The 112,740-nt window shown below is 71.3% G+C and carries 109 protein-coding genes and 4 tRNA genes (1 of these 113 only partly in view); 62 read left to right on the top strand and 51 right to left on the bottom strand.

All coding sequences use genetic code 11. The annotated features are described in order from the left end of the window. Positions 1-90: the final stretch of a cyclic nucleotide-binding domain-containing protein gene (locus AC1DWJ_RS04020; RefSeq protein WP_457254387.1), read on the top strand. Its footprint begins 303 nt before the window's first position; only the last 90 of its 393 coding nucleotides appear in the window; its start codon lies off the left edge, out of view; it ends in the stop codon at positions 88-90. A gap of 6 nt (positions 91-96) precedes the next feature. On the opposite strand, the gene AC1DWJ_RS04015 is transcribed toward AC1DWJ_RS04020, so the two are convergent. The 4 genes from AC1DWJ_RS04015 to AC1DWJ_RS04000 all read right to left on the bottom strand — a co-directional run bounded on the left by AC1DWJ_RS04015 (position 97) and on the right by AC1DWJ_RS04000 (position 3,522). Then, positions 97-1,257 carry an RNA polymerase sigma factor gene (locus AC1DWJ_RS04015; RefSeq protein WP_477620030.1) on the bottom strand — a complete coding sequence of 387 codons (1,161 nt, stop codon included), beginning with the start codon at positions 1,255-1,257 and terminating at the stop codon, positions 97-99. Between the two features lie 10 nt (positions 1,258-1,267). Next, on the bottom strand, positions 1,268-1,681 hold the full coding sequence (locus tag AC1DWJ_RS04010; RefSeq protein ID WP_457254391.1) for a YciI family protein: 414 nt from the start codon (positions 1,679-1,681) through the stop codon (positions 1,268-1,270). Positions 1,682-1,791: 110 nt separating this feature from the next. After that, positions 1,792-2,727, bottom strand: a complete 936-nt coding sequence (locus AC1DWJ_RS04005; protein WP_457254392.1) for an alpha/beta hydrolase — start codon at positions 2,725-2,727, stop codon at positions 1,792-1,794. A 9-nt stretch (positions 2,728-2,736) separates the two neighbouring features. Then, complete coding sequence (locus AC1DWJ_RS04000; protein WP_477620029.1) at positions 2,737-3,522, bottom strand: MOSC domain-containing protein; 786 nt, start codon at positions 3,520-3,522, stop codon at positions 2,737-2,739. Between the two features lie 113 nt (positions 3,523-3,635). On the opposite strand from AC1DWJ_RS04000, the gene AC1DWJ_RS03995 reads away from it, so the two are divergent. Next, positions 3,636-4,187, top strand: a complete 552-nt coding sequence (locus tag AC1DWJ_RS03995) for a dihydrofolate reductase family protein (protein WP_457254394.1) — start codon at positions 3,636-3,638, stop codon at positions 4,185-4,187. A gap of 98 nt (positions 4,188-4,285) precedes the next feature. Here the strand turns inward: AC1DWJ_RS03995 and AC1DWJ_RS03990 are convergent, their stop codons facing one another. Both AC1DWJ_RS03990 and AC1DWJ_RS03985 read right to left on the bottom strand, forming a co-directional pair. Beyond that, positions 4,286-5,023: a sunset domain-containing protein gene (locus AC1DWJ_RS03990; protein ID WP_477620028.1), complete on the bottom strand. Its 738-nt coding sequence runs from the start codon at positions 5,021-5,023 to the stop codon at positions 4,286-4,288. A 234-nt stretch (positions 5,024-5,257) separates the two neighbouring features. Continuing rightward, positions 5,258-5,340, bottom strand: a tRNA-Leu gene (locus AC1DWJ_RS03985). A gap of 209 nt (positions 5,341-5,549) precedes the next feature. Here AC1DWJ_RS03985 and AC1DWJ_RS03980 point away from each other — a divergent pair. From AC1DWJ_RS03980 to pknB, 7 genes are read left to right on the top strand one after another with little or no spacing between them, the layout of a single operon-like run. Further along, positions 5,550-6,395 (top strand): FhaA domain-containing protein, encoded by an 846-nt coding sequence (locus AC1DWJ_RS03980; protein WP_457254396.1) that lies wholly within the window; start codon positions 5,550-5,552, stop codon positions 6,393-6,395. Positions 6,396-6,404: 9 nt separating this feature from the next. Further along, positions 6,405-6,914 carry an FHA domain-containing protein FhaB/FipA gene (locus tag AC1DWJ_RS03975; protein ID WP_457254397.1) on the top strand — a complete coding sequence of 170 codons (510 nt, stop codon included), beginning with the start codon at positions 6,405-6,407 and terminating at the stop codon, positions 6,912-6,914. Between the two features lie 12 nt (positions 6,915-6,926). Then, positions 6,927-8,261, top strand: a complete 1,335-nt coding sequence (locus AC1DWJ_RS03970; RefSeq protein WP_457254398.1) for a PP2C family protein-serine/threonine phosphatase — start codon at positions 6,927-6,929, stop codon at positions 8,259-8,261. Next, complete coding sequence (locus tag AC1DWJ_RS03965) at positions 8,258-9,634, top strand: FtsW/RodA/SpoVE family cell cycle protein (RefSeq protein ID WP_457254399.1); 1,377 nt, start codon at positions 8,258-8,260, stop codon at positions 9,632-9,634. Before AC1DWJ_RS03970 ends, AC1DWJ_RS03965 begins: the two co-directional genes overlap by 4 nt. Beyond that, entirely contained in the window at positions 9,631-11,088 is a 1,458-nt protein-coding gene (locus tag AC1DWJ_RS03960) for a peptidoglycan D,D-transpeptidase FtsI family protein (RefSeq protein ID WP_477620027.1), read from the top strand. The genes AC1DWJ_RS03965 and AC1DWJ_RS03960 overlap by 4 nt, the downstream gene beginning before the upstream one ends. Continuing rightward, a complete protein-coding gene (locus AC1DWJ_RS03955; RefSeq protein ID WP_457254401.1) occupies positions 11,085-12,362 on the top strand; it encodes a serine/threonine-protein kinase in 1,278 nt (425 codons plus the stop codon). The genes AC1DWJ_RS03960 and AC1DWJ_RS03955 overlap by 4 nt, the downstream gene beginning before the upstream one ends. Then, a complete protein-coding gene (gene pknB, locus AC1DWJ_RS03950) occupies positions 12,359-14,206 on the top strand; it encodes a Stk1 family PASTA domain-containing Ser/Thr kinase (RefSeq protein WP_457254402.1) in 1,848 nt (615 codons plus the stop codon). Before AC1DWJ_RS03955 ends, pknB begins: the two co-directional genes overlap by 4 nt. Before the next feature lie 4 nt (positions 14,207-14,210). Here the strand turns inward: pknB and AC1DWJ_RS03945 are convergent, their stop codons facing one another. Genes AC1DWJ_RS03945 through AC1DWJ_RS03930 form a run of 4 tightly spaced genes read right to left on the bottom strand, consistent with a single transcriptional unit; the run spans position 14,211 to position 16,515 of the window. Next, on the bottom strand, positions 14,211-14,867 hold the full coding sequence (locus AC1DWJ_RS03945; RefSeq protein WP_457254403.1) for an aminodeoxychorismate/anthranilate synthase component II: 657 nt from the start codon (positions 14,865-14,867) through the stop codon (positions 14,211-14,213). After that, complete coding sequence (locus tag AC1DWJ_RS03940; protein ID WP_457254404.1) at positions 14,867-15,061, bottom strand: hypothetical protein; 195 nt, start codon at positions 15,059-15,061, stop codon at positions 14,867-14,869. The genes AC1DWJ_RS03945 and AC1DWJ_RS03940 overlap by 1 nt, the downstream gene beginning before the upstream one ends. Positions 15,062-15,064: 3 nt before the next feature. Further along, complete coding sequence (locus AC1DWJ_RS03935) at positions 15,065-15,766, bottom strand: class E sortase (RefSeq protein WP_477620026.1); 702 nt, start codon at positions 15,764-15,766, stop codon at positions 15,065-15,067. After that, complete coding sequence (locus tag AC1DWJ_RS03930) at positions 15,763-16,515, bottom strand: DUF881 domain-containing protein (protein WP_457254406.1); 753 nt, start codon at positions 16,513-16,515, stop codon at positions 15,763-15,765. The genes AC1DWJ_RS03935 and AC1DWJ_RS03930 overlap by 4 nt, the downstream gene beginning before the upstream one ends. 64 nt (positions 16,516-16,579) lie before the next feature. Here AC1DWJ_RS03930 and AC1DWJ_RS03925 point away from each other — a divergent pair, with 64 nt between their 5' ends. Further along, positions 16,580-16,828, top strand: a complete 249-nt coding sequence (locus AC1DWJ_RS03925; RefSeq protein ID WP_344136728.1) for a cell division protein CrgA — start codon at positions 16,580-16,582, stop codon at positions 16,826-16,828. Positions 16,829-16,986: 158 nt separating this feature from the next. Here the strand turns inward: AC1DWJ_RS03925 and AC1DWJ_RS03920 are convergent, their stop codons facing one another. After that, positions 16,987-17,868: a rhomboid family intramembrane serine protease gene (locus tag AC1DWJ_RS03920; RefSeq protein ID WP_477620025.1), complete on the bottom strand. Its 882-nt coding sequence runs from the start codon at positions 17,866-17,868 to the stop codon at positions 16,987-16,989. Positions 17,869-17,965: 97 nt separating this feature from the next. Next, positions 17,966-18,484 carry a peptidylprolyl isomerase gene (locus AC1DWJ_RS03915; protein ID WP_457254409.1) on the bottom strand — a complete coding sequence of 173 codons (519 nt, stop codon included), beginning with the start codon at positions 18,482-18,484 and terminating at the stop codon, positions 17,966-17,968. A gap of 184 nt (positions 18,485-18,668) precedes the next feature. Here AC1DWJ_RS03915 and AC1DWJ_RS03910 point away from each other — a divergent pair, with 184 nt between their 5' ends. From AC1DWJ_RS03910 to AC1DWJ_RS03885, 6 genes are all read left to right on the top strand, one after another. Next, the gene (locus tag AC1DWJ_RS03910; RefSeq protein WP_457254410.1) at positions 18,669-19,469 is read left to right on the top strand and encodes a hypothetical protein; all 801 of its coding nucleotides are present in this window, start codon (positions 18,669-18,671) and stop codon (positions 19,467-19,469) included. 39 nt (positions 19,470-19,508) lie between these two features. Next, positions 19,509-20,048, top strand: coding sequence for a MauE/DoxX family redox-associated membrane protein (locus AC1DWJ_RS03905; RefSeq protein WP_477620024.1), 540 nt, complete (start codon positions 19,509-19,511; stop codon positions 20,046-20,048). A gap of 19 nt (positions 20,049-20,067) precedes the next feature. Then, positions 20,068-20,913 carry a hypothetical protein gene (locus AC1DWJ_RS03900; protein WP_477620023.1) on the top strand — a complete coding sequence of 282 codons (846 nt, stop codon included), beginning with the start codon at positions 20,068-20,070 and terminating at the stop codon, positions 20,911-20,913. Positions 20,914-21,004: 91 nt separating this feature from the next. Then, positions 21,005-21,604 carry an urease accessory protein UreH domain-containing protein gene (locus AC1DWJ_RS03895; protein ID WP_477620022.1) on the top strand — a complete coding sequence of 200 codons (600 nt, stop codon included), beginning with the start codon at positions 21,005-21,007 and terminating at the stop codon, positions 21,602-21,604. Between the two features lie 74 nt (positions 21,605-21,678). Further along, positions 21,679-22,161 carry a hypothetical protein gene (locus AC1DWJ_RS03890; protein WP_477620021.1) on the top strand — a complete coding sequence of 161 codons (483 nt, stop codon included), beginning with the start codon at positions 21,679-21,681 and terminating at the stop codon, positions 22,159-22,161. Beyond that, positions 22,158-23,711: a hypothetical protein gene (locus AC1DWJ_RS03885; RefSeq protein WP_477620020.1), complete on the top strand. Its 1,554-nt coding sequence runs from the start codon at positions 22,158-22,160 to the stop codon at positions 23,709-23,711. The genes AC1DWJ_RS03890 and AC1DWJ_RS03885 overlap by 4 nt, the downstream gene beginning before the upstream one ends. Here AC1DWJ_RS03885 and AC1DWJ_RS03880 read toward each other — a convergent pair. The 3 genes from AC1DWJ_RS03880 to AC1DWJ_RS03870 all read right to left on the bottom strand — a co-directional run bounded on the left by AC1DWJ_RS03880 (position 23,701) and on the right by AC1DWJ_RS03870 (position 26,604). Then, positions 23,701-25,176 carry a selenocysteine-specific translation elongation factor gene (locus AC1DWJ_RS03880; RefSeq protein WP_477620019.1) on the bottom strand — a complete coding sequence of 492 codons (1,476 nt, stop codon included), beginning with the start codon at positions 25,174-25,176 and terminating at the stop codon, positions 23,701-23,703. The genes AC1DWJ_RS03885 and AC1DWJ_RS03880 overlap by 11 nt on opposite strands. 6 nt (positions 25,177-25,182) lie before the next feature. Beyond that, positions 25,183-26,493: an L-seryl-tRNA(Sec) selenium transferase gene (gene selA / locus AC1DWJ_RS03875; protein ID WP_477620018.1), complete on the bottom strand. Its 1,311-nt coding sequence runs from the start codon at positions 26,491-26,493 to the stop codon at positions 25,183-25,185. Between the two features lie 15 nt (positions 26,494-26,508). Further along, positions 26,509-26,604: transfer RNA gene (locus tag AC1DWJ_RS03870), tRNA-Sec, on the bottom strand. A 24-nt stretch (positions 26,605-26,628) separates the two neighbouring features. Between AC1DWJ_RS03870 and selD the strand changes: the two genes are divergently transcribed. The 5 genes from selD (at position 26,629) to AC1DWJ_RS03845 (ending at position 29,439) form a co-directional block, all read left to right on the top strand. Next, the gene (gene selD / locus AC1DWJ_RS03865) at positions 26,629-27,627 is read left to right on the top strand and encodes a selenide, water dikinase SelD (protein ID WP_477620017.1); all 999 of its coding nucleotides are present in this window, start codon (positions 26,629-26,631) and stop codon (positions 27,625-27,627) included. Positions 27,628-27,667: 40 nt separating this feature from the next. Further along, positions 27,668-27,988, top strand: a complete 321-nt coding sequence (locus tag AC1DWJ_RS03860) for a hypothetical protein (RefSeq protein WP_477620016.1) — start codon at positions 27,668-27,670, stop codon at positions 27,986-27,988. A gap of 66 nt (positions 27,989-28,054) precedes the next feature. Next, positions 28,055-28,489 (top strand): SRPBCC family protein, encoded by a 435-nt coding sequence (locus AC1DWJ_RS03855; protein ID WP_477620015.1) that lies wholly within the window; start codon positions 28,055-28,057, stop codon positions 28,487-28,489. 99 nt (positions 28,490-28,588) lie between these two features. Beyond that, positions 28,589-28,771 carry a YegP family protein gene (locus tag AC1DWJ_RS03850; RefSeq protein ID WP_344136771.1) on the top strand — a complete coding sequence of 61 codons (183 nt, stop codon included), beginning with the start codon at positions 28,589-28,591 and terminating at the stop codon, positions 28,769-28,771. 167 nt (positions 28,772-28,938) lie between these two features. Continuing rightward, complete coding sequence (locus AC1DWJ_RS03845; protein WP_477620014.1) at positions 28,939-29,439, top strand: hypothetical protein; 501 nt, start codon at positions 28,939-28,941, stop codon at positions 29,437-29,439. Positions 29,440-29,514: 75 nt separating this feature from the next. Here AC1DWJ_RS03845 and AC1DWJ_RS03840 read toward each other — a convergent pair whose 3' ends face one another. Continuing rightward, positions 29,515-29,946, bottom strand: coding sequence for a hypothetical protein (locus tag AC1DWJ_RS03840; RefSeq protein WP_477620013.1), 432 nt, complete (start codon positions 29,944-29,946; stop codon positions 29,515-29,517). A 67-nt stretch (positions 29,947-30,013) separates the two neighbouring features. On the opposite strand from AC1DWJ_RS03840, the gene AC1DWJ_RS03835 reads away from it, so the two are divergent. After that, positions 30,014-30,589 carry a TetR/AcrR family transcriptional regulator gene (locus AC1DWJ_RS03835; RefSeq protein ID WP_457254425.1) on the top strand — a complete coding sequence of 192 codons (576 nt, stop codon included), beginning with the start codon at positions 30,014-30,016 and terminating at the stop codon, positions 30,587-30,589. Between the two features lie 97 nt (positions 30,590-30,686). On the opposite strand, the gene AC1DWJ_RS03830 is transcribed toward AC1DWJ_RS03835, so the two are convergent. The 7 genes from AC1DWJ_RS03830 to gyrB all read right to left on the bottom strand — a co-directional run bounded on the left by AC1DWJ_RS03830 (position 30,687) and on the right by gyrB (position 37,611). Continuing rightward, a complete protein-coding gene (locus AC1DWJ_RS03830; RefSeq protein ID WP_457254427.1) occupies positions 30,687-31,604 on the bottom strand; it encodes an NHL repeat-containing protein in 918 nt (305 codons plus the stop codon). Between the two features lie 198 nt (positions 31,605-31,802). Beyond that, a tRNA-Ala gene (locus AC1DWJ_RS03825) sits at positions 31,803-31,878 on the bottom strand. Between the two features lie 47 nt (positions 31,879-31,925). Next, entirely contained in the window at positions 31,926-32,045 is a 120-nt protein-coding gene (locus tag AC1DWJ_RS03820; RefSeq protein ID WP_235543224.1) for a DLW-39 family protein, read from the bottom strand. A 43-nt stretch (positions 32,046-32,088) separates the two neighbouring features. Continuing rightward, a tRNA-Ile gene (locus AC1DWJ_RS03815) sits at positions 32,089-32,165 on the bottom strand. 95 nt (positions 32,166-32,260) lie between these two features. Continuing rightward, positions 32,261-32,713, bottom strand: a complete 453-nt coding sequence (locus AC1DWJ_RS03810; RefSeq protein WP_457254437.1) for a DUF3566 domain-containing protein — start codon at positions 32,711-32,713, stop codon at positions 32,261-32,263. Positions 32,714-32,766: 53 nt separating this feature from the next. After that, positions 32,767-35,499 (bottom strand): DNA gyrase subunit A, encoded by a 2,733-nt coding sequence (gyrA, locus tag AC1DWJ_RS03805; RefSeq protein ID WP_477620012.1) that lies wholly within the window; start codon positions 35,497-35,499, stop codon positions 32,767-32,769. Positions 35,500-35,601: 102 nt separating this feature from the next. After that, complete coding sequence (gyrB, locus tag AC1DWJ_RS03800) at positions 35,602-37,611, bottom strand: DNA topoisomerase (ATP-hydrolyzing) subunit B (RefSeq protein ID WP_457254507.1); 2,010 nt, start codon at positions 37,609-37,611, stop codon at positions 35,602-35,604. A 466-nt stretch (positions 37,612-38,077) separates the two neighbouring features. Between gyrB and AC1DWJ_RS03795 the strand changes: the two genes are divergently transcribed. The 5 genes from AC1DWJ_RS03795 to AC1DWJ_RS03775 all read left to right on the top strand — a co-directional run bounded on the left by AC1DWJ_RS03795 (position 38,078) and on the right by AC1DWJ_RS03775 (position 44,542). Next, a complete protein-coding gene (locus tag AC1DWJ_RS03795) occupies positions 38,078-38,659 on the top strand; it encodes a hypothetical protein (protein WP_457254439.1) in 582 nt (193 codons plus the stop codon). A 153-nt stretch (positions 38,660-38,812) separates the two neighbouring features. Then, positions 38,813-41,473 (top strand): response regulator, encoded by a 2,661-nt coding sequence (locus AC1DWJ_RS03790; protein WP_477620011.1) that lies wholly within the window; start codon positions 38,813-38,815, stop codon positions 41,471-41,473. Beyond that, the gene (locus tag AC1DWJ_RS03785; protein WP_477620010.1) at positions 41,470-41,853 is read left to right on the top strand and encodes a response regulator; all 384 of its coding nucleotides are present in this window, start codon (positions 41,470-41,472) and stop codon (positions 41,851-41,853) included. Before AC1DWJ_RS03790 ends, AC1DWJ_RS03785 begins: the two co-directional genes overlap by 4 nt. Further along, a complete protein-coding gene (locus AC1DWJ_RS03780; RefSeq protein ID WP_457254442.1) occupies positions 41,850-42,980 on the top strand; it encodes a response regulator in 1,131 nt (376 codons plus the stop codon). Before AC1DWJ_RS03785 ends, AC1DWJ_RS03780 begins: the two co-directional genes overlap by 4 nt. Then, entirely contained in the window at positions 42,977-44,542 is a 1,566-nt protein-coding gene (locus tag AC1DWJ_RS03775) for a peptide ligase PGM1-related protein (RefSeq protein WP_477620009.1), read from the top strand. The genes AC1DWJ_RS03780 and AC1DWJ_RS03775 overlap by 4 nt, the downstream gene beginning before the upstream one ends. A 28-nt stretch (positions 44,543-44,570) precedes the next feature. On the opposite strand, the gene AC1DWJ_RS03770 is transcribed toward AC1DWJ_RS03775, so the two are convergent. Then, positions 44,571-44,756 carry a hypothetical protein gene (locus AC1DWJ_RS03770; protein WP_477620008.1) on the bottom strand — a complete coding sequence of 62 codons (186 nt, stop codon included), beginning with the start codon at positions 44,754-44,756 and terminating at the stop codon, positions 44,571-44,573. Positions 44,757-44,918: 162 nt separating this feature from the next. Between AC1DWJ_RS03770 and AC1DWJ_RS03765 the strand changes: the two genes are divergently transcribed. Next, positions 44,919-45,575: a Crp/Fnr family transcriptional regulator gene (locus AC1DWJ_RS03765; RefSeq protein WP_477620007.1), complete on the top strand. Its 657-nt coding sequence runs from the start codon at positions 44,919-44,921 to the stop codon at positions 45,573-45,575. 1 nt (position 45,576) lies between these two features. Here the strand turns inward: AC1DWJ_RS03765 and AC1DWJ_RS03760 are convergent, their stop codons facing one another. The 7 genes from AC1DWJ_RS03760 to dnaA form a co-directional block, all read right to left on the bottom strand. Next, entirely contained in the window at positions 45,577-46,680 is a 1,104-nt protein-coding gene (locus AC1DWJ_RS03760) for an alcohol dehydrogenase catalytic domain-containing protein (protein ID WP_477620006.1), read from the bottom strand. 16 nt (positions 46,681-46,696) lie between these two features. Beyond that, positions 46,697-47,155 carry an acyl-CoA thioesterase gene (locus AC1DWJ_RS03755; protein WP_477620005.1) on the bottom strand — a complete coding sequence of 153 codons (459 nt, stop codon included), beginning with the start codon at positions 47,153-47,155 and terminating at the stop codon, positions 46,697-46,699. A 25-nt stretch (positions 47,156-47,180) separates the two neighbouring features. Next, positions 47,181-47,735: a DciA family protein gene (locus AC1DWJ_RS03750; protein ID WP_477620004.1), complete on the bottom strand. Its 555-nt coding sequence runs from the start codon at positions 47,733-47,735 to the stop codon at positions 47,181-47,183. A 22-nt stretch (positions 47,736-47,757) separates the two neighbouring features. Beyond that, positions 47,758-48,960, bottom strand: coding sequence for a DNA replication/repair protein RecF (recF, locus tag AC1DWJ_RS03745; protein WP_477620003.1), 1,203 nt, complete (start codon positions 48,958-48,960; stop codon positions 47,758-47,760). A gap of 52 nt (positions 48,961-49,012) precedes the next feature. Further along, a complete protein-coding gene (gene gnd, locus AC1DWJ_RS03740) occupies positions 49,013-50,125 on the bottom strand; it encodes a phosphogluconate dehydrogenase (NAD(+)-dependent, decarboxylating) (RefSeq protein ID WP_457254451.1) in 1,113 nt (370 codons plus the stop codon). A gap of 98 nt (positions 50,126-50,223) precedes the next feature. Beyond that, positions 50,224-51,357: a DNA polymerase III subunit beta gene (dnaN, locus tag AC1DWJ_RS03735; RefSeq protein ID WP_457254508.1), complete on the bottom strand. Its 1,134-nt coding sequence runs from the start codon at positions 51,355-51,357 to the stop codon at positions 50,224-50,226. 669 nt (positions 51,358-52,026) lie between these two features. Further along, complete coding sequence (gene dnaA / locus AC1DWJ_RS03730) at positions 52,027-53,589, bottom strand: chromosomal replication initiator protein DnaA (protein WP_457254453.1); 1,563 nt, start codon at positions 53,587-53,589, stop codon at positions 52,027-52,029. 466 nt (positions 53,590-54,055) lie between these two features. Between dnaA and rpmH the strand changes: the two genes are divergently transcribed. The 8 genes from rpmH (at position 54,056) to AC1DWJ_RS03690 (ending at position 60,250) form a co-directional block, all read left to right on the top strand. Beyond that, positions 54,056-54,193: a 50S ribosomal protein L34 gene (gene rpmH, locus AC1DWJ_RS03725; protein WP_056882794.1), complete on the top strand. Its 138-nt coding sequence runs from the start codon at positions 54,056-54,058 to the stop codon at positions 54,191-54,193. A 10-nt stretch (positions 54,194-54,203) separates the two neighbouring features. Beyond that, entirely contained in the window at positions 54,204-54,572 is a 369-nt protein-coding gene (gene rnpA / locus AC1DWJ_RS03720; protein WP_457254454.1) for a ribonuclease P protein component, read from the top strand. After that, positions 54,569-54,880 carry a membrane protein insertion efficiency factor YidD gene (gene yidD, locus AC1DWJ_RS03715; protein WP_457254455.1) on the top strand — a complete coding sequence of 104 codons (312 nt, stop codon included), beginning with the start codon at positions 54,569-54,571 and terminating at the stop codon, positions 54,878-54,880. Before rnpA ends, yidD begins: the two co-directional genes overlap by 4 nt. Before the next feature lie 102 nt (positions 54,881-54,982). Beyond that, positions 54,983-56,008 carry a membrane protein insertase YidC gene (yidC, locus tag AC1DWJ_RS03710; protein WP_457254456.1) on the top strand — a complete coding sequence of 342 codons (1,026 nt, stop codon included), beginning with the start codon at positions 54,983-54,985 and terminating at the stop codon, positions 56,006-56,008. Positions 56,009-56,043: 35 nt separating this feature from the next. Further along, a complete protein-coding gene (locus AC1DWJ_RS03705; RefSeq protein WP_457254509.1) occupies positions 56,044-56,751 on the top strand; it encodes a Jag family protein in 708 nt (235 codons plus the stop codon). A gap of 40 nt (positions 56,752-56,791) precedes the next feature. Then, positions 56,792-57,601 (top strand): 16S rRNA (guanine(527)-N(7))-methyltransferase RsmG, encoded by an 810-nt coding sequence (gene rsmG / locus AC1DWJ_RS03700; RefSeq protein ID WP_457254458.1) that lies wholly within the window; start codon positions 56,792-56,794, stop codon positions 57,599-57,601. 142 nt (positions 57,602-57,743) lie between these two features. Beyond that, the gene (locus AC1DWJ_RS03695; RefSeq protein ID WP_457254459.1) at positions 57,744-59,099 is read left to right on the top strand and encodes a ParA family protein; all 1,356 of its coding nucleotides are present in this window, start codon (positions 57,744-57,746) and stop codon (positions 59,097-59,099) included. A gap of 11 nt (positions 59,100-59,110) precedes the next feature. Continuing rightward, positions 59,111-60,250 (top strand): ParB/RepB/Spo0J family partition protein, encoded by a 1,140-nt coding sequence (locus tag AC1DWJ_RS03690; protein WP_457254460.1) that lies wholly within the window; start codon positions 59,111-59,113, stop codon positions 60,248-60,250. 62 nt (positions 60,251-60,312) lie between these two features. On the opposite strand, the gene AC1DWJ_RS03685 is transcribed toward AC1DWJ_RS03690, so the two are convergent. From AC1DWJ_RS03685 to AC1DWJ_RS03645, 9 genes are all read right to left on the bottom strand, one after another. Continuing rightward, positions 60,313-61,485, bottom strand: coding sequence for an N-acetylmuramoyl-L-alanine amidase (locus AC1DWJ_RS03685; RefSeq protein WP_457254461.1), 1,173 nt, complete (start codon positions 61,483-61,485; stop codon positions 60,313-60,315). A gap of 228 nt (positions 61,486-61,713) precedes the next feature. Then, positions 61,714-62,040, bottom strand: a complete 327-nt coding sequence (gene trxA, locus AC1DWJ_RS03680) for a thioredoxin (RefSeq protein ID WP_056921368.1) — start codon at positions 62,038-62,040, stop codon at positions 61,714-61,716. Positions 62,041-62,156: 116 nt separating this feature from the next. Continuing rightward, positions 62,157-63,206, bottom strand: a complete 1,050-nt coding sequence (gene trxB, locus AC1DWJ_RS03675; RefSeq protein ID WP_477619999.1) for a thioredoxin-disulfide reductase — start codon at positions 63,204-63,206, stop codon at positions 62,157-62,159. A 106-nt stretch (positions 63,207-63,312) separates the two neighbouring features. Further along, entirely contained in the window at positions 63,313-64,149 is an 837-nt protein-coding gene (locus tag AC1DWJ_RS03670) for a hypothetical protein (protein WP_457254464.1), read from the bottom strand. Between the two features lie 85 nt (positions 64,150-64,234). Then, positions 64,235-64,783: an RNA polymerase sigma factor SigM gene (gene sigM / locus AC1DWJ_RS03665; protein ID WP_457254465.1), complete on the bottom strand. Its 549-nt coding sequence runs from the start codon at positions 64,781-64,783 to the stop codon at positions 64,235-64,237. A 27-nt stretch (positions 64,784-64,810) separates the two neighbouring features. Beyond that, entirely contained in the window at positions 64,811-66,868 is a 2,058-nt protein-coding gene (locus AC1DWJ_RS03660) for a hypothetical protein (protein WP_457254466.1), read from the bottom strand. A gap of 96 nt (positions 66,869-66,964) precedes the next feature. Next, positions 66,965-68,614: a murein biosynthesis integral membrane protein MurJ gene (gene murJ / locus AC1DWJ_RS03655; RefSeq protein WP_457254467.1), complete on the bottom strand. Its 1,650-nt coding sequence runs from the start codon at positions 68,612-68,614 to the stop codon at positions 66,965-66,967. Between the two features lie 10 nt (positions 68,615-68,624). Continuing rightward, entirely contained in the window at positions 68,625-70,697 is a 2,073-nt protein-coding gene (locus tag AC1DWJ_RS03650; RefSeq protein WP_477619997.1) for a DUF6049 family protein, read from the bottom strand. Then, positions 70,697-71,191 carry an NUDIX hydrolase gene (locus AC1DWJ_RS03645; RefSeq protein ID WP_457254470.1) on the bottom strand — a complete coding sequence of 165 codons (495 nt, stop codon included), beginning with the start codon at positions 71,189-71,191 and terminating at the stop codon, positions 70,697-70,699. Before AC1DWJ_RS03645 ends, AC1DWJ_RS03650 begins: the two co-directional genes overlap by 1 nt. A 74-nt stretch (positions 71,192-71,265) precedes the next feature. On the opposite strand from AC1DWJ_RS03645, the gene AC1DWJ_RS03640 reads away from it, so the two are divergent. Together AC1DWJ_RS03640 and AC1DWJ_RS03635 are read left to right on the top strand one after the other, a co-directional pair. After that, positions 71,266-72,705 carry a CCA tRNA nucleotidyltransferase gene (locus AC1DWJ_RS03640; protein WP_477620364.1) on the top strand — a complete coding sequence of 480 codons (1,440 nt, stop codon included), beginning with the start codon at positions 71,266-71,268 and terminating at the stop codon, positions 72,703-72,705. 85 nt (positions 72,706-72,790) lie between these two features. Next, a complete protein-coding gene (locus AC1DWJ_RS03635; RefSeq protein WP_457254471.1) occupies positions 72,791-73,570 on the top strand; it encodes a PP2C family protein-serine/threonine phosphatase in 780 nt (259 codons plus the stop codon). Positions 73,571-73,807: 237 nt separating this feature from the next. Here AC1DWJ_RS03635 and AC1DWJ_RS03630 read toward each other — a convergent pair whose 3' ends face one another. Both AC1DWJ_RS03630 and AC1DWJ_RS03625 read right to left on the bottom strand, forming a co-directional pair. Further along, positions 73,808-74,899 (bottom strand): inositol-3-phosphate synthase, encoded by a 1,092-nt coding sequence (locus tag AC1DWJ_RS03630; RefSeq protein ID WP_344136911.1) that lies wholly within the window; start codon positions 74,897-74,899, stop codon positions 73,808-73,810. A gap of 11 nt (positions 74,900-74,910) precedes the next feature. Further along, complete coding sequence (locus AC1DWJ_RS03625; RefSeq protein ID WP_477619995.1) at positions 74,911-75,561, bottom strand: PadR family transcriptional regulator; 651 nt, start codon at positions 75,559-75,561, stop codon at positions 74,911-74,913. Positions 75,562-75,839: 278 nt separating this feature from the next. On the opposite strand from AC1DWJ_RS03625, the gene AC1DWJ_RS03620 reads away from it, so the two are divergent. The 11 genes from AC1DWJ_RS03620 (at position 75,840) to AC1DWJ_RS03570 (ending at position 87,325) form a co-directional block, all read left to right on the top strand. Further along, on the top strand, positions 75,840-78,089 hold the full coding sequence (locus tag AC1DWJ_RS03620; RefSeq protein ID WP_457254473.1) for a transglycosylase domain-containing protein: 2,250 nt from the start codon (positions 75,840-75,842) through the stop codon (positions 78,087-78,089). Next, a complete protein-coding gene (locus AC1DWJ_RS03615; RefSeq protein ID WP_457254474.1) occupies positions 78,086-79,489 on the top strand; it encodes a glycosyltransferase 87 family protein in 1,404 nt (467 codons plus the stop codon). Before AC1DWJ_RS03620 ends, AC1DWJ_RS03615 begins: the two co-directional genes overlap by 4 nt. 165 nt (positions 79,490-79,654) lie before the next feature. Then, positions 79,655-80,110, top strand: a complete 456-nt coding sequence (locus AC1DWJ_RS03610) for a hypothetical protein (RefSeq protein WP_457254475.1) — start codon at positions 79,655-79,657, stop codon at positions 80,108-80,110. A 98-nt stretch (positions 80,111-80,208) separates the two neighbouring features. Next, positions 80,209-81,684: a hypothetical protein gene (locus tag AC1DWJ_RS03605; protein WP_457254476.1), complete on the top strand. Its 1,476-nt coding sequence runs from the start codon at positions 80,209-80,211 to the stop codon at positions 81,682-81,684. Then, entirely contained in the window at positions 81,681-82,352 is a 672-nt protein-coding gene (locus AC1DWJ_RS03600) for an ABC transporter ATP-binding protein (protein WP_477619994.1), read from the top strand. Before AC1DWJ_RS03605 ends, AC1DWJ_RS03600 begins: the two co-directional genes overlap by 4 nt. Then, entirely contained in the window at positions 82,345-83,565 is a 1,221-nt protein-coding gene (locus AC1DWJ_RS03595) for an ABC transporter permease (protein WP_457254478.1), read from the top strand. The genes AC1DWJ_RS03600 and AC1DWJ_RS03595 overlap by 8 nt, the downstream gene beginning before the upstream one ends. Positions 83,566-83,813: 248 nt before the next feature. After that, positions 83,814-84,101 (top strand): 30S ribosomal protein S6, encoded by a 288-nt coding sequence (rpsF, locus tag AC1DWJ_RS03590; RefSeq protein ID WP_056921396.1) that lies wholly within the window; start codon positions 83,814-83,816, stop codon positions 84,099-84,101. Between the two features lie 72 nt (positions 84,102-84,173). Then, on the top strand, positions 84,174-84,725 hold the full coding sequence (locus tag AC1DWJ_RS03585; protein WP_457254479.1) for a single-stranded DNA-binding protein: 552 nt from the start codon (positions 84,174-84,176) through the stop codon (positions 84,723-84,725). Positions 84,726-84,876: 151 nt separating this feature from the next. Continuing rightward, positions 84,877-85,113: a 30S ribosomal protein S18 gene (gene rpsR, locus AC1DWJ_RS03580; RefSeq protein ID WP_056884210.1), complete on the top strand. Its 237-nt coding sequence runs from the start codon at positions 84,877-84,879 to the stop codon at positions 85,111-85,113. A 19-nt stretch (positions 85,114-85,132) separates the two neighbouring features. Beyond that, positions 85,133-85,579: a 50S ribosomal protein L9 gene (gene rplI / locus AC1DWJ_RS03575; protein WP_457254480.1), complete on the top strand. Its 447-nt coding sequence runs from the start codon at positions 85,133-85,135 to the stop codon at positions 85,577-85,579. Between the two features lie 141 nt (positions 85,580-85,720). Then, positions 85,721-87,325 (top strand): DUF3352 domain-containing protein, encoded by a 1,605-nt coding sequence (locus AC1DWJ_RS03570; protein WP_457254481.1) that lies wholly within the window; start codon positions 85,721-85,723, stop codon positions 87,323-87,325. Between the two features lie 57 nt (positions 87,326-87,382). Here the strand turns inward: AC1DWJ_RS03570 and AC1DWJ_RS03565 are convergent, their stop codons facing one another. Continuing rightward, entirely contained in the window at positions 87,383-88,120 is a 738-nt protein-coding gene (locus AC1DWJ_RS03565; protein WP_457254482.1) for a GntR family transcriptional regulator, read from the bottom strand. Positions 88,121-88,305: 185 nt separating this feature from the next. On the opposite strand from AC1DWJ_RS03565, the gene AC1DWJ_RS03560 reads away from it, so the two are divergent. Genes AC1DWJ_RS03560 through AC1DWJ_RS03530 form a run of 7 tightly spaced genes read left to right on the top strand, consistent with a single transcriptional unit; the run spans position 88,306 to position 96,610 of the window. Continuing rightward, a complete protein-coding gene (locus AC1DWJ_RS03560) occupies positions 88,306-89,310 on the top strand; it encodes a Gfo/Idh/MocA family protein (protein ID WP_457254483.1) in 1,005 nt (334 codons plus the stop codon). A gap of 2 nt (positions 89,311-89,312) precedes the next feature. Next, positions 89,313-90,224, top strand: coding sequence for a sugar phosphate isomerase/epimerase family protein (locus AC1DWJ_RS03555; protein WP_457254484.1), 912 nt, complete (start codon positions 89,313-89,315; stop codon positions 90,222-90,224). 55 nt (positions 90,225-90,279) lie between these two features. Then, positions 90,280-91,218 carry a 5-dehydro-2-deoxygluconokinase gene (iolC, locus tag AC1DWJ_RS03550; RefSeq protein WP_457254511.1) on the top strand — a complete coding sequence of 313 codons (939 nt, stop codon included), beginning with the start codon at positions 90,280-90,282 and terminating at the stop codon, positions 91,216-91,218. Continuing rightward, complete coding sequence (locus AC1DWJ_RS03545) at positions 91,215-92,153, top strand: Cgl0159 family (beta/alpha)8-fold protein (RefSeq protein ID WP_477619993.1); 939 nt, start codon at positions 91,215-91,217, stop codon at positions 92,151-92,153. Before iolC ends, AC1DWJ_RS03545 begins: the two co-directional genes overlap by 4 nt. Further along, positions 92,150-93,091: a 5-deoxy-glucuronate isomerase gene (iolB, locus tag AC1DWJ_RS03540; RefSeq protein ID WP_477619992.1), complete on the top strand. Its 942-nt coding sequence runs from the start codon at positions 92,150-92,152 to the stop codon at positions 93,089-93,091. Before AC1DWJ_RS03545 ends, iolB begins: the two co-directional genes overlap by 4 nt. After that, positions 93,084-95,033, top strand: coding sequence for a 3D-(3,5/4)-trihydroxycyclohexane-1,2-dione acylhydrolase (decyclizing) (gene iolD / locus AC1DWJ_RS03535; RefSeq protein WP_457254487.1), 1,950 nt, complete (start codon positions 93,084-93,086; stop codon positions 95,031-95,033). Before iolB ends, iolD begins: the two co-directional genes overlap by 8 nt. A gap of 53 nt (positions 95,034-95,086) precedes the next feature. Beyond that, complete coding sequence (locus AC1DWJ_RS03530; protein WP_457254489.1) at positions 95,087-96,610, top strand: gamma-glutamyltransferase; 1,524 nt, start codon at positions 95,087-95,089, stop codon at positions 96,608-96,610. A gap of 154 nt (positions 96,611-96,764) precedes the next feature. Here AC1DWJ_RS03530 and AC1DWJ_RS03525 read toward each other — a convergent pair whose 3' ends face one another. From AC1DWJ_RS03525 to AC1DWJ_RS03515, 3 genes are all read right to left on the bottom strand, one after another. Continuing rightward, complete coding sequence (locus AC1DWJ_RS03525; RefSeq protein ID WP_477619991.1) at positions 96,765-98,093, bottom strand: MATE family efflux transporter; 1,329 nt, start codon at positions 98,091-98,093, stop codon at positions 96,765-96,767. Between the two features lie 71 nt (positions 98,094-98,164). After that, positions 98,165-98,815, bottom strand: a complete 651-nt coding sequence (locus tag AC1DWJ_RS03520; RefSeq protein ID WP_457254491.1) for a TetR/AcrR family transcriptional regulator — start codon at positions 98,813-98,815, stop codon at positions 98,165-98,167. Beyond that, positions 98,812-101,301 carry a beta-glucosidase gene (locus tag AC1DWJ_RS03515; protein WP_477619990.1) on the bottom strand — a complete coding sequence of 830 codons (2,490 nt, stop codon included), beginning with the start codon at positions 101,299-101,301 and terminating at the stop codon, positions 98,812-98,814. Before AC1DWJ_RS03515 ends, AC1DWJ_RS03520 begins: the two co-directional genes overlap by 4 nt. A gap of 109 nt (positions 101,302-101,410) precedes the next feature. Here AC1DWJ_RS03515 and AC1DWJ_RS03510 point away from each other — a divergent pair, with 109 nt between their 5' ends. Both AC1DWJ_RS03510 and AC1DWJ_RS03505 read left to right on the top strand, forming a co-directional pair. After that, positions 101,411-102,223, top strand: a complete 813-nt coding sequence (locus AC1DWJ_RS03510) for a PIG-L deacetylase family protein (protein WP_457254494.1) — start codon at positions 101,411-101,413, stop codon at positions 102,221-102,223. Further along, positions 102,216-103,424 (top strand): MFS transporter, encoded by a 1,209-nt coding sequence (locus tag AC1DWJ_RS03505; RefSeq protein WP_477619989.1) that lies wholly within the window; start codon positions 102,216-102,218, stop codon positions 103,422-103,424. The genes AC1DWJ_RS03510 and AC1DWJ_RS03505 overlap by 8 nt, the downstream gene beginning before the upstream one ends. On the opposite strand, the gene AC1DWJ_RS03500 is transcribed toward AC1DWJ_RS03505, so the two are convergent. Further along, positions 103,411-104,100, bottom strand: coding sequence for a DNA alkylation repair protein (locus tag AC1DWJ_RS03500; RefSeq protein WP_457254496.1), 690 nt, complete (start codon positions 104,098-104,100; stop codon positions 103,411-103,413). The genes AC1DWJ_RS03505 and AC1DWJ_RS03500 overlap by 14 nt on opposite strands. A 71-nt stretch (positions 104,101-104,171) precedes the next feature. Here AC1DWJ_RS03500 and AC1DWJ_RS03495 point away from each other — a divergent pair, with 71 nt between their 5' ends. Continuing rightward, positions 104,172-104,564: a hypothetical protein gene (locus tag AC1DWJ_RS03495; protein WP_457254497.1), complete on the top strand. Its 393-nt coding sequence runs from the start codon at positions 104,172-104,174 to the stop codon at positions 104,562-104,564. 42 nt (positions 104,565-104,606) lie between these two features. Here AC1DWJ_RS03495 and AC1DWJ_RS03490 read toward each other — a convergent pair whose 3' ends face one another. The 3 genes from AC1DWJ_RS03490 to AC1DWJ_RS03480 all read right to left on the bottom strand — a co-directional run bounded on the left by AC1DWJ_RS03490 (position 104,607) and on the right by AC1DWJ_RS03480 (position 107,342). Then, positions 104,607-106,091 (bottom strand): DHA2 family efflux MFS transporter permease subunit, encoded by a 1,485-nt coding sequence (locus AC1DWJ_RS03490; RefSeq protein WP_477619988.1) that lies wholly within the window; start codon positions 106,089-106,091, stop codon positions 104,607-104,609. Positions 106,092-106,176: 85 nt separating this feature from the next. After that, positions 106,177-106,932: a hypothetical protein gene (locus AC1DWJ_RS03485; RefSeq protein ID WP_457254499.1), complete on the bottom strand. Its 756-nt coding sequence runs from the start codon at positions 106,930-106,932 to the stop codon at positions 106,177-106,179. Between the two features lie 137 nt (positions 106,933-107,069). After that, a complete protein-coding gene (locus AC1DWJ_RS03480) occupies positions 107,070-107,342 on the bottom strand; it encodes a DUF2277 domain-containing protein (protein ID WP_457254500.1) in 273 nt (90 codons plus the stop codon). Between the two features lie 401 nt (positions 107,343-107,743). Between AC1DWJ_RS03480 and dnaB the strand changes: the two genes are divergently transcribed. Further along, a complete protein-coding gene (gene dnaB / locus AC1DWJ_RS03475) occupies positions 107,744-109,123 on the top strand; it encodes a replicative DNA helicase (protein ID WP_457254501.1) in 1,380 nt (459 codons plus the stop codon). 28 nt (positions 109,124-109,151) lie between these two features. Here dnaB and AC1DWJ_RS03470 read toward each other — a convergent pair whose 3' ends face one another. After that, positions 109,152-109,868 (bottom strand): nucleoside/nucleotide kinase family protein, encoded by a 717-nt coding sequence (locus AC1DWJ_RS03470; protein ID WP_477619987.1) that lies wholly within the window; start codon positions 109,866-109,868, stop codon positions 109,152-109,154. A 102-nt stretch (positions 109,869-109,970) separates the two neighbouring features. Here AC1DWJ_RS03470 and AC1DWJ_RS03465 point away from each other — a divergent pair, with 102 nt between their 5' ends. Together AC1DWJ_RS03465 and AC1DWJ_RS03460 are read left to right on the top strand one after the other, a co-directional pair. Then, on the top strand, positions 109,971-110,258 hold the full coding sequence (locus AC1DWJ_RS03465) for a hypothetical protein (RefSeq protein ID WP_477619986.1): 288 nt from the start codon (positions 109,971-109,973) through the stop codon (positions 110,256-110,258). Between the two features lie 359 nt (positions 110,259-110,617). Beyond that, positions 110,618-112,740, top strand: a 2,123-nt coding sequence (locus AC1DWJ_RS03460) for a DUF7507 domain-containing protein (protein ID WP_477619985.1), incomplete at its 3' end; no start/stop codon positions are given.

The following is a 112,740-nucleotide window of genomic DNA, read 5'->3' as shown; positions in this document are numbered from 1 at the left end:
GCCTGGGACTTCTCCGACCTGATGCAGGAGCTCCCGGTGCTCGGGAACCGGATCCGCGAGCGAGCGCTCGAACGGCTCGAGCGCGACTGACCACTGTCACCCACCTGCCGCGTGGAGTCGCGCTGCCTGTCGGGTGAGGTGGTCGCGCTCCGCCGCGCTGGTCGCCGCCCTGGCCGCCACGGCATACAGGTCCCTCGCCCGGGCGAGGTCACCAGCCCGTTCGTGGAGGTATGCCGCGACGGCGGCGTGGCGGGGTACGCCCCGGTCGACGGCGGCGAGCGCTCGCAGGCCGGCCAACGGTCCGTCGGCCTCGCCCACGGCGACCGCCCGGTTGAGGGCGACGACCGGGCTGTCGGTGAGCTGGGTGAGCTCGTCGTACCACTCGAGGACCTGGGTCCAGTCGGTCTCCTCGGCCGACCGGGCGTCGGCGTGCAGCGCCGCGATGGCCGCCTGCACCTGATACTCCCCGAGCCGGTCGCGGGCGAGCGCGAACTGGAGGACGTCGACGCCCTCGGCGATGAGGGCGGTGTCCCACAGCGACCGGTCCTGCTCGGCGAGCGGCACCAGCTCACCAGTCGGGGTGCAGCGCGACGCGCGGCGCGCATGGTGTAGGAGCATCAGCGCCAGCAGCCCCTGCACCTCGGGCTCGTCGCTGCCGGCGGCCAGCTGGCGGGTCAGCCGGATCGCCTCGGCGGCCAGGTCGACCTCGCCGCCGTAGCCCTCGTTGAAGATCAGGTAGAGGACGTGCAGGACGGTGCGCAGGTCGCCCGGCTGGGTGAGGCGCTCGCCGGAGAGGGTGCGCTTGGCCCGGCTGATCCGCTGGGCCATCGTCGCCTCGGGCACCAGGTAGGCCTCGGCGACCTGCCTCGTGGTGAGTCCGCCCACCGCCCGCAGGGTCAGCGCCACCGCGGATGCGGGGGAGAGCGCGGGATGGCAGGACAGGAAGAGCAGGAGCAGCGTGTCGTCGTCCTGCTCGGTGGCGCCGGGCTCCGGTTCGTCGTGGAACCGCTCCTCGCGCCGGCGGCGGGCCACCTCGGACCGCACGATGTCGAGGTACTTGCGCGAGGCGACCGTCACCAGCCAGGCCCGCGGCTCGTCGGGGAGCCCGTCCGGCCAGCGCCGGAAGGCCTCGACGAGTGCCTCCTGCACGGCGTCCTCGGCCGCGGCGAAGTCGTCTCCGCGGCGGACGAGGACACCGAGCACCTGGGGGCCGAGGTGGCGGAGCAGGTCCTCGAGCTCGGCCGGTCGGGGGGTCACCGGGGGCTGGTCACTCGGTGACGGTGGGCGGCTCGGACATGAACGCGCGCACCTCGATCCACTCCCGCAGCGGCACCCCACCGGCTCCGGGGGCCGACGACAGGAAGGCGGCGGCCTCGTGCGCCCGCTCCTGCGAGTCGACGTCGATGATCATCCAGCCGGCGATCAGGTCCTTGGTCTCGGCGAACGGCCCGTCCGTCACCGGGGGCTTGCCCTCCCCGTCGAAGCGCACGAACGTCCCCCCGGGCGACAGCCCGTCGGCGCTGACGAACTCGCCGCGCTCGCGCAGCGTGTCCGCGACGTGGTGCATGAAGTTGATGTGGTCGCTGATCTCCTGGGGCGTCCACTGGTCCATCGGGATGCAGCCCTCGGGCGTGCGCTCGGGTCCACCCTGGTAGTGCTTGAGCAGCAGGTACTTCGCCATGGTTCCTCCTCGGTCCGTGTCGGCCATTCTGGCCGCCATCACCCCGAGGACGGAGTCATCGGCCCGTTCTCGACATCCTCACCGACGGTGTTTCGGGTATGCCGGGTGGTTCAGCCCTGCGCGGGAAGGTGCGCGTCGAGCCACTCCACCACCGAGTCCATGACCTCGTCACGGTTGGTCTCGTTCAGCATCTCGTGGCGGCCCTGCGGCCAGAGCCTGAGCGTGACGTCACCGACCCCGAGGCGGCGGAGCTGGTCGGCCACGGCCGTCGGGCCCTTGCCCTTCTCGCCCACCGGGTCCTGCGCGCCCGAGAAGACGAAGATCGGCAGGGTCTTGGGCACCCGGCTCACCGAGGCGTCGGAGTTGATGGTGCCGAGGCCACCCAGCAGGTCGGCGAAGAACCCGCTCGTGAAGACGTTGCCGCAGCGCTCGTCCGCGATGTACTTGTCGACCTCGGCCTCGTCCCGGGAGAGCCAGTCGAACTTCGTGCGGTTCGGCTTGAACGCCGCGCCGTACTGGCCGAAGGTCAGCTGGTCCATCAGGCCACTGGGGTGCCGCCGCCCGCGCAGCCGCGCCTGGGCGGTGGCGAGCGCCAGCCCCACCTTGCCGAGCGCGCCGGGGTCGCCGGCCGTGCCGGACAGGACGAGCCCGTCGAGGTCGCCGCCGAACCGGGTCGCGTAGGACCGGCTCAGGAACGAGCCCATGCTGTGGCCGAAGAGGAAGAACGGCAGCCCCGGGTTCTCCTCGCGGGCGTGGTCGCTCAGCAGGTGCAGGTCGTCGACGACCGTGTCGAAGCCGTGGTCGTCGGCGAAGTAGCCCGCGTCGGTGGCGGTGCGCGCGGTGGAGCCGTGGCCGCGATGGTCACCGGCGTACACGGCATACCCGTCGGCGGTGAGCCGCTCGGCGAACCGGGCGTACCGGTCGGAGTGCTCGGCCATGCCGTGCGCGATCTGGACCACGGCCTTCGCCGGGCCGTCGGGGAGCCACCGGTTCACGTGCAGCTGGGTGCCGTCAGGAGTGGCCAGGGTGAAGCTGCTGGACTGCATGCGCTGACCCTAGTGCGGCGGGTTCTCCGGCGTCGCCAGGTCGCCCACCTCAACCCGTCCGGGCGCCACGACGCGGGAGTCCACGCCGAAGGTGAGCAGGCCGTCATGGCGTTCCAGGTGCGCGAGGACGGGGACCTGGCGGCGCCCGGTGGCGGGGTCGATGTCGACGACGGCGCAGCGGTCGATCCGTCGCTGGACCTCGATCGTGGCCGACCCCACCCGCAGGTGGGTGCCCGGGGCTGCGTCCTGCGCGGCGTCGAGCGTGATCGTGGCGCGGAACCGGGCATCCAGTCCCGGAGGCGGGGTGACTCCCGCCGCCAGCATCCGCCCGGACAGCCGCTCGAGCTCGCCGGTGGTGACGACCGAGACCGCACCGGCCCAGACCACGTCGCCGGGCTCCGTGGCGGCGAGCCGCACCGTACGCCCGAGGTATGCCGTGAGCGCCGCGGTGTGCGGGCCGGCCAGGAGCCGCACGCTGGCGGGTCGTCCCCAGTAGTCAACAGTGAGCACAGGGTCGGCGGTGAGCGGCGCCTCGTCGGTGGCCTCGACGCGGCCGACGACCTCCTGTCCGTCAGGCATGCGCAAGCAGAGGTCCCCGCCGTCGCTCGTTGCCTCGACCTGGATGAGCGAGGGGTGCTCGACCGTGCGCAGCACCCGCCCGGAAGCCGGGTCGACCAGGCAGAAGGCCCGGTCCCCGACGGGTCCGTCGGCCGCCAGGGTCACCGCGTTGCGCGCCACGTGCCTGGTGCCCTTCAGGGTCGCGAACCCGAGCCTGCGGACTCGGGCGCTCGTCATGGCGACCACGGTAGGACCGTCCGCGCGCGATGACTTCCCGGGACTGGCAAGGTCTCAATCGACACCACCATCCGGAACGCTGCACCGGATCGCCCACCCAGGAAGGCCGCACCATGGCACGCAAGGTCACCGCTCACCAGTTCAACTCGGTCAACGGCGTCGTCGAAGCGCCGAACGAGTGGCAGTTCGACGCGTTCGGCCCCGAGGAGGGGCAGCTGATGGGGGAGGCGATCGGTGACGTCACCGACGTCGTCATCGGCCGCAAGCTGTGGCAGGAGTGGTCGGAGTTCTGGCCCGCCGCCGGGGAGGGCGACTTCTTCGCCGGGTTCATCAACCCGGTCCGCAAGCACGTCGTCACCTCGACGCTGTCCGGCGACCTCGGCTGGAACAGCACCGTCATCGACGGCGACCCGGTCGCCTACGTGTCGGCGCTGAAGGACGACGGCAGCGATGGTGGCATCAGCGTGGTCGGCGGCATCGACACGATCCGCTCGCTGTTCCTGGCAGGCGTCATCGACGAGCTGACCCTCACCACGCACCCGGTGGTCGGGGTCGGCCGGCGGCTGTTCGACGAGTCGGTGCCGGTCACCCGGCTCGAGCTGGTCCGGAGCCAGTCCACCCCCGCGGGCAACGCCGTCCTGACCTACGCCCTTCACAAGGACTGAACCCCCCCACTCCTGGCCACTCAGGTCGCAGCCGGTCCGGCTTTCCGGCAGCTGGTGCGGCACCGGTGGCCAGAAGTGGGGGTGAGCCGGGGAGGGTTTCAGTCGGCCGGCCGGAAACCAGCGCGCTGGGCGGCGTCGGCGTCGGTGAACCACACGTCCGGCTCCGCTTCGTCGTAGTGGTCGTGGTCCTCGGTGACGAAGGTCTTGGTGTCCTCCCAGGCCTTGACCGGGTGGCCCATGGGCATGGCGCCGTCGTGGAGGGTGGCCGCCGAACCGACGCTGTACCCACCGTCCCTGACCTCGTCGAGGTCGGAGACCCGGCGTCCTCCCCCGGAGGACGATCCGGCGCCGTCCCCGCTGTCCGGTTCGGCACCCGCGCCGGTCCCCTCGCCTCCCTCGGAGACGAGGTTGCCCTCGTCGTCGAAGACCTGCGGCCCACCGGCCTCGTCCGCAGTCCAGTCCCCCGGTTGCCGGAACTCCTCGCCGGCAGCGACGTCGTGGTTGGCGGGGTCGTGCTCTGCCGCGAACTCCTCGGCCGACTTCTGCGGCTCGTCGTCCGACGTGTCGTCGGGTCCGCCGTCCGAGGTGCTGTCGTCGGACGAGGAGGAGGGGGTCGAGGACGTCGAGCTGGACGGCGTCGGTGCGGTGGGCGGTGACGCCTGGCCCTCGTCCGCGTCGGACGAGGTGTCGGGTTCCGCGGTGTCGGCGGCGGTGGAGGCGGTGTTCTCGGTGGTCTCCGGTTCCACCGCCTCAGCCGTCTTCGTGGCCTCGACGGCTTCGGCCTCGTCGGGTCCGGTTGCGGCAGGAGAGCTGGCGGGGTCAGGCGTCGTGCTCATGGCGTCCTCCTTGACGGGTGCGGCGGAAGGCTCCGCTGTCGTCAGGCTATGCCGGATATGCTTGACCCGCAGTCCGGCGCACGTCCCTGACCTGCAGGTTTGCCGCTCTTCTGGCCACCCATGCGGCACGTGGGGACGCATTTCGGTTCCGGCTGCGGCATACCTGGCCAGAAGTGCGGGGAAACGACGATGGCCCCGACGAACAGCATGTCGGGACCATCGTCGTTGGGTGGGTGCGCGAGGGGGGATTTGAACCCCCACGCCCTTTCGGACACTGCGACCTGAACGCAGCGCGTCTGCCGTTCCGCCACTCGCGCGTGGGACCGGCCAATTGTGGCGGACACCCCCCGAATTCACCAAACCGGGCGGGCCGAGGCACCCAACCGACCCGGACTGCCCCCACCTGCGGCCTTCTCCCCGGCGCGGGTGAGCGACCAGCCCAGAGCAGCCGGTTACGATCGTGGACCAGACCGGACCGGCCGAGGTCCGACCGGCGTCCCGGGCAACACGTGAGGAGGTGGCACCCATGGGTCTGTTCGACCGCGTCGAGCAGCGCCTCGAGCGTGCCGTCAACGGTGCCTTCGCGCGCGCGTTCAAGTCCGAGGTGCAGCCGGTGGAGATCGCCTCCGCGATCCGCCGTGCCATGGACGACCGCGCCGCCGTCCTGGGCCAGGGCCGCACGATCGTGCCCAACCTGTTCACGGTGGAGCTCTCCGACACCGACTACGACCGCCTCGGCGGCTACGACGAGGAGCTCGAGGTCGAGCTGATCGCCGCTGCCCAGGAGCACGCCGAGTCGCAGCGCTACCAGCCCGGCGGACCACTCCAGGTCACCTTCGCCAGCGCCAACGACCTCGAGACCGGGGTCTTCCGCCTCCGCACCTCCACCGCTCGTCGCCCGGGCACCGCGCCCAAGCGGGGCGACGAGGGGTATGCCGCGGAGCCGGCACCCAGCCCCGGCGCACCGCCGGCGGCCGCGCCGGTCCCGAGCCCGCGGCATACCGACGACGACCTGGAGGCGACGCAGCGCCAGGCGCCGGTCGCACCTCCGGCCCAGCCGCGGCGGGTCAACCCGGCCGACCGGCCGTGGCTCGACGTCGACGGCGAGCGCTACCCGCTGATGGGCGCCATGACGGTGCTCGGTCGCGATGACAGCGCCGACATCATCCTCGACGACCCCGGCATCTCCAGGCGGCACAGCGAGATCCGGGTGACCAACGACGGCCCGCACCTGGTCGCGAGCATCCGCGACATGGGGTCGACCAACGGCACGTTCGTCAACAGCGAACGGATCACCAGTCAGCGCCTGTCCGACGGGGACCGGATCACGGTGGGGCGCACCTCCGTCATCTACCGCGCCGGACGGCGGTGATCCCCACGCATGAGTGAACTCACCCTCACGATCATCCGCCTCGGACTCCTCGTGCTCCTGTGGATCTTCGTCTTCAGCGTCGTCGGCGTGCTCCGCGGCGACCTCTACGGCACCCGTGTCGTGAGCCGGACCCCTCGCAAGCCGGCCCCGGCCGGCCGCCGGGGCGAGGCTCGCGGCGCCGCACCCGCCGCCTCCGCCAAGCGCCCCAAGCGGCAACCCCACTCGAGCGCTCCCCGGACCCTCGTCGTCACGGGCGGTGTGCTGACCGGCACCAGCCTGCCCCTGCGCGAGTCCGGCACCGTCATCGGCCGCAACCCGGAGTGCGCCCTCGTCCTGGACGACGACTTCGCCAGCGGTCGGCACGCGCGCATCTTCCACCGGGACAACGCGTGGTTCGTCGAGGACCTCGGCTCCACCAACGGCACCTTCGTCGGCAGCGAGCGCCTCACCGGGCCGGTGCGCGTCGAGGCCGGCAGCACCCTGCGGATCGGCAAGACCGTCATCGAGCTCAGGCGATAGGCAGCGACGACGATGCCCTTCGCCTTCCACTACGCCGCACGCTCCGATGTCGGCATGGTCCGTTCGGAGAACCAGGACTCCGGTTATGCCGGGCCGCGCCTCCTCGCGATGGCCGACGGCATGGGCGGGCACGCCGGCGGTGACATCGCGTCATCCACCGTGATCGGTGCACTGGTCGACCTCGACGGCGAGGCGCTCGGGAGCAGCGAGGCGAGCACCGCTCTCCTGCAACGGATCTCGGCTGCCAACGACGAGCTCGCCGAGATGGCCAAGGTCGAGCCGCGCCTGCAGGGGATGGGCACGACGCTCATCGCCATCCTGCGCTCGCACAACAAGCTGGTCCTCGCCCACATCGGCGACTCCCGCGCCTTCCTCGCCCGCGACGGCAAGCTGACCCAGATCACCAAGGACCACTCGTTCGTCCAGAGCCTCGTCGACGAGGGACGGATCACCGAGGACGAGGCGATCGGCCACCCGCAGCGCTCCCTCGTGACGCGCGTCCTCACCGGCCAGCAGGACGACGAGCCCGACGTCATGGTGCGCGAGGCCCGCATCGGCGACCGCTACCTCATCGCCTCCGACGGCCTCACCGACTACGTCGCGGGCGACACCATCGCGGAGCTGGTCCTGGCCGGCCAGCCGCCGGGCTCCACCGCCGACCGCCTCGTCGACCTGGCGCTGAAGGCCGGCGCTCCCGACAACGTCACCGTCGTCATCGGTGACGTCGTCGACCTGACCAAGGTCGCCGCCCCGCCGACCCAGCCCCAGATCGTCGGCGCCGCGGCCACCCGCACCAAGGGCACCCGGGCCATCCCGGTCACGCCTGCCGCCAAGGCCGCCGCCCTGTCGCGCGAAGCCTCCGGTGCGGACGACGTCGAGGACGTCACCCTCGCCGAGGAGGGCCCGGCCTCCGGGCCAGGACGCTGGTTGCGGCTGCTCGCCGTGCTGTTGGTCGTGCTCATCGTCCTCGGTGGTGGCGCGTATGCCGCGTACACCTGGTCCCAGCGCCAGTACTTCGTCGGCGCCCACGACGGCAACGTCGCCATCTACCAGGGCGTGACGCAGGACGTCGGCCCGATCAGCCTCTCCCAGGTGAAGTCCGACTCGGACGTCCGCGTGGACGACCTCCCGGACTTCTACCGGACCAAGGTCGAGGACCGGGTGTCGACCGACACCCTCAAGGACGCCGAGGCACTGGTGAGCCAGCTGCGCACCGAGGCCCTGCGGTGTGCGGCCAGTCCCACGACCTGTGACGACTCCGGCACCGGCAGCACGCCGACCACGCCGTCGACCACCACCAGCCCGACCACGACGACGTCGTCCCCGTCGTCCACGACCACACGATGACGACGGTCTCCAGCGTCGCCCCCCGCACCCGCCGCAACGTCGAGCTGGTCCTGTTGCTGCTCGCCGTCGCGATCGTGGTGCTCGCCTACGTCAACGTCGGCCTCTCGGTCTCGGGCGCCTTCCCGCCCGGACTGGTCACGCACGGCACCGGGCTCCTGGTCATCTCGCTCGCGTTCCACCTGCTGCTGCGCTGGAAGGCCGCCTACGCCGACCCGCTGCTGCTGCCGATCGTCACGTTGCTCAACGGCCTCGGCCTGGTGATGATCCACCGGCTCGACATCGCCGAGGGCCGCGACATCACCGAGGGACTGGCCCTGCGCCAGCTGACCTGGAGCGCCCTGGCCGTGGCGATCGCCGCCGTGGTCCTGTGGTTCCTGCGCGACCACCGGATGCTGCGGCGCTACACCTTCACCGCGGCCGTCGTCGGTTTCGGCCTGCTCATCCTCCCGCTGCTCCCCGGGATCGGGCGCACGGTCAACGGCTCCCGCATCTGGATCGGCTTGGGGCCGTTCACCTTCCAGCCGGGTGAGGTCGCCAAGATCGTGCTCGCGGTGTTCTTCGCCGGCTACCTCGTGCAGACCCGTGACGCGCTGTCGCTGGCTGGTCGCAAGGTGCTCGGGTTCACGTTCCCGCGCGGTCGCGACCTCGGCCCGATCATCGTCGCCTGGGTGCTCAGCCTCCTCGTGCTCGTCTTCGAGAAGGACCTCGGCTCCTCGCTCCTGCTCTTCGGCCTGTTCGTCTCGATGCTCTACGTCGCCACCGAGCGCACGTCGTGGATCGCCATCGGCATGACGTTGTTCTGCGGCGGCGCGTACGTCGCCTTCCTCGCCTTCAACCATGTCCAGGCGCGCGTGCACCTGTGGCTCGACCCGTTCGCGCCCGACCAGTCCGACCAGGTCGCGAAGGGCCTGATGGGTATGGCGGCCGGTGGCCTCCTCGGTACCGGCCTGGGTCGCGGACGTCCCGACCTGACCTACTTCGCCGAGTCCGACTTCATCTTCCCGAGCTTCGGGGAGGAGCTGGGGCTGGTCGGCCTGTTCGCGCTGCTGGTCCTCTACGTCCTCCTCGTCGAGCGCGGCCTGCGCACGGCGCTCGGGGTGCGCGACGGGTTCGGCAAGCTGCTCGCCAGTGGCCTGGCCTTCTCGGTGGCCCTGCAGTGCTTCGTCGTCGTCGGCGGCGTCACCCGGGTCATCCCGCTGACCGGGCTGACCATGCCGTTCCTCTCCTACGGAGGCTCCTCCCTGCTTGCCAACTGGTCCCTCGTCGCCCTGCTGCTGCGGATCAGCGACGTCGCCCGCCGCCCCGTCGAGGAGGTCCAGGCCGGACCCAGCCCGTCGGGTGAGGCCAGGACCGAAGTGGTGGCGATCCGGTGAACTCCCCGATCCGTCGCCTGTCCACCGTCGTGGCCATGCTGTTCACGGCACTGCTCATCTCCACGACCTACATCCAGTTCGTGCAGGCCAAGTCGCTCCAGGACCGCCCCGAGAACCGTCGCACCCTGCTGGCCAACTACGCCCGCGAGCGCGGCCAGATCCTCGTGGGCGGCAAGCCCGTCGCGAAGTCGACGGCCACCGACGACGAGCTGAAGTGGTTGCGCACCTACCCCCAGGGCGAGCTCTACTCGCACCTCACCGGCTACTACTCGTTCACCTACGGCGCCGGTGGCGGCATCGAGGGCGCCGAGAACGACCTGCTGTCCGGGTCGTCCGACAAGCTCTTCTACCGCCGGGTCTCCGACATCCTCACCGGCAAGGAACAGACCGGCGCGAGCATCGAGCTCACCATCAACGCGAAGGCGCAGGCCGCGGCCGACAAGGCCTTGGGCAACCAGCGTGGCGCGGTCGTCGCCCTCGACCCCACCACCGGTGAGATCCTCGCGCTGGTCAGCCACCCGGCATACGACCCGGCCTCGCTGAGCAGCCACGACACCGACAAGGTCGTCGCGGCCTGGAAGAAGCTCAACGCCGACTCGACCCAGCCGATGGTCGACCGTGCGATCGCCGGCAACCTCTACCCCCCGGGCTCGACCTTCAAGGTCGTCACGGCCGCGGCCGCCCTGGAGTCCGGGAAGTTCACCGAGGAGAGCGTGATCCCCGGCCCCGCCGTGCTCGACCTGCCCCAGACCAGCGACGACCTGCCGAATGACTTCTCCGGCTCGTGCGGCGCCAACAACAAGACGACCCTGACCCACGCGCTCGAGATCTCCTGCAACACCGCCTTCGGGTGGCTGGGCATGCAGGTCGGGGCCGACGACTTCCGGGCCCAGGCGGCCAAGTTCGGGATGGGCGACCGGCTGCAGGTCCCGATGTCGGTCACGCCCAGCTCGGTGCCCGCCGAGCTCAACCAGCCACAGCTCGCCCAGTCGGCGATCGGCCAGTACGACGTGCGGGTCACGCCCCTGCAGGTCGCGATGATCTCGGCCGCGATCGCCAACAACGGCGTCGTCATGCGCCCCCACCTGGTCAAGAAGGTCACGTCCTCCGACCTCGAGGTCATCGACGAGCCCCAGCCCGAGCAGCTCTCGCAGGCCGTCTCCGCCGACACCGCCGCCGCCCTGACCCGGATGATGGAGGCCGTCGTCAAGAGCGGCACCGGCCGGGCCGCCCAGATCAGCGGGATCGACGTCGCCGGCAAGACCGGCACCGCGCAGCACCAGCAAGGCAAGCCCCCGCACGCCTGGTTCACCGGCTTCGCCCCGTCGAACGACCCCAAGGTCGCGGTGGCGGTCGTCGTCGAGGACGGCGGCAACGCGGGCAACGAGGCCGCCGGTGGCCGGGTCGCAGCCCCGATCGCCAAGGCCGTGATGGAAGCGGTGCTGGGCCGATGACCTACGCACCCGACGACCTCATCGCCGACCGCTACCGACTGGTCGAGCGGATTGCGGCCGGCGGCATGGGCGAGGTGTGGCGGGCCCACGACGAGACCCTGGACCGCGACGTCGCCGTCAAGGTCCTGCTGCCCGACAGCGCGCAGGACGAGGGGTTCGTCGAGCGGTTCCGCGCCGAGGCGCGGCTCAGCAGCCAGCTCTCGCACCCCAACGTCGGCACCGTGCACGACTTCGGTGAGCACGACGGGCAGGCCTTCCTCGTCATGGAGCTGATGACCGGGGAGCCGCTGTCGACGCTGATCAACGAGCGCGCGCCCATGCCCCACGCCGAGGTCACCGAGATCCTCTACCAGACCGCCCTGGCCCTGCAGGCCGCCCACGATGCGGGCGTGGTCCACCGCGACGTCAAGCCCGCCAACATCGTCGTCGACCCCCAGGGCTACGCCAAGCTCACCGACTTCGGCATCGCCCGCGCGCTGGGCGAGGCCTCCCTGACGCAGACCGGTGAGGTCCTGGGCACTCCCCACTACCTCGCGCCGGAGCAGGCCAAGGGCGCCCAGGCCGGCCCGTTGAGCGACGTCTACGCCCTGGCGGTGGTCGGCTACGAGATGATCACCGGCGAGCGGCCGTTCTCCGGCGAGTCGCTGGTGGCCACCGCCCTGGCCCACGTCAGCCAGCCGGCCCCGCAGCTCTCCGACGACGTCCAGGAGCCGTTGCGCACGACCGTGATGGCAGCGCTGGCCAAGGACCCCGCGCAGCGCCCGCAGAGTGCGGCCGAGTTCGCCGAGGCGCTTCGGCTCCCCACGGGCGAGGTGCCGGAGCACCTCAGGGCTGGTGCGGCGGCCGCGGTCACCCCGACGATCGTGGGCGTCCCGCTCGACCTCGCCCCCGGCGAGCCGCTCCCCACCTCGGTGCTGCCCACCTCGGCGCCCCTCGGGGTCGCTGTCGCGGGCGCCTCGTCCACCGAGCACACCACCGAGCACGACACCCGGGCGCACGACACCCGGCGTCCGGCCTGGCTGATCCCCGTCGCCGCCGCTGCGGTGGTCCTCGTGGTCGTCGTGGCAACGATCGCCTTCGGGGGGCGCGGGTCCGCCCGCACGCCGGCCGGGACGCAGTCCAGCACGCCACCGATCACGACCACCACCACGCCACCCACGCCGTCTGCCACCACGAAGGCCACGCCGTCGAGCACCACCACCGCAGTCAAGGTTTCGCCCAAGCCCGCGCCCGGTAAGGGCGCCGGCAAGGGCAAAGGGGGAAGGAAGAAGTGAGCGCACCACGTCTGCTCGGGGGACGCTACGAGGTCGGGGAGCTGCTCGGCCGGGGCGGGATGGCCGAGGTCCACCTCGGCCACGACACCCGGCTCTCGCGGCCGGTGGCGATCAAGATGCTGCGGTCCGACCTGGCCCGCGACACCCAGTTCCTCCACCGGTTCCGCCGCGAGGCCCAGTCGGCCGCCGGCCTCAACCACGCCTCGATCGTCGCGGTCTACGACTCGGGGGAGGACCACGCCATCGAGACCGGGGGCGCGTCGGTCCCCGTGCCGTACATCGTCATGGAGTTCGTCGAGGGGCGCACCCTGCGCGAGCTGCTCAACGCCAGCTCGCCCCTCGACCCGGCGGAGGCCGCACGCATCACCGAGGGAGTGCTCGACGCGCTGGCCTACAGCCACCGCATGGGGATCGTGCACCGCGACATCAAGCCCGCCAACGTCATGATCGGGCCCCAGGGCCAGATCAAGGTGATGGACTTCGGCATCGCCCGGGCCGTCGCCGACGCCAACGCCACGATGACCCAGACCCAGGCGGTCATCGGCACGGCCCAGTACCTCTCGCCCGAGCAGGCCCAGGGCCACCACGTCGACGCCCGCTCGGACCTCTACTCCACCGGCTGCCTCCTCTTCGAGCTGCTCACCGGCCGCCCGCCGTTCCAGGCCGACTCACCGGTCGCGATCGCCTACCAGCACGTCGGGCAGCCGCCGCCGCGGCCGTCCACGCTCAACCCGGCGGTCGACCCCGCGCTCGACGCCGTCGTCCTGCACTCGCTCGCCAAGGACCGCGAGGCCCGCTACCAGGACGCCACCGCCTTCCGTGCCGACCTCCAGGCCGCCCGGCTCGGGCGCCCGATCAGCGACGCCGCGCGCGGCACCGCCGGGAGCGCGGCCGACCCCACCGTCGCGATCGCCGCCCCGGTGGGCGCCGCCGCGACCACGGTGTTCGCCCCCACGGGCGGGTACGACGCACCGCCGGAGCCGGTGGGCTCCAACACCGCCAGCCTGCCCGCGATCGGCCACGACCCCGACGACGAGCCGCGCAAGCGGCGTGGGCTGGCCTACTTCCTGCTCGTGCTCGCGGTCCTCGGCGCGCTCGTGGTGTTGGGCGTCGCCGGCAAGGCCCTGCTCGACCGGCCCCCGACCGACGCGCCGAAGGTGGCCGTGCCGACCGTCATCGACCTGCCCCAGGCCGCGGCCGAGGCCAAGATCAGGGCCGTCGGGCTGGTCCCCGAGGCGACCCAGGTCGCCAGCTCCAAGGACATCGGGGTGGTCGTCGACCAGAGCCCCGGCGCCGCCGAGATGGTCGCCAGCGGCACCAAGGTGGGCATCAGCGTCTCCGCCGGACCGGACACGGTCGAGCTGCCCGACCTCAAGGGCTTCACCCAGGACGAGGCGACCGCTCGACTGGCCAACCTCGACCTCAAGGTCGGCACGGTCAAGGAGGTCGACGACACCGGGCTCGACAAGGGCAAGGTGTTCACGACGTCACCGGGCGCCGGCGAGGACGTCGCGGTGGGCTCCGCCATCAACCTCAACGTGTCCTCGGGCAAGGTGACCGTGCCGAACGTCGTGGGCAAGACCCGCAACGAGGCCGCCGACATCCTCGGCGAGCTCGGGCTCAGCGTGAAGACGACCTACGTCGACAGCACCGAGCCCGAGAACTCGGTGCTCAAGCAGAGCATCAAGGCCAAGACGAAGGTCGAGGACGGGTCGACGATCACGCTCACCATCGCCCAGCCTCCCCCGCCGGTGCAGACCCCGACGACCCCACCCACGACCGCCACCACGGAGCCGACGACCCCACCGACGACGGCCACCACGGTGCCGACCCTCACGCCGTAGGGAGCTAGCCGGCCGCGACCGCGCGCGCCACTCCCTCGGCGTCGTGGACCAGCGGGCTCAGGCCGGCCGAGCGCGCGACGGCGTCCTCGAGCCCGCAGCCGACCAGCCAGTTGGCCAGGATCCGGTGGCCGCCCTCGGTCAGCACGCTCTCGGGGTGGAACTGCACGCCGTGCAGCGGGAGGTCGCGGTGCCGGGCGGCCATGATGATCCCCGACTCGGTGTGCCCGTTGGCCACCAGGGTGTCGGGGACGGTCGCGGGGTCGATGGTCAGTGAGTGGTAGCGGGTCGCCGTGAACGGCGAGGGCAGACCGGCCAGCACCCCGGTGTCGTCGTGCAGGACCCGCGAGGTCTTGCCGTGCAGCAGCTCGGGCGCCCGCCCGACCGTCGCGCCGACGACGACCCCGAGGGCCTGGTGGCCGAGGCAGACGCCGAGCATGGGCTGGGACCGCTCGGCACAGGCCTCGATCATCGCCATGGAGACGCCGGCCTCCTCGGGCGTGCCGGGGCCGGGGGAGATCAGCACCCCGTCGAAGTCGGCTCCGTCGGCCGGGCCCAGGGCGTCGTTGCGCACGACCTCGCACTCGGCGCCGAGCTGCTGGAGGTAGCCGACGATCGTGAAGACGAAGCTGTCGTAGTTGTCGACGACGAGGATGCGGGTCATCAGACCTCCCTGACGTGGGCGACGACTCCGGCGCTCGGGTCGACGGTGTTGTCATTGAACGGCATCAACGGCGCGATCCGGGGAAACACCCACACGAAGAGGACCGCGACGACGGCCAGCACCAGCACGGCGGCGAGCAGCACCCGGACGACGAGGGGTCCGGGCAGCGCGCGCCAGATCGCGGCATAGATCATCGCTCAGGCCGCCTTCTTGGAGGAACTCAGGGGGACGGTCAGGGTGCCGGCGGGCAAGCCGTCGGCGTGCGGGTAGGTCTTCACCAGCTGCGCGAACACCACGTAGCGCTGCGCGGCGCTGTACTTCGGGTGGCACGCCGTCATCGTCATCCACCGCTCCGTCGGCTTCACGCCAGGTTTGTCGGGCACCGGCGCGACCACCTGCACGTCGGTGGGCGCCACGATCTCGTGCCGCTTCACGGCATACACGCTGTATGCCGTCCTGGTCTCGACCACGATCAGGTCACCGGTGCGCAACGTGTCGATGTCGTGGAAGGGACGCCCGTAGGTGGTGCGGTGCCCGGCGACGGCGAAGTTGCCGACGGCGCCCGGCAGGACGGTGCCGTCGTAGTGGCCGATGCCGTCCTGGAGGATGTCACGACTGGTGCCCTCGAGCACCGGCCGGGCGTAGTCCGCGCCGAACCGGGGGATCCGCACGATCGCGAACGCCGACCCGAACGGCACCGCCTTGGGCGTCTCGGTGCCCGGGGTGCTGGCGGGCGGCTTGGCGAAGTCGCGGGTCAGTCGGGAGACGGTGGCGTCCTGCGTGCGGTTGGCGGTGACGTCGGTGAACCAGAGCTGCCACCCGACGAACAGGAGCAGCACGAGCCCAGCCGTGACCAACAGGTCGCCGACGATGCCGAGGGTCCAGCGCGCCAGCTTCACCGGGTGGTCCTTGCTCTCTCGAGGTTGATGGAGCCCGCATAGGCGGGGAAGGTCTGTTCACGACTCGACTGCACGTCGTAGCCGACGCCGACCGCGCCGACCCACTGCTTGTAGATGGCGACTGCCGGGCTGCGATCCAGTGACGCGCGCAGGTCGGACTGGTTGCCGATGGCAGTGATGACGTAGGGAGGGGAGTAGACCCGGCCCTGGAGGATGAGGGTGTTGCCGACGCAGCGGACCGCACTGGTGGAGATCACCCGCTGGTCCATCAGCATCATCGCCTCGGCGCCGCCCTCCCAGAGCGCGTTGACGACGGCTTGGACGTCCTGCTGGTGCACGACGTAGTCGTCGACCGAGATGCCGTCGGGGAGCACGGCCGGGACGTTGCGGGCATCGGTGAGGGTGACCCGCACCGTGGGGCCCGACACTGCCTGCGTGCCAGCGGCGAGCGCGAGCTTGTCGCCCTCCCTGGTCAGCTGGGTCACGCGCAGGTCGCCCGGCGCCTGCTGGGCGGACAACCGGTCCACCTCGGCGCGCAGCGAGGCGACCCGCGACGCCAGCGCGGAGTTCTGCCTGGTGTGCTCGCGGATCAGGCCGGGGAGGTCCCCGCCGGAGGAGCGCAGGTCGGTCCCGCGGGCGGTGGCCGCGCTCAGCGCGAAGAGCACACCCGCGCCCAGCGCGACCAGGGGCACGACGGCCGACCAAGCGGTGGGGCGGCGTGTCAGCCACGTCAGCCGCTGGTCCGCCATGGCACTACGCTATGCCACACGTCGCGACGGTGATGGCGCTGTCCGAGCTACGAGGAGTGTTTCCGTGCCTGAGTCCAAGGGTCGCGCCAAGCGCGCGTACACCCCGCCGAGCAAGCCCGCGAAGGCCAAGGTCGGGAACCCGCCCTGGTTCGTGCCGGTGATGCTGACGCTCATGGTCGTCGGCCTCCTGTGGATCGTGGTCTTCTACATCACGAGCCAGCGGTTCCCCATCGAGGCGATCGGCCGCTGGAACCTCGGCGTCGGCTTCGGCCTGATGCTCTCGGGCTTCGCGATGACCACCCGCTGGCGCTGACCGACCCCTCTGTCCCCACCCGGTTGTCCACAGGGTTCTCCACAGCTGGGGACAAATGACAGGCGTGTAATCCGCCGCCGGTATCTCATGCAAAAGGCGAGTTAGCGCCGGCAGCAGGCGGCGCTAACTCGCCTTTTGCATGGGATGGCTCCGCCTGGTCAGGCGAGGATGTCGGTCGGCGACACGGCATACTTCGCGACCGCGACGGCGATCACCACCAGCAGCACGAGCACGACCCCCGGCCACTGCCAGCGGCGGCGCTGCTTCGACGAGGTCGCGGCGATGACGCCGGCCACGGCGGCCCCCGTCACCAGCCCGCCGAGGTGGGCCTGCCAGGCAATGCCCGGCACGACGAACCCGATCACGGCGTTGAGGCCGATCGTCGCGTACATGCCGGCCGACGACCGACCGAGGTGCCGGTTGAGCACGAGCAGGGCACCGAAGAGACCGAAGACAGCACCCGAGGCACCCACGGCTCCGATGTACCACGAGCTCGGGTTGCCCGGCTCGAAGGGAACCGCCGGTGACAGCAACAGGTAACAGGCCGAGCCACCGATGGCGCTGACGAGGTAGACCGCGGCATACCGGGCGCCGCCGAGCAGTCGCTCGAGGTACTGCGCGCCCACCATCCACAGGGCGAGCATGTTGAACAGGATGTGGGTGATCGTCGCGTGGGCGAACGCCGACGTGAGGAACCGCCACGGCTCGTGGGCCCCGAGGTAGGGCACGAACGAGATGTCGCGGCTCAGGCCGGGGCGCGCGGTCTGGAGCACGAAGACCGCGACACAGATCGCGATGATGGCGTAGGAGACCCTCGGGGTGTCGGTGACGTTGCCGCCGAACACCGTGCGCGTGGTGCGCATCGTGGCGGCCTGGGCCTTCACGCAGTCGACGCACTGGACCCCGACGGCGGCCGGGCGCTGGCAGTCCGGGCAGACCGGGCGGCCGCAGCGTTGGCAGCGCACGTAGGAGACCCGGTCGGGGTGCCGCGGGCACACCGGGGTCACCTGCTGCTGCGGGTCTGCGGTGGGCTCACTCATGGGTCGCGCTCCGGGGTCTCGGTGTCATCGCTGGGCCATCGGCGCGAGGTGCCCGACCCGTGGGGGCCGGGCACCTCGAACCGGTGGTCGGTCGCACTCAGTCGTTGACGACGACCGACTCGATGACAACGTCCTCGACGGGCTTGTCGTTCGCACCCGTGCGGACGGCGGCGATCTTGTCGACGACCTCGCGGCTGGGGCCGTCGGCCACCTCACCGAAGATCGTGTGCTTGCCCTGGAGCCAGGCGGCGTTGCCGACGGTGATGAAGAACTGCGACCCGTTGGTGCCCTTGCCCATCCGCTTGCCGGCGTTGGCCATGGCGAGCATGTAGGGCTTGGTGAAGTCCTTGTCGGGGCTGATCTCGTCGTCGAAGGTGTAGCCGGGGCCGCCGAAGCCCTGCCCCAGCGGGCACCCGCCCTGGATCATGAAGCCCGGGATGATGCGGTGGAACACCAGGCCGTCGAAGAACGGCGTGGGGTTCGAGCGGCCGGCGTCGTCGCGGTACTCCTGCTCGCCCTTGGCCAGTCCCACGAAGTTCTTGACGGTCTTCGGGGCGTGGTCGGGAAACAGCGTGACGTTGATGTCGCCGTGGTTGGTCTTGAGGGTGACGTCCATGTCACGCATCCTTCCATGCGGGCCCCCTCGAGATGGCTCCCAGTACCCCCACGGGCTTGCTCACCAGCGGAAACAAGGCAGGATGGGTAGCGAGAAGTCGTCCGTCCGGCCTTCGCCCGGCACCCTTCGGGGCACCGGTTCGCAGGCTCACGGAGTCCAGATAAGCCAAGCCACAGGAGGCACGGTGTTCCGCACCAAGACCAAGACTGAGCAGGCCACCGAGGCAGTCAGCAGCTCCGCCCAGAGCGCCGCCGACTACGCCTCGACACTGAAGGACCGGGTCGCCCCGGCCGCCGAGGTCGCCAAGGAGCGTGCCGTCCAGGCCAAGGACTGGGGCAAGCCGCACGTCGAGCACGGCATCGAGGCCGCCCGCGACTGGGCCAAGCCCCGCGTCGACCACGGCATCGAGGTCGCCGCTCCCAAGCTGCAGGGTGCCGTCGAGGGCCTGGCCCCGAAGGTCGACACCGCGCGCGACACCATCGTCGACTCGCTGCTCCCCAAGGTCGCCGAGGCCATCGCGGCCGTCGCCGCCGCCTCGGCTGCCGCGAAGACCGCGGCGAGCGACACCGCCGACCGGTCGTCTGACGCCTACTCGGTGCTCAAGGGCGACGCGGTGGCCAAGCCCCGTCGCCGCAAGGGCCGGTTCCTCCTGGTGCTCGGCCTCGCCGCTGCGGTGGCCGCTGGCATCGCCGCGTTCCGCAAGTCGGCGCCGCGCGAGGACCCCTGGGCCACCCCGCTCGACGACCCCTACACCGCGCCGACGACCGGTCGTGACTCCAGCACCAGCAAGGTCGCGAACCTCGCGGACGCCGCGAAGGACAAGGCCAGCAGCGCCGCCGAGACCGTGAAGGACAAGGCAGCCGAGGCGAAGGACAAGGCCACCGAGGCCGCGACCGACGCCAAGGACAAAGTCACCGCCAAGGGCAAGCACGCCGCCGACGAGGCAGCGGACGCCGCCGACGACGTGGCCGACAAGGTCGACTGACCCCGGCCGACGGGGCTGCCTCGACTACGGTTGGACCACATGTGGGACCTGGCAGCCGGACCGTTCCTCGCCGCGGCGGGGCTGCTGGTCGTGGCCGGGGTCCCCAAGGTCGTCGACCCGCTGCCCCTCGTCCGCGCCCTGCGCGCGGCAGGGGTGCCGGTCCATCGCCAGGTCGTGCGCGCCTTCGCCGTCCTCGAGGTCGCCCTGGGTGCCTGGGCGCTGGTCGCACCAGGTCGGTATGCCGCGGGGCTGGTCGCCGCGGCATACCTCGTCTTCACTGCCTTCGTGGCCCGGGTGCTGACGCGCGGTGGCGTCCTCGGGTCGTGCGGCTGCTTCGGCAAGCCTGACACCCCGGCCACCCGCACCCACCTGGTGCTCACCGCCCTGGCGGCGCTCACGGCGCTGCTGGTGGCGGTCGACCCGCCCACCGCTGCGTGGGCGGCGGTCGACGGGTCCACCGTCACCACGGTCGGATTCGCGGTGGTCATCGGGTTCCTCGCGTGGCAGGTGCTGGCCGTGCTGCCGACGACCTCACCGGCTGCCATCCGCACCACCACCGCACCGAACCCGAAGGGCTGACCCACAGATGCTTGCCGTCGTGATCGCCGAAGGCGTCGCCATCGTGCTCCTCGGCGTGCTCGTCCTCGGGCTGCTGCGCAGCCACGCCTTGATCCTCAAGGCGTTGCACGAGCTCGGCGCGGGTCTCGAGCTCGAGAAGGAGGCTGGCACCGGGGTGAGCCTGGCGACCACCGGCGGCAAGCCCGGCCCCGTGCCGGTCGAGCTGGAGACGGGCGTGGTGCAGGCCACCCGCAAGGACTCCACCACCGCCCACGACATCGTCGGCACCGACCTCGACCGCCGCGAGCAGCAGGTCACCGTGACGACCCCCGGCACGCGCACGCTGCTGGCCTTCCTCACCAGCGGCTGCTCGGTGTGCCAGACCTTCTGGGACGAGTTCCAGGGCTCGGTCGACGTGCCGGGCGAGGGGGCGCTGCACATCATCGCCAAGGGGTCCGGCGAGGAGTCGATCTCGAGCCTGCGGACGCTGGCCGGCGACCGCGACGTGGTGCAGTCGTCTGCGGCCTGGGTCGACTACGACATCCCCGGCTCGCCCTATTTCGTCTACGTCGAGGACGGCGTGGTCACGGGCGAGGGCTCGGCGACCACCTGGGCGCAGGTGCGCGGGCTGATGGCGCAGGGCGTGGCCGACAGCGAGGAGGCCCGCACCGCCGCCGGCCGCACCGGTCCCGGGCTGCTCGTGGGTGAGGCGATGGGGGAGGGCGGACGAGACAACCTGTCGCGCATCGACGCCGAGCTGCTCGCGTCGGGCGTCCGCCCCGGCGACCCCAGCCTCTACCGCGCCCCGGACGAGGACTCCCCCGAGGGGCCCGGTCACCACGACCACGACCACGCGCACGACCACACGCACCAGCACGACCACTGACATGTCGGTGACCGCGCTTGCCCTCGCCCTGGGTCTCCCGATGGCCGCGGTCGCGGCCGTCCGGGCGACCTGGTCCCCTTGAGGCGAGTCGATGCTCTCGAGCATCAGCCCGCTCGGCGAGCGGGCCCGACACTCCCGGTGGTGGCTGACCACCACGGCATACCTCCTCGGCTCGCTGGCCGGGGGGCTCGCGGTCGGTGGACTCGCCGCCACGCTCGGCGGGCTCCTGCCCGGGGCCGTCCGCACCTCGCGCTGGACCCTCGTGGTGGTCGCCGCGCTGCTGGTCGTCGGGCTGGCCGTCGACCTGCGCAACCAGCGCTCGGTCCCGTCGTGGCGCCGCCAGGTCGACGAGCGCTGGCTGACCCGCTACCGCGGCTGGGTCTACGGCGTCGGCTTCGGTGCCCAGCTCGGGTTCGGCCTGGTCACGATCATCACCAGCACCACGACGTATGCCGCGGTGCTGCTGGCGGCGCTCACCGGCCACCTCGGCGCGGGGCTGGCGATCGGCGCGACCTTCGGGGTAGTCCGCGCGCTGCCGTCGCTGCTGATGGCGGGCGTGGTCGACCGTGACGACCTGCACCGGGTCTTCATCCGGGTCGAAAGATGGGCAAATCCGGCACGAGCCCTCGCTAAGGTGGCTCTGGGAGGAGCGGCGGCGATCGTGCTGGCCGCCGCCGCGTTCGCGAGCTGACGCAGGGGAGTTGAGGAGCTGTGGCTGAACACTACGGGATGAGGGCTGATGCCCCCCCGGGCTGGCAGGTGGCCGTGACCCGCAGACCAGGCGCCGAGTCCGGTGGCCCCCTCGCTCCGGCCGCGCGTGGCACGGCCGGGAGCAGCGTCACGCCCGAGGGTGACGTGACCCGCCCGGTGCTGCACGCCTGCACGCGACCGATGCCGGCCGACCGCGGTGACTTCGGCAGCAACGTCGTCGACCTCCTCGGCCCCGACGACGTCTTCGTGGCGCTGGTCGACTACGGCACCGAGGTCGCCGACCAGGGACTGTTCGAGCAGCAGGGGATGCCGCGGCTCGCGCCCTCGCAGTTCGGGCCGAACCGGCTGCAGCGGCCGCTGCCCGGACTCAGTGCCTCGCAGCACTTCTTCAGCTCCGGCGGTCGGGCGTTCTGCCTGTTCACCGTCGTGGGCAGCCACGCGCGCCGGATGGCCTCCGTGCCCCGGGCCGCTGCCCTCGTCTCGACGATCAGGATCACCGACCGGGCCACCCTGGCCCGCCAGGGAGGACGCCCGTGAGCACGCTCGACGACCTCAACGCCGGGCCGGGCGGGATGGCGGGTTTCGTGTCCGCGCTGACCCGCCGGATGCGCCCGGTGTCGCGCCGCGACGTGCTCGTGGGCGCCACGGTGGCCGCCACGGCACTGGCCACCAAACCCAAGGAGTACGCACTCACTCCGGTCGCGGCATACGCCACCATCTGCGGGCCCGGCAACACCGCCTCGAGCGGCTGGACGGTGTTCTGCTCCACGGTGAACAAGGGCGTCAACACCTGTCCGCCGGGCAGCTTCGCCGCGGGCTGGTGGAAGGCCGCCGACTCGTCGTGGTGCGGGGGCGGCTACCGCTACATCGTCGACTGCAACGCCAGCTGCTCCAAGTGCACCACCGGCTGCAGCGACGGCATGTGCGACTCCAGGTGCTGGAGCTGCTCGTGCGGCACCGGGTCGTCGGCGACCTGCGACCAGCGCCGGGTCTGCTGCAACGCCTTCCGCTACGGCCAGTGCAACACCCACGTGAAGTGCTCCGGCGGGGTGCACTGCCGGGTCGTCAGCTGCGTGCCCCCGTACAAGTTCGCGAACTGCACGACGGCGTCGCTGTCCGACAACCGCACGAGCGAGCACAGCGCCCCGAGCCTGCCCCGCTGGGAGGCGATCACCCAGAAGTACCACGCGATGGGTGAGCAGGCGTCCTACCTCAAGGCCTCCACGGGCCCGGTCCGCTACGTCGGTGACGGGATCGGTCGCTACGTGGTGTTCCAGGGCGGGGTCATCTACTACACGTCGAAGTACGGCGCGGTGGCCGTCACCGAGTACATCCGCAAGGTCTACGCGACCCACGGTGGACCGCTCGGCGCGCGGCTCGGCTACGCCACGGCCGACATCGTCTACACCGCCGACAAGGGCTGGCTCCAGACCTTCGAGCGCGGGGCGATCACCGACTCGGCAAACAGCTCGACGCAGGCCGTGTGGGGCACCCACTGGACCATCTGGAAGGCCAACGGCCGGGAGGGCGGCATCCTCGGCTACCCGACGACGCCCCCCACCGCGGGCACCCAGGGCGGGTCGCTCCAGCTCTTCCAGAAGGGCGCCATCGTCGACCCCCCGTCCACCACCGCCCTGGTGGTCGCCGGGTCGAGCTACTTGAAGTGGAGCCGACTGTCGCGCGACCGCGGCCCGCTCGGCTACCCCACCGGGCCGCAGCAGACGTTGCCCGACGGCTGGATCCAGCTGTTCCAGAACGGCGCGATCGCCGGTGGGCCGGTGCCGGCCGAGGCCGTCCCCGCGCCGATGTACGCCCCGTGGGTCGACGCCGGCCGAGAGGGTGGCGTCCTGGGCTACCCGACCGGGCCGAACCACACCGAGCCCCGGGGGCTGGCGCAGTTCTTCCAGCGCGGCGAGCTCTGGGCCCTCGGGTCGGGCACGCCGCGACGCGTCCACGGTGCGGTGCTCACCCAGTGGAAGTCCCAAGGCGGGGCGACCGGCGGCTACGGCTACCCCGTCACCGACACGACACAGGCCGGCGGCGACCGGCTCACCTGCACCTTCGAGGGCGGCACGATCACGGCCTGAGCGGGCGCACCTCGCGGGTGCCGTCCGGCAGTCGTCGGGTCACGAGCAGGGAGTCGAGCCGCTCCAGCAGCGGGACGGCAACGCGGCGTGACGTGCCCATCGCCCGGGTGGCCTCGCCGACGGTGAACGGCTGGCCGAGCCCGCGCACGACCGCCTCCCCGCGGTGCACGGCGTCGCCGGTCAGCACCACACCGCCGAGCCGGGTGACCTCACCACGGTCGGCGGCGGCGGCAAGGTCGGCGGCGGTGATCGCCCAGCCGTCCAGCTGCGCGCGCGTCGGCGCCTGGAGAGGGTGGTCACCGAGCCAGGCCACCAGCTCGCGCACACCGGGTCGGGTCTCTTCCTCTGTCGTCAGCACGACCCGGTATGCCGCGGCCTCGCCTCGGTCGCGCCCGCCGCCGCGGCGGGTGGGCGGGTCCACGACCCGCACCCGCACCCCCGCGAGGACCTCGTGCCGGCCGGGGTCGCGCAGCACCGCGCGGTCGCCCACCACCAGCGGGAGCGGGCGGGCGAGGCGCAGCCGGACCCGGCCGTCCGGCAGGACCTGGGTGCGCACCGGCACGGCGGCGGTGCCGGCGTGCAGCGTGAGCTGGCGTGGCAACCGAGGCCCTTCGATCGTCGTCTCGAGGGGCACGAGGTCCACGTCGAGCACGGACGGGTGGGCCGGCCACTGGAGACCGGTGAGCGCGGTGCCGCGGCCGACCCGACCCACCTCGATCCCGCGTAGGTTGACGGCCACCCGGGCCGGACCGACGACCGAGGCCACCTCCGCACCGCAGGTCCGCAGCCCGCGCACCCCGACCGCCGCCCCGTCGAGGAGCAGCTCGTCGCCCACGGCGATCCGCCCCTGCGGGAGGGTGCCGGTGGCGACGGTCCCGGCGCCACGGATGCTGAACGAGCGGTCCACCCAGAGCCGCACCGGCGCGTGGCCGTCGGCGATGGTGCCACTGGCGTCGACCGGAGCGGGCGTCGCTGCTGCCGCGAGCCGGCCGAGGGCCGCCCGCAGCTCGGGGAGGCCCGCGCCGGTCGCGCCCGACACGAGCAGGCTCTCCGAGACGTGGACGCCGAGGGCAGCCATCCGGTCGAACGACTCGTCCCGGGCCGGCGCCCCGTCGGCCAGGTCGCACCGGGTCACCACGAGCAGCACATGTGCGATGCCGAGCGCGGCGACGGCCCGCGCGTGCTCGCGGGACTGCGCCGACCAGCCGTCGTCGGCCGCCACCACGAACAACACCGCGTCGACCGGACCCAGCCCGGCCAGCATGTTGCCCGTGAAGTGCTCGTGACCCGGCACGTCGACCAGGCTCACCCGCCGCCCGTCGATGTCGGTCCACGCGTAGCCGAGGTCGATGGTCAGGCCGCGACGTCGCTCCTCGGCCCACCGGTCGGGCTCCTGCCCGGTGAGCAGGCGCACCAGGGTCGACTTGCCGTGGTCGACGTGCCCCGCAGTCGCGACGACAGCCATCGCGCCCTACTGCCCGGCGTCGCGAATCGCCTGCGCCACCAACGAGTCCGCGTCCTCCGGGAGGCATCGCAGGTCGACCAGGCAGCGTCCGCGCTCGACCCGGGCGAGGACCGGCCGGTCCAACAGGCGCAACGACGCGGCATACGACTCGGGGAGGGCGACCGCCCAGCCGGGCAGCGTGTGACCGGGGGCGCCACCGCCACCCACGACGCCGTCGGCGGGGACGACGCTGGCGAGTCCTTCGGGGAGGCTGGCGGCGACCGCCTCGCACCGGGCGCGGAGCACCGCCGGGTCGGCCTGCAGGGCATCCCACACCGGCGCCCGTGGGCCGCGCAGCGTGGCCTCGAGCGCCGCGAGGGTGGTCTTGTCGGCCCGGACCGCCCTGGCCAGGGGGTGCCGACGAAGGCGGGTGACGGTGTCGGCGCGGCCGAGCACGAGCCCGGCCTGCGGGCCCCCGAGCAGCTTGTCGCCGCTGCAGGTCACCACGGCGGCACCGTCGGCGAGCGACCGGGCGGCATCGGGTTCGTCGGGCAGCAACGGGTGCGGACGCAGCAGCCCGCTGCCGATGTCGTGCACGACGGGCTGGCCGAGCGCCACGAGCTCGGTGACCGGGACGGCCGAGGTGAAGCCCTCGACCCGGAAGTTGCTGGGGTGGACCTTGAGGATGCAGCCGGTCTCGGGACCGAGGGCCGACTCGTAGTCGGCGAGGGTGGTGCGGTTGGTGGTGCCGACCTCACGCAGCCGGGCCCCGGCACTGGCGATCAGGTCGGGCAGCCGGAACCCGTCCCCGATCTCCACCAGCTCGCCGCGGCTGACGACGACCTCGCGACCGGCGGCGAGCGCGGTGGTCGCGAGCACCAGGGCGGCCGCCCCGTTGTTGACGACCAGCGCGGCCCCGGCCTCGGGGAGCACCTCGAGCAGCGCGGCCGTCGTGCCCCGACCGCGCGCCGAGCGCTGGCCGGTGGCGAGGTCGAGCTCGACGTCGACGGTGCCGGCCGCAGCCGCCATCGCCTCGACCGCGGCGGCGGACAGGGGGGCGCGGCCGAGGTTGGTGTGGATGACGACGCCGGTGGCGTTGAGCACCGGCGTCAGGGTCGTCGACCGCTGGGGCAGCGCGGCCAGCGTCGCGTCGACGACGTCGTCGGGGCCGATCCGGCCCGCGCGCACCTGCTCCTGGGCCAGCTGCACCGCAGCCCGCACGACGTCGCGACCGAGGCGCGAGATCGCCTGAGCCACAGCGGGTTTGGCGAGGACGGCGTCGGTCCTTGGCACGAGGCGACGCGCGTCGAGCCCACGACTGGGCTGCGGCTGCGGCATACGGCCTCCTGTCTGTGGCGGAGGCGGACGGGAATCGAACCCGCCCAGCCGAGGTGCTCGGCTGCACCGGTTTTGAAGACCGGGAGGGCCACCAGGCGCCTGTACGCCTCCGCGAGCGAGGCTAGCGTAGGGACCGTGACCGAACCGGGTGTGTCCGTGCGGCTGACGCAGTATGCCGCGGGGGGCGGCTGCGCGTGCAAGATCCCGCCGGGGGAGCTCGAGGAGGTGGTGCGCGGGCTGGGCGGCCAGGTGTCCGCCGACCTGCTGGTCGGGCTGGACGACGGGGACGACGGCGCCGTGGTCCGGGTCGCCGACGGCACGGCGGTGATCAGCACCGCCGACTTCTTCACCCCGGTCGTCGACGACGCCTACGACTTCGGCCGGATCGTAGCCGCCAACGCACTCTCCGACGTCTACGCGATGGGTGGTCGGCCGGTGCTGGCGATCAACCTGGTCGGCTGGCCGCGGTCGGTGCTGCCGCTCGAGCTGCTGCGCGAGGTGCTGCGGGGTGGGCTCGACGTGGCTGGACTGGCCGGGTGCCCGGTGGCCGGGGGTCACTCGATCGACGACCCCGAGCCGAAGTACGGCATGGCCGTGACCGGCGTCGCCGACCCGGATCGCCTGCTGCGCAACGACTCCGCCCTGCCCGGGCTGCCGATCTCGCTGACCAAGCCGATCGGGGTGGGGGTGCTCAACAACCGGCACAAGGCCACCGGTGAGGTGTTCGAGCACGCAGTCGCGTCGATGGTGTCGCTCAACGACGTGGCGAGCGCAGCGGCGGTGTCGGCCGGGGTGCAGGCCGCGACCGACGTCACCGGGTTCGGGCTGCTGGGCCACCTGTTCAAGATGCTCCGCGCCTCTGGACTCGGGGCCGTGCTCGACTCAGCGTGCGTGCCGGTGCTCGATGGCGCGTGGGAGTCGTTGCGCGACGGGTTCGTCAGCGGGGGCACCCGCCGCAACCTCGACTGGGTCCGGCCGCACCTCGACGTGGCGAGTGGGTCGGTCGACGAGGACGTGCTCCTCATGCTCGCCGACGCCCAGACCAGCGGCGGGCTGCTGGTCGTGGGCGAGGTGCCCGGCGCCCCGGTCATCGGCCACACCGTCGCGGGGGCTCCTCGGATCGAGATCCGCTGAGGGCCTTGTGAGTGAGTGCTCCGCGGCGCACGCTGGGGGCATGGCCAGGTACGAGCTCATCGCCCACGACCGCGCCGGACGGCCCCACGGGCGCCCGGTCTTCGTCACGGCGTCCAGCCCCGGCGAGGCGGTCATGATGGGCGGACCGGCGCTGCGCCGGGTCACCGCCCGCGACCACACCCACGCCGACCTGTATGCCGTGTACCGCCACCGACGGGTGCGCGGCCGTCGCTTGGTGGGCGCGTTCCTGCCGGACGATCCGGGTGACGGGTTGGCCGGCGTGCGCGAGCCGCGGCGCCCGCTGCCCACCCCGCCGAGCCTGCGCGCGGAAGCCGAGCCACCGGCATACCCGGACATCTGAGGCAGGCCCTCCTGTGGGGAGCCGGCACGCAGTAGCGTGTGCGCACCCCCACCCTCGGAGACCGCCATGACCCGCTTCGCCCACACGCTCTCGGTGAGCGCACCCCCGTCAGCTGTCTTCGCGATCGTCGACGACTTCTCCAAGACACCCTTGTGGCTGTCCCGCTGCACCGGCATCGACAAGCTGTCCGAGGGTGCGAACGACGTCGGCACCGAGTTGAAGTACCACTACGACGACGGCCGCCGCACCGGCACCATGGACGGCCAGATCATCGCGCACGAGCCCGACCGGCACTTCGCGATGAAGTTCACCGACAGGATGATGGACGTCACCGTCGACTTCGTCGCGGCCTCGGACGGCGTCGGCACGACGCTCACGCACAGCATCGACATCGCCACCAAGGGGATCGGCAAGGTCTTCACGCCGCTGATCCGGCGCGACCTCCCGAAGCAGACGATGGACGCGATGACCAAGCTCAAGGCGATGGCGGAGTCGGCCTGAGCCGCTCGAGGTGCGCTGAGCCGTTGGCCCTGTACGCGGCATACCGGCGGCCCTAGGCTGCGAACGTTCGCAGTCTGGTCCACTCACGGAGGTGCAGTGATGGCGGGGAAGTTCGAGCTCTACCAGGACAAGGCGGGCAAGTACCGCTTCCGGCTCAAGGCCAGCAACGGCCAGGTGATCGCCGTGGGTGAGGCGTACGAGTCGAAGGCCGCTGCCGAGAACGGCATCGCCTCGGTGCAGAAGAACGCGCCGGGGGCACCCACTGTCGAGGTCGACGGATAGCCCACCTCAGGCCCGACCAGGCCTCGCCCGGCAACCCCACCGGTATGCCGCGCGGGGCCTCGTCGTCTACCGCGGGAGGCCCCGTCGTCCGCCGCGCCCATCGCGTGGCGTGAGGCAGTGCCTTTGCCGGAGTTGCGCCCGGGAGGGTTCGGGCAAGGATGGCCACGATGACCGGGGAGCAGTGGAGGGTGTGGGCTGCGCGCATCGCCGTGGTGGTAGCAGCGGTGGTGGTGTTCGTCGCGCTCTCGAAGCTGTGGACCTTCGCCAACGCGGACGACCCCGACGTCGTCGAGCAGGGCGCGATCACGAGGGTGGCCTCGGCGGCGTGCGCCCAGATGCGCGAGTCCGCCGCGGCGTCCGCGGTCGCCGCGACGTCGCCGATCCCGCGCCGCGTCGGGGCGATCAACGCCCAGAACGACGCGGTCGTCGAGCTGATCACAGCGATGCAGGCCCTGGGGGACGCGCGGCTCGAGGCCGACCAGCCCGCGGCGCAGTGGGTCGAGGACTGGCAGCGGCTCGTCACGGCCCGGGATGCCTACGCGCGGTCGTTGGCAGCCGGCAAGCCGAAGCCCATGCAGCTGCCGACGATCGACGGCAAGCCCCTGGTCGAGCGACTCAACCACGTCGGCCTCAACTGCCGAGTCCCCCTGGTCCTGCTGGCCCCCTAGCTCTCCCACATCTGGCCACCGGTGCCTCACCAGACCCCCAGTTCGGCCGGTCCCTGAGGTACCACTGGCCACCAGTCAGCCTTGGGTGAGCTCGGCGATCTGGGTGCGGGCGGCGGTCACGAGCTCGGCGTTCGTGTGGGCGTGACCCCACAGACCCCAGCCACCCTCGGCCGCCTCGGTCAGCAGGACCCAGGTCCGCTGCGACAACGACTCGTCGCCAGCTGCCGCCGTCACGATGGCCGTCAGCCGCTCGACGACAGCCAGCTGCTTGTCGCGGTCGAGGGCTCCGGCGTTGGTGAGCACCTGCACCCGCACGTAGTTCGAGTCGCCGTCGACGTTGGCGAGCGAGTCAGCGGGAAGGTCGTGCACGAAGGCGGCGGTGTTCTGGCGGAACATCGGGATGTCCGGCACCTGCTCGACCTCCTTCACCGCACTGGCCAGGTCGACCGCGAGCTGCTGCTGGTCGGCAAAGGTGCCGCTGGCGGCATACACGTCGATCATCGGCATGGTGGACTCCTGGTGCGATAGTAGGACGGTCGTCATAGTCCACTATGATGACCGTCATAGTCAAGGGATGGAGACGTACGTGGGGAGTTCCGCGCGCGAGCGGATGGTCGACAGCGCCGTGGTGCTGTTGGCGAAGAACGGCTACCAGGCCACGTCCTTCTCGTCGGTGCTCGATCACTCGGGAGCGCCGCGCGGGTCGATCTACCACCACTTCCCCGACGGCAAGGACCAGCTGGTCGCGGCGGCGGTCGAGCTCGCCGGCGCCCGGGCGGTCGCGGTGCTCGACTCGCTCGACGGGCTACCTTCCGCGGAGGTCGTGGACGGGTTCATGCTGCTGTGGCGCAGCGTGCTGAAGCGGTCGGACTTCGGGGCAGGCTGCTCGGTGCTCGCCGTGACGGTGTCGGGGGAGTCGCCCGAGCTGCTCGACGGCGCGGCGGCCGTGTTCGCAGCCTGGGGGTCGCGGCTCACGGAGCTGTTGGAGCACGGCGGCGTGCCGGCGAAGGATGCCGCGGGGCTCTCGACCATGGTGATGGCAGCGTCGGAGGGGGCCGTCGTGCTGGCCCGTGCGGCTCGGTCGTTCGAACCTCTCGACTCGGTGACCGACCACCTGAAGGCGATGGCCGAGCGCCTCACCGTGGGCTGACCCTCCCGCACTTCTGGCCACCGATGCGGGGTGTGGCCGCGACAACCAGCCAGCCACGCGGCATACCTGGCCAGAAGTGGGAGAAGTGGAGGGTTGTTCAGCGGTCGACGACCACGACCTCGTACTCGCTCGCGGTCGGCGGCAGGCCGGTGTCGAACTTGGCGTTGACGACGGCCAGCCGGTCACCGAACCGGGCCACCGTCGTCGGCACCTGGAAGGCGTCGCTGGTGATGACCTTGGTCAGCGACCCGGACGACAGGGTGCCGCTCAGCCGGAACGTGGAGATCTGGTTGCTGAAGTTCTGCACGGCCCACAGGGTGCGTCCCTCGAGGAGGATGCCGTCGACGTTCGGGGTGGCCACGCCGGCCAGGGTCCGGCTCGTCCCGGTCGTCGGGTCGACCACGTTGACCGCGCCCTGACCGCTGTGCGCGACCAGCAAGCTCGTGCCGTCGGCCGTCGCGGCGATCCCGTTGTTGTTGAACTGGCCGCTGGTGTCCGCGGCCGGCCCGCTGAGTGCCAGGGTGCGCACCGGCCCGGTCGCCTTGCGCATGGCGGGGACGAAGTAGAGCTCGGCGGCATTGGAGTTGGTGAACCAGGCGCCGGTCCGGGTGACCGCGACGTCGTTGATGAAGGCGGGACCCGTCGTGAGCTGGTAGGTGGCGACCGAGGCTCCGGTGTCGAGGTCGTAGACGTAGGCCTGACCCGTGGGGCCACCTGCCACGAACAACAGGCCATGCGGCAGGTCGGCCTTGAGCCCCACCGCCACCCGCCCCGGCGGGTTGTCGACGAAGCGCTCCACTTGCCCGGTGGCCAGGTCGCCCCGGAACACGTCACCGGCGAAGAGATCGGTGGCGTAGAAGGTCGTGCCAGCGCCCCGCGCGATGCCCTCAGTGCTCGATGCCCCGGGCAGCACGATCACCCGGTCCGCATGAGCGCCCACGGCGGCCGGTGCCGCGAGCAGCATCACCGCGACGGTCGAGACGATCGATCCGAGGACCGTCCGGGCACGGAACATACGACCCACCTCGCTCAGGACAGCCACCGCGCCACGTGCGAGGTGGACCTCAGCCAGCGTGCGCCCCGGTCGTCGCCCGGCGCATCCACCAACCTGCGTAGGCGGCCCGTTCGAAGGGCACTTCTGGCCACCGGTGTCTGGTGCGGCCGCACATTGGGGGCCGCTGTCCGGCATACCTGGCCAGATGTGCGGAGGAGATGGTGGAGCCAAGGGGACTCGAACCCCTAACCCCCTGCTTGCAAAGCAGGTGCGCTACCAATTGCGCCATGGCCCCTGGGTGTCACACCTTCGTGTGACAGGCGGCCAGGGCCGCCCCAGTTGCTAGCGAGGGGAGTCAGTCGCCTCGGCCCAGAGGTCCTTCTCGGCCTTCTGGGCCTTGAGCTTCCGCTGGATTGCCGTGGCGCCGATGGCCGTCACGATGAGGAGCAGGAGCTTCTTCATGGGCCGTCGCCTTCCCTCGCAGAGCAACCGCGGGGATCGGGATTGGTGGGCCTAACAGGACTTGAACCTGTGGCCTCTTCCTTATCAGGGAAGCGCTCTAACCGTCTGAGCTATAGGCCCGTGAGCCCAATCTCCGCTGCGCCACGGGAGGTGGCGCGAGGCACGAGGTTACAGCACGCGCACACGCACTTCCAAAACGGTCAGAAGGGCTCGGCTCAGTCGTCGGTGAGGGTGAGCTGGAGGCCGCCGACGAGGGCCGAGCAGATGTTGTAGAGGAAGGCGCCGAGGGTCGACAGCGCGGTCAGCAGGATGACGTCGATGACCCCGATCACGATCGACAGGGACAGCACCCGGCCGAAGCCGAGGAAGTCCATGATGTCGAACGGGTTCTCCGAGTCGCTGATGATCGTGCCGACCAGGCGGTTGACCTCGCTGAAGACGCCCATGCCGGACAGGATCATCCACAGCACGGCGACCATGACGACGCCGGCGATGCCGAGGGCGACCGAGATGAGGAACGACATCTTCATCGCCGACCACGGGTCGACCCGCGAGACCGTGAGCTTGACCCGCCTGGCGCGAGCGGCCTGGGCGGCCGTTGGGCCACCAGCGGGGCGAGCGCCGGCCGGGCGGGCGCCACCCTGGGACAGGGACTGGGTCTGGCTCACAGGAGCGGCCCCTCCCTGGGGGAGGGCCGACCTGCTGGTCTGGCCTGCCGTGCTCACTCGCTACCTCCGGTGGCGTCGCTCTCAGGTTCGTCCGAGTCCTCCGCGGAGGCCCCAACACCCTGCTCGTTTCCAGACGACGGTACGGCATCAACCCGTGCGGAGTCGCCTTCCGCGCCAGCGGACGTCGTGATTGCCGCGCCAGCGGACGTCGTGATTGCCGCGCCAGCGGACGTCGTGATTGCCGCGCCAGCGGCGGACTGGATTGTCGGGGCCGCACCGGACTCGATGGCTGCGTCCTTGTCCAGCTCGTCGTCCACCTCGTCGACCGCCCGCTCGGGGTTTCGGGCGAGTGCGACGACCGAGTCACCGTTGCCCGGGTTGGCGAACTTCATGCCCTGGGTGTTGCGGCCGCGCCTCGTCACCGGGCTCACCGGCATACGGACGATGTTGCCCTTGCCCATGATCACGAGGACCTCGTCGTCCTCACTGACCGTGAGGGCTCCGACCAGGTCACCGTTGCGCTCGGTGATCTTGGCGACGGCGACGCCGAGGCCACCACGACCCTTGGCGTTCCAGTCGGAGGCCGGCGAGCGCTTGGCCATGCCGTTCTCGAAGACCACGAACACGTCGGGGTCCTCGCCCTCGTGGATGACGCTCAGCGACAGCAGCGAGTCGTCGCCGCGGAACCGCATGCCGGTCACCCCGCTGGTGGCCCGACCCATCGGCCGGAGCTGCTCGTCGGTGGCGTGGAACCGCACCGACTGGGCGTGCCGCGAGACGAGGAGCAGGTCGTCGGTCGCCGACGCCAGGTCGGCCGCGACGAGCTCGTCGCCCTCCTTGAGGTTGACGGCGATCAGGCCGCCGGACCGGGGGGAGTCGTAGTCGGCGAGGCGGGTCTTCTTGACCAGGCCGTTCTTCGTGGCGAGCACGAGGTAGGGCTGCTGGGCGTAGTCGCGCACGTCGAGGACCTGGGCGATCTTCTCGTCGGGCTGGAAGGCCAGCAGGTTGGCGACGTGCTGGCCCTTCGCGTCACGACCGGAGTCGGGCAGCTCGTAGGCCTTGGCACGGTAGACCCGGCCGAGGTTGGTGAAGAACAGCAGCCAGTGGTGCGACGTGGTGGTGAAGAAGTGGTCGACCATGTCGTCGCCGCGCAGGGAGGCCCCGCGCACGCCCTTCCCGCCGCGACCCTGCGAGCGGTAGGCGTCGACCCGGGTGCGCTTGGCGTAGCCACCGCGGGTGATGGTGACGACCACGTCCTCCTCGGGGATGAGGTCCTCCATCGACATGTCGCCGTCGAAGAACTCGATCCGGGTGCGGCGGTCGTCGCCGTACTTGTCGACCAGCTCGGTCAGCTCGTCGGACACGATGGTCCGCTGCCGCTCGGGCTTGGCGAGGATGTCCTCGAAGTCGAGGATCATCGCCTCGAGGCGGTCGTGCTCGTCGATGATCTTCTGGCGCTCGAGGGCGGCCAGCCGACGCAGCTGCATCTCGAGGATCGCGCGGGCCTGGACCTCGTCGATCTCGAGCAGCTCGATCAGCCCGTCGCGAGCCGCCTCGACGGTCTGCGACCGGCGGATGAGGGCGATGACCTCGTCGAGGGCGTCGAGCGCCTTGAGCAGACCACGCAGGATGTGGATCTCGTTCTCGGCCTTGCGCAGGCGGAACTTCGTCCGACGCTGGATGACCTCGATCTGGTGCTCGACCCAGTGCCGGATGAACGCGTCGATCGGCAGCGTGCGCGGCACCCCGTCGACCAGGGCGAGCATGTTGGCGCCGAAGTTGTTCTGCAGCTGGGTGTGCTTGTAGAGGTTGTTGAGCACCACCTTGGCCACCGCGTCGCGCTTGAGCACGATGACGAGGCGCTGACCGGTGCGGCCCGAGGTCTCGTCGCGGATGTCGGCGATGCCGTTGAGCCGGCCCTCCTTGGTGAGCTCGGCGATCTTCTGCGCGAGCGTGTCGGGGTTGACCTGGTAGGGCAGCTCGGTGACCACGAGGCACTGCCGGCCCTGGATCTCCTCCACCTCGACGACCGCGCGCATGATGACCGACCCGCGCCCGGTGCGGTAGGCGTCCTCGATGCCCTTGCGGCCGAGGATCAGCGCACCGGTGGGGAAGTCGGGGCCGCTGATCCGCGCCAGCACCGCGTCGAGCGCCTCGTCACGAGCCGCCTCCGGGTTGGCGAGCATCCACTGGGCGGCGTCGGCCACCTCGCGCAGGTTGTGCGGCGGGATGTTGGTCGCCATGCCGACCGCGATGCCCGACGAGCCGTTGACGAGCAGGTTCGGGAACCGGCTCGGCAGGACGACCGGCTCCTGCGTCTTGCCGTCGTAGTTGTCGCGGAAGTCGACGGTCTCCTCGTGGATGTCGCGGACCATCTCCATGGCCAGCGACGCCATCCGGCACTCGGTGTACCGCGGGGCCGCCGCCGGGTCGTCGCCCGGGCTGCCGAAGTTGCCCTGGCCGTCGACCAGCGGGTAGCGCAGCGACCAGTCCTGCACGAGCCGGACCAGGGCGTCGTAGATCGAGGAGTCACCGTGCGGGTGGTACTGACCCATCACCTCGCCGACGACGCGGCTGCACTTGTTGTAGCCGCGGTCGGGGCGGTAGCCACCGTCGTACATGGCGTAGACCACGCGACGGTGCACCGGCTTGAGGCCGTCCCGCACGTCGGGCAGCGCGCGGCTCACGATCACGGTCATCGCGTAGTCGATGTAGCTGCGCTGCATCTCCGTGTTGAGGTCGACCGCCTCGGTGCGGTCGTACTCGATCGGCGGTATCTCAGTCATGAATTCCCTTGTCCGTCATAGCTATTCAACAGCCGTGCCATTCACACTCAGTGGGTATGCCGGGTGGCCAGGTTCCACGTGAAACGCGGCCCGGCTGCATACCTAGATGTCCAAGAACCGCACGTCGCGGGCGTTGCGCTGGATGAAGCCACGACGGGACTCGACGTCCTCGCCCATCAGGATCGCGAAGATCTCGTCGGCCGCGGCCGCGTCGTCGAGGGTGACCTGGAGCAGCACCCGGTGGTCGGGGTCCATCGTGGTCTCCCACAGCTCCTGGTAGTCCATCTCGCCCAGACCCTTGTAGCGCTGGATGCCGGCGTCCTTCGGCAGGCGCCAGCCCTGGCCCTGGCCGGCCAGGATCATGGCGTCGCGCTCACGGTCGGAGTAGGCGAACTCGTGGGGGTGGTTGCTCCACTTGAGCCGGTAGAGCGGGGGCTGCGCGAGGTAGACGTAGCCCTCCTCGATCAGCGGCCGCATGAACCGGAACAGCAGGGTCAGCAGCAGGGTGCGGATGTGCAGGCCGTCGACGTCCGCATCGGCCATCAGCACGATCTTGTGGTAGCGAGCGCGGGTCTTGTCGAAGTCCTCGCCGATGCCGGTGCCGAACGCCGAGATGAGCGCCTGGACCTCGTTGTTGGCCAGCACCTTGTCGATGCGGGCCTTCTCGACGTTGAGGATCTTGCCGCGGATCGGGAGGATCGCCTGGTTGTGCGGGTTGCGTCCGCGCACCGCCGAGCCGCCGGCGGAGTCACCCTCGACGATGAAGACCTCGGAGATCGCCGGGTCCTTGCTCTGGCAGTCGCGCAGCTTGCCGGGCAGGCCGCCCGACTCGAGCAGGCCCTTGCGCCGGGTCGCCTCGCGCGCCTTGCGGGCCGCCATCCGTGCGGCCGCGGCCTGCACGGACTTGCGGACGATGTCGCGACCCTCGGTCGGGTGCGCCTCGAGCCAGTGGCCGAACTCGTCGGTCATGGCGCGCTGCACGAAGCCCTTGACCTCGGAGTTGCCGAGCTTGGTCTTGGTCTGGCCCTCGAACTGCGGCTCGCCGAGCTTGACCGACACGACGGCGGTCAGGCCCTCGCGGATGTCGTCGCCGGTGAGGTTGTCGTCCTTGTCCTTGAGGAGGTTCTGCTTCCGCGCGAAGTCGTTGATGAGCTTGGTCATCGCCGCGCGGAAGCCCTCCTCGTGGGTGCCACCCTCGTGGGTGTTGATGGTGTTGGCGTAGGTGTGCACCGACTCCGAGTAGGCGTTGGTCCACTGCATCGCGAGCTCGAGGCTCAGCTGGCGCTCGGTGTCCTCGGACTCGATCGAGATGATCTCGGCGTGCACCGGCTCTGACTTCTTCGACGAGACGAGGTGGGTCACGTAGTCGACCAGGCCGTTGTCGTACTTGTAGGAGACCTTGCGCGGCTTGCGCTCCGACGCGTCGACGGTGTCGGCGTCGTCCTCGGCCGACTCGGGCTGACGCTCGTCGACGAGGTTGATGGTCAGGCCCTTGTTGAGGAAGGCCATCTGCTGGAACCGTGCGCGGATCGTCTCGAAGTCGTAGGTCGTGGTCTCGAAGATGTCGCCGTCGGCCCAGAAGGTCACCGTGGTACCGGTGCGGTCGGACGCCTCCATCTGCTCGAGGGGGGCGACCGCCTCGCCGTAGTTGAACGAGATCCGGAAGACGTGGCCCTTCTGGTGCACCTCGACGTCGAGCCGGGTGGAGAGCGCGTTGACGACGGAGGAGCCGACGCCGTGCAGCCCACCGGACACCTTGTAGCCGCCGCCGCCGAACTTCCCGCCGGCGTGCAGCTGGGTGTAGACCACCTCGACGGCCGACTTGCCCTCGCCAGCGTGGATGTCGGTCGGGATGCCGCGACCGTTGTCGGCGACCCGCACGCCACCGTCGGCGAGCAGGGTGATGTCGATGGTGTCGGCGAAGCCGGCCAGCGCCTCGTCGACCGAGTTGTCGACGATCTCCCAGACCAGGTGGTGCAGACCACGCTCGCCGGTCGACCCGATGTACATGCCGGGGCGCTTGCGGACCGCCTCGAGACCCTCGAGGACGGTGATCTGGCTGGCGTCGTAGTCGGACCCGGGGGCCGCGCCGACGATCTCGGCCTCGACCACCTCACGAGCAGCCTCGGCCTCCGCGGCCGTGAGGTGCTCGGTGGGGGTCTGCTGCGGGGCGCTGGCTGCGGCGTCTGCCGGGGTGCCTGCTGCGGGGGTGTGCTGGTCTGGCGTGTGGTCAGCCTCGGACACGGTGCTCCTTCTCCGGTGGCACAGCGAACAGGGGGTGCCCCCCTGGCTCGCTGGACCCGCTCATGGCACGCGACCAGACCGGGTTGACCAGCTGGCCGCGAATTCACCCCCAAGTCTACCTGTCGGCGGTGTCGGATCTCGCGTCAGGAGGCCCGGGAACACGGATTTGCGCCAAAAACTTGCCCTTTCACGGGTGGGGATACGTCTCCCACCCCCTGAGAGCCCGATTCTCGCGTTTCGTGACGCCCCGCCGGCCCCCGTGCGCCGCAGGGGGGAGCGCCGCATCCTCGCCGTTCGGGCCCAGCCGGGGCCGTGCGGTCGCTACATTGCGCGCGTGCGGCGAGTCCCGGTCCTGGTGGTCCTGGTCGCCCTCCTCGTGGGGGTGAGCGGGTTCCTCGGCGTGCGCGCGGTGCGGGGCCCCCTCGAGCTGGTGGTCGCCGACCCCCCGCTGCGCTTCGCGCTGCCCGCCGGCTGGCACCGCTACGACCGCTCGGGCGACCGGAGCGAGGCGTACGTCAGAGAGGCAGCCGCCCGGCAGGGCTACACCCCGGAGGAGTTCGTCGCCCAGCTGGAGGCAAGCACGCTGGCCACGGCCGTCGGGCCGGTCTCGGGTGGCCGGTACCAGTCGATCGACGTGCAGAAGGGCGGCTTCTCGAGGCTGCCGACCCCGGAGCAGGTCACGAGTGAGATGACCCGGCTGGCGATGGAGGTGGACGGCACGCGCACCGTGTCGACCGGCGCCGGCGAGGTGCTGGTGGCGCAGGCTCACTACCCGGTGGCCGAGGGCCGGACCGACACCGAGGTCATCCACCTCGTGACCCGAGGACAGGGACTCATGATCACGGTCAGCTCCGTGGGAGGTGGCGACGTCGCGGCGGTCACCGCCGACGTCCTGGCCACCCTCCACACGAGCTGACCCGCGAGGTCAAGGGGCGGTCGAGCCGCGCCCGCGGCCCGCGCACGCTCACGATTTGCGCTGGTCAGCGCCGCGAGCAGGGTGGACACTGCCAAGTGGAAGTCGTCGCAGGGACGCGAGTGCTCGAGTGCTGCTCGTCCGGGGAGGATGCGAGTGACTACACCGGCAGGGTCGACGCCGCCCACAGCTGGGGCGTCGCAGGGGGGGCCTGACCTCACCGCCGAGCTGCGGGAGAGCCGGGAGCAGCTCGCGGCCGTCAACGAGGTGCTCTCTGCGTTCGGCCTCTCTGCGGGAGACCCCGAGATGGTCCTCGCCACGATCGTCGAGAGCGCCCTGCGGCTGTGTCGCTCCGATGCCGCGCAGCTCTGTCTCCTCGACGACGAGCGCGTCTTCCAGCTGATCAAGGCGGTCGGCGTCAGCGACGAAGCGATCGCCTACATCGCCGAGCACCCCCTGCCGATGGACCGGGACACCCTCATGGGGCGGGTCGCGCTGGATCGCCGGGCCCAGCAGATCGAGGACGTCGTGGCCGACCCGGAGTACGGCCGCCTGGACCTGCAGCGCGTCGCCGGCTTCCGGACCACCATGGGCGCACCGCTGGTCGTCGACGACGAGGTGGTCGGGGCGCTGGTGCTGTGGCGCAACCAGGTCAGCCCGTTCGCCGAGCGCGAGCTGACCATCGTGACCGCCTTCGCGGGACAGGCCGCCCTGGCGATCAACGGGGTCCGGCTCGTGCAGGAGCTCCAAGCCGGCCGGGCCGAGCTGGCCCGGCGGGTCGACCAGCTCGAGGCCCTCGCCGAGGTGGGGGAGGCGGTCAGCTCGAGCCTCGACGTCGACGAGGTCCTGACCACGATCGTCAGCCTCGCCGTCGAGCTCTCGGGCACCGACGGCGGCTCCCTGATGGAGTTCGACGAGAAGACCCAGCTGTTCTCGGTGCGCACCACCTTCGGCACCGAGCCCCATGTGGTGCAGGCGTTGCGCGGCACCAGGATCCACATCGACGAGACCCTCGTGGGCAAGGCCTGCCTCGACCGCGCGCCCCAGCAGATCGAGGACCTCACGCTCACGGAGCGGGACCCTCACCTGTCCGTCCTGTATGCCGCCGGGTGGCTTTCCGTCGCCGCCATCCCGATGGTGCGCTCGGACCGGGTCGTCGGAGCCCTGGTGGTGCGCCGCAAGGCTCCCGGGCTGCTCAGCGACGAGACCTGCGAGGTGCTGGAGGCGTTCGCCAGCCAGTCCACGATCGCCCTGACCAACGCCCGGCTCTACCAGCAGCTGGAGCTCCAGAGCGCCGAGCTGGCCGAGGCCAGCCAGCACAAGTCGGAGTTCCTGGCGAGCATGTCGCACGAGCTGCGCACCCCGCTCAACGCGGTGATCGGTTTCTCCGAGGTGCTGCTCGAGCGGATGTTCGGCGACCTCAACGACCGGCAGGAGGACTACCTGCGCGACATCCTCAACTCGGGCCGGCACCTGCTCGCGCTGCTCAACGACGTGCTCGACCTGAGCAAGGTCGAAGCCGGGCACATGGAGCTCGACCGCACCGAGTTCGACGTCGCCGAGACCGTGGACTACGCCCTGTCGATGGTCCGGGAGCGGGCGGTGGGGCACAGCATCACGCTCCACCGGGAGGTGGCGCCCGAGGTCGGCGTGGTCCGCGCCGACGAGCTGCGGTTCAAGCAGATCCTGCTCAACCTGCTCAGCAACGCGGTGAAGTTCACCCCGGACGGCGGGCGGGTCGAGGTGCACGCCCGGACGGCCGACGGCGACCTCGAGATCACCGTGTCGGACACCGGGATGGGCATCGACCCCGCAGACCAGCAGCGGATCTTCGACTCGTTCCAGCAGGGGGGCCGCACCGCCCGCCAGGTCGAGGGCACCGGCCTCGGGCTCACCCTCACCAAGCGGATCGTCGAGCTCCACGGCGGTCGGCTCTGGCTCAACAGCGAGGTCGGCCACGGGAGCACCTTCGGCTTCTCGATCCCGCTCGGCCGCAGCCTCGTCGCGACGGTGCTGCCCGACCACTCGGTCGAGACCGCGGACGACCGGCCCGTGGTGGTCGTCGTGGAGGACGACCGCAGCTCGGCGGAGCTGATGTCGCTGCACCTGGAGGCCGCCGGGCTGCGACCGGTGGCTGTTCCCAACGGGCCCGACGGGCTGGCCGCCGTGCGCGAGCTGTCCCCGGCGGCGGTGATCCTCGACATCCGGCTCCCCGGGATGGACGGGTGGGACGTCCTCGGCGCGATCAAGGGCGACCCGCACACCGCGTCGACCCCCGTGGTGGTGGTCTCGGTGATCCACGAGCGCGGTCGCGGGTTCGCGCTCGGTGCGTCCGACTACCTCGTCAAGCCGGTCGCCCGGGACGACCTCCTCGCCGCCCTCCGACGCCTCGTCGCGCTGCCGGTCGACCAGGCGCCGCGCAAGGTGGCCGTCTTCGTCGACGACGACCCGATCGCCCTCGAGCTGGTGCGGCTGGCGCTGGATCCGGCCGGCTGGGTGGTGCACACCTGCACCACCCCCGACGTCGCCATGACCCTCATCCGCACCCATCAGCCGTCGGTGATCCTCGTCGACCTGCTCATGCCGGAGACCGACGGCTTCCAGGTGGTCGACCTCCTGCGCTCGGACCCGGAGACCGCGTCGATCCCGGTCGTGGTGCTCACCGCCAAGACCGTCACGACCCACGACCGCGAGCTGCTCGACGGGCGGATCGAGTTCGTCACGTCCAAGAGCGCCGTCGACCTCGGGCTGCTGGCCGTCCGGCTGGCCCAGATCACCGCCGGTCCGGTCCGGTCCCGCGGTCGGGAGGCCGGATGACGAACCAGGTCGTCCTCCTCGTCGAGGACAACGAACGCAACCTCAAGCTCGCGCGCGACGTGCTCGAGTATGCCGGGTTCACCGTCCTCGTCGCGACGACCGGTGAGGAGGCGGTCGCCACCGCCCAGCGCTCCGCACCCGACGTCATCCTGATGGATCTCCAGCTGCCCGGGATCGACGGCCATGCGGCCCTGTCCCTCCTGCGCGCCGACTCGGCCACGTGGAACATCCCGGTCGTGGCCCTGACCGCCTTCGCCATGGCGCAGGACCGGGACCGTGCCCTGGCGGCCGGCTTCGACGGGTACCTCGAGAAGCCGATCAGTGTCCGCAGCTTTCCCGACCAGGTACGTGCCCACCTCAGAACGGAGGACCCCCGATGACGACCGACGACGCCGTGATCCTGGTGGTCGACGACCTGCCGCAGAACGTGAAGCTGATGGATGCCGTCCTCACCCCCCGCGGGTTCACCGTCCACACCGCTACCTCGGGGGAGGAGGCGCTCGAGTGGCTGTCGACGCAGGTCCCCGACCTCGTGCTGCTCGACATCCTGATGCCCGGGATCGACGGCTACGAGACCTGTCGGCAGATCCGCGCCAACGAGGCCACCTCCTTCCTGCCGGTGGTGATGGTGACCGCGAGCGGCCAGGAGCAGAAGCTGCGCGCCATCGAGGCCGGTGCGGACGACTTCGTCACCAAACCCTTCGAGCAGGCCGAGCTGCTGGCGCGGGTGCGCTCGCTCGTGCGCGTGAAGCGGTACCACGACACGGTCGAGCGGCAGGCTGCCGAGCTGGCTGGCTGGAACCGCGAGCTCGAGGCCAAGGTGGCGGCCCAGGTGACCGAGCTGGAGCGGGTCGGTCGGCTCCGCCGGTTCCTGTCGCCGCAGGTGGCCGGCCTCGTCGTCGAGAGCGGCGACGACGCCTTCCTGCAGAGCCACCGCAGCGAGATCACTGCGGTCTACTGCGACCTGCGGGGCTTCACCAGCTTTGCCGAGACGGCCGAGCCCGAGGAGGTGATCTCGGTCCTGCGGGAGTACCACGAGGCGCTGGGTGACCTGGTCTTCCGCTTCGAGGGGACGCTCGAGCACTTCGCTGGCGACGGGCTGCTCGTCTTCTTCAACGACCCGATCCCGTGTCCCGATGCGCCGGAGCGCGCGGTGCGGATGGCCGTCGCGATGCGGGGCCGGGTGGCCGAGCTCGCGGAGGGCTGGCGCAAGCACGGTCACGACCTCGGGTTCGGGGTGGGCATCGCCCAGGGCTACGCCACCCTCGGCCGGGTCGGCTTCGAAGGGCGCTACGACTACGCGGCGATCGGCACCGTGACCAATGTCAGCGCCCGGCTGTCGGACACCGCCCGGGCGGGGCAGATCCTCGCCACCCAGCGGGTCGTCACGGGTGCGGCGGAGGTCGCCGTGACCCGCTCGCTCGGGCCGATGGAGCTGCGCGGGATCACCAGGCCGATCGAGGTGTTCGACGTCCTCGGCCTCGACGCGGCCCGGGTGACGCCATGACCTCGCTCGACGTCTCGCGACCGCTGGGCGAGCTGAACGAGGAGGAGCGCAACGCGGCATACGACCGGCTGCAGAGCCGGCTGCCCGCGGTCTGGAGATCCATGCGGCTCAACGAGCCCGGCGAGTCCGTCGTGGTGGTGCCGTCGGTGTCCCTCGACCGTGTCACGGCCAGGGCCGGGGCGATCAACCAGGCGATGGAGGAGCGCTACCTCTTCCTGTTGCTCCTGCTGCGGCAGCCCCGGCTGCGGATGGTCTACGTGACCTCGGGTCCGGTCGACCCGGCGATCGTCGAGTACTACCTCGCGCTCCTGCCGGGGGTCATCCCCAGCCATGCTCGCGCCCGATTGTCGCTGGTGTCGGTGGGCGACCTCACCCCGCGCCCCCTCACCGAGAAGCTGCTGGAGCGGCCCCGGATCCTCGCCGACATCGGGGCCCTCATCCCCGACCGCAGCCGCTCGCACCTGGTGCCCTACACGACCACGACCCTGGAGCGGGACCTCGCCCTCGAGCTCGGGATCCCCATGTACGGGGCGGACCCGAGGCACTTCGCGCTGGGGACGAAGACCGGGTGCCGGCGGCTGTTCGACGAGGCGGGCGTGGACTACCCCGCCGGCTTCGAGGACCTCCGCTCGGTCGACGCCATCGTCGACTCCCTCGCCGAGCTGCGCGCTCGCAGGCCCGGCGTCGCGGAGGCGATGGTGAAGCTCAACGAAGGAGTGGCCGGCGCCGGGAACGCCCTCGTCGACCTCCGGGGACTCCCACCCACGGGGTCGGCGTCGGAGCGCGCGGACCTGGAGGGGCGGGTGCGGAGGATGGAGCTGGAGGGCAAAACCGTCACGCACGACCTGTACTTCGCGAAGTTCGCCGAGCGCGCCGGCATCGTCGAGGAGCGGATCATCGGCGAAGAGGTGCTGAGCCCGAGCGTGCAGCTGCGGATCACCCCGCTCGGGGAGGTGGAGGTGCTGTCGACGCACGACCAGATCCTCGGTGGCCCCACGGGTCAGTCCTACCTCGGCTGCCGCTTCCCGGCCGACCCCGAGTATGCCGGCACCATCACGCAGCAGGCGAGCGCGGTGGGTGCCCGGCTGGCCGAGCTCGGCGTCCTGGGGCGGTTCGCGATCGACTTCGTGGTCGTCCGACGCGGTGCCCGCTGGGACTCGTACGCGATCGAGGTCAACCTGCGCAAGGGCGGGACCACGCACCCCTTCCTCACCCTGCAGTTCCTCACCAACGGTCGGTACGACAGCCAGACCGCGCTGTTCACGACCCCGGCCGGTCGGGAGAAGCACCTCGTCGCCACCGACCACCTCGAGGACCCCAGCCTGCGCGGACTTCGCGTCAACGACCTGTTCGACGTCGTGGCCCGGACCGGGCTGCACTTCGACCCCGCCAGCCAGACGGGAGTGGTGTTCCACATGATCAGCTCCGTCACCGAGGCTGGCCGGGTGGGGATGACGGCCGTCGGCGACACCGCCGGCAAGGCGCAGGAGTGCTACGACAGGGCGGAGCGGATCCTCCTCTCCGAGGCCCGCTCCGCCGCCACCCCCAGATCTCTCCCCTGAGGAGGGTGGCCCCGAGCGCGTCATGAGCTCAGGCAGCGATGGTGGTGGCGTGCCGCAGCGCCTCGACGACGACCTGGTGCCAGTTCAGCTGGGTCAGGTCGGTGCGACAGGATGCGCTACCGCACTCGCAGGACCACACCCACCTACCGCGCACCTTGTGGACGACCGGGTGGTGGTGGGCGAGGTCGGGGTGGTGTCGGGCGTTCCGCTTCATGACCGCCTCCTTCGTCCGTCCCTCCCGGAGCTTCCGGGTGGTCACTCCACGGTCGCGGACGAGGGCCGACCGGTCTGTGCACGGGCGGACGGAGCGAGTGTGCTCGTCGTGACACAGCGCAGCGCCCGGTGGCACTCCGAGCCGCATGTGGTGCACTGAGTCATGGAGTGGCAGCTGCTTCGGGACCTGACCGAGGGGGAGCGCCGTGAGGTCCTGGCCATGGCGAGGCGCCGCCAGTTCAAGCGCGGCGAGATCCTCTTCCACGAGGGTGACCCCGCCGACACGGTGCACTTCATCGCCGAGGGCCGGGTGATGGCCCGGCGGACCTCACCGATGGGCGACTCGGTGGCCTTCCGGGTGATCGGGCCCGGGCGCGCACTCGGCGACGTCGCGGTCGTGTCGACGGCCCAGCGGCGCAGCTCGACCGTGAGTGCCCTCGAGCCCACGACGACCCTGAGCCTGACCTTCGCCGAGTTCGCCCAGCTGTGTGCGGCGCACCCCGGCATCCAGACCCACCTGGCCACCCTCCTCGCCGCGCGGGTGAAGCGGCTGTCCGACCACCTGCTCGAGGCGCTGTTCCTGCCCACCGACCGCAGGGTGGTGCGCCGGCTCCTCGACCTGTGCGAGCAGTACGACGCACCGCCCGACCGCCCGGTGGTCATCCCGCTCACCCAGACCGACATCGCCGAGCTGGCCGGCGCCACCCGCCCGTCGACGAACCGCGTGCTGCGCGCCCTGGAGACCGAGGGCCTGCTGCGGTTGGGGCGCGGACAGGTCGAGGTCGTCGACCGAGCCGGGTTGCGCCGCAAGGACCGCTGAGTCACAGCTCGATGACCTGGCGCACCGCTCGCCCGGCGGCCAGCTCGTCCATCGCATGGTTGACGTCGTCGAGCCCGATCCGCGCCGACACCAGGGCCTCGACCGGCAACCGCCCGTCACGCCACCACCGGGCGAGCACCGGGATGTCCCGCGCCGGCACGGCCGACCCGAGGTAGCTGCCGATCACGGTCTTCGCCTGGGCCACGAGCGCCAGCGGCGAGATGCTGGCCCTGGCGTCCGGGTGGGGGAGGCCCACCGTCACGGTCCGTCCTCCCGGCGCCGTCGCGGTGACCGCGGCCTCGAACGCCCGGACGTTGCCGGCGGCCTCGACCACCACGTCGGCGGTGGTCCCGGTGCTGGCGAGCTCGTCGGGGCTGAGCGCCCGGGTGGCACCGAGCTCGAGGGCCTGCTCACGCTTGGCCGCCACCGCGTCGACGGCGACCACATCTCCCGCGCCGAGCGCCAGGGCCGTGAGCAGGGCCGCCATCCCGACCCCGCCGAGGCCCACCACCATCACCGTCTGGCCCGACTCCGGGGGCGCCGCGTTGAGGAGTGCCCCTCCTCCCGTGAGCACCGCACACCCGAGCACCGCGGCCACGGCGGGCGGCACGTCGTCGGCGACGGCGACGACCGACCTGGTGTCCACCACCGCGTGCGTCGCGAACGCCGACACCCCGAGGTGGTGGTGCACGGGTGTGCCGCCGCGAGACAACCGTCGCCCGCCGCCGAGCAGCTCGCCGGCGTTGTTGCTCGCCGAGCCGGGGCGACACGGCATACGTCTGCCGGTGGCGCAGCCGGCACACTCGCCGCACCGGGGCAGGAAGGTCATCACCACCCGCTGGCCCACCGTGAGGTCGGTGACCCCCGGCCCGAGCCGCTCGACGCGACCCGACGCCTCGTGCCCGAGCAGCATCGGCACCGGTCGCGCGCGGTTGCCGTTGACCACCGACAGGTCGGAGTGGCAGACGCCCGCAGCCTCGATCCGCACGAGCACCTCGCCGGCCTCGGGTGCGGCGAGGTCGAGGGTGCCGACGGTGAGCGGACGGCTCACGGCGAAGGGTGGGGTGCGCCCGACCTCCTCGAGGACGGCGCCGGTGATCTGCATCAGCGCTGCACCCTCATCAACGCTGGGCCACGGCCCGCTCGAGCAGCTCGCGCACCAGGGGCGGCATCGGCACGGTGCCGCGCGAGTCGCGGTCGATGTAGACGTGCACCCAGTGGCCGAGGGCGGCGATCGCGGAGTCCTCGGCGTCGAACAGGCCGAGGGCGTAGGTGATGCTGCTGCGGCCGAGGCGCTCCACCCGCACCCCCACGTCGAGCGGCCGCGGGTACTCCAGCTCGCGGAAGAAGCGGCAGCCCGACTCGGCGACGACCCCGAGCTCGGGTCCGGCCATCGTGTCGGACTCGCCCCCGGTGATCAGCCAGGCGTTGATCGCCGAGTCGAAGAGCTCGTAGTAGACGGCGTTGTTGAGGTGGCCATACATGTCGTTGTCCGACCAGCGCGTGGTGACCCGGGTGACGTGGTCGAAGTGGTCGCGGGTCAGGTTTCGGTCCGGGGACCGGTCGGCGTCGGCCGTCATGGTCCGATCCTAGGCAGGGAGCCGCTCACCCGTACGTGTCGCGCGGCCCCGGTCCGGTCGAGCGACGCGGCCCCTTCTTCCACGACGGGGCGCTCGGACCGACGATCTTGAGCGCCGTCACGGTGTCCTTGCCGACCTCGCCCTCGAGGCGGGCCATGATCGACGACTCGAGCAGCTTGAGCTGGGTCGCCCAGGCCGTGGAGTCGGCCCGCACGGTGAGGACCCCGAACTCGAAGCTCACCGGCGTGCAGTGCTGCGCCACCTCCTCGCCGACGATCTCGGGCCAGCGCCCCATCACCGAACCCACGGCGACGTCGACCTTCCACCCGCGGTCGGCCATCAGCCGGTCCATCTGGTCGCCCAGCAGGAGCGGGTCACGTCGGTCGGTGGGTGCGCCCGGGGTGGGACGCCCGATCTGCCTACGGCGCATGGGTTTCAGCCCGGGTCGCAAGCCCTTCTCGCGCGCCGCCGCACGGGCCCGCAGCAGGGCCGCCTCGGCCGCGTCATCGACCAGCACGGTCTCGTCGAGCAGCTCGGCACCGGTCGCGCCGGGATCCACCTCAGGGGTCGGGTCAGTCACGGGACCCTCGTCGTCGGGCTCGTCACTCACGCCGCGCCACCGCCCCGAGGGTCACGTGGAAGGTCTGGCCGACCAGGCTCGTCGGCACGTCGGCGTCGACGGCGGCGGTGATCAGCACCTGCTCGCAGTCGGCGACCATGGCCGCGAGCCGTTCCCGGCGCCCGGTGTCGAGCTCGGCGAACACGTCGTCGAGGATCAGCACCGGGTCCTCACCGAGGTCGTGCCGCAGCAGCTGGTATGCCGCGAGCTTGAGTCCCAGCGCGAACGACCAGCTCTCGCCGTGGCTGGCGTAGCCCTTCGCCGGCAGCTCGCCCAGGGACAGCACGAGGTCGTCGCGGTGGGGTCCGACGAGGGAGATCCCGCGCTCGACCTCCTTGTCACGCACCTCCGCGAAGGTGGCCAGCAGCTCGGCGCGCAGCACCTCGATCTCGGGCACCTCCCCGGCGGCCAGAGACGCGGCGACCGACTCCCGCAGGCTGCTCTTGTAGGAGACCCGCGCGTCGGACTGCCCGGCACTCACCTCGTCGTAGGCCTTGGCGAGGTAGGGGCCGAGGTCGCGCAGCAGCCGCAGCCGGGCGTAGAGCAGCTGCGACCCGACCGCGGCCAGGTGGTCGTTCCACACGTCGAGGGTGTGCAGCGCCGACGCCCGGGCGTCGTCCACCGGTTCGTCGGCAGGTCGGGAAGGTGGTCTGCGACGAGATCCCTTGCGCAGCAATGGTTGTGCAGACTTCAGCAAGGCGTTGCGCTGCTTGAGTGCCTTGTCGTAGTCGCTGCGGACGCCGGCCCATCGGGGCTGCCGCGCGACGAGCAGGTCGTCGAGGAACCGGCGCCGCTCCGAGGGGTCACCCTTGACCAGGGCGAGGTCCTCGGGGGCGAAGAGCACCGTGCGCAGGGTGCCGAGCACGTCGCGCGGTCGCGACACGGGGGAGCGGCCGAGCCGGGCCCGGTTGGCGCGCCCCGGATTGAGCTCCAGCTCGAGCATGGTCTCGCGGCCGTCGCGCATGACCGCACCCCGGATGACGGCCTGCTCCGCCCCGAACCGCACCAGCGGCTGGTCGGTCGAGACCCGGTGGCTGGACAGCGTCGCGAGGTAGCCGATCGCCTCGACCAGGTTGGTCTTGCCCTGTCCGTTCAGCCCGACGAGCGTGGTGACGCCGGGCTCGAGCGGCAGCTCGGCCGTCCGGTAGCTGCGGAAGTCGGCGACGGTCAGGTGGCGGACGTGCATGGTCGCCCGATCTGGTGCTCGTGGGTCGGCTGCTGGGCGCGCAGTGCCTGGGTCAGCTGGACTTCTTGGCGGCGCGCTTGCGGGTGGACCCGGTGCCGGACGTCGGACCGGACTTCGAGCCTGACGTGGACCCGGTGCCGGAGGACGGGCCGGCCGAGGCCGCCTTGCGTCCCTTGGCTGCCGCCTTGGCGGCGCTCCTGGTCGGCTTCTCCTTGGGGGCCACCTTCGCAGCGACGGCCTTCTCGTGCTTGGGCGCGCCGTCGGCGCGCAGCTTCTCGCCCTCGGAGACGGACATGACCTGGTGCCCACCGAAGCCGCCGCGCAGCGCTGCGACGGCCTGCATGGTCGGCGACTCCTGCTGGCGGGAGGCGAACCGGGAGAACAGCGAGGCCGAGATCACCGGCATGGGCACCGAGTTGGCGATGGCCTCCTCGACGGTCCAGCGGCCCTCCCCGGAGTCGACCGTGTAGCCGGAGACGTCGTCGAGGTGCGGGTTCTTCTCCAGCGCGTCGACCAGCAGGTCGAGCAGCCAGGAGCGGACCACGGTGCCACGGGTCCAGGCCTTGAACGCTCCCGGCACGTCGGTGACGATGTCCTTGGCCTCGAGCAGCTCGTAGCCCTCGGCGTAGGCAGCCATCAGGCCGTACTCGATGCCGTTGTGCACCATCTTCGCGTAGTGGCCCGCGCCGACCTTGCCGGCGTGGACGAAGCCTTCGTCGCGCGGGCCCTCGGGGCGCAGCGCGTCGAAGATCGGCATGGCCTTGCGCACGTTGGCCGCAGTGCCGCCGACCATCAGGCCGTAGCCGTTCTCCAGACCCCAGATGCCACCGCTCACCCCGCAGTCGAGGTAGGCGATCCCCTTGGCCTTGAGGAGCTTCTCGTTCTCGAAGTCGTCGGTGAACCGGCTGTTGCCGCCGTCGATGACCATGTCGCCCTTGTCGAGCAGCTTGGCCAGCTGGGCGACGGTGTCAGTGGTCGGCGCACCCGACGGCACCATCACCCACACGGTGCGGGGGGCGTCGAGCGCCTTGACCAGACCGGCCAGCGTCTTGACGTCCGACACCTTCGGGTCGCGGTCGAAGCCGACCACCTCGTGCCCTGCGCGGCGGATCCGCTCGCGCATGTTGCCACCCATCTTGCCGAGACCGATCAGACCAAGCTGCATGATGCGACGCCCTTTCGTGTGGGTGGTGCGGTATGCCGCGGAGCCGGCTTCGCGGCATACCTCGGGGTGCGGCCCGCTCAGGCTACGCCCGGGGGTGGTCAGCTCGCGAAGCGAACGGGCATCAGCACGTAGCGGTAGGTGGTGTCCGCCTCACCGTCGAGCTCGTCCTGGCCGGACAGGACCGCCGGGCGCGAGGGCTGGGTGAAGGAGAACCGCGAGTAGTCGGTGCCGACCGCGCCCAGCCCGTCGAGCAGGAACTGCGGGTTGAAGGCGATCTCGATCTCGGGTCCGGTCAGGGTCGACTCGACCGCCTCGGAGGCCTGGGCGTCGTCGCCGGTGCCGGCCTCGATGGCGACCTGGCCGTCGCTGAACTTCAGTCGCACGGGGGTGTTGCGCTCGGCCACGAGGGCGACCCGCTTGACGGCCTCGATCAGCTCCGACGTCTTGATCACGGACTCGGTGTCGACGGTGGTCGGGAAGATCGAGGTGACCTTCGGGTACTCGCCGTCGAGCAGGCGGGTGGTGGTGCGCCGCTGCCCGGCCTCGAAGCCGACCAGGCCGTCGCCGCCGGCCGACGAGCCGAGGGCGAGCTCGATCGAGCCGGACGCGCCGAGCGCCTTGGCCGTCTCGGAGAGGGTGCGGGCTGGGACCAGCGCCAGGTGGCTGGCGTCGGTGGCCTCGGGGTTCCAGGTCAGCTCGCGCATGGCCAGCCGGTAGCGGTCGGTCGCCAGGAGCGTCATCTTGTCGCCGTCGATCTCGACCCGCACGCCGGTCAGGATCGGGAGGGTGTCGCCACGGTCGGCCGCGATCGAGACCTGGGCGACCGCCTGGGTGAACACGTCACCGGCGATGGTGCCACTGGCCGTCGGGGAGGTCGGCAGCGTCGGGTAGTCGTCGGCGGGCATCTGCATCAGGCTGAACCGCGACGAGCCACAGACGACCGAGACCTTGTTGCCCTCGGTCGCGACGTCGACCGGCTTGGACGGCAGGTTGCGCGAGATGTCGGCGAGGAGCCGGCCGAGCACCAGGACGGTGCCACCCTCGGCGACCTCGGCCGCGACGGTGATCTTGGCGGAGACCTCGTAGTCGAAGGCCGAGAGGGTCAAGGTGCCCTCTTCGTTCGCCTCGAGCAGCACGCCGGCCAGGACCGGCACCGGCGGACGGGCCGGGAGGCCGCGGGCCACCCACGTCACGGCATCGGCGAGGACCTCACGTTCGACCCGGAACTTCACCGTGACTACCTGCCCTTCGCGTGCGGCCACGCCGCTGAAAACTTCAAGAATGTGATTGCGGACTGACCCTAGTGCTCACCGTGCGGTCGGCCAACCCGGATCGGGCAATCCGCTGGCCCTGATCTCGGTCGTCGAGCATCCGGTCGTTCCCTGTCGTTCGGGCCGGGTGGGCCCAGGGTTTGGTACTCGGGGCTGGATCCATGACTAGGGAGGGGTAGTCGTTGTCATAGGGGGTGTGGATCCTGTGGACGACCGACATCGGTGCAGGTCAGCGCGGCGCGTCCGGTGTGCACGAGCGGTGGACGGGCCGGCGGACAAGCTGGTCGTGGTTGTGGAGGCGGCCCGGCCGCCCACACCGGCTCCACACGGCATACCCCGCTTGTCCCCAGTCCTGGGGGTGTCGTGCACGCGTTGTCCACCGGTTGTCCACAGGCCTTGGGAAAAGATCATCCATTCAGACGATGGTCGTAGGGGCGGAATACATACCCACAGAGTTGTCCACAGGTGTGGACCACGGGCCGGGTACCGCGTTTGTCCGGTTCCTGAGCGTGGTCCGTGCTCGTCTGAGCACGTCTGACCGGGCGCCGGACGAAGATGTCGGGAGGATGAACAAACCTTCACAGCTGTGCACAACCCTGTGGAGAACGTCCCGGCAAAGGGGGACCGAGGTCAGCGGGACTGCTGCTTGATCCGGTTGGTGAGCTCGGTGACCTGGTTGTAGATCGCCCGGCGCTCGGCCATCAGCTGCCGGATCTTCTTGTCGGCGTGCATCACGGTGGTGTGGTCGCGGCCCCCGAACTGCTGGCCGATCTTCGGCAGCGAGAGGTCGGTCAGCTCGCGGCAGAGGTACATCGCGATCTGCCGGGCGGTCACCAGCACCCGCGAGCGCGACGTGCCGCAGAGGTCCTCGATGGTCAGCCCGAAGTAGGCCGCCGTCTGCGCCATGATCGTGGCGCTGGTGATCTGCGAGCCCTGCTCGTTGGGGATGAGGTCCTTGAGCACGATCTCGGCCAGGCCCATGTCGACGCTCTGGCGGTTCAGGCTGGCGAACGCGGTGACGCGGATCAGGGCGCCCTCGAGCTCGCGGATGTTGGTGGAGATCCGGCTGGCGATGAACTCGAGCACCTCGTCGGGCGCGCTCATCCGCTCCTGGATGGCCTTCTTGCGCAGGATCGCGATGCGGGTCTCGAGGTCGGGCGGCTGGACGTCGGTGAGCAGGCCCCACTCGAACCGGCTGCGCATCCGCTCCTCGAAGCCGCTGAGCAGCTTGGGCGGGAGGTCGCTGGTGATGACGACCTGCTTGTTGGCGTTGTGCAGGGTGTTGAACGTGTGGAAGAACTCCTCCTGCGTCTGCACCTTGCCCTGGAGGAACTGGATGTCGTCGATCAGCAGGACGTCGACATCGCGGTAGCGGCGCTGGAAGTTGCTCGCCTTGTCGTCGCGGATGCTGTTGATGAAGTCGTTGGTGAACTCCTCGGAGTTCACGTAGCGCACCTTCACGTGCGGGTAGAGGTTGCGCGCGTAGTGGCCGATCGCGTGCAGGAGGTGGGTCTTGCCCAGGCCGGACTCGCCGTAGACGAACAGCGGGTTGTACGCCTTCGCCGGCGCCTCGGCCACCGCGACCGCCGCGGCGTGGGCGAACCGGTTGCTCGCGCCGATGACGAAGGTGTCGAAGGTGTACTTCGGGTTGAGCCGGGTCGCCGACTCGTCGGTGATGCTCGGGACCTCGTCGCGCGGTCGGCGCTGCGGCTCGGTCGCGGGGGTGAGCGCGTAGACGTTGTCGCCCTGCCCGGGCGCACCCATGCCGGAGCTGATGCCGGAGCTCGTGCCCGAGTTGATGCCGGAGTTGATGCCGGAGTTGATGCCGGAGTTGATGCCCGCCTGGAGGTCGGAGCCCAGCGTGAGGGCGAGAGCCGACCCGGTCTCGTCGGGGTAGCCGGTCGTGTCCTCGGTGTGGTGCGCCTCGTCGAGTGAGGTGTCGACCGTGACCGCGAGGTGGACCTGCTCCCCGAGCTGCGAGGAGAGCGCCCGGGTCACGGCGTCGCGCACTCGTTGCTCGACGACGTCCTTGGTGTAGTCGTTCGGGACCTTGACCAGGGCGGTGCCGTCGAGCAGGCCGGCCAGGCGGGCCAGCGTGAGGAACGCGCGCTCGCGGGCCGGCAGTCCGTCGGCGTCGAGGGTGGCGATGGTGTTCTGCCAGATCTGTGTGAAGTCCAGATCTGTGTCACTCACCGGTCCACATCCCTTTCGACGGTCTTCGCGGATCTGCCCTGTCGCAGGGTCTGTGCTGGTCTGCTGCCTCAGCATGCCTTGTCCACATGGTTATCCACAACCTGTGGGCAAGGAATGGGACGAGGAGGGACGGTAACAACAGCGGCGGTGCCTCGGCAACCGAAACGGCCGAAAATTGGCCCGCTTGCGCCAAAATCAGTGCGCGAGGTCGGCGTGTCCCCGGCCTGAACCGGGACCAGCGGTGCTAAAAGCCCCAGGTATGCCGGGTGGTCGGCGCTGGTTTGACCCTGCCCGCCGCGCTCGCGTACCTTTGACCAGGCCTGTCGGCCGTTTTCGCATGCCCGTGACGCCCCTGGATCGTCGGTGAGTCCCACCGCTGGTCGAGGCGCGGGCCTCCGATTGCGGCCGAACAGGCGCCCCAAGCACTCAGCAGGCCACCCGGGCCTGACCAGTAACGGAGATCCTCGTGAGCAAGCGTACTTTCCAGCCGAACAACCGTCGTCGGGCCAAGACCCACGGCTTCCGTCTGCGCATGCGCACCCGTGCGGGTCGTGCCATCCTGTCGGCCCGCCGCGCCAAGGGCCGCTCCGAGCTCTCCGCCTGAGGACGACCCCGTGCTGCCCGCGGGGCACCGGCTCCGTGCGAGCTCGGACTTCGCGGCCACCTTCCGGGGGCCCAGGGGAGCCCGAGCTGGCGCCACGCTGATCGTGGTCCACGCCAACCAGGCCGACGCGCGTGCGGGACAACCGCCGCGGGTCGGTTTTGTTGTCTCCAAGGCCGTGGGCAACGCCGTCGTCCGCAACCGCACCAAGCGCCGCCTGCGTGCCCTGATGGCGGCCCGGGTTGGGGCCGTGCCCGCTGGGACTGACCTCGTCATCCGCGCGAATCCCGTTGCAGCACAAGCGAATTCGGCTTCCCTGGCGGTCGAGCTGGACGCCCTCCTGGCGCGGGTGTCCGCGCGGCTGGGGGCGGGTCGAGCGTGACCACCCTCAAGCGAGTCACCGCGGCGCCCCTGATCGGGCTGCTCCTGTTCTACCAGCGCTTCATCTCCCCGATGACGCCCCCGACCTGCCGCTACTACCCGTCCTGCTCGTCGTACGCCCTCACCGCGATCCGCCGCTTCGGACCCGTCAAGGGAACCTGGCTGGCGCTGCGGCGGTTGGGTAGGTGCCACCCGTGGGCTGCCGGAGGGGTCGACCACGTCCCCGCCCGCCACCCGCAGGCACCGGACGGGACGACGCAGGCACCACCGGCCGACCAGCCGGCAGCACCACCCGCCCACGCCGCCTAGCGGCCGGGCACCAGACCTGCCGGCCACGCGGCCTACCCACTGCGTGACCGGAACCACCGGTGGACCGGCACCTAGACGGGACACCACCAGATTGAGGACGACATGAGCTTCAGTGACCTGATCTACCCGTTCGAGTGGATCGTGGCGTGGATCCTGTACGGCTGGCACACCCTCTTCACGACCCTCGGCATCCCGTCGGCCTCCGGAGTGGCGTGGACCCTGTCCATCGTCGGGCTCGTGGTCGTCATGCGCGCCGCGATGATCCCGCTCTTCGTCAGGCAGATCCACGCCTCGCGCCGGATGCAGCTGATCCAGCCCGAGATGCAGAAGATCCAGGCCAAGTACAAGGACAAGAAGGATCCCGACTCCCGTCAGGCGATGACGCAGGAGACGATGGACCTCTACAAGCGGACCGGGACCAACCCGTTCAGCTCGTGCCTGCCGATCCTGCTCCAGTCGCCGTTCTTCTTCGGCCTGTTCCGGGTGCTCAACGGCCTCAAGAAGATCTCGGACGGCACGACCGACCCGATCGGGCCGATCACCCGCAAGCTCGCCGGTGAGGCGGAGGCGTCGACGTTCTTCGGCGCCCAGCTGTCCGACCGGTTCATCGGCGCCAACAGCCTCACCGTCCAGATCGTCACGGTCGTCCTCATCATCCTCATGTCGGCCAGCACGTTCACCACCCAGCGCCAGCTGATGATGAAGAACATGCCGGCCTCGGCACTGGACAACCCGTTCGCGAAGCAGCAGAAGATGCTGCTCTACCTGATGCCGATCTTCTTCGCCATCTCCGGCGTGAACTTCCCCATCGGCGTGCTGCTCTACTGGCTCACGACGAACGTCTGGTCGATGTGCCAGCAGTTCTACGTGATCCGCAAGATGCCTGCGCCCGGCTCCCTCGCCGAGAAGGCGATGCAGGAGCGGCGGCTCAAGAAGGGCAAGCCGATCGAGGAGTTCACCGTCAAGGGCCTCGACAAGCCCGCGGAGACCGAGGCCCCCAAGCCCAGCGGCCAGCGCGTGCAGCCCACCCGGAACAAGAAGAAGAAGGGTGGCCCGGCCAAGCCGGCAGCCAAGCCCGCGAAGACCCCCGCCTCCACCACCGACTCCACGCCCCAGACCGACAACTGAGAGTGATCACCATGACCGAGCACAACGACACCGTCGTGGACGACACCCCCGCCAGCGACCAGGCTGCCAGGCCGGCCGCCGAGGCGACGAGCGAGACCACCGCCCCGACCGGCGACGAGCAGACCGACGAGGCGACCGTGGACGCCTCGACCGACCCCGACGCTGACGCTGACGCTGACGCCGACGCTGACGCTGACGCCGACGACGAGGGTGCCGAAGAGGGTGCCGAAGAGGGTGCCGACTCGTCCGCGGCCCCGCGCCGCCGCCCGGCCAAGGTGGCCGACCTCGAGCGCGAGGGCGAGGTCGCCGCTGACTTCCTCGAGACGCTGCTCGACATCGCCGACCTCGACGGAGACATCGACGTCGACGTGGATGGCGACCGCGCGGCGGTGTCCATCGTCGACTCCGACGAGGGCCGGGTCCCCCGTAGCCTCGTCGGCCAGGACGGCAAGGTGCTCGAAGCCCTCCAGGAGCTGACCCGGCTCGCCGTCCAGTCGGCGACCGGTGAGCGCAGCCGGCTCATGCTCGACGTGGCCGGCCACCGCGCCGAGCGTCGTTCCACCCTCGTCGAGCTCGCCCAGACGGTGATCGAGCAGGTCAAGGCCTCCGGTGAGAAGGCCGCCCTCGACCCCATGACGGCGTTCGAGCGCAAGGTGGTCCACGACGAGGTGCTGGCCGCCGGGCTGTCCTCCGAGTCAGACGGCGTCGAGCCGCGACGCTTCGTCGTCATCCTCCCGGCCTGACGCGAGCGACGACGACTGTGTTTCACGTGAAACAGCGCGCATGACATCGCACGAGCGCACCGACGACGGGCGCGGGACCGGGGAGACCGGGACCGCGCCCGTCGCGGCATCAGCGACCGACGGCCCTGCGGCTGCTGCCCCGATGACAGTGCCCGTGGCCCCTCCCGCTGCTGCCGTGGTGTTCGGGGACCGGCTGGCCCTGGCTGAGCAGTTCGCGGCGATCCTGGCCGACACCGGCGTCTCGCACGGGCTGATCGGCCCCAGGGAGGTGCCGATCCTCTGGGACCGGCACATCCTCAACTGCGCCGTCGCCCACGAGGCGTTCCCCGAGGGGGTCGCCGTGGTGGACGTCGGGTCGGGGGCCGGCCTCCCCGGGCTGGCCCTCGCGATCGTCCGGCCGGACCTGCACCTCCACCTGGTCGAGCCCATGCTGCGCCGCACGACCTGGCTGTCGACGACGATCGAGGAGCTCGGGCTCCACAACTGCACGGTGCACCGGGGTCGGGCCGAGGAGTTCGCCGGCGTGCTCTCGGCTCCCTATGCCACCGCCCGGGCGGTCGCCCGCATCGACAAGCTGGCACGCTGGACCTTCCCCCTCCTGCAGGACGGCGGGACCCTGGTGGCGCTCAAGGGCGGCTCGGCCGCTGAGGAGCTCGACGCGGAGCGGAAGACGCTGCGCAAGCTCGGCATGACCTCAGCCCGGATCGAGACCCATGGCGCCGAGCTGCTTCCGGTGCCGACCACCACGCTCCAGGTGACGATCGGCTCCCGACCGGCGCCGAAGGGTCGCTCCAAGGGTGCGGCGCGCCGGGCGGCCAAGGGCAAGGGCGCGACCCGACCCTCGCGCTGACGCACCCGACCCGCGTCTGGTCGACGGATCGGGTGGTGTGCGCTGTGCCGGTTTCACTCGGTCGGCGTAGGCGCCGCCTCCCGCGTTGTGACTCGGCCACGACGTAGGGTTGGATGATGTCCATGGCCAACGAGGAGACTGTGTGAGCACAGCAACGGTGCAACTGACCCAGGGACTCGGATGGCCTCAGCGGCTCGGCCGCGCCAGCACGGCGCTCGGCTGGCCAGCGCGCGACCAGCGCGCCGACGGCGCCGCTGTTTCACGTGAAACCGCCGTCGAAGCGGGCCTCCCACGGACCGTCGACCTCCACGACTCGGCCGACGTTTCACGTGGAACGGAGCCGTCGGACGCGCCGGTCGACCCCGACGGGGTAGCAGCCGGCGAGCCCATCGGCACGCCAGTCAGCGAGCCGCCCACGGAGTCGGAGCCGGAGCCGGATGTGGAGCTGGTAGCTGCCTCTGAGGCCGCGCCGCACACCGGCGACTCGGTCGCTGCCACGGAAGCCCTCGAGGCGCTGGCCGCCGTGGTTTCACGTGAAACGGACGACCGCGAGGAGCTGGCCTCCTCCCTGCCGCAGGGGGACCACGACACCCCCCTGGCCCGGGCGGTGGCCGCCGACGCCCGCAAGCGGATCGCCCTGACCGGCCGGGTCTTCCCGAAGCCGCCGACCACCCGCGTGCTGACCGTCGCCAACCAGAAGGGTGGGGTGGGCAAGACCACCACCACCGTCAACGTCGCCGCGGGTCTCGCGCAGGCCGGACTGACCGTGCTCGTCATCGACATCGACCCCCAGGGCAATGCCAGCACCGCGCTGGGGATCGACCACCACGCAGAGGTGCCGAGCATCTACGACGTCCTGGTCGAGGGGACGCCGCTCGCGGACGTGGTGCAGGAGTGCCCTGACATCGCGGGCCTGTGGTGCGCCCCGGCCACGATCGACCTCGCCGGGGCCGAGATCGAGCTGGTCTCGCTCGTCGCGCGGGAGACCCGGTTGCAGAAGGCGATCGCCGCCTACCTCGAGCAGGGGTCGACCGCCGGGCGCCCGTCGCCCGACTACGTGCTGATCGACTGCCCGCCGAGCCTGGGCCTGCTGACGGTGAACGCCTTCGTCGCCGCGCAGGAGGTCTTCATCCCGATCCAGTGCGAGTACTACGCCCTCGAAGGCCTCTCGCAGCTGCTCAAGAACATCGAGCTGATCCGCAACCACCTCAACCCGACGTTGCACGTGTCGACCATCCTGCTCACCATGTACGACGGTCGCACCCGCCTCTCGGCCCAGGTCGCCGACGAGGTGCGCACCCACTTCCCCGAGCAGGTGCTCCGCAACACGGTGCCCCGCTCGGTGCGGATCTCCGAGGCACCGAGCCACGGCCAGACCGTGATGACCTACGACCCGAACTCGAGCGGGGCGCTGTCCTACCTCGGCGCCGCCGCAGAGCTCGCCGACCGCGGCGCCGCCACCACCGCCGACCACCAGACCGCATCCGCGCAGAACTGAGAGAAGAGACCATGAGCGAGAAGCGCCGCGCCCTCGGCCGGGGCCTGGGAGCCCTCATCCCCAACGCCCCGACCTCCCCGAACGGCCGTCCCGTGGACGTCTTCTTCCCCGACTCGCGCCCCGGCGCGGCCACGGCGTATGCCGGTGGGTCACCGGCCGGCGAGGGCGACCAGGGTGGGGGAGTCGCCGTGGCCGACGTCGACGGCGCCGACACCGCAGCTCCCACCTCGGAGACAGACACCACCCAGGGGGGCGACCAGGACGGCGCCGGGGCCACGGCCACCGACGGCTCGGAGCTCGCGCCGGTGCCCGGGGTGTCCTACGGTGAGATCCCGGTCGAGCAGATCCGGCCCAACCCGCGCCAGCCCCGGTCGGTCTTCGACGAGGACGACATGGCCGAGCTGGTGCACTCGATCCGCGAGATCGGAGTGCTCCAGCCGATCGTGATCCGGCCCATTCCCGCAGGTCAGGGGCCTGACGAGCTCGACAACGCGGCCGACGGCGTGCGCTACGAGCTGATCATGGGCGAGCGCCGCTGGCGGGCGTCGCAGGCAGCCGGCAAGGCCACCGTGCCGGCCATCGTCAAGGAGACCGACGACGACGACCTGCTGCGCGACGCCCTCCTGGAGAACCTCCACCGCAGCCAGCTGAACGCGCTGGAGGAGGCCGCGGCATACCAGCAGCTGCTCGAGGACTTCGGCTGCACGCACGACGAGCTGGCCGCCCGCATCGGTCGCTCGCGACCGCAGATCTCCAACACGCTCCGGCTGCTCAAGCTCCCGCCACTGGTCGCCCGCAGGGTCGCCGCGGGCGTCCTGTCCGCCGGCCACGCACGGGCCCTGCTGGGGCTCTCCGACGGCGCCGCGATGGAGCGGGTCGCGCAGCGGATCGTGGCCGAGGGCCTCAGCGTCCGCAACGTCGAGGAGATCGTGGCCGTGGGTGGGCCCGACGAGGTGGCCAAGCCGCGTCGTCCCCGGGCCGGCAACCGGCACCCGCAGCTCGACGACCTGGCGGCCCGGCTCTCCGACCGCTTCGACACCCGCGTGAACATCGCCCTGGGGCAGCGCAAGGGCAAGCTCACCGTCGAGTTCGCGTCAGTGGACGACCTCAACCGGATCGTCGACATGCTGGGCCTCGACCGCAGCGCCTGAGCTGGGGTAGGGAAGGCTCGGCGGGAAAACCGTTGCGGCAGTAGTGGATTCGTGCTGCGCGGTCAGCTGTGCGAGGCGAGGTAGGCGCGCAGGTCGCCGAGTCGCAGGACACCGGTGGTGGCGGTGTCATCGTCGCCCATGTAGAGCCGCTGGAGACTGACCAGGACGGCCTCGGCGAGGGTATCGCGGAAGAGCGGGTCGGCGAGCCGAGCCGCGTCGGTGGGGTGCGAGAGGTAGCCGGCCTCGATCCGCACCGCCGGCATCCGGGTCTGCTGGAGCAGGGCCCACGAGCGGCCGTGCGAGCGGCAGTTCTCGAGCCCGGTGCGGGCCACCACCTCGCGCAGCACGAGGTCGGCCAGGTGCTCACCAACGGCTGACCACGACGTCTTGCGGTCGCGACCGAAGAAGAAGGTGGCCACGCCGCTGGCCTCGGCCGCGTCGTGGGAGTCGCAGTGCAGCGAGAGCACGAGGTCGGCCCCGGCCTCGTTGGCCAGCGCGGCCCGCTCGTCCTCGGTGGGGCTGGTGTGCTCGGTGCGGGTGTAGACGACGGAGACGCCGATCGCGGTCAGGCGGCCCTCGATCCGTCGTGCCAGGTCCATCACGACCTCGGACTCGACCAGCCCGTGGGCGGCGGCCCCGGTGTTGCTGCCGCCGTGGCCGGGGTCGAGCACGACCGTGCGCCCCGACAGGCTGTGTCCCGAGCGCCGGACCAGCTCACGCTCGCGCAGCACGTTGGCCGAGCCGCCGGACACCGACCGGCGCAGGTCCTCGAAGGCCCGGAGGGTGTGGGGACCGACCGAACCGTCACCGGACAGGCCGTAGGCCCGCTGGAAGCTGCGGACGGCCCGCTCGGTCTCGGGGCCGAAGCGGCCGTCGACCCGGCCCGCGGCGAAGCCCAGGGTGTTGAGCCGCTCCTGGAGGGTCACGACGTCCTCACCGCGCTGCAGGTGACCCGGCGTGTGCAGGAGGATCCGGTCACCGAGGGCCCAGCGGGCGCCGTCGATGGCGGTGAAGGTCTCCACCCCCACCACGCCGTCGACGATCAGGCCCTTGTGCTGCTGGAAGGCGCGCACGGCCCGCTCCATCGAGGCGTCGAACACGCTGGGGTCGTCGGCCTGCAGGTCGGGCCGGTCGGGCAGCTGGTCGGGGGGCAGCGCGGCCAGCCGGGCTCGCACGTCCGCGACCTCGGGCCCGTGGCTCCCGAGGCCGAGCAGGCCGTACTTGCTGTCTGACACGCGGCCTCCTCGGCATGGCGGGCGACGCCCGGTGAACGGATCATCGCAGATGGATGTTTGTGCAGGTCAGCGGTGGTGCGCCGGCCCCGTGGGCACGCTCGCGGCACACCGTGTCCGACTCCCGAGCCTAAGTCAGAACAGCCTCGCGGACCAACCGGACCGGCCCGGGAACGACGATGCCGGTCGCGCCCACCATCGGGCGCGACCGGCAGGCGGTCACGGGGTCACTCAGCCGAGGTAGTCGGCGAGCTCACGCACCAGCTTGGGCTTGGGCATGGCACCCACGAGGGTCTTCACGACCTCGCCCCCGACGTAGACGTTGAGGGTCGGGATGCCGGTGATGCCGTAACGGCTGCTGACGGCGAGGTTCTCGTCGGTGTTGAGCTTGACGATCTCGATCTTGTCGGCGTGGGCGACGGCCAGCTCCTCGAGGATCGGGGCGACGGCGCGGCACGGGCCGCACCAGGGTGCCCAGAAGTCCACCAGGACCGGCTTGTCTTTCTGGAGGACGTCGGCCTCGAAGGTGGCGTCCGTGGTGTCCTTGATGGCTCCCACTCGGGGGCTCCTTTCGGTGGTGCTGCGGTTGATGGCTCTGCGGTCTAGCTGGTGGAGCGGTGTGGCTGCGTCTGCCTCTCATGATCCCCGCGGGGTCTGACAGGCGGACCGGTGGGTCAGTGCGTCAGTGCCGGCTCGCCGGTGAGGGCGGCGTCGGCCGCGGGGGCGCCGGCATGCTCGCGGTCGGCGAGGTAGCGCTCGGCGTCGAGGGCCGCGGCACAGCCGGACCCCGCCGCCGTGATGGCCTGCCGGTAGGTGTGGTCGACCAGGTCACCCGAGGCGAACACGCCCGGGAGGTTGGTCAGCGTGGTGCGGCCCTGGACGAGGACGTAGCCCTCGTCGTCGAGGTCGACGACACCCTTGACCAGCTCGTTGCGCGGGTCGTGGCCGATCGCGACGAACAGGCCGGTGACGGGCAGCTCGCGGGTCGCACCGGTCTCGGTGTCGCGCAGCGTGATGCCGGTCAGCTTCGCGTCGCCGTGGATCGCCTCGACGGCGGAGTTCCAGGCGAACCTGATCTTGTCGTTGGACAGCGCGCGCTCGGCCATGATCTTGGAGGCCCGCAGCTCGCCGCGACGGTGGACGATCGTCACCGAGCGGGCGAACTTGGTGAGGAAGGTCGCCTCCTCGACGGCGGAGTCGCCGCCACCGACGACGGCGATGTCCTGGTCACGGAAGAAGAACCCGTCGCAGGTCGCACACCACGAGACGCCGTGGCCGGACAGCCGCTTCTCGTCGGGCAGACCCAGCTCGCGGTAGGCAGACCCCATGGCGAGGATGACGGCGTGGGCGCGGTAGGTGTTGCCCTCCGCGTCGACCACGGTCTTGACCGCACCCTCGAGGTCGACGGACTCGACGTCGTCGGTGATGATCTCGGCCCCGAACCGCTCGGCCTGGGCCCGCATGTTCTCCATCAGGTCGGGACCCATGATCCCGTCGCGGAACCCCGGGAAGTTCTCCACCTCGGTGGTGTTCATCAGCGCCCCACCTGCGGTGACGGCGCCTTCGAAGAGCAGCGGCTGGAGGTTGGCCCGGGCCGCGTAGACAGCGGCGGTGTAGCCCGCCGGGCCCGAGCCGATGATGATCAGACTGCGGATGTCGGCGGGTGCGGTGGTGGTCACGCGGTTACAGCCCCTTGTGGTCGAGAAGGCGGTGCACCGCAACATACGGTGCCGGACTCTTCAACTGATCGTAGGGCCTCGATGTTCCCTACCGCCGCCTGACCGGCCCGACGCGCGGGCGAGCGCAGAAGGCGGAGTGGTCGAGGCGCCCTCAGGGGAGGGTGAGCGGCCCGGCGAGCAGCCTGGGGTGCTGCGCGTCGCAGTCGGGAGCCACGGCATACACCGACTCGGTGCCGCCCCGGTCGACCAGCGCGATCACCGCCGGGACGCCGTCGAGGGTCGCGACGTCGCCGCGCACCGGGAGCCCGTCCTTGACCCCCAGGGCGGTGAGGCAGCCACGCAGCCCGGCCTCGCCGTAGGGCACGGCGTAGTCCTTGGCTGCCGAGGAGGCCTCGAACGTGGAGCCCAGCGTCGCCGCCTGGGTGGCGAGCCCGGCGGTCGTGTATGCCGTGCCGGTCGCCGCGAGGGCCACGTCGCCGACCGGGCCACGCACCCTCTGGTCGCCGAGGGTGGACGGTTGGGGGGACGACGTCGAGCCCGGAGCGGCGGGGGCGCCACCGGAGTCGGCGAGGGCGCCGCTGTTGCCCTCTGCGCTGCTGGCGCTGTCGGCCGAGGAGGTGCCCTTCAGCGAGGCCATCACGTCGCCGGGACCGGTGCCGGTGAGCAGGGCGGGGAGGCCCACGGCGAGGATCACGGCGGCAGCGGCGGCTGCGCCCAGGTGCTGCCAGCCCCAGCTGCGCCGGCGCAGCGGCACGACGGTGCCACCCTGGCGGGCGGACTGCTCCTGCGCGATCGAGGCGGTGATGCGGGCGACGAGGTCGGCCGGCATGGGACCGGGGTCGGGCAGGGCCGACAGCAGCGCCCGGATGCCGGTGGGGTCGTGCTCTGTGTCGTCGTGCCTGCCGGCGCTCGCGCCGCGCGGGTCCGGCGGGGTGCTGCCGTGCGGGGGGACGCCATGGTCCGCCGGGGGCACGCGGGGTGTGCTCACCACGACTTCCTCCAGACGATGGGTGTCGGTCTCGTGGTCGCGCGGCTGCCGGTGCGGGCACGGCGGTGGCGACATGTGTACGACGTCACGGCTGCCCCGATGGTTCCCGCAGGAGCTCGGCCATGGCGTCGCGGCCCCGGCTGCACCGCGACTTCACGGTGCCCTCCGCGACCTCGAGCACGGCGGCCGCCTCGGCGACCGACATCCCGTGCATGTCGACGAGGATCAGCGCCATCCGCTGGCCCTCGGGGAGGCGCTCCAGGGCCTCCCGGACGTCGAGCCGCGTGTCGACCGACGACTCCGCGTCGTGGCGGTCGGCCAGCTCGTGCTCGGGCAGCTCGCTGGTGGGTTTGTCGCGCCGCAACCGGTCGAGGCAGGCGTTGACCACGATGCGGTGCAGCCAGGTGGTGACCGCCGCGTCACCCCGGTAGGACCCGGCCCGCCGAAAGGCGGAGATGAACGCGTCCTGCACGCAGTCGGAGGCGAGCTCACGGTTGCGGGTGGTGCGCAGGGCCACCGCCCACATGCGGTCGCGGTGGCGGAGGAACAGCTCACCGAACGCCTCCGGGTCGCCCTCGACGTGCGCGCGCAGCAACGCGCGGTCGTCCTGCTCGTGCAACGGGAGGCTGCTCATCGATGTCCGGTCGGCTGCCGCGCCGGCTCAGCCGACCGTGACCTCGGCGACGGTGGCGCGGAACCGGCCGTCGGACACCTGGGTCACCGCGGTGAACCAGACGAAGACGTACTGGCCCTTCACGACCGACGGGGCCTTGAGGGTCACGGCTCCGGACTTGCCCTTCGAGGAGCCGATCGCGGTGGCGCTGCCCAGGGAGTCACGGTCCTCGCCGACGTACACGGTCACGTCGGCCGCGTTGGGCAGCACGAGCCCGACCGTCGAGACGCTGCGGTTCTGCCCGAGGTCGAGTCGCAGGCCGACGCCCTTCTTGAGGCCACCGAGGTTGGGGCTGGCGTAGCCCTCGGAGCTCCAGTAGGTGTTGGTCTTGCCGTCGAAGACGCGCGGGGCCTCGCCGTTGCGCTCCGCGCCGTCGCCCTCGGGGTCGAAGCCGGTGGCGCTGAGGATGGCGAACGAGTCGCCGCCGCCGCCTGCGTCCGGGGCGGTGGGCGTCACGGTGACGGCGGGGGCAGTCACCTTGACGGTGGTCTTGGGGGCGGGGGCGCCACCCAGCCCGAGGTCGCTGTTGGAGCCGATCCTCGAGGCACCCCAGAAACCCAGGAGGGTGGCGACGACCAGGAACGCCGCCATGATCGCCAGGACCACCTTGGTCTGGTCACGGGTCGGTGCCGTGCCGGTCTCGGCGGAGAGCATCGGCAGGGGTGGCCCGAGCGGCTCCTGCCCCTCGACCAGGGCCTGGTTGAGCGAGATCCGGCGCTCCTCGGCCCGTTCCTCGGTCGCCTGGCGCTGCGCGCGACGCTCGGCCGCCTTGTCGGCCGCAGCGCGGGCGAAGCTGCCGACCCGGTGGGCCGCGGCACCCGCGGCCTGTCCGGCGGCGTGACCCGCGGTGCCGAGGGCCGTGCCCACCGCGCTCGCGGCGGCCGCGGCCTGGGCGGCCGCGGCGGCGCCGGTGCCCGCCTGCTCAGGACCCTGGTCGTCGTCGGTGTCGTCGTCAGCGGCGCCCTCGGTGGTGGGACCGCCGGTGCTCGCCGGTATGCCGTGGGCGCCGGTGACAGGCGTGAGCGGCTGGGTGGGGGTCGGCTCGGCCGGGGTGGCGGCGCCGGACACCGCGCCCGCGGGAGTGGGCCACGGTGCCTCGTGCTGGCCGTGCACGGCTGCGTCTTCAGGACCCTGCTCGTCGGGGTGGACCGGCGGCGGGGGGACGGACGGAGCGGGCACTGGCGGCGCGGACTCGGCGGCCAGGGCGGCGTCGAGCTCGTCGCGCGGCATCGCGATCGTGCGGGTGCTGCCGTCGTCGACCGGCCGCGTCCCGCCGAGGCCCTGCACCTGCGACATCGCCCAGGGGGCGATCTGGGTCGCGAAGTCGCCGGGCGTGAGCGGGCCCTGGTCCTCGTTGAGGGTGAGGCGGCACAACGCGTCGAGGTCACCGGGGACGCCGGCTGCGATCTCGGACGGCGCCGGCACGCCGCCGACGACGTGCGGGGCCGACTCGAGCCCGGCGACGTGGCCGGGCAGCGGCCACCGGCTGGTCAACGCGGCATACGTGATGGCGACGACGCCCACGGCGTCGGTGCGGGCCGCGCGGGTGGCGTCGACGTCGTCGTCGGTGGCCATCGCCGCGGTGGTGGCCACGCCACGCACCTTGATCGTGCCGTCGTGGGCGCGCAGGACCGAGTGGGGGGTCAGCCGCAGGTGGTGCAGCCCGCGACCGCGGGCCGCCTCGAGTCCGGTCGCGGCCTCGCCGGCGATGCGCCGCACCTCCTCGGCGGGCAGGCCGCCCTGCTCCAGGAGGTGGGTGAGGGTGTGGGAGTCGCTGATCGCCTCCTCGACGAAGAACGCGATGCCCTCGGACCGCCCGACGTCGAGCACGCGCACGAGCCGGTGGTTGTCGAGGCCCGCGACCCGGCGGGCAGCGTCGAGGGTGGTGTCGGCGTGGGCCTCGTGCTCGGAGAAGCAGACGATGACCACATCGCGCTCGAGGGTCGTGTCGTGGGCCGACCACCGTTCGGCCTTCGGCAGCTGCTCGAGCCGGCGTTGGACGGCGTAGCGACCGCCCAGCACCGTCGAAGGGCCTACCCCGTGCACGCTGCCTCCTACGGTCTCGTCCACCACGTCCACCACGTCCGAATGTGCCACCCCGGCTGCACCAGCCAGCCGCGGCCTCATCCTAGGGCGTGCCGATCAGGAGCGGCCTCGTCGCAGGCGGCGCAGCAGGGGGTCGAGCAGCAAGGCGACCTCGTGGACCCGCATCACGTGGGCGAGCCCGAGCGCGATGAGGACGAAGACCCCTCCACCGGCCACGACCTCGACCAACGCGCCGGTCCACGACGTGCTGTCGAGGCCGGCGGCCTCCAGCGCACGCACGCCCAGCCAGGTGAGGATCCCGGCGACCGCGGAGGCCAGCCCCAGTCGCACGTAGCCGCGGATGCTCGGCTGCAGGTGCAGCGACCCGAGCCGGCGGCGCAGGAGGACGAACCCGAGCAGCGCGGCGGCGAGGTTGCTCAGCGTCTGGCCGAGACCCACGACGATCCCGGTGTGCGTGGGGTCGACCGTGGCGGCGACGAGGTTCGCGGCCGTCGCCACCACGGTCACGACGACCTGCAGGCGGAACGGCGTCCTGGCGTCCTCGTAGGCGTAGAACACGCGCTGGATCAGGTAGAGCCACCCGAACGGCACCAGGCCCAGCATCATCGCCACCATCACGCGCCCGATCGCGGCGGACTCCTGCGGGGTGTTGTCGAAGAAGGCCACCCGGGCGACCTGGGTCCCCAGGACGACCATGGCGATGGTGCCCGGCACGAGCAGCACGGCCGGCATCCGCAGCCCGCTGCCGAGGTCGGCCACCACCGCCCCGCTGTCGCCGCGATGGGCAGCCTGGGAGAGCCGCGTGAACAGCGCGGTCACGAGCGAGACCGTGATCAGCGAGTGGGGGAGCATGAAGAGCAGGAAGGCGTAGCCGTAGGCCGCGAGACCGGCTCCTTCCCCGGCCTGACCGCGGACGTCGAGCAGGTGGGTGGCACGGGTCATCACCTGCGAGGTCACGATGTAGCCGGCCTGGCTCAGCGCGACGGCCGCGAAGGTCCACCCCGCGACCTTCGAGGCGCTGCCGAGCCCGACGCCGCGAAAGCCCCACACCGGCCGGTAGCGGAAGCCACTGGCCCGCAGGGGCAGCCACAGCGCCGCCGCCTGCACCGCGACGCCCAGCGTGGCCGTGCCCGCGAGGATCCAGACCATGCCCGGGGTCCACTCGCCGACCTTGCCCGGGTGGGGATAGGCGACCTTGAACCAGACCAGGCCGCCGATGGCGACGAGGTTCGCCAGCCCCGGTGCCCACATGTACGCCGCGAACTGGCCGCGAGCGTTGAGCACCTGGCCGAAGAGCGTGTAGAGGCCGTAGAAGAACACCTGCGGGAGGCAGATGAACGCGAACGCCACGGCGAGGCCGACGGCGTCGGAGTCCCACTCGTGGGTCGCGAAGACCCGGACGAGCAGGGGCGCCGCGAGGGTGACGAGGACGGTGGCGCCGACGAGCAGGGCCAGCGAGAGCGTCAGCAGGCGGTTGACGAAGGCGTGCCCGCCGTCGTCGTGGCTCGCCGCCTTGGTGATCTGGGGGACGAGGACGGCGTTGAGGACGCCCCCGGCGAGCAGGAGGTAGAACTGGTTGGGCAGCGTGTTGGCCACCTGGAACGTGTCGGCGGCGAGGCCGATGCCGACGGCGCCGCTGAGCAGCGCCGCACGCCCGAAGCCGAGGACCCGCGAGACGACGGTGCCCGCGGCCATGAGGGCGCTGGACCGGGCGAGGCTGCGCTCGCCGGACGGTGCGTCAGTCATCGATGCAGGGTCATGCGGTGGTGGCCTCTCGGGGCAGCGGGTCGGGAGCGGTCGGCGGCGGGGGCCCGGTGGAGCCCGGTCCGGATCCGGGCCGACGTCGGAAGGTCCGCACGATACCCAGCAGGAGGATCGCGCCGGCCACGCCACCCAGGCCCCAGTAGATCCAGTGGCCGGTGGGGGTCACCCGCACCTGCACGTCGGCGCCCTGCCCGATGACCGTGCCGTCGGGGGTGGTGAGCGTGGTGCGCAGGGGGACCGGTCCGGCGGCGAGCGCGGTCACGCGCACCGTCACGGTCGCGCGACTGCGTGGCCCGATCCGCAGCACCCCGGGTTGGCTGTCGATCCGCAGCCGTGGGTTCGACGCCTCGACGGTGAGCTTCACGTCGTCGACCGGGACGGCCAGGTCGTTGGTCACGGTGATCTGGAGGCGGCCGGAGTCGGCGAGGAAGTTGATCGTGCTGGCCGAGACCTTGACCGCCGTCGTGGTCTGCCGGGCGGCCTCGGAGACCCGCCCACTGAGGGTGTTCCAGGCCGTGGGGGCGGCCCGCCAGCGGGTGGAGGCGAGCTGCTCGGCGGCACGGGTCCAGGTGCGCAGGAACGCGTCACCGTCGTCACGGATCTGGGCCACGCCGCGGACCGTGCGGACGGTCTGCTCGAGCTGCCCGACCTTGGCGGTGGTCAGCACGGCTCGTCCGCCGGTCGCCGGCAGGATGGGACGGGTCACCGGAGCCGAGCTCGTCGGGACCGCCCGCCGAGCCTGCGCCAGCAGCGCGTCCGTGGTGGTCGGCGCCAGCCACGGGATCGTGGCAGTGGCGGCGAAGAAGCTCCGGGCGGTCGCCGGGTCAGGGTTGAACGAGCGGGGGGCGGCCACGAGGACGCTGCGCCCCTCCGTGCCCGGGAGCTCGTTGAGCAGGGCCACCGAGTCGGCGACGAACTGCTGGGTGCTGAGCACCCCGTCCGACGGGGACGTGGTGCGGGTGAGCAGCCCGCTGAGGGAGTCGTCGTAGGCGAGCAGCGGCAGCCCGGTCGTGCTGCGCTGGGCGGCGCTGGGCGTGGTGGCCGACCCGGCGGGTGCGAGCGCCGAGGCGGACGTCACCTGTCCGGCCAGGGCCGGCACGCGGAAGACCCGGCGCAGGGCGCTCTCCCGCGTCGCGGTGTAGCCGCCGTCGACGGGCCAGGCCACGTCGGCGCGTCCGTCGAGCTTCCTGGCCACCCCGTCGGCGCGGTCGACGAAGCTGCGCATCAGCGGTTCACCGGCCCGGATGCCCGCGACGGCGGCCAGGTCGGCGTCGGTGTCGGGCAGCACCCAGGGGCTGTGCCGTGGTGCGAGGTCGGTGATCCGCTCCTCGGTGGCGACCCGGATGGCGCGCTCCTGCCGGCCCTGGGCGGAGCCGGCCTCGATGTCGACGTCGTCGGGGAGCAGGGTGGGCGTCAGGGTCGGGTCGATCGCCCAGGTGACCGGCGCGTCCTCGGTGGCCAGGATGACCCGCGAGACCCGGGAACCGTCGCCCAGCGCCTCGCTCCAGGCGGTCTCGCGGGCCGCGCCGCTGCCGCCGAAGAGGTTCGGGTCGGGGTCGAGGGTGAGTGGGGCGGCCCAGCTGATCGACATCGGCTGGTACTGCTTGGTCTGCTGGTAGCCCGCGAAGGTCCGGATGCTCGCCGGGCCCGACTGGATGCTGAGCGGGATGGCGCCGTAGGCGGCCGGGCCCAGCGCGGCCAGCTTCGGGACCTTCACCGAGAACGCCTGGCTGCCCCCCGCGGGCACCGAACCGGTGAGCCGGACCTGCCCCACGACCTTCCCGCCGGCCGGACCGGTCTGCGCGGCCCAGTCGCGGACCGCCTTGCGCGTCGGCTCCATCGACCCCATGACCACCGAGACGGTCGGGCGCGACAGCGCTGCACCGGAGCCGTTGTGCAGCGTGCCGGTCACGACCAGGTCGTCACCGGCCCTGGCCACCGCCGGGGTCACCGAGCTGAGGTCGAGGGTGAGGTCGGCCGCGGAGGCCGGGGTGGCGACGGCGAACCACGCGGGCACGGCCAGCGCCGCCGCGGCGAGCACGCGGCATACGGAAGCGCGGGGCATCACCCGTCTCCGGCCAGTCGCTGCCAGGCCTGCCTCGCGATGCGGCGCTCGTTGGGGAAGGTGAGGTGCTCGTGTGCCTCCCGCAGCGGCAGCCAGGCGACGTCGATCGCCTCGTGGTCGGGGTCGTTCTCGATGGTGAGGTGACCGCCGGTGGCCTCGAGGAGGTAGTGGTGCACGAACTTGTGGATGCGGCGCTCGCCGGTGGCGAACCAGTAGTCGATGGTGCCGAGCTCGGTGAGGACGCGGCCCTCGATGCCGGTCTCCTCCTCGACCTCGCGGGCCGCGGCCTGCTGCAGCGTCTCGCCCTGCTCCATGTGGCCCTTGGGCAGGCACCACTCGATCCGGCCGGCCCGGTTGCGCCGCGCGATGACCGCGATCCGGGCGACGCCGTCGTGCACGTCGACGACGATCCCCCCGGCCGAACGCTCCTCGACCGAGGGAAGCCGAGGCCGGCTGGGCGCCAGTCTCTCGGGGTCGCGAGCGGGGGAGGTCACCGTGCCACTCTAACGAGCGCCTACCCTTGACCTCCGTGTCCACCGCCGATCCCCGCGAGCCGCTGTCCGAGCTCATGCGCCGGGCCACCGCCCACCTCGCGCCGGTCGTGCCGCTGCTCACCGAGCTCGGTGAGCTGTTCGCCGCAAAGGGCCACGAGCTCGCCCTGGTGGGCGGCCCGGTGCGCGACGCGTTCCTCGGGCGCGTGTCGCCCGACCTCGACTTCACGACCAGCGCCTCGACGGACGAGACCTTGGCCATCCTGCGCCCGTGGGGAGACGCGCACTGGGACATCGGCCGCGAGTTCGGCACCATCGGCGCCCGTCGCGGCGACCACGTGGTCGAGGTCACCAGCTACCGCGCCGACGCCTACGACGGCCAGACCCGCAAGCCGGTCGTCGCCTTCGGCGACAACCTCGAGGACGACCTGGTCCGGCGTGACTTCACGGTCAACGCGATGGCCCTGCGCCTGCCGTCGATGGAGTTCGTCGACCCGTATGCCGGGTTGGCCGACCTCGCCGCGCGTCGCCTGCGCACCCCCGGACCGCCGGAGGTGTCGTTCGGCGACGACCCGCTGCGGATGATGCGGGCCTGCCGCTTCGTGTCCCAGCTCGAGGTCGACGTGGCCCCCGAGGTGCGCGAGGCCATGACGGCGATGGCCGCCTCGATCGAGATCGTGTCGGCCGAGCGGGTCCGCGACGAGCTGACCAAGCTGGTGCTCGCGGCGTCGCCGCACGCGGGGCTGCGCCTGCTGGTGGAGACCGGACTGGCCGACCACGTGCTGCCCGAGCTGCCGGCCCTCAAGCTGGAGATCGACGAGCACCACCGGCACAAGGACGTCTATGAGCACTCGTTGCGGGTGCTCGACCAGGCGATCGCGCTCGAGGGCCCGCCCGACGGCCCCGAGTCGTCGGTGCCCGGCCCCGACCTCGTGCTGCGCCTCGCGGCGCTGCTCCACGACATCGGCAAGCCGGCGACCCGCCGGTTCGAGGAGGGCGGCGGGGTCTCCTTCCACCACCACGAGGTGGTCGGCGCCAAGCTCACCGCCAAGCGGCTCAAGGCGCTGCGCTACGACAAGGACACCGTCAAGGCGGTGACCCGGTTGGTCGAGCTGCACCTGCGGTTCCACGGGTACGGCGACGGGGCGTGGACCGACTCGGCCGTGCGCCGCTACGTCACCGACGCGGGCCCGCTGCTCCAGCGCCTGCACCGGCTCACCCGGTCGGACTCGACCACCCGCAACGCCCGCAAGGCGGCCCGGCTGTCCCAGACCTACGACGCGCTCGAGACGCGGATCGAGGCGCTGATGGAGGCCGAGGAGCTGGCCAAGGTCCGACCCGAGCTCAACGGCAACGAGATCGCCGAGGTGCTCGGCATCCCACCCGGCCCCGTGCTCGGGCGCGCCTACTCGTTCCTGCTCGAGCTGCGCCTCGACCGGGGCATGGTCGGCCGTGACGCGGCCGTCACTGCCCTGCAGGAGTGGTGGGCCCAGCAGCCGGAGAGCCAGCCTCACTAGAGTCAGCAAGAGTTTGCAGACCGGTCATCGGCCTGGCCTTCGTCGGTCCACCCCCGGTTTTCGCGAGGTTCCCCGAAAGGTTGCGATGCCCACCCTGAAGCATCCGAGCGAGCAGTTCCCCGGACTGACCGTCCGGGCCGGTGCGGCCACGGACGTCGGACGGGTGCGACAGCACAACGAGGACAGCGTGCTGGCCGACCGCACGATTTTCGTGGTGGCGGACGGCATGGGCGGCCACGCCGCCGGCGAGGTGGCCAGTGGCATCGTGACCGCGACCCTGGGGGAGCTCGCCTCGGCGCCGAAGCGCAGCCGTGAGGACCTCGTCGAAGCCCTTGCCCTGGCCAACCGCCGCATCCTCGAGTCGGTCGCCATGAACCCCGAGCAGACCGGCATGGGCACCACCGCAGCAGGCCTCGCCGTGGTGAAGGCGGGTGGCTCCGACCACTGGGCCGTGTTCAACGTCGGCGACTCCCGCGTCTACCGCTTCGTTGACGGCCAGCTCCGGCTCCTCACCGTGGACCACTCCGAGGTGCGCGAGATGATCGACGCCGGGCTGATCACCGAAGAGGAGTCGGCGCGGCACCCGCTGCGCAACGTCATTACTCGCTCGTTGGGGTCCGAGGCGCCGCCGACGCCCGACATCTGGCTCTTGCCCCCGCAGGCGGGCGAGCGCTTCGTCATCTGCTCCGACGGCCTGTCCAACGAGCTGAGCCACGACCGCCTCTGCGAGATCCTTGCCGCGCACGACGATCCGCAGGCCTGCGCCGAGGCCCTCGTCGCCGCGGGCGTCGACTCCGGTGGCCGCGACAACGTGTCGGTGGTCGTGGTTGCGGTCGACTCCGGTGACGGTGGCTTCGACGAGTGACAAGTCCTGGGACAGGCGGGCGCTCGCGGACGCAGGCGGCGGGCGGCGGGCGGCGAGATGGCCACGCGGCATACCGGCCGGGATCCATCCTCCCGAGAGCTCCACTCTCGGGTCGTGGCGCCGCAGTGAGGCCCGAGAGCTGGGATCTCGGGCGGGCAAGGCGGCATGACGAAAGGGGCACCTTCCGCGTGGTGCGGAAGGTGCCCCTCTCGTGTGCCGTCTGGCTGAGTCGCTGGGTCAGCGCTCTTCGGTGCCGGCGATGAAGGCCTCGAGCTTGGTGCGTCCCTCGGTGTCCTCGCGCTGCACCGGCGGGGACTTCATGAGGTAGGACGAGGCGCTGATGAGCGCGCCACCGATGCCGCGGTCCTTGGCGATCTTCGCCGCACGGATCGCGTCGATGATGATGCCGGCCGAGTTGGGGGAGTCCCAGACCTCGAGCTTGTACTCGAGGTTCAGCGGCACGTCACCGAACGCGCGACCCTCGAGGCGCACGTAGGCCCACTTGCGGTCGTCGAGCCACGCGACGTAGTCGGACGGGCCGATGTGGACGTTGCGGCTGTCGGTCAGACCCGCGAGGGCGCCGGTCAGGTTGGACGTGACGGCCTGGGTCTTGGAGACCTTCTTGGACTCGAGGCGCTCGCGCTCGAGCATGTTCTTGAAGTCCATGTTGCCGCCGACGTTCAGCTGGTAGGTGCGGTCCAGCGTGACACCGCGGTCCTCGAACAGCTTGGCCATCACGCGGTGCGTGATGGTCGCGCCGACCTGCGACTTGATGTCGTCACCGATGACCGGCACGCCGGCCGCCTCGAACTTCGCGGCCCACTCGGGGTCGGAGGCGATGAAGACGGGGAGGGCGTTGACGAAGGCCACGCCGGCGTCGATCGCGCACTGGGCGTAGAACTTGTCGGCCACCTCGGAGCCCACCGGGAGGTAGGAGACGAGCACGTCGGCCTTGGTGTCCTTGAGGACCTGGACGATGTCCACGGGCTCGGCGTCGGACTGCTCGATGGTCTGGGCGTAGTACTTGCCGATGCCGTCGTAGGTGTGGCCGCGCTGGACGGTGACCCCGGTCGGGGGCACGTCGGCGATCTTGATGGTGTTGTTCTCCGAGTTGCCGATCGCCTCGGCCAGGTCGAAGCCGACCTTCTTGGCGTCCACGTCGAAGGCGGCGACGAACTCGACGTCCTTGACGTGGTACTCACCGAACTGCACGTGCATGAGCCCGGGGACGTTGCCGGCCGGGTCGGCGTCCTTGTAGTACTCGACACCCTGGACCAGCGAGCTGGCGCAGTTGCCGACGCCAACGATGGCGACGCGAACGGATCCCATGGGAAGACTCCTCAGTTGTTGGGGGTAATGGGGGTGGAGGTGGTGCTGGAGGCGGTGCTGGAGGTGGTGCTCGAGGTGGTGCTCGAGGTGGTGCTCGGGGCTGCCGAGAAGGGGATGTTCCGCTCGGCGGTGATCAGCTCGTTGAGCCAGCGGACCTCGCGCTCGGCGGAGTCCAGGCCGTGCCGCTCGAGGGCGGCGGTGTAGGTGTCGAAGCGCTCGCGGTTCTTGGCCGAGCTGGTGCGGATGGTGTCCAGCCGCTCCTCGAGCCGGCTGCGGCGTCCCTCGAGGATGCGCAGTCGGACCTCGGCCTCGGTGCGGGCGAAGAAGGCGAAGTGGACGTCGAAGGTGTCGTCCTCCCACGCCGTCGGACCGGCTTCCTTGAGCAGCTCCTGGAAGTGCTCCTTGCCGTCCGCGGTGAGCTCGTAGACGATCCGGGCGCGCTTGGAGCCCGCCGTCGCCGCAGCGTGCTGGGTGCCGCTCGCCTCGGCGATGAGGCCCTGGTCGAGCAGGCCGCGCAGGCAGGGGTAGAGCGTGCCGTAGGACAGCGCACGGAAGGCGCCGAGCGCGGCGTTGAGCCGCTTGCGCAGCTCGTAGCCGTGCATGGGGCTCTCGTGCAGCAGTCCGAGGACCGCGAACTCGAGCAGATCCGAGCGACGACTCATGACTGGCTGCACCTCCCTCACGCGCTGGATACGGATCGCCACGGACCGCGTCCGTGCAGGCCCGCCGGACGTCCGACGACAGGGGAAGCGTACACCAGATATATCGAGCCGATATATCTTGGGATTCGTGACCTTTCATCCCGGGGGTTCGTTGACGCGGGGTCGGGCGAATGCACGATTCTCAAGGTCGCCAGTCATACTGAGCGTCAGTTGACGGTGCGGAACCGTGGCCGAAAGGCCTGGACCGTGCCTGTTTGTATGCCGATCGGGAAGGTCCCATGAGCACCTCACGTCCGAAGACGCGCGCCCAGGCGAAGGCGGCGCAGCGCGCCGCCAAGGGCGGTGCCGGCAACGGCTCCGGCGCCCGGCGCGGCTCGACCAGCGGCGCAGGCCGGGGTGGCGGCCGGGGTGGCGGCACGGGTGGCGGCGCCACGACGAGCCGGAAGAAGCGCTGGGCCAAGGGGCTCGGCATCACGGCGCTGGCGGGCTTCCTGCTGGCGGTCATCGCGTTCTTCGTCGCCTACTCCCTCGTCGACACCCCGAAGCCGAACGACCTGGCCAACGCGCAGGCGTCGATCATCTACTACGCGGACGGCAAGACCGAGATGGACCGGATCAGCGAGGTCAACCGCGAGTCGGTGAAGCTGGCGCAGATCCCCAAGCCGGTGCAGGAGGCGCACCTCGCCGCCGAGGACCGCAACTTCTACCAGAACTCCGGGATCAGCCCGACCGGCATCGCGCGCGCCGTGTGGGTGGGTCTCAAGGGCGGTGCGACCCAGGGTGGGTCGACGATCACCCAGCAGTACGTGAAGAACTACTTCCTCACCCAGGACCAGACGCTGACGCGCAAGGGTCGGGAGATCATCATCTCGATCAAGATCGCCAAGCAGGAGTCCAAGGACCAGATCCTCGAGAACTACCTCAACACGATCTACTACGGCCGCGGCGCCTACGGCATCCAGACCGCCTCCAAGGCGTACTTCAACAAGGACGTCTCCAGGCTCACGCCATCCGAGGGCGCGTTCCTCGCCTCGGTGATCCGTGGCCCGTCGTTCTACGACCCGGCCCTGGGGGCGGAGCAGAAGGCCAACGCGGAGTCACGGTGGACCTATGTCATGGACGGCATGGTGACCGAGGGCTGGCTGACGCCGCAGCAGCGCGCCGCCGCAAAGTTCCCGACCCTGCAGAAGCCCCGCAAGACCACCGGGGCCTCGGGCCCGACCGGCTACCTGGTCGACCTGGTCAAGAAGGAGCTCAAGAGCAAGCTCAAGATGACCGACGCGGACATCGACAAGGGCGGCTACAAGGTGGTCACCACGATCGACCGGAATGCCCAGGCCGCGGCCGTCAGGGCCGTCAAGGACCGGATGCCCACCGGCAAGGGCACCGACTCGCTGCACGTCGGCCTGACGAGCATCAAGCCCGGCGACGGTGCGATCGTCGCGCTCTACGGCGGCGAGGACTACCTCAAGGAGCAGTTCAACACCGCGACGGACGCCAAGATGCAGGCCGGCTCGACGTTCAAGGTGTTCGCGCTGCTGGCCGGGCTGTCGCAGGACAAGCCGATCAGCACCAAGACGATGTTCAACGGCGCGACCCCGCAGTACTTCAAGGAGTTCGAGGACAGCGCGGGCGACGAGAACGCCCGACGGGGCCGCGTCACGAACTTCAGCGGCGAGAACTTCGGTCGGATCGACCTGCGCACCGCGACGGCCCACTCGGTCAACACGGTGTACGCCCAGCTCAACATCAAGGTCGGCCCCAAGAACACCAAGGCGGCCGCGGTCGCGGCAGGGCTGCCCGAGAAGGGTCTCGGCACCAACTACGCCAACGTGCTCGGTACGGACAGCGTGACCGTCCGTGACATGGCCAACGCCTACGCGACCATCGCCTCGAACGGCGTGCGTGTGACGCCCTACCTGATCAAGACGGTCAAGGGCGGTCCCGGCGACCTCGACTACAAGGTCAAGGTGACCAGGAAGGCGGCGTTCGACAAGGCGGTCACCGCCGACACCATCGACGCCATGCAGCAGGTCGTCAAGCAGGGCACCGGGCAGTACGCCCAGGCGCTGGGGCGGCCGGTGGCCGGCAAGACCGGCACGACGACCAACAACAAGGCCGCTTGGTTCAACGGCTTCACCCCGCAGCTGGCCACGACCGTCGGGATGTACCGCACCGGCAAGGGCGGCACCGAGCTGTCGATGACCGACATCGGCGGCTACTCCGAGATCACCGGTGGCACGGTGCCGGTCCGCATCTGGACCGACTACATGCAGTCCGCCCTGAAGGGTGCCAAGGTGCTGGACTTCCCGAAGCGCGATGGCCTTGGCGACGACCAGGTCTACACGCCGCCGCCCACGACGACGAGCACGACCACGACGACGACCACCACGACCACGACCACGACGACGCCCCCCACGACGACGCCGACCACCACCAAGACGAAGCCGACCAAGACCCCCGGCCCGCCGCCTCCGACGACGATCACGTTGGGTGGGGCGCCACCGACGACCGCCACACCACAGTGACCCGTCGAGGGGACCTGCTGCCGGGGGGCTCGCTGGCTGTCGCCGGCGGGCCGCTCGGCCGTCACGTCTCGGCCCGGGCGGTGTCCTGGGCCGCGACCGTCGTGCCGTTGCTGGTCGCCACGGCGGCCACGATGGCGCTGTCGGTCGCAGAGCGGACGCACTGCATCCAGAAGGGCTGGGTCGGCTCCGACCAGTTCTGGCACGCCTGCTTCTCCGACCTCCCTGCGCTCTACCAGCTCGGCAACCTCGACCACGGCCTGGCCGCCTACGTCGGCGGCGAGGGCGCCCGCGCCGACCACCCGGTGCTCACCGGTGCGGTGATGGCCTGGGTCGGTGGGCTGGTGCCGAACGGCGCGTTCCTCGACCAGACCCGCTGGTACTTCGCCCTCTGGGCCCTACTCGGTACCGCGCTCGCGATCGCCGTCGTCTACCTCACCGCGGCGTCGCGTCCGCTGCACGTCACCGACGCCGCCCAGGTGGCGTTCAGCCCGGTGCTCCTCCTCACCGCGATGCTGTCGCCCGATCTCTTCGGGGTGGCCCTGGCCAGCGCCGGCATCTGGGCCTGGAGCCGTCGTCGGCCGGTCGCGGCCGGGGTGCTACTGGGTCTCGGCGTCACGGCGCGCACCTACCCGCTCCTGATCCTGCTCGCGCTGGTGCTGCTCGGGCTGCGCAGCGGCCGGCTCGAGGCGGTGCGCCGCACGCTCGGCGCCGCAGCAGGTGCGGTCGCCGTCGTGCTGCTGCCGTTCCTCGTCGGATCCAATCCGACGGCGATCCTGCGCTCCACCCAGGTCTGGTGGGACAGCGCCGCGGGCCTGGGCTCGCCGTGGATGATCCCGCAGCTGGTGAGCCACCCGCTCCCGACCGGGGCGACCACCCTGCTCGCGGTCGTCGGCCTGCTGGTCGCCTGCGCGGTCGGCGCGGTGTTCGCGCTCAGCACCCCGCGACGGCCCAGCGTGGCCGAGGTCGCCTTCGTGCTGGTGGCGTTGGCGCTGCTGACCGGCAAGGCGTTCCCGGTGCAGGCCTCGCTGTGGCTGCTCCCCCTCCTCGCGTTGTGCGGGGTGCGGTGGCGCGACCACCTGCTCTGGGCTGCCGCCGAGTCGCTGCACTTCGTCACCGTGTGGCTCTACGTGGGCGGGCTCTCCAAGCCCGACCGTGGCCTCCCGCCCGGCTGGTATGCCGTGTTCCTCGTGATCCGCGTCGCCGCCGTCGGCTACCTCGTGTGGCGGGTGTGGCACACCGCCGCAGCCCGCGAGCCCCTCCCCGACCCCGTTTCTTCGGAAGATGAGCCGGACCAGGACCCGGCGGATCTTCCGAACTACGCAGACTCGGACGGCGACCCGGACGAGCTGGCCGGCGACTTCACCGACGCCGAGGATCGGCTGCTGGTCCGCCTCGCATAGGGCCATCCCCGACGCGACGCCAGGCTCTGTCGATAGAACATGTGCGAGCTCCCTTGATTTCTGGTCACTAGCCCCCTATGTTCAAACAAACATGGGGTATATGGGGAGAACTAAGGCTTTGTTTCTAGCCATACTGCCATTCCATCCAGAGTTGGGAGTAGAAATATGCGCACGAACGGCCTCACCAAGGTGTCGATCGCCACGGTAGTTGCCGCAGCAGTCGTCTGCGGGGGTGCCTCGGCGGCATCCGCGAACAGCGATAGTGAGTCGACCCGCTTCGACAACGGCCAGACCCTGACCGCGAACATCTGGATCCAGTCCTTCACCTGGACGAGCTGTGGGTCCTTCCAGTCCTCAGCTGTCATGACTGCGTCACCGAACTGGATCAAGAACCACACCGCCTTCTACCAGATCGGTCTCGGGTCGATGTCGATCAAGGGGGCCAGCCTCGATTCCGACCGCTCCTCGTCTTCGGTGACGTGGACGAACAGCAACGGGTCGAGGGGTTCGTACATCAGCGGGAAGGTCTGTGGCGGGTGGGGTGCCCTCTACGTCGGTGCCGACACCACAGCGCAAGCCTTCTATTACGGCAACCTGCGGAGCACCACGGCACACGTCTAGTGCTGCCCTCGTGCCAACGGTTCATCGCCGCCGCTGTGCTGTTCGCGGCGGCGGTCACCGGTTGCTCCGCAAACCACGCCTCCTTGAAGTCCTCGGGTGTGCCTGACGCCCTGGTCGCTGATGCCCGCGCGTTCCTCATGCCGGACGGCTTGTTCCGGCTGCCCGAAGCACCCACCAGCGAGGGGTCGGCCTTCGCCACGGCTCAGCTTGCTGCGTTCCTCCCGAGGCGGTTCGACTGGACTCGGGCGGCTCGCAGTGCCGAGCCGAGCGAGGGGGATCTCGCGGGGCTCTGGGCGTACGTCACCATCTTGGGACGCTCGGGAACTCGGCCCGATCGCGCCGCACTCACGAGGTTGTGGACCGCTGTCACCTTGCCTCCACGGGCCGATGTGGGCGCTGAGGTGGGCGTGGTCGCGACGTATGCCGCCACGTACGCGTCGCTGCGCGCTTGGGGCATCGGGCCCCCTCCCGCTGCTTCCGCGCTGGAGCGTCTCGACCGGCTCACGCGGGCGGACCTTACGCGCACGCCCTACCTCGCCTGGCGGCTGCAACAGGCGCGCGAGCGCCTGGGTCTCGCCGACGGGGAGGACTCGCGCGACCTCCGCGACCAGTTCCGGGATGTCGCGCTTGGAGTGCCGCACGACGACCGCAGCTGGCTGGACACCGAAGCCGTGGTGTCCCTCGACGCAGCGCGCGGCACCCGGCATCGGCGGGCCGAGGTGCTCGAGGCCGCACTGCGGGTCGCCGTGTCGCAGGGCGTGGACGCCGCGGTCCGCGGCAGCGCGTTGACCACGGCGAAAGCTCTCGGTGGAACCATTCCCCGGGCCGTCACCGACGCCTTGACCGGCCAGGCGGACCCTCGCAGCGGGCTGCTGCTCGAGCGGGTCCCGGCGCACGGTCAGGTGAACGCAACGTACCTGTTCGCGAAGCTGCTCGACTCGCGATTCGCCGAGGTGGCCGGCGACAGGACCAAGAACGCCCTGTATGCCGTCGCCACGGACGTCCGTGCGCCGGTGTCCACGAGACTCACCGCTGCCGTCGCTCTTCGGAAATCTGGAGACGTCCGGTGGCGAGAGCTCATCCCCCTGGCGCGCTCCACTGCGACGCAGCAACCCCGGGAGGTTGGCCGCGAGCAGCTCGCCGACTATCTCGCAGTCATGACGCCAGCGGTGGACATTGAGGCGGGTGTCACCAAGGCCGGCTTCCGCCGGTTCGCGGTGCCGGAGGGGGACGAACTCGCCGAGCGGGATGCCCTGGCGGCCATCAACAGCGACTATCTCTTCATCGACCCGAGCGCCCCGGCGAGATCGTTCAATGACATCGTCGCGCAGCTCCCGACGTGGGCCAGTAGGCACGACCTCCCACCGATGCAGCGTGTCGCGTCCGCAGCGGCGCTGTCCCACGTGGGTGTCGACGTCCCGCCGGGACTGCTCGACGGGGTTGGTGCCGAACTCCGGTCAGAACGCGGTTGTCGGGATGCGCGCACGCTCCTGTCCACCGACCTGTCCGGGAGTGGCTCCTGCAGCCTGGCGCTCACCCTTCAGGCGATCGCCATCCCAGGATTCCTACCGTGACGGCGCCCATCCGCCTCAGCCAACCCGTCCAGGTATCACTTGCCCTCGTGGGCGTGACCAAGTCGTACCTGTCGCGTGGGCGCCGCACGAAGGTGCTGGACGCGGTGAGCCTTGAGGTCGCTCCCGGTGAGGTCGTCTGGCTGCGGGGTCCGTCCGGCTCCGGCAAGTCCTCGCTGCTGCGCATCGCGGGTCTGTTGTCGTCGCCCGACTCCGGCATGGTCGTTGTCGGCGGTCTGCCGACCACGACCATGCAGGGGGCGAGCGCTCGCCGCGACGGGGTCGGGATGGTGTTCCAGAACGGCAACCTCCTGCCCGACCTGTCCGTCCGCGACAACGTCGCGATCGCGGCGCGGCGACCCGTCTGCGAGGCGGTGGATCGGCTGTTGGCCGACTTCGGGCTGGCCGAGGTCGCTGCCCGACTCGCGAAGGAGGTGTCCGGCGGTCAGGCCCAGCGAGCGGCGCTGTGCCGAGCCATGCTGAACGACCCGCGGCTGGTGTTGGCGGACGAGCCCACCGCAGGTCTGGACCCCGCCAATCGCACGATGGTCCTCGACGAGCTCAGCCGGGCCCGGCGGGCGGACCGCGCGATCGTCATCGCCAGCCACGACGACGAGGTGGCCCGGGTCGCCGACCGTGTCCTCACCATCGACGGAGGCCGTCTTGTCTGACGTCGCCCTGCTCGCGCGTGCGACGCTGCGACCCGGGCTCCGGTCCCATCGACAGCTGCTGGTCACGATCGCCGTGTGCGTTGCGGCGATGCTGACCCTGAACGGAGTGGTGGGCGCCGGGGTGTCCCGGTACGCCAGGTCCGTCCAGTACCGGTCGGCCCTCAACCTCATCGAGTTGTCGTCGCAGGGCCCGGGCGCTACCCGGGAACTCGACGGCGCGGCGCTGCGACGGTTGGCCGGATTGAGCGGGGTGACGGGGGCCTACCCTTGGTTCCAGGTCGACCTAGCGCTGAGCCACGACGCCGACTGGCCGGACCCCGACGTCAATCCCGGTGCGCTGTGGGGCACGCCGCTCATCCCCGGACTAAGTCCCCAGCTCCTCGCCGGGACCCTCCCGGCCGCGGGCTTGGCGGCCGACGAGGTCGTGCTGCCGTCGTCGGTCCCGGGTGGCCGGCTCGACCGTCTACTCGGGAAGTCCGTCACGTTGGAGTTCACCAAGGTCGTCCGACCCGGGGTGGGCGAGCCCGCGAAGCGGGTCTTCCGAGTGGTCGGGATCGCCGACAACACCATTCCGGGACAGGCCGGGCCGACTCCGTCCTACCTGTCCGAGCAGGCTCTCGAGGACCTCTATGCCAGCTCCGGGGCGGCGACTGGTGCGCCGATGTTTACGACGGCCTACGTTCGAGTGGCGGACCCCGAGCGGGTGCCGCGGGTCCAGCGCGAGCTGTCCGAGCAAGGGTTCGCCGTCCGCAGCGTCGCGGAACAGCTCCGCTCACTCGGGGGGCTGTTCGCCGCGCTGCGGTGGGCGTCCCTCGCCCTCGTGGTGGTCCTGGTGGTGTTCAGCCTGCTCGTGGGTGGCTCCGTGGGTGCCTCGTGGGTCCAGCAGCGACGACGCGAAATCGGCCTGCTCAGCGCCATCGGCTGGTCGCGGCGCAGGATCGCGGCCGCGGTCTTCGCCCAAGTGGCCGTCCTCGGTGCCGGGACGGCCGTGGTCGGGGTGCTGGCCGGGCTGGCCGGCTCGACGCTCGTCACCACCCTGATTGCCGGCCGTCGCCTGACCTTGCTCCCAGTCGACCCATGGGGGCTCCCGAGCCCGGCCGCGGTCCTTGTGGGGGCCTTCCTGACCCCGCTGTGCATCGTGCTCGGAGCGGTGCGGGCGGGCTGGCGCGCGAGCCGGATCGATCCGGACGACGCCCTGCGGGACCTCATCTGAGCCAAGCGCACCCAGGCTGGGCCCGGGTGCGAAAGAGTCGGGGACGGCGCAACCTGGGCGCCCCAGGGAGTGCTCAGGCTGCGCGGAAGGATTGTGGATGACGATTCGGCGAAGTCCTCACGGGCCGGTACTCTTTGTCAGGTTCTCCCGCAGCACGCCTCGACGGTGTGTCCAGGGGGATCGCACTGCAACCCTCCTGTCACGGAGAGACCGTGACCGCCATAGACCAAAGGAGGCGGGTTATCAGCATGCGTCAGTACGAACTCATGGTCATCCTCGACCCCGAGCTCGACGACCGGACCGTCGCGCCCTCGCTCGACAAGTTCCTCACCGTCGTCACCAAGGACAAGGGCACCGTCGACAACATCGACATCTGGGGCCGCCGTCGCTTGGCGTTCGAGATCAAGAAGAAGGCCGAGGGCATCTACGCCGTCGTCAACTTCACCGCAGAGCCGGCCACGGCCAAGGAGCTGGACCGCCAGCTCGGCCTGAACGAGTCGGTCATGCGCACCAAGCTCCTGCGCCCCGGCGCCTGAGCTGCACCTGATCTGACCTGATCTGCACCACCGGCACCACCACCTGACCCAAACGAACAGGGGACACGCTTCATGGCTGGCGACACCGTCATCACCGTCATCGGCAACATCACCGGCGACCCCGAGCTGCGCTTCACCCCCTCGGGTGCTGCCGTCGCGAACTTCACCGTGGCCTCCACGCCGCGCCAGTTCGACCGGCAGTCCAACGAGTGGAAGGACGGGGAGACCCTGTTCATGCGCTGCTCGGTGTGGCGGGACGCGGCGGAGAACGTCGCCGAGTCGCTCCAGCGGGGCACTCGCGTCATCGTCTCGGGCCGGCTGAAGTCTCGCTCGTACGACACCAAAGAGGGCGAGAAGCGCACCGTCATGGAGATGGAGGTCGACGAGGTCGGCCCCTCGCTCCGCTACGCCACCGCGAAGGTCAACAAGACCCAGCGGGGTACCGGCGGCGGCGGAGGCTTCTCCGGTGGCGGCGGTCAGCAGGGCGGCGGTCAGGGTGGCCAGCAGGAGGACCCCTGGGCCACCGGCCCGTCGTCCGCTCCTGCCGCGGCTCCCCAGTCCGGCGGCCAGCAGGCTGGCGGGTGGGGCGGCGGCGCGCCGTCCTACGACGAGCCCCCGTTCTGACCGAGCCGGGTCAAGGGTCCAGATCACTCGGTATGCCGCATGGCTGGCTTCCCCGGGAAGCCAGCCACCCGGCATACATCCACTGAAGAACACCATCCCTGGGAGACCAGGGCTCATCCGCTGAGCAGCTCAGCAGAAGGAGAGCACCACGATGGCCAAGCCCGTTGTGCGCAAGCCCAAGAAGAAGGCCAACCCGCTGAAGGCGGCGAAGGTCGAGAACATCGACTACAAGGACACTGCGCTGCTGCGCAAGTTCATCTCCGACCGCGGCAAGATCCGCGCGCGTCGGGTGACCGGTGTGTCCGTCCAGGAGCAGCGACTCATCGCCACCGCGGTCAAGAACGCCCGCGAGATGGCGCTGCTGCCCTACTCGAGCTCGTCTCGCTGAGTCAGGAAGGACTGAGAAGATGAAGGTCATTCTGACCCACGAGGTCTCCACCCTCGGCACCGCCGGTGACGTCGTCGACGTCAAGGACGGCTACGCCCGCAACTTCCTGTTCCGCCGTGGCCTGGCCACCGCGTGGACCAAGGGCGGGCAGAAGCAGGTCGACTCGATCAACAAGGGCCGTGAGGTCCGCGCGATCAACTCCCTCGAGGAGGCCAAGTCGATCAAGGGCAACCTCGAGAACAAAGCCGTCAAGGTCGCGGCCCACGCAGGCGCCTCCGGCCGCCTGTTCGGTGCCGTCTCCACCGCCGACATCGCTGCCGCGGTGAAGGCGGCCGGTGGCCCTGAGCTCGACAAGCGCAAGATCGAGATCACCACCCCGATCAAGTCGGTCGGCAGCCACGAGGCGCTCATCCGCCTGCACCCCGAGGTGCAGGCCAAGGTGACGCTCGACGTCGTCGCCGGCTGAGACGTTGGTCTGAGACCGACGTAACAATTCGGTCCGGATTGGCCCGGTTCGCCCCTCGGGGTGGACCGGGCCTGTTCTATTCTGCGGCGCAGCCGCCGAGGGACCGCTGGCGGCGACAGTCCGCACTGGGGGATCCACGACATGAGCAGCAACCCGTTCGAGCACGTACCGAAGCCGGGCCAGCCGGCTGACCCGTTCCAGCAGACCGACCCGTTCGGGCAGACCAGCCAGTTCGGCCAGACCAACCCGTTCGATGCGGGCGAGGCCACCTACCCGCCCGGCGCCGAGCCGGTGGCGGCGGGCAAGCCGGGCCGTGGCCGCACCGTCGCCCTCGTCGGCGGGATCCTTGCCATCGTCGCGGTGGGTGCCGGGGGCGCGCTCGCGTTCCAGCAGGTCGGCGGCGGAGGAGCCCAGCCCGAGTCGGCGCTGCCCGCGACCACGATCGCCTTCGCGAAGATCGACCTCGACCCCTCGGCGGACCAGAAGCTCGACGGCATCCGCTTCATCCGCAAGTTCCCCGCCACCCGTGACGAGGTGAAGGAGGACTCCGACCTGCGCAAGGTCGTCATCACCCGCCTCCAGGCCGAGGGCCAGCTGAAGGGCGTCGACTACGCCAAGGACGTCGAGCCATGGCTGGGCCAGCGGATCGGGGTCGGGCTCGTGCCGGGCGCCACTGCTGACGCCGAGCCGACCGTCGTGGTGGCGCTGGCGGTGACCGACGCCGACCGGGCGAAGGCGAGCCTGCCGAGGATCGCCAAGGCCAACGAGGCCGAGTGCCAGCTGGTCGAGGAGTTCGCCCTCTGCACCGACGGCACCGGCAAGGCCGCCGGGGTCGCCGCCGCCGCGGCCAAGGGCACCCTCGCCGACTCCGCCAACTTCAGCAAGGACATGGCCGACCTCGGCGAGGACGGCGTCGTGGCCGCATGGTTCGACGCCGAGCAGGTGGGCCAGGCCACGAAGTCACTGAGCGTCGGCGGCAGGATCCCCGGGTTCACCGGTGGCCCGGCCACCTCGCAGACCGGTCGGGTCGCGCTGGCCCTGCGGTTCGACGGACCGCACCTCGAGCTCGCGGGTCACACCAACGGCGCCAGCGTGAAGTTCGCCGGGTCGAGGGAGGGCACCGGTCTCGGGGACCTGCCCGACACCACCCTCGCGGCGGTCAGCGTCGCCAACGCCGGTGACCAGCTGAAGGCCGGCTGGCCGGCGCTGGAGAAGGCCATCACCGACACCATGGGCAAGCAGGAGTTCGCCGACGGTGTCGACGAGCTCGAGAGCGAGCTGGGCATCTCCGTGCCCGACGACCTGTATGCCGCGTTGGGCAGCCAGTTCTCGCTGGTGTTCGGTGGCATGGGTGAGGGCCAGAGCGACGTGCGCATCGCGGCCCTCACCGACGGCGACCCGTCTGTGCTCCAGAAGATCTCCGACGCGGGCCAGGGCATGGGCTCCGATGCCCTCACGCTCAGGACCACGGGTGGCACCACCGTGGTGTCACTGTCCGAGGGCTACGCCGACGAGCTCGGCACGGAGCACGGCCTGGGTGACACCGACCGATTCAAGGACGCGGTCAAGGGAGCCGACTCGGCCCGGGTCGCCGGCTTCGTCGACATCGCCGGCCTGCTGACCGAGTTCAAGGACGAGCTGGGCGCCGACGAGGCCAAGAACCTCACCGGGCTCTCCGCGCTGGGCTTCACGATCACCGGCGAGGGCAACAGCGCCGACTTCAGCCTGCGCCTCACGACTCAGTAGCCTGCGCCTCACGCCTCAGTTGCGTGCGCCTGACCACTCAGTAGCCCGTTCGCTCGGTCAGCGCTCGTCGACCATGACCTCGATCGTGTAGGTCGACGCGCGGTAGCAGTGGTCGCCGTACTCGACCGGGTGTCCCACCTCGTCGAAGGCGCTGCGGGTCATCGTGAGCACGGGCTCGTTGCCTCGCATCCGCAGGTGGCGGCGCTCGCTCGGGCTGGGTGGCCTGGCCCCGATCCGCTGCCGCGCCACGACCGGACGCACGCCGCGGCGGCGCAGCACGGCATACAGGCCCTCGGCCTCGAGCTCCTCCTTGGTGACGTCGAGGTGGGCCGGTGGCAACCAGTTGCGCAGCACCGCCAGCGGTTCGGTGTCGGACAGCCGCAGCCGCACGATGGCGAGCAGTTCGCTGTCGGGGGCGAGGTCGAGGGCGCCCGCGACCCGCTCGTCCTGGACGATGTCGAGCGAGAGCACCGTGGTCGTGGGGTGGGCGCCAGCGCGGGTGAGGTCGTCGTAGAGGCTGGTGAGCTCGGCCCGGCGGTGCACGGTGCGGTTGGCGACGGTCGTGCCCACGCCACGGCGGCGGACCAGGAGCCCGCGTGCGGCGACCTCGGCGATGGCCCGGCGCACCGTGGGGCGGGACAGGCCGAGGCGCAGCCCCATGGCGACCTCGTTCTCGAACGCGTCGCCCGGGTGCAGGGCCCCGTCGTCGATGGCGGCGGCGAGCTGTTCGGCGAGCTGGTGGTAGAGCGGCACGGGGGAGGACCGGTCGATCCGGATGTCGAGCTGGGTGGCCACGGAGGCACTCTAGCCGGTCACCAGTGCGGAGGTGAGAATCTCATGACGTCAGAATGTCCTTACAAATGGTTGACACGACTCACACCCCGACGGCACGCTTGGCGTCGGGCCTGACGCCCTCCTTCCCGCTGGTGTCGCCGCCCTGCGTCCGACTCCCGCCCCTCACCCGTGAACGGAACCTGCACATGCGCATCGGACTCGCCGGCGTCGGCCGGATCGGCGCCTTCCATGCCGACACCCTTCGCGGCCTCGACGCCGTCGACCAGCTCGTCGTGGCCGACGTCGACGCGGCGCGCGCCCAGCAGGTCGCCGCCGAGCGTGGGCTGGAGTGGACGGCCACGACCGAGGAGCTGCTCGACTCCGGCCTCGACGCGCTGGTCATCGCCACCGCGACGCCCGGACACGCCCCGCTGCTGCGGGCCGGGGTCGCCAGGGGCATCGCGACGTTCTGCGAGAAGCCGGTCGCCTCGACGCTCGACGAGACGATCGAGCTGACCCGACTGGTGGCCGAGGCCGACGTGCCCGTCCACGTCGGGTTCCAGCGGCGCTTCGACGAGGGCTACCGCCGGGCGCGTGCCGTGGTGGCCTCGGGCGAGCTCGGGTTCGTGCACACCGTCGTGGCCAACACCCGCGACAGCGCGCCACCCCATGCCGCGTACGTGCCGACCAGTGGCGGGATCTTCCGCGACTGCAACGTGCACGACTTCGACATCCTCCGGTTCGTCACCGGCCGGGAGGTCGTCTCGGTCTACGCGACCGGCTCCAACCAGGGGGCGAGCTTCTTCTCCGACGCGGGCGACGTCGACACCGGCGCGGCCCTGCTCACCCTCGACAACGGCACCCTGGCCCAGGTCTCCTCCACCCGCTACAACGGGGCCGGCCACGACGTCCGGATGGAGGTCCTGGGGGAGCACGGGGCGGTCGCCGTCGGTCTGGACGACTCGCTGGCCCTGCGCTCGCTGGAGGACGGGGTCGACTTCCCGCGCGGGCCCGTCAAGATGTCCTTCATGGAGCGCTTCCTGCCCGCCTACCGTGCCGAGCTGACCGCCTTCTTCGACGTCGCCGCGCGCCGCATCCCCAGCCCTTGCACGCTCGAGGACGCGCTCCAGGCGTTCCGGGTCGCGGAGGCCTGCGAGATCTCGCGCGCGGAGCGCCGCGTCGTCGACCTCACCGAGATCAAGGGAGCCTGACCATGGCCGGCGTTCCGTCCGAGGCCCTGGCCGACCGCATCGCCGGGGCGCCGATCTCCTGGGGGGTCTGCGAGGTGCCCGGGTGGGGTCACCAGCTGTCCCCGGAGGTGGTGCTCGCCCAGATGTCAGACCTGGGCCTGGCCGCCACCGAGTTCGGTCCCGACGGCTTCCTGCCCGACTCGGCGCAGGACAAGGTCGCGACGCTGCGCGAGCACGGGCTCGCCGCCGTGGGCCAGTTCGTGCCGCTCGTCCTGCACGACCCCGGCCACGACCCGCTGCCCGAGCTCGAGACCGCCATGGTCGACCTCGTGGCAGCCGCTGCGTCCACGGTGGTCATCGCCGCCGCGACGGGCGCGGAGGGCTATGACGACCGCCCGCAGCTCGACGACCAGGGCTGGTCGACCTTGCTGGCGAACCTCGACCGGTTGGCGGCTGCAGCGGCCGCCCGGGGTCTCACCGCCACCCTGCACCCCCACGTCGGCACGATGGTGGAGACCGGCGAGGAGACCGACCGCGTGCTCGCCGGCAGCCGGATCGGGCTCTGCCTCGACACCGGTCACCTGCTCATCGGCGGCGGCGACCCCGTGCGCGTCGCCCGCGAGCACCCCGACCGGATCGCGCACACCCACCTCAAGGACGTTCGGCTCGACCTCGCCCGCCAGGTGCAGGCCGGCGAGACGACCTACACCGCCGCCGTCGCCGCCGGCATGTACGTGCCCCTCGGCCAGGGTGACGTGGACATCGCCGCCATCGTGCTGGCCCTGGAGGACAGCGGGTATGCCGGGTGGTACGTCCTCGAGCAGGACACCATCCTCCCGGGCGTTCCCGAGGGCGACGGACCCGCGGCCGACGTCGAGGCGAGCTACTACTACCTGCTGGGCCTCGCGGCCCAGCACTCCGGTGTGGGGATCTGACGTGACCGACCCGATCACCGACGAGGCGCACGACGGCGGCTACGACCTGGTCGCCATGGGGCGCACCGGGGTCGACATCTACCCGCTCCAGTTCGGCGTCGGGCTCGAGGAGGTCGAGACCTTCCAGAAGTTCCTCGGCGGCACCGCGACCAACGTCTCCGTGGCCGCGGCCCGCCACGGTCGGGACGTCGCCCTGGTCACCCGCACCGGCGCCGACGCCTTCGGTCGCTACATCCACCTGGCCCTGCGCGGGTTCGGGGTCGACGACCGGTTCGTCGCCCCGGTCGACGGGCCGCCCACGCCGGTCACGTTCTGCGAGGTCTTCCCGCCGGACGACTTCCCGCTCTACTTCTACCGCTACCCCACGGCCCCCGACCTGCTGATCGAGCCGCAGGACCTGCCGCTCGAGGCGATCCGGGACGCCCGGGTCTACTGGTCCACGGTCACCGGCCTCTCGCAGGAGCCGAGCCGCTCGGCCCACTTCGCCGCCTGGGAGGCCCGCGCCCGGCGGCAGCACACCGTGCTCGACCTCGACTACCGGCCGATGTTCTGGCCGGACCCCGCCGAGGCCAGTGCCCAGGTGGACCGCGCCCTCGGGCACGTCACGGTGGCGGTGGGCAACCGCGAGGAGTGCGAGGTGGCGGTGGGCGAGACCGACCCGCAGCGCGCGGCTGACGCCCTCCTCGAGCGAGGGGTCGAGCTGGCTGTCGTGAAGCAGGGCCCCAAGGGCGTGCTCGCAGCCACCCGCGAGGAGCGGGTCGAGGTGGCGCCGTTCCCGGTGGCGGTCGTCAACGGCCTCGGGGCCGGCGACGCGTTCGGCGGCGCGCTCGTGCACGGGCTGCTCGAGGGCTGGGACCTGCGTCGCACCATCGAGTTCGCCAACGTGGCGGGTGCGATCGTCGCCTCCCACCTCGAGTGCTCCAGCGCGATGCCGACGACCGCCGAGGTGCTGGCCCGGCTCGCCGGAGCCGGGCGACAGGACGCGCTCCGATGACCGGGCAGGTGACCGGCCCGGAGACCGGGTCGGTAACCGGCTCCGCGACGGGTGCGGTCGACGTGGCCCAGCTGACCGAGCTGCGGGCCACCGACCCGGAGGGCATCGCCCGGGCCTGGGCCGCCCGGACCCGCCGCGACCTGCTGCGCGCTGACGGCCGGCTGCTCCTCGTGGCTGCCGACCACCCCGCGCGGGGTGCCCTGGGGGTGCGCGCTGACCCGTGGGCGATGGCCAGCCGGCACGACCTGCTCGAACGCCTGGTCGCGGCCGTCTCACGACCCGGGGTCGACGGTGTCCTGGGCACCCCCGACATCCTCGACGACCTGCTCCTGCTCGGGGCCCTCGAGGACAAGGTGGTCATCGGCTCGATGAACCGCGGCGGCCTGCAGGGCGCGAGCTTCGAGCTCGACGACCGGTTCACCGCCTACCGGGCAGAGGACATCGCCGCCTGCGGCCTCAACGGGGGCAAGACGCTGACCCGCATCTGCTACGACGACCCGGGCACCGTCGCCACGCTGGAGGCCACGGCGCACGCCGTCAACGAGCTCGCCGCGCGCGGGCTGATGGCGATGGTCGAGCCGTTCCTCAGTGAGCGCCGTGACGGACGGGTGGTCAACCTGCTCGACCCCGACTCGACGATCCGCTCGATCCACATCGCGTCGGGCCTGGGCGGCTCGAGCGCGCACACCTGGCTCAAGCTGCCGGTCGTCGACGGGCTCGAGCGGGTCATGGACGCCACCACCCTCCCGACCCTGCTCCTGGGCGGCGACCCGCAGGGCGACCCCGAGGACACCTACGCCTCGTGGGGTCGCGCCCTCACCCTGCCGCCGGTCCGCGGCCTGGTGGTGGGCCGGGCCCTGCTCTACCCGCCGGATGGTGACGTCGCGGCCGCCGTCGACATCGCCGGGGAGCTCGTGCACGGAGCGCACCGGTGAAGGAGACGCAGAGCGGCGTCGACAACGCCCGCTGGGTGCTGCCCCTGGGGTCCGCGTCGGCCGACGGCTGGCAGGTCGCCGTGGACGACACCGTCGAGGGGTGGCAGCACACCAGCCTGGCCGTCACCTCGCTCGCCGCCGGCGAGGAACGCAGCCGCACGGCCGGTGAGTGGGAGCACGTGGTGGTCCCCTTGAACGGGTCGGTCCGGGTGCGGACCGACGGGCACGACGACGTGGTCCTCGCCGGGCGGGCGCACGTCTTCGCCGGCCCCACCGACATCGTCCACCTCGCCAGCGAGGTCGCCTTCACGGTGGTCGCCGAGGGTGGCCCGGCGCGGGTGGCGGTGTGCGGCGCGAAGGCGCGCACGCGGCATACCCCGGCCGTCACGGTGGTGCCTGCTGCGCAGGTGCCGGTCGAGCTGAGGGGTGCCGGGGCGGCGAGCCGCGAGGTGCGCAACTTCGGCGTGCCCGGGGTGCTCGACGCCGACTCCATCATCGCGTGCGAGGTGGTGACCCCCGCCGGCAACTGGAGCTCCTACCCGCCCCACAAGCACGACGAACGACGAGCGGGAGTCGAGACCGAGCTCGAGGAGATCTACTACTTCGAGGTGCGGCCCGTCGGCGGCGCGCCGGAGGTCGCGGATCCCGTTGGCTACCAACGGGTCTACGGCACGGACGAGCGGCCGATCGACGTCCTGGCCGAGGTGCGCACCGGCGACGTGGTCCTCGTGCCGCACGGCTGGCACGGTCCGTCGATGGCTCCGCCGGCGGCGCACCTCTACTACCTCAACGTCATGGCTGGCCCCGGGCCGGAGCGGGCGTGGATGATCTGTGACGACCCGGCCCACACCTGGGTGCGCGACACCTGGGCGACCCAGGCCGTGGACCCTCGCTTGCCGTTCGGAGACAACAGACGTTCGGAGACGACACATGAGTGACACGGTGCGGCTGACCGTCGGCCAGGCGGTGGTGCGGTTCCTCGGGCAGCAGTGGAGCGAGCGCGACGGCGAACGGCAGCGGCTGTTCGCCGGGTGCCTCGGCATCTTCGGCCACGGCAACGTCGCCGGGGTGGGGCAGGCCCTGCTGCAGGAGGAGCTCGCGTACGAGGGGCGTGAGCGCGACAACCCGCTGCCCTACGTGCTGGCCCGCAACGAGCAGGCCATGGTGCACACCGCGGTCGGCTACGCGCGCCAGCGCGACCGGCTGCAGACCTGGGTCTGCACGGCCTCGGTCGGCCCCGGCTCGACGAACATGCTCACCGGTGCCGCGCTGGCGACGATCAACCGGATCCCGGTGCTGCTGTTGCCCTCGGGCACCTTCGCGACCCGCGTCTCCGCACCGGTGCTCCAGGAGCTCGAGCAGCCGTATGCGGCGGACGTCACCGTCAACGACGCGTTCCGACCGCTCTCGAAGTTCTTCGACCGGGTGAACCGACCCGAGCAGCTGCCGTCCGCCCTGTTCGGCGCGATGCGCACGCTCACCGACCCGGTGGAGACCGGCGCCGTGACCATCGCGCTGCCCCAGGACGTGCAGGCGGAGGCCTTCGACTGGCCGGTCGAGCTGTTCGCCGAGCGCACCTGGCACATCGCCCGCCCCCCGGCGGAGGCGTCGCGGATCGCCGCTGCCGCCGACGTGGTCCGGACGGCCCGCCGCCCGTTGCTCGTCGCCGGTGGCGGTGTCCACTACTCCGGCGCCGAGGAGGCGCTCGCGGCGCTGTGTGCCGCCACGGGGATCCCGGTGGCCGAGACGCAGGCGGGCAAGGGTTCGCTGCTGCACGGCCACCCCCAGCTCGTGGGAGCCATCGGCTCGACCGGCACGACCGCTGCCAACGCCCTGGCCGCCGAGGCGGACGTCGTCATCGGGGTGGGCACCCGGTGGTCGGACTTCACCACGGCATCGCGGAGCGCTTTCCGGGACAACGGAGTTCGCTTCATCAACCTCAACGCCGCGCCCGTCGACGCCGTCAAGCAGGGCGGGCTCTCGGTGGTCGCGGACGCCCGCGAGGGCCTGACGGCGCTCGCTGCGGCCCTGGTCGGGTACACCGTCGACGAGGCGCACCGCACCCGTCAGGCGGAGCTGTGGTCGGCCTGGGACGAGCAGGTCGAGGCGACCTACCACCCTGCTCCCGCCGTCACGGACGCGCTCGCCGACGGCCTGCTGACCCAGGGCGAGGTGCTCGGGGTGGTCAACGAGCTCGCCGATCCCCGAGACGTCGTCCTGTGCGCTGCCGGCTCGATGCCCGGCGACCTGCACAAGCTGTGGCGGGTCCGGGACCGCAAGGGCTACCACGTCGAGTACGGCTACTCCTGCATGGGCTACGAGATCCCGGCGGCGATCGGCGCCCGGCTCGCCGACCAGAGCCGGGACGTCTTCGCGATGGTGGGCGACGGCGGCTACCTGATGATGCCGACCGAGCTCGTCACCGCCGTGCAGGAGCGGGTCAAGGTGATCGTGGTGCTGGTGCAGAACCACGGGTTCCACTCGATCGGGTCGCTCTCGGAGAGCCTCGGCTCCCAGCGGTTCGGCACCCGGTACCGGTACCGCGACGACTCCTCCGGCCGCTTGGACGGCGACCCGTTGCCGGTCGACCTGGCCGCCAACGCGCGCAGCCTCGGAGCCCACGTCATCGAGGTGCGCTCCCGAGCCGAGCTCGAGGACGCGGTGCGGCAGGCGAAGGCGTCGAGCCACCCCGGGCCGGTCGTCATCCACGTGCAGACCGACCCGACGGTGCACTCGCCGGACAGCGGCTCGTGGTGGGACGTGCCCGTCGCCGAGGTGAGCGAGCTCGACAGCACGCAGGCGGCCCACGAGGCCTACCTGGCGCACAAGGCCGACCAGCGTGCCCTCGTGACGCCGACCGAGGCACCGCCCGCCAGCTAGACGCGCAGCGGCAGCCGTGGCACCGGCAGGGGCCATGGGACAGAATCGAGCGCATGGACAGACGCGTGTCGATCGCGGCCACCGGTCCCGCGTCTGCGGACGCCGGCCTGGCCGCCGCGGCTGCCGGGGGCAACGCCGTCGACGTCGCCATCGCGGCGATGGTCTCGGCGATGACCACCGAGCCCGGCATCGTCTCGGCCGCCGGTGGCGCGTTCGTCAGCATCTGGCCGGCTGGCGGGGACCCCGAGCTGGTCGACGGCAACGTCGAGATGCCCGGGCGCGGCCAGGACCCCGCCCGCTTCGGGGCCGGGTTGCACGAGGTGCGCACCTCCTACGGCGGTGGCCTCACCCTGTATGCCGGGCACGGCTCGGTCGCGACGCCGGGCGCCTTCGCGGCCCTGGGGGTCGCCCACGACCGGCACGGATCTGCGCCGTGGCGCGAGGTGCTGGCCCCGAGCATCGACGCCGCGCGCACCGGGTACGCCATCGGCGGCGCGGCCGCCACCTACCTGGCGATCACCGGTGACCTGGTCTTCGGCTGGGACGAGAACACCCGACCCCTGGTCAGGGGCGCCGACGGGGCCATCGTGACCGCAGGGCAGCTGGCGACCAACCCCGACCTCGCCGACACCCTCGAGCAGATCGCGGTCGAGGGGGCCCGGTCGCTCTACACCGGTGACCTCGCGGCCCGGATCGCGGCGGACAGCGACGCCCGCGGTGGGCTGGTCACGGCAGCCGACCTCGCGGCATACCGGGCAGTGGTCCGCACACCACTGCGGCTGGGACTCGGCGAGTGGGACCTCGCGCTCAACCCGCCACCCTCGGTCGGTGGCCCGATGCTCGCGGTGATGCTCCGCGAGCTGGCGGCGGTGGGCTGGGACTGGTCACGGATCATCGACATCCAGGGCCGGGTGCTGTCGTTCCGCCACCAGGTGCACGACCTGTCGACGGACCTGGAGGAGGACGGCTACGCCCTCCTCGAGTCGATCGACCGCAACGGGCTGGCCGGACTGCCCACCTCGTCCTCGACCGCGCACGTCTCGGCGGTCGACAGCGACGGCACCATCTGCGCGATCACCGCTTCGAGCGGATATGGTTCCGGCGCAACGGTGCCCGGCACGGGGTTGATGCTCAACAACTGCCTCGGCGAGCCCGAGCTCAACCGGTTGGGGCTGCACGCGCTGGCGCCCGGCACGCGGCTGGCCTCCAACATGGCCCCCTCGGTGGCGCGGTCCTCGTCGGGGTCGGCGCTCGCGATCGGGAGCCCCGGGGCCGACCGCATCACCACGGCCCTCATGCAGGTGCTGGGTCGGCACTGCCTCACCGGCACCCCGATGCAGGAGGCGATCGAGGCGCCCCGGGTGCACGTGCGGATCCTCGACGATGGCACGCCGCGGGTCGACCACGAGGACGACCCCGAGATCTCGACCGCGATCGAACGCCTTGGGCTGCAGTCGTTCTCGCACGGGGCGACGTCGATGTTCTTCGGCGGGGTGGGCGCCGCCCGACGACTGGCCGACGGGTCGCTCGACGCCGCAGGGGACCCCCGCCGGGAGGCGGCCACCCGGGTCTCCTGAGGCCAGCCGGCTCGACCCTCGCTTCACCGGCGACAGGCAGCGGGGACGGGCAGCAGCGCGCACTCCGCGTGCTATGCCGTGCCCCCCAGGGTGGGGCACGGCATAGCGACCGAAAGCACCGCGGTGCCCTCGGCGGGCCCGAAGCCGAAGGTCGCTAGCGGGCCGCGCCGGTGACCGCCCAGTCGTCGCCACGGATGCGCCACCAGAAGAACGTCGCCCGGATCGCCATGAACGCCGTGAACACGAGCCACAGCACGGTCACCGCCCGAGGGGCGCCAGCAGCCACGAGGTCGTCGCCGCTCGCGTGCACCCAGAGGGCCAGGGGGGCGTAGAGCAGCAGGGTCGCGGCCATCGCCTTGGCCAGCCAGCGGCCGTCGCCGGCGCCGATCAGCACACCGTCGACGACGAAGACGTAGCCGGCGAGCGGCTGGCCCAGCGCCACCACCACCAACGCCGCCGAGAGCGCGGCCCGCACGGCGGGGTCGGTCGTGAAGAGTGCGGGCAGGAGCGAGTGGACGGCAAGGACGAGCAGCCCGAGGACGGCTCCGCCCCAGACCCCCCAGCGGAGCATCGTGGTCGTGGCGGCGCGAGCCGCGGCGACGTCACCGGCCCCGAGCGCGCGGCCGGTGAGCGCTTGCGCGGCGATGGCCAGGGCATCGAGGGCGAACGCCAGGAAGGTCCACACCGTCGCCGCCACCTGGTGCGAGGCCAGCGGCACGTCGCCGAGTCCTGCGGCGACCCAGGTGGTGAGCAGGATGATGGCGCGCAGCGCGAGCGTGCGCACGAGCAGCGGTATGCCGGTGAGGCCAGCCCGCAGCACGCGTCCCGGGTGTGCGTGCAGGCCGGCGCCCGCCTGGCGCGCGTGCCTGATCATGACCGTCACGAGTCCGGCGGCCATCCCGGTCTGGGCGATGACCGTGCCCCACGCCGAGCCCGCGATGCCCCAGCCGAACCCGTAGACGAAGACCAGGTTGAGGACCACGTTGGCGGAGAACCCGGCGACGGAGGCGACCAGCGGGGTCCTGGTGTCCTGCAACCCGCGCAGCACGCCGGTGGCGGCGAGCGCCACGAGCATGGCCGGGATGCCGAGGGCCGAGATGCGCAGGTACGTCGCGGCATACCCGATCGCGTCCGGAGAGGCGCCGAAGACGCGACACAGCGGCTCGGCCGCTACGGCGACACCGACGGACGTCAGCGCGCCCAGCCCGACGGCGAGCCAGGTGCCGTCGATGCCGGCCTCGAGCGCTCCCCGCTCGCTGCCCGCACCGATCTGCCGGGCCACGATCGAGGTGGTGCCGTAGGCGAGGAACACGAAGATGTTGGCCGCGGTGATGAGGGTCGCGCTGGCGACACCGAGCCCGGCCAGCTGGGCGGTCCCCAGGTGGCCGATGATCGCGGAGTCGGCCAGCAGGAAGAGCGGCTCGGCGACGAGGGCGAGGAAGGCGGGGACGGCCAGCCGGAGGATCTCGCGGCGCTGGGTCATCTCACTGCTCTGCGGGGTTGCCGGGGCCGGTGCTCACCGCGCCACGGTAGCCGCGACCCGTGACGAGGTCGTCAGGGCGTCCAGCGGGTGCGCACGCCGTCGACGAACGAGGCGAAGTCGCCGGCCATGTCGACCTCGTCGGGCCGCATCAACCACTGCACCTGCAGACCGTCCATGAGGGCGACCGCCTGACGGGCCAGGCTCTCCGCCGGGACGGCCGGGTCGGCCGAGCCGTCCGCCACGGCGTCGTGCAAGGCACGGGTCAGGGCCTGGACGGCGCTGCGGTGGTGCTCGCGGAGCCACCCGTGCCCCGGGTGGTCGGGGTCGACGGCCTCGCCCGCGAGGCTGGTGAAGAGCCGGACGATGGCCTCGCGGTCGCTGTTCAGCCGGACCAGCCGGGTCATGTCGTCCCACACCTCCCAGCCGCGGGGGGCGCGGTCGCGACCGGTCGCGAGGGTCGCCAGGTCGCGCACGTCGCGCGCTCGCAGCACCTCGGCGAGCAGCCCCTCCTTGCTGGGGAAGTGGTGGAGCAGCCCGCTCTGCGACAGCCCCGAGGCCTCGGCGACCGCGGTCATCGGGGTCGCGTGGAACCCGCGTTCGGCGAACAGCTCAGCAGCCGCCGAGACGATCCGCTCCCGGGTGGCGGCGGTCGCCTCGCCGCCCGGACCACGGGGTCGACCGCGACCCCGCCGAGCGGGCTCTCCGGTATGCCGCGTGGTCACGCGAGCGGCAGGCGGAAGCGGATGTCGCCGAGCCCACGGGCGACGAGCAGCTCGCCGCCGTCGGCCAGGCTCGCCCACGCGCCGGCCGCGGTGTCCCAGCGACGCCACAGCCTGGCGTCGGTGGTGACCTCGACCGTGGCCGACTCCCCGGCCGCCACGTCGACGGTGGACCAGCCGACCAGTCGCACGGGCTGGTCGGTCTCACTGGGCTGGAGGTAGACCTGCACGAGCTCGCGCGAGTCGCGACCGGCCGTGTTGCGCACCGTCACCGACACGGTGGGGGACGGCTCGGTCCCGGCCAGCGCCGCCGCCGGGTAGTCCCAGGCGCCGTAGCCCTCGCCCTCGCCCAGCCAGTGGGCGGGAGCAGCGGCGCGGCCGGCGTGGAACCCGCGGTAGCCGACGAAGGACCCGTCCGTGTAGTCGAGCTGCAGGTCGGTCGGCTCGACGGTCCACGCGGGCGCGGCCCCGTCGGCGGCCGGCCAGGTCGTGACCAAGCGGCCCGCGGGCTCGCGGACGCCGAGCAGGGCATCGGCGACGGCGTGGCCGCCCTCCTGTCCGGGCAGGCCCACGACGAGGATGGCGTCGACCTCGTCGGCCCACGGCATCAGCACCGGGGTCGCGGCGTTCACCACGACGACCGTCCGGGTGGCGGCCGCCGCGACGGCGCGGACCATGGCGTCCTGTTCACCGGGCAGCGAGAGCGTGGTCTTGTCGCTGCCCTCCGTCTCCTGCTCGGGCGTGAGGCCGACGACCACGACGGCGACGTCGGCGCCGTGCGCCGCCGCGGCGGCCGCTGCGAGCGTCTCGTCGACCGGGGCCGGCACCGGTGCGACGACGAGGGTCTTGGTGCCCATGCCCGAGGCGAGGATGTGCGACAGGGTGCTCATTGTGCCGTCGGGGCCGGGCTGGGGCTCCGAACGGATCACGGTGAGCTCGGCCTCGATGAGCGCACCGGCGCCCGCCTCGAGGTCGGCGGTCCAGACCGGCGGCTTGAACATCGCCTCGCCCGGGTCCGCCCCGGTCGACACCAGGTCGGCCCGGCCGATCTCGGTGCCATTGACGCTGACCCGCCACGAACCGGCGCCCTTGGCTCCCACCCGCACCCGCCCGCCCGTGGCGAGGCGGGCACTGAGCCGCACCTGCTCGGTCTGGCGGGGCAGGGTGTCGTCCCATCCAGTGGTGACCTCGGCCCCGTCGACGTGCTCCTCGAGCATCACGACCCCCTCGGCGTCCACGTGCTCGACCCGCATCCCCGGCTCCCCCGTCGAGGGGTCGCGGATGGCGTCGAGCGCGGCCGGCAGCGGGCTCTCGCGCACGTCCACGCCGTCGACGACGACGAGCCGGTCACCGAGCTGGGCGCGGAGCCCCTCGGCGAGGGAGACCTGGTGGGGAGGGTTGACCTGGGCCGAGCCGCCACCCATGCAGACGGTCTCGATGCCGTGCCGACCGATCAGGGCGACCGACCCGCCGGTCGGGCCCGCCGCCAGCGGCAGGACGCCGTCGGTGTTGCGCAGCACGACCATGCCGTCCGTCGCCAGTCGCCGCAGCTGGGCCCGACGCTCCGGCGCGTCAGCCGCGAGCGAGTCGGTCGGCCAGCTGCGGTGGGCGTCCGTGGAGCCGGGGACGTCGAGGGCACCGACGCGCTGCGCGAGCAGGAGCAGGCGGCACACGTGCTCGTCGATGACCGACTCGTCGACCGCACCCGAGCGGACGTCGGCCACCAGGGCCTCGCCCCACGGGCCGTCCGGACCGGGCATGACCAGGTCGAGACCGCCGAGTGCGGCCGGGGCCGACGTCTTGGTCGCGAACCAGTCGCTCATGAGCAGGCCGTCCCAGCCCCACTCGTCCTTCACGATCTCGGTGTTGACGTGGACCTGCTCGGTGGCCGGCACCCCGTTGACATCGTTGTAGGCCGCCATGATCGACCACGGCTGCGACTCCTCCACCGCGATCTCGAACGGCAGCAGGTAGACCTCGCGCAGCACGTCCTCCGTCACGACCGAGTTCATGTAGTTGCGCAGTGTCTCGGACTCGTTCGCCACCAAGTGCTTCAGGCAGGCGCCGATTCCCTTGCCCTGCAAGCCCTGCACGTATGCCGCGGCGAGCCGGCCGGTGAGCAGCGGGTCCTCGGAGTACGCCTCGAAGAGCCGGCCACCGAGGGGTGAGCGGTGCAGGTTGATGGTGGGGCCGAGCACGACGTGGATCTGCTGGCGCTCGGCCTCCTCGGCCAGCATCTCGCCGACCTCGTGGGCGGTCTCCTCGCTCCAGGCACTGGCGAGCAGGGTCGCGTTCGGGAAGAGCGCCACGTGGTCGCCCCCGACGAACTTCAGCCCACGGACGCCCGTGGGGCCGTCGGAGAAGGCCATCGGCGCGAGGCCGATCTCGTCCTCCCCGTGGAGGGTGAACGAGGTGGCGCCGGTCAGCAGCCGCACCTTGGTCTCGAGGTCGAGCCGGGCAACGAGGGCAGGGAAGTCGGTGGTGGTCACCGATTCAGTGTCGGGACCCGGGCCAGTGGCGTAAATAGGTAGAGGTAACTATTTCGCAGGGTGAGACAGCCGAGGACCGGGCGTCGGGGGGCGTTGGCATGATGGCGTCGTGTCCACGATCGTCTTCCTCCACGCCCACCCCGACGACGAGGCCTCGCAGACGGCGGGCGCGATGGCTCGCGCCGTCGCCGAGGGCCACCGCGTCGTCACCGTGTTCGCCACGAACGGCGACCACGGTGAGCTCCCCGCAGCCGGGCTGCCCGACGGTGAGACGCTCGTCCACTGGCGGCGCCGCGAGGCCCAGGCCAGTGCCGACGCCCTCGGGGTGCAGCGGATCGAGTGGCTGGGCTACGCCGACTCCGGCATGACCGGGTGGGAGCAGAACACCCACGCGAACGCGTTCCACGGCGCCGACGTCGACGAGGCGGCCCGGCGGCTCGTCGCGATCCTCGACGAGGAGGACGCCGACGTCCTCGTGGGCTACGACTGGCACGGCGGCTACGGCCACCCCGACCACGTGAAGGTCCACCCCGTCGTGCACCGCGCGGCCGAGCTGGCCGCCCGTCGACCGCGGCTGCTCGAGTCGACGATGAACCGCGACATCGTCCGAGGGGTGTTCCAGGCAGCGGTGGCCGCCGGCGCCGGCGACCAGGCCTTCGACCCGGACAGCCCGATGGACGACGGCAACCCGCTCGGCACTCCCGAGGCCGAGATCACCTGGCAGGTCGACACCAGCGACTACCTGGTCCAGCGACGGGCCTCGCTGGAGGCGCACCGCAGCCAGGCCACCGACATCGAGGGCATGCTCTCGATGCCTGACGACTTCTTCGCGATGTTCTTCGGCCGTGAGCACTACCTCGAGCCCGGCATCGACGGGGAGGAGCACCCCACCATGCAGGTCGGCTGGCCGTTCGGTGGCTGAGCCCGCACCGTCTGCGGAGTCCCTCGGCCCCGGTGCCCTGCTGCGACGTCCCCAGGTCGCGCGCCTGCTCTTCTCGGCGCTGGCGGGACGACTGCCCAACGGCATGGTGCCGCTGGCCCTGGTCCTGTTCGCCCGCGACACCGGCAGCGGCTACGGGCGCGCGGGGCTGCTCACCGCGGCATACTCGCTCGGCTGCTGCCTGGGCGGGCCGGCGCTGTCGCGGGTGATGGACCTGCGCGGGCAGCGCCCGGCCCTCGTGCTCGGCGGGGTGGTGTCGTCCCTGGCGCTCGCGGTGCTGCCGTGGGTGCCGTCCGGTGGCGCGCTCGTCGTGGCCCTCGTGGCCGGGCTGTCGACTCCGCCGCTCGAGCCGGCGCTGCGGACCCTCTGGCCGTCGGTGCTGTCCCCGCGCCAGGTGCCCTCGGCCTTTGCGCTCGACGCGGCGGCTCAAGAGCTGATCTTCGTCCTCGGGCCGCTTGCAGTGCTGCTCGCCCAGGTCGGCGGTGACGGCGGCGGCCTCGTGGCCGCGGGCGTGGTCGGGCTGATCGGCACCGTCTGGTTCGTGGCGTCGCGGGCATCCGGCGCGTGGGTCCCCCCGGTGCACGAGGACCGCCACTGGCTGGGTCCGCTGCGCTCGCCCCGGCTGTGTGTCCTCTACTCGGCAATCGCGTTGGTAGGACTCACGATCGGCGTGCCGGCCGTGGCCCTCGTCGCCTACGCCGAGTCGATCGGCGACCGGGGGCTCGCACCCTGGCTGGTGGCTGCGAACGCCCTGGGTGCCCTGATCGGTGGCGTCGCCTACAGCCCGCTCGCCCCACACCGCGATCCGCGGCGTGACCTCCTGCTCGGGCTCGGTGTCCTCGTCGTCACGTATGCCGCGCTGGCCGTGGTCCCCTCGAACCCCTGGGTGATGGGGGTGCTCACCGTCGGCAGCGGCGTGGGCCTGCCCGCGGTGCTGACCTGTGTCTTCCAGCTGGTCGACCGGCTCGCCCCGTCCGGGACGACGACGGAGGCCTTCGCGTGGCTGATCTCCGCGTTCCTCGTCGGCTCGTCGGTCGGCGCTGCCGCGGCAGGTTCGCTGTCGGACGCCGGGCGGATCGGTGGCGCCTTCCTCGTGGCGGCGGTTGCCTCGCTGGCTGCGCTCGCGATCGCGCGCAGCGTCGTGCGGGGCGGCGTCGAGGACGCTGCCCTCACAGGTGCTTGAGCGCCTCGCGTCGGCTCAGCCCGCTCAGCCGGCCGTCGTACTCCGCGACCGTCGAACGCACCCAGTCCGGGTCGGTGCGGGCGTACTGACGCAGCGCCCATCCGATCGCCTTGCGGATCCAGAAGCTGGGGTCCTCGAGGTTGGGCTCGATGGCGGCTCGCAGCAGGCCGACGTCGGTGCGCTCCTTGAGGGTGAGCTGGCAGATGATCGACGTCCGCCGCAGCCACAGGTCCTCGTCCTCGATCCACTGCTCGACCGGCGGGGTGACCTCTGCCTTGTGGGACAACAGGATCGGTCCGATCCGGTTGCTCGCCACCTCGTCGACGTGGTCCCACCACGCGCCGGTGACGACCAGGTGTCGGTACAGCGGGAGGGTGTCCGGGTCCTGCCACGCGCGGTAGGCGCGCTGCCCGGTGAGGGCCGTCGCGGCATACCTCTCCTCGCGGTGGGTGGCGCCGTCCCAGAGGTCGCGCACCGCCCGCTCCCACTCCCCGCGCTCGGCGATCCGATGCGCCGGGTCGGCCAGGATCGGCCGCAGCAGCGCCTTCAGCTCGGGTGAGGTGATGCCGCAGTAGGGCATCTGCGACTTCATGTACGCCTGCTGGGTAGCGGCGCGATCCGGGTCGCCGGCCGCGGCGAGCGCTGTCCGGATCGCGGGGACGACGGGGTGTGTCACGGAGCCAGCATGCCCGTTCGCGCGTCACACTGTCGCCGTCGCACCGTCGTCGCACTTCTCAGGGGGAGTCCATGTCGCAGCCGATCCAGCAACCCGTCCAGCCGCCGCCCAAGCCGCCGGTCGTGCAGCTGCCCACGTGGGTCAACGTGGTCCTGGTGCTGATCCTGTTGGCGTCCTGCGGAGCTGCCAACGACGACGACCCCTACGTCGACACCGGGAGCATCTCCAACCAGGTGGTCAACCAGCTCCAGTCGCAGAACGGCTGGGGGACCCCCGACGGACCGGCCAGCGCTGCCGAGGTCGAGGACCTCTGCCGTCTCCTCGGTGCGGTGGCGGCCAAGGAGCAGGTGCCGCTCACGGTGATGGACCCGGACCAGCAGACGCGCTGCCGCGAAGTCGCCGGGGAGGCGGCGACGACGCCAACGTCCACGACGACGCCGACGACGACACCGACGACGCCCTGACCGCAGGCGGCCAGGGCGTCACAGGGTCTGTGCAGCGCGAGGTCAGTGCTGCGCGGGCGCCCCGGCGGTGGACGGCGTGCGGACCGCGAACGAGACGGCCACGACACCGAGGGCCAACACTGCTCCGACCGCGAAGCCCCAGCGGACCCCAGTGCTCAACGCGTCGAGGGGAGCGGCGCCGCCGACGGTGGCCGAGGCGGCCCGACCGGCCATCACGCTGACCACGATGGCGGTGCCGGCCGCGGCGGACACCTGCTGCAGCGACCCGAGGACGGCGCTGCCGTGGGCGTAGAGGTGCGGGGGCAGGACCGACAGGCCCGAGGTGAAGACCGGGGTGAAGACCAGCCCCAGGGAGGCCATCAGCGCGACGTAGTTGACCAGGAGCAGCCATGGCGAGGTGTCCGTGCCGACGAAGGTGAACAGGGCGAGCGTCGCTGCCATGACGATCGCGCCGGGCACCACCAGGCGCGGGGCGCCGAACCGGTCGTACGCGCGACCGACGACCGGTCCGAGCAGACCCATGACGAGCCCACCCGGCATCAGCAGGAGCCCGGTCATCAGGGTGCTGAGGTGCAGGACCTCCTGCAGGTAGAGGGGGAGCAGGATCATCGCGCCCATCATCGCCATGAAGGCCAGGCACATCACGCCGAGCGAGACGGCGAACGGGCGGAAGGTGAGGGTGCGCAGGTCGAGCAGGGCGCCGGCGCCACGCTGCAGGACGATCTGACGCCGCACGAACGCGGCAAGGGCGAGGACGCCGGCCGCGGTCACCACGGCCGGAGGAACGGTGTGCGTCGCGCGGCCGCCCTCACCCAGGCCGCTGAGGCCGTAGACGAGCGCCCCGAAGCCGATCGCCGACAGGACCACGCTGGGCAGGTCGATCCTGGTGCTGGTGGGCTCGCCGATGTTGACCAGCTCGCGCAGCCCCAGGCTGCCGACGACGCCCGCGATCGGCAGGACGATGGCGAAGATGAGCCGCCACGAGCCGAGCTCCAGCAGCAGGCCGGACACGGCCGGCCCGAGCGCCGGTGCGACCGACATGACGAGGGTGACGTTGCCCATCACCTTGCCCCGCTCCTGCGCGGGGACCAGCGTCATCATCGTCGTCATCAGGAGGGGCATCATCACCGCGGTGCCACTGGCCTGCACCACGCGGGCAAGCAGCAGGACGCTGAAGGTCGGCGCCAGGGTGGCGAGGGCGGTGCCGGTGAGGAAGAGCCCCATGGCCAGGGCGTAGGCCGTGCGGGTCGTCACCCGCTGGAGGAACCAGCCGGTCGCCGGGATGACGACCGCCATCGTCAGCATGAACGCGGTCGACAGCCACTGCGCGCTCGTCGCGGGGACGGCGAAGTCGCGCATCAGCCGTGGGATCGCGTTGACCATGATCGTCTCGTTGAGGATCACCACGAACGTCGACAGGGTCAGGATCCGCATCACCAGGGCGACGTTGACGTCGCTCACCGGTGGGGCATTGACGGCGTCGACATCGGCGGGCCTCGCCTCGGTGGTGCAGCTGGTGTCGCTCATGGGATGTCCTCGGTGGTGTGGGTGCTTCTGGCTGGGGTCTGCTGAGAACTGCTTCACCGGTACTGACCGAGGCCGGCACCAGAACTCATCGCGACCAGCTGGCCACCACCGCGTCGCGTCGGGTGACGAGGAGTGCGCGGGTCTGCGCGAGGAGGACCTCGGGCCGCCCCGTCGGGCGCAGCCGTGGCGCCCCCGGGGGAGCGACCAGCAGGTCGGCGCCCGGAGCCAGTCGCTCGAGCAGGGCCGACCCGCGACCCGCTGCTGAGGCCGGCACCCCGAGCCGTGGCCACAGGTCGCGGGCGAGCAGCCGCCCCTCTGGTCCGAGCAGCCCGTTGGCCTGGGCGCCCGCCCACACCAGCGCCCCCACGGCCGTGTCGTCGCGGGTACTCCGAGCGAGCATCCCCGGGTCGGCGACGAGAACCGCCTCCCACAGGCGACGCAGGGCTGCCCCCAGCTCCTGGTCGCCGAAGACGTCGACCGCGAGCCGGTCGCACTCCGCGCCGATCGCCCGGGCCCGGTCGCTGAGCGCGGGACCCAGGTCGGGCACGACGAGCGCCCGCTGCTCGAGCTGGCGGTCGTCGAGGGCGAGCAGGGCGGCACGCCCGCCGACCAGCGCCTCCAGCCACCGGAGCTCGGCGTCGCGCTGCTCGCCCTCCGTGGTCAGGGCAGCGGCCCTCCCGGCCCGGCCACTCGCGGCGCGCGGACGGACGGGACGCGCGATGTCGGCGCTCTCCTCCACCCAGTGGTCGGCCGGGAGTCCGTCGACCAGGACGAGGTGCGTGATGCGGGGACGGCGGCGGTCGGTCGCGGGGCTAGGTGAGTCGGTGCTGGCTGAAGGCATGGCCCCACGATGGCAGCGCGCCAGTCACACCTCGCCGGGATATCCACAGGCCTCGCCGCGGTGCGGCACGCGTGGGTCGCAGCCCCACGGCATACCACGAGTGGTATGCCGCGTGACTCAGGTGAGGTGCCGGCGGATCAGGCCGCGCCGTAACGCACCTGGGCGCGGGCGCGGGCCTTCGCGGCCTCGGTCTCGCGGTCCTTGGGGGGCGCGGTCGTGGTGAGGTGTTCGAGCAGGTGCTGGGTCGCGTGGGCGACCTCGGCCACCGCCTCGTCGAAGGCCGCTTGGTTCGCAGCACTCGGCTTGGTGCTGCCGCTGACCTTGCGGACGTACTGGAGCGCGGCGGCGCGGACCTCGTCGGAAGTGGCGGCCGGCTCGAAGTTGTGCAGTTGGCGAATGTTGCGGCACATGCCCTCAGGCTACGTCGCGGGCGCCGAGTGTGTCCTGCGTCATGTGGAAGACCCCGGGCGTGGACACGCCCGAAACTTTCTTGGGTCCACACCCCGTGGATCATGAAACCGCAGGTCAGCACCCCTGCGTCGGACGGACCGTCGCGAAATCCACAGGGTTATCCCCTGACTGTGCACAAGGGACCCGGGCGTTGCGCACACCTTGTCCCCAGCCTTTCCACAGGGCTGGTTTGAGCTGCGGGTCGGGCGGCCATACGTTGTGCCGATCACGGGTCCCGGTGGTGTCGGCGGAGGTTTGTCGGTGCCGACTGGTGTACTCGAATCACACAGGTGGAGTTCGTCGCCGGTGGCCGTCGAACGGCACCCGGTGGCGTCGAGGATTGTGACAGGGAGTTGCCCGAGTGTCCCTTGCGGAGCTGAGCACGAGTGCGTTCGGGAGCGGCGGCGATGGCCCCCCACCGAGCGACGAGCGTGTTCCGCCCCAGGACCTCCACGCCGAGCAGTCCGTCCTCGGCGGCATGCTCCTCTCCAAGGACGCGATCGCCGACTGCGTCGAAGGCCTGCGCGGCACCGACTTCTACCGGCCGGCCCACGAGCTGATCTACGACGCGATCCTCGACCTCTACGGCCGGGGTGAGCCCGCCGACGCGATCACCGTCTCCGACGAGCTGTCCAAGCGGGGCGACCTGCAGCGGGTCGGTGGCCAGGCCTACCTGCACACCCTGATCCAGGCCGTCCCGACCGCCGCCAACGCCGGCTACTACGCCGAGATCGTCAGCGAGCGGGCCGTCCTGAGACGGCTGGTCGAGGCAGGCACGCGCATCGTGCAGCTCGGCTACCAGCAGGGCAACGGCGACGTCGAGGACATCGTCAACGCCGCCCAGGCAGAGGTCTATGCGGTCGCCGACAAGCGGGGCGGCGAGGACTACCACGCGCTCGGCGACATCCTCGAGGAGACGCTGAACGAGATCGAGGTCGCCGCCGGGCGCACCGACGAGATGATCGGGGTGCCCACCGGGTTCATCGAGCTCGATGAGCTGACCCACGGCCTGCACCCCGGCCAGATGATCGTCCTCGCGGCACGACCCGCGGTCGGCAAGTCCACGATGGGGCTCGACATCGCGCGGGCCGCAGCGATCAAGCACAAGATGGCGACCGCCGTCTTCTCGCTCGAGATGAGCCGCTCCGAGATCACCATGCGGGTGCTCTCGGCCGAGGCCCAGATCCAGCTCCAGGACCTGCGCAAGGGCACCATCGGCGACGCGGGGTGGAAGAAGCTCGCGCGGATCATGGGCCAGATCACCGACTCCCCCCTCTTCATCGACGACTCGCCCAACATGTCGCTGATGGAGATCCGGGCCAAGTGCCGGCGGCTCAAGCAGCAGCACAACCTCAAGCTCGTCGTCATCGACTACCTCCAGCTGATGAGCTCCGGCAAGAAGGTCGAGTCGCGCCAGCAGGAGGTCTCGGAGTTCTCCCGTGCCCTCAAGCTGCTCGCCAAGGAGCTCGAGGTCCCGGTCATCGCCATCAGCCAGCTGAACCGTGGTCCCGAGCAGCGCACCGACAAGCGGCCGCAGATGTCGGACCTGCGCGAGTCGGGGTCCATCGAGCAGGACGCCGACATGGTCATCCTGCTCCACCGCGACAAGTCCGACCCCGGCCGTGAGGGCGAGGCCGACGTGATCGTGGCCAAGCACCGTAACGGTCCGACCAAGGACATCGTGCTGGCCTTCCAGGGCCACTACTCCCGCTTCGCCAACATGGCCCGCGACGGCTTCTGACCGTCCTCCTCGGGGCCGGGGGCGGCCACTAGGGCGTGGCGGTCACCACGAGGTCAGCGCGGGCTCGCGTTCCTGCGACGAGGTCGGCATTCGCCTGGTCGACCCGCTCCACCCAGAGCGCAGCTGCGTCGGCCTCCTTGCCGAACTCCACATGCCGTGCCACCAGGCGTTCGACCCGCGTCGGCTCGTCGAGGTCGCAGTACCAGACCTCGTCCATCGCCTCTCGCACCCGGCGCCACACCGGCTCGTCGAGCAGCAGGTAGTTGCCCTCGGAGATGACGATCCGCGTCGTCGGAGTCACGGCGAGGGCGGCCGCGATCGGCTGTTCCAGGTCGCGCTCGAACCCCGGCGCGTAGATGGTCTGGGCGGTCTCGGTACGCACCCGCTCCAGCAGCGCGGCATACCCGGCGGCGTCGAAGGTCTCGGGTGACCCCTTGCGCTGACGCAGCCCCAGGCGCTCCAGCTGGGCGTCCGCGAGGTGAAACCCGTCCATCGGCACGTGCGCGACCCAGTCCGCGTCCACGCCCTCCAGTGGGTGGTCCGCGAGCTCGGCGAGAAGGTGACGCACGAGGGTGGTCTTGCCGGCCCCGGGCGCGCCGGTGACGCCGAGGACGGCGCGACCACGTCCTGAGGCAGCTGCCCTCGCAGCCAGACCACGCGCCCGCTCTGCGAGCACTGCGAGGTCACCCTCTTTGGCGTCGCCACCAGCGTTCCGCTCGCCACCTGTGCCCGCTCGAGAGGTCATGTCCCCTATGCCATCACACCGGGGTCGCGACGCCCGGGTGTCATCTCCAGGGCCCAGTCGAGTCTATGAGGGTGTCGAGACGACCGAGCGATGGGAAGAGACGTGAAGACTTGGCGTGACGAGTCGTCGAACGGATGGCTGGGGGATCGGATCGGGGAGTTCCTGACGGAGATTGCCACCGCGGAGATGGACCTGCCCCACATCGTGGTCTGCCGGGACTCGAGTGGATGCAACATGTCGTTTTCCGGCCCATATGGGAGCGCACTGGAGGCCATTGCCGCGGCTGAGTTCGAGCGGCGGATCGAGATCGAGGCCGCCGCAGGCGACACCCTCAAGTTCGAGGTCGCCGCGCTCTATCCGGCGCTTCCGAGGAAATGGAGCAGCCCGTAACGGGCCCGGCCGTCTGCCGCTGTGGTGTGCCCTGCGCCGGGCCTCCGCTAGGCCAATGTGACCTAGATCACATTCCGGCCGCGACACATTTTGGAGATTCAGCACTCCCTAAGGCGAGAACCGCGCGACGCGGCCGCCCCCTGTTCGAATGCTGATTGGACCCCTGCATGCCTGTCATGACCTTGACCCGCTCTGGCGGTCCGAGGGCTCGGGGCCGTTGGCCTCGGGTCGCGGCGATCGTGGCGCTTCTGCTGGTGTCTTCTGGCTTGTTCAACCCGGCGGCGCAGGCCTACCAGGTGGCGACCACGCCGGCGACCGTGGTGGGTGGCGTCGGTACCACGACCATGCCAGGGTCTGCCTTGACCACGTCGATCTCGGCGACGGGTCTGACGTCGGTGACCAGCGCGACCACCCTGGGTGGGCGAGGGTACGTCGCGAGCGACTACACCCCCGGGCTGGCGTCGACCACTCCTGCGGTCAACGTGCTGACTGACGCCATCAACAACTGTCCTGCCGTGGGCACCTGCTCCGGGCTGGGCACGATCACGATCAACTTCAGCCAGCCCGTGACCAATCCGATCCTCAGCCTCGCCGGCCTCGGTGGCGAGGTGCACTTCTTGGGGCCGGGGAACGTCGTGACCGGGATCTCTCAGCTGCACGACATCCTGACCTTGACCACGCCCGGGGTCACCCTGACTGACCTGAGCGGTGGCAACCTCGCCGTCTCAGGCAACCAGATCACCACGAACAACGACAACGCGTCCTATCGGTGCGAGACCACCGCCCAGTCAGATTCGGCGACCGGCACGACGCTCCCCTCGGCCGCGACCACCGCGGCGTGCGGCTCGGTGCGGGTGAGCGGGACGGTCACGTCGGTGACGTTCAGTGTCAGCGCGATCTTCACCCAGACGACGGCCGGCGTCCAGCCGCACACGGACAACAACGCGGCGGACCCGGGGCACAACCAGGACGGGTTCGCGATTGCGGTCACGGCGCCTGAGGACTTCGGCGACGCCCCCTCGTCCTACGACCAGGGCAACGCGGCCCGCGCGGTCCTGTCCGACGTCAAGCTCGGGTCCAGCGTCACCGAGGACAACGCCACCGTCGCCAACGGCACCGTCTCGCCGAATGCCAGCGCGACCGCCGCGCTGGACGGCGCCGACAACGGCGTCACCCTCGCCCCACTGACCACCGCGACGACCAGCTACAGCACCACGGTCGCCCTTTCTGGGGCCAGCAAGGCAGGCACTGTCTGCGGGTGGGTCGACTTCGACAAGGACGGGATCTTCGACAACCCCGCAGAGCGCGCCTGCGCGACCTTCGCCGCCGGCGCCACCTCCGCGACGCTCACCTGGACCGGCATCTCCGGCCTGACCACTGGAGACACGTACGCCCGATTCCGGGTCGGGTACAACGCCACCCAGACGCAGTCACCCATCGGCGCCGCAGACGCGGGCGAGGTCGAGGACTACCGGCTCACCATCGCCGCGCCGCCGAGTCCGGTGGACCTGTCGATTGCCAAGACCGGTCCGGCGACGGTGCTGCCCAATGGCCAAGTCTCCTGGACGCTGACGGTCCACAACAATGGCCCCAACATCAGCTCAGGCTGGGTGGTCAACGACGTCGTGCCTGCGGGGTACACCAACGTGTCATCGAGCACGCCGGGATGCGTCGTGACCGGGAATGCCGTCCGCTGCCTCGGTGGCGTCCTCGCGGTGGGAGCCGACGCGACCATCACCATCACGGCCACCGCGCCCAGCACACTCGGATGCATCGTGAACACGGCCTCGGTGGTGGGGAATGAGGCCGACCCGACGGCAACGAACAACAGTGACGACTTCACCACCTGCGTGGCCCAAAGCCCCGGCCTGACCCTGGTGAAGTCGGCGGCCCTGTCGACCGACAGCAACAATGACGGGTTGGCGGGGGTGGGTGACGAGGTCACGTTCTCGTTCACCGTGGAGAACACCGGTGACGTGACCCTGACCGGGGTGGGCGTGGCCGACCAGCTGGTCGCCCCCGCGGGTCCGGCCGTGACCGTGACCTGTCCGTCGACCACGTTGGCGCCGGGCGCCACCATGGTGTGCACGTCCTCGGCGTATGTGGTGACCCAGGCTGATGTGGACGCCGGCGCGGTGCGGAACAGTGCGACCGCGTCCGGGACCCCACCCACCGGCCCGCCGGTCGTGACTCCGCCCTCGACCACTGTGACGCCCGCTCCGTCGGGGTCGGGGTTGACGTTGGTGAAGTCGGCTTCGCTGTCGACCGACAGCAACAATGACGGGTTGGCGGGGGTGGGTGACGAGGTCACGTTCTCGTTCACCGTGGAGAACACCGGTGACGTGACCCTGACCGGGGTGGGCGTGGCCGACCAGCTGGTCGCCCCCGCGGGTCCGGCCGTGACCGTGACCTGTCCGTCGACCACGTTGGCGCCGGGCGCCACCATGGTGTGCACGTCCTCGGCGTATGTGGTGACCCAGGC

Source organism: Pedococcus sp. P2_D7 (assembly GCF_056404295.1).
The sequence above is the reverse complement of the archived record's forward strand: the minus strand, read 5'-3'. Positions and strand labels throughout refer to the sequence as shown.

Excerpts from the sequence above, each read along its gene's own strand:
- AC1DWJ_RS03785 (WP_477620010.1), top strand. The coding sequence starts at position 41,470 with ATGACGAACCAGGTCGTCCTCCTCGTCGAGGACAACGAACGCAACCTC.
- AC1DWJ_RS03995 (WP_457254394.1), top strand. The coding sequence starts at position 3,636 with ATGGCACGCAAGGTCACCGCTCACCAGTTCAACTCGGTCAACGGCGTC.
- AC1DWJ_RS03895 (WP_477620022.1), top strand. The coding sequence starts at position 21,005 with ATGCTCTCGAGCATCAGCCCGCTCGGCGAGCGGGCCCGACACTCCCGG.
- AC1DWJ_RS03525 (WP_477619991.1), bottom strand. The coding sequence starts at position 98,093 with ATGACCCAGCGCCGCGAGATCCTCCGGCTGGCCGTCCCCGCCTTCCTC.
- AC1DWJ_RS03650 (WP_477619997.1), bottom strand. The coding sequence starts at position 70,697 with ATGCCCCGCGCTTCCGTATGCCGCGTGCTCGCCGCGGCGGCGCTGGCC.
- AC1DWJ_RS03975 (WP_457254397.1), top strand. The coding sequence starts at position 6,405 with ATGAGTGAACTCACCCTCACGATCATCCGCCTCGGACTCCTCGTGCTC.
- rplI (WP_457254480.1), top strand. The coding sequence starts at position 85,133 with ATGAAGGTCATTCTGACCCACGAGGTCTCCACCCTCGGCACCGCCGGT.
- AC1DWJ_RS03920 (WP_477620025.1), bottom strand. The coding sequence starts at position 17,868 with ATGAGTGAGCCCACCGCAGACCCGCAGCAGCAGGTGACCCCGGTGTGC.
- AC1DWJ_RS03860 (WP_477620016.1), top strand. The coding sequence starts at position 27,668 with ATGGCCAGGTACGAGCTCATCGCCCACGACCGCGCCGGACGGCCCCAC.
- AC1DWJ_RS03850 (WP_344136771.1), top strand. The coding sequence starts at position 28,589 with ATGGCGGGGAAGTTCGAGCTCTACCAGGACAAGGCGGGCAAGTACCGC.
- AC1DWJ_RS03915 (WP_457254409.1), bottom strand. The coding sequence starts at position 18,484 with ATGGACGTCACCCTCAAGACCAACCACGGCGACATCAACGTCACGCTG.
- AC1DWJ_RS03830 (WP_457254427.1), bottom strand. The coding sequence starts at position 31,604 with ATGTTCCGTGCCCGGACGGTCCTCGGATCGATCGTCTCGACCGTCGCG.
- AC1DWJ_RS03610 (WP_457254475.1), top strand. The coding sequence starts at position 79,655 with ATGCGCACGAACGGCCTCACCAAGGTGTCGATCGCCACGGTAGTTGCC.
- AC1DWJ_RS03635 (WP_457254471.1), top strand. The coding sequence starts at position 72,791 with ATGCCCACCCTGAAGCATCCGAGCGAGCAGTTCCCCGGACTGACCGTC.
- AC1DWJ_RS03905 (WP_477620024.1), top strand. The coding sequence starts at position 19,509 with ATGTGGGACCTGGCAGCCGGACCGTTCCTCGCCGCGGCGGGGCTGCTG.
- rpsR (WP_056884210.1), top strand. The coding sequence starts at position 84,877 with ATGGCCAAGCCCGTTGTGCGCAAGCCCAAGAAGAAGGCCAACCCGCTG.
- AC1DWJ_RS03570 (WP_457254481.1), top strand. The coding sequence starts at position 85,721 with ATGAGCAGCAACCCGTTCGAGCACGTACCGAAGCCGGGCCAGCCGGCT.
- AC1DWJ_RS03470 (WP_477619987.1), bottom strand. The coding sequence starts at position 109,868 with ATGACCTCTCGAGCGGGCACAGGTGGCGAGCGGAACGCTGGTGGCGAC.
- AC1DWJ_RS03760 (WP_477620006.1), bottom strand. The coding sequence starts at position 46,680 with ATGCAGATCACCGGCGCCGTCCTCGAGGAGGTCGGGCGCACCCCACCC.
- AC1DWJ_RS03545 (WP_477619993.1), top strand. The coding sequence starts at position 91,215 with ATGACCGGGCAGGTGACCGGCCCGGAGACCGGGTCGGTAACCGGCTCC.
- murJ (WP_457254467.1), bottom strand. The coding sequence starts at position 68,614 with ATGACTGACGCACCGTCCGGCGAGCGCAGCCTCGCCCGGTCCAGCGCC.
- AC1DWJ_RS03555 (WP_457254484.1), top strand. The coding sequence starts at position 89,313 with ATGGCCGGCGTTCCGTCCGAGGCCCTGGCCGACCGCATCGCCGGGGCG.
- AC1DWJ_RS03880 (WP_477620019.1), bottom strand. The coding sequence starts at position 25,176 with ATGGCTGTCGTCGCGACTGCGGGGCACGTCGACCACGGCAAGTCGACC.
- AC1DWJ_RS03490 (WP_477619988.1), bottom strand. The coding sequence starts at position 106,091 with ATGAGCGACACCAGCTGCACCACCGAGGCGAGGCCCGCCGATGTCGAC.
- AC1DWJ_RS03990 (WP_477620028.1), bottom strand. The coding sequence starts at position 5,023 with ATGAGCACGACGCCTGACCCCGCCAGCTCTCCTGCCGCAACCGGACCC.
- AC1DWJ_RS04000 (WP_477620029.1), bottom strand. The coding sequence starts at position 3,522 with ATGACGAGCGCCCGAGTCCGCAGGCTCGGGTTCGCGACCCTGAAGGGC.
- AC1DWJ_RS03855 (WP_477620015.1), top strand. The coding sequence starts at position 28,055 with ATGACCCGCTTCGCCCACACGCTCTCGGTGAGCGCACCCCCGTCAGCT.
- selA (WP_477620018.1), bottom strand. The coding sequence starts at position 26,493 with ATGCCGCAGCCGCAGCCCAGTCGTGGGCTCGACGCGCGTCGCCTCGTG.
- trxB (WP_477619999.1), bottom strand. The coding sequence starts at position 63,206 with ATGTTGCGGTGCACCGCCTTCTCGACCACAAGGGGCTGTAACCGCGTG.
- AC1DWJ_RS03620 (WP_457254473.1), top strand. The coding sequence starts at position 75,840 with ATGAGCACCTCACGTCCGAAGACGCGCGCCCAGGCGAAGGCGGCGCAG.
- AC1DWJ_RS03585 (WP_457254479.1), top strand. The coding sequence starts at position 84,174 with ATGGCTGGCGACACCGTCATCACCGTCATCGGCAACATCACCGGCGAC.
- recF (WP_477620003.1), bottom strand. The coding sequence starts at position 48,960 with ATGCACGTCCGCCACCTGACCGTCGCCGACTTCCGCAGCTACCGGACG.
- AC1DWJ_RS03930 (WP_457254406.1), bottom strand. The coding sequence starts at position 16,515 with ATGGCGGACCAGCGGCTGACGTGGCTGACACGCCGCCCCACCGCTTGG.
- AC1DWJ_RS03640 (WP_477620364.1), top strand. The coding sequence starts at position 71,266 with ATGCGCCGGGCCACCGCCCACCTCGCGCCGGTCGTGCCGCTGCTCACC.
- AC1DWJ_RS03845 (WP_477620014.1), top strand. The coding sequence starts at position 28,939 with ATGACCGGGGAGCAGTGGAGGGTGTGGGCTGCGCGCATCGCCGTGGTG.
- AC1DWJ_RS03770 (WP_477620008.1), bottom strand. The coding sequence starts at position 44,756 with ATGAAGCGGAACGCCCGACACCACCCCGACCTCGCCCACCACCACCCG.
- AC1DWJ_RS03835 (WP_457254425.1), top strand. The coding sequence starts at position 30,014 with ATGGAGACGTACGTGGGGAGTTCCGCGCGCGAGCGGATGGTCGACAGC.
- yidC (WP_457254456.1), top strand. The coding sequence starts at position 54,983 with ATGAGCTTCAGTGACCTGATCTACCCGTTCGAGTGGATCGTGGCGTGG.
- AC1DWJ_RS03765 (WP_477620007.1), top strand. The coding sequence starts at position 44,919 with ATGGAGTGGCAGCTGCTTCGGGACCTGACCGAGGGGGAGCGCCGTGAG.
- AC1DWJ_RS04010 (WP_457254391.1), bottom strand. The coding sequence starts at position 1,681 with ATGGCGAAGTACCTGCTGCTCAAGCACTACCAGGGTGGACCCGAGCGC.
- gyrA (WP_477620012.1), bottom strand. The coding sequence starts at position 35,499 with ATGACTGAGATACCGCCGATCGAGTACGACCGCACCGAGGCGGTCGAC.
- AC1DWJ_RS03780 (WP_457254442.1), top strand. The coding sequence starts at position 41,850 with ATGACGACCGACGACGCCGTGATCCTGGTGGTCGACGACCTGCCGCAG.
- AC1DWJ_RS03485 (WP_457254499.1), bottom strand. The coding sequence starts at position 106,932 with ATGCCTTCAGCCAGCACCGACTCACCTAGCCCCGCGACCGACCGCCGC.
- iolD (WP_457254487.1), top strand. The coding sequence starts at position 93,084 with ATGAGTGACACGGTGCGGCTGACCGTCGGCCAGGCGGTGGTGCGGTTC.
- AC1DWJ_RS03625 (WP_477619995.1), bottom strand. The coding sequence starts at position 75,561 with ATGAGTCGTCGCTCGGATCTGCTCGAGTTCGCGGTCCTCGGACTGCTG.
- iolC (WP_457254511.1), top strand. The coding sequence starts at position 90,280 with ATGGGGCGCACCGGGGTCGACATCTACCCGCTCCAGTTCGGCGTCGGG.
- AC1DWJ_RS03755 (WP_477620005.1), bottom strand. The coding sequence starts at position 47,155 with ATGACGGCCGACGCCGACCGGTCCCCGGACCGAAACCTGACCCGCGAC.
- rpsF (WP_056921396.1), top strand. The coding sequence starts at position 83,814 with ATGCGTCAGTACGAACTCATGGTCATCCTCGACCCCGAGCTCGACGAC.
- AC1DWJ_RS03940 (WP_457254404.1), bottom strand. The coding sequence starts at position 15,061 with ATGATCTATGCCGCGATCTGGCGCGCGCTGCCCGGACCCCTCGTCGTC.
- AC1DWJ_RS03495 (WP_457254497.1), top strand. The coding sequence starts at position 104,172 with ATGTCGCAGCCGATCCAGCAACCCGTCCAGCCGCCGCCCAAGCCGCCG.
- gnd (WP_457254451.1), bottom strand. The coding sequence starts at position 50,125 with ATGCAGCTTGGTCTGATCGGTCTCGGCAAGATGGGTGGCAACATGCGC.
- AC1DWJ_RS03690 (WP_457254460.1), top strand. The coding sequence starts at position 59,111 with ATGAGCGAGAAGCGCCGCGCCCTCGGCCGGGGCCTGGGAGCCCTCATC.
- AC1DWJ_RS03970 (WP_457254398.1), top strand. The coding sequence starts at position 6,927 with ATGCCCTTCGCCTTCCACTACGCCGCACGCTCCGATGTCGGCATGGTC.
- AC1DWJ_RS03480 (WP_457254500.1), bottom strand. The coding sequence starts at position 107,342 with ATGTGCCGCAACATTCGCCAACTGCACAACTTCGAGCCGGCCGCCACT.
- sigM (WP_457254465.1), bottom strand. The coding sequence starts at position 64,783 with ATGAGCAGCCTCCCGTTGCACGAGCAGGACGACCGCGCGTTGCTGCGC.
- AC1DWJ_RS03560 (WP_457254483.1), top strand. The coding sequence starts at position 88,306 with ATGCGCATCGGACTCGCCGGCGTCGGCCGGATCGGCGCCTTCCATGCC.
- AC1DWJ_RS03530 (WP_457254489.1), top strand. The coding sequence starts at position 95,087 with ATGGACAGACGCGTGTCGATCGCGGCCACCGGTCCCGCGTCTGCGGAC.
- AC1DWJ_RS03775 (WP_477620009.1), top strand. The coding sequence starts at position 42,977 with ATGACCTCGCTCGACGTCTCGCGACCGCTGGGCGAGCTGAACGAGGAG.
- AC1DWJ_RS03955 (WP_457254401.1), top strand. The coding sequence starts at position 11,085 with ATGACCTACGCACCCGACGACCTCATCGCCGACCGCTACCGACTGGTC.
- AC1DWJ_RS03630 (WP_344136911.1), bottom strand. The coding sequence starts at position 74,899 with ATGGGATCCGTTCGCGTCGCCATCGTTGGCGTCGGCAACTGCGCCAGC.
- AC1DWJ_RS03820 (WP_235543224.1), bottom strand. The coding sequence starts at position 32,045 with ATGAAGAAGCTCCTGCTCCTCATCGTGACGGCCATCGGCGCCACGGCA.
- AC1DWJ_RS03965 (WP_457254399.1), top strand. The coding sequence starts at position 8,258 with ATGACGACGGTCTCCAGCGTCGCCCCCCGCACCCGCCGCAACGTCGAG.
- rsmG (WP_457254458.1), top strand. The coding sequence starts at position 56,792 with ATGACATCGCACGAGCGCACCGACGACGGGCGCGGGACCGGGGAGACC.
- AC1DWJ_RS03980 (WP_457254396.1), top strand. The coding sequence starts at position 5,550 with ATGGGTCTGTTCGACCGCGTCGAGCAGCGCCTCGAGCGTGCCGTCAAC.
- AC1DWJ_RS03945 (WP_457254403.1), bottom strand. The coding sequence starts at position 14,867 with ATGACCCGCATCCTCGTCGTCGACAACTACGACAGCTTCGTCTTCACG.
- AC1DWJ_RS04005 (WP_457254392.1), bottom strand. The coding sequence starts at position 2,727 with ATGCAGTCCAGCAGCTTCACCCTGGCCACTCCTGACGGCACCCAGCTG.
- AC1DWJ_RS03840 (WP_477620013.1), bottom strand. The coding sequence starts at position 29,946 with ATGCCGATGATCGACGTGTATGCCGCCAGCGGCACCTTTGCCGACCAG.